Annotated in this window: 68 protein-coding genes and 2 pseudogenes; 35 read left to right on the top strand and 35 right to left on the bottom strand. The window is 68.7% G+C overall.

Going from position 1 to position 90,081, the window contains the following annotated elements; all coding sequences use genetic code 11:
• Position 1 precedes the first annotated feature (1 nt).
• From SPI01S_RS12550 to SPI01S_RS12560, 3 genes are all read right to left on the bottom strand, one after another.
• Positions 2–1,570: a peptide chain release factor 3 gene (locus SPI01S_RS12550; protein ID WP_066722766.1), complete on the bottom strand. Its 1,569-nt coding sequence runs from the start codon at positions 1,568–1,570 to the stop codon at positions 2–4.
• An 89-nt stretch (positions 1,571–1,659) separates the two neighbouring features.
• The gene (locus SPI01S_RS12555; RefSeq protein ID WP_066722769.1) at positions 1,660–2,523 is read right to left on the bottom strand and encodes an aldose 1-epimerase family protein; all 864 of its coding nucleotides are present in this window, start codon (positions 2,521–2,523) and stop codon (positions 1,660–1,662) included.
• 57 nt (positions 2,524–2,580) lie between these two features.
• Positions 2,581–4,992, bottom strand: a complete 2,412-nt coding sequence (locus SPI01S_RS12560; RefSeq protein WP_245653582.1) for a S8 family peptidase — start codon at positions 4,990–4,992, stop codon at positions 2,581–2,583.
• Positions 4,993–5,160: 168 nt separating this feature from the next.
• On the opposite strand from SPI01S_RS12560, the gene SPI01S_RS12565 reads away from it, so the two are divergent.
• The 4 genes from SPI01S_RS12565 to SPI01S_RS22685 all read left to right on the top strand — a co-directional run bounded on the left by SPI01S_RS12565 (position 5,161) and on the right by SPI01S_RS22685 (position 7,954).
• Entirely contained in the window at positions 5,161–5,823 is a 663-nt protein-coding gene (locus tag SPI01S_RS12565) for a pyrimidine 5'-nucleotidase (RefSeq protein ID WP_066722771.1), read from the top strand.
• A 1-nt stretch (position 5,824) separates the two neighbouring features.
• On the top strand, positions 5,825–6,643 hold the full coding sequence (dapD, locus tag SPI01S_RS12570; RefSeq protein ID WP_066722774.1) for a 2,3,4,5-tetrahydropyridine-2,6-dicarboxylate N-succinyltransferase: 819 nt from the start codon (positions 5,825–5,827) through the stop codon (positions 6,641–6,643).
• 149 nt (positions 6,644–6,792) lie between these two features.
• Positions 6,793–7,608: a hypothetical protein gene (locus SPI01S_RS12575; protein ID WP_066722777.1), complete on the top strand. Its 816-nt coding sequence runs from the start codon at positions 6,793–6,795 to the stop codon at positions 7,606–7,608.
• A 190-nt stretch (positions 7,609–7,798) separates the two neighbouring features.
• Complete coding sequence (locus SPI01S_RS22685) at positions 7,799–7,954, top strand: hypothetical protein (protein WP_169804510.1); 156 nt, start codon at positions 7,799–7,801, stop codon at positions 7,952–7,954.
• Between the two features lie 18 nt (positions 7,955–7,972).
• Here SPI01S_RS22685 and SPI01S_RS12580 read toward each other — a convergent pair whose 3' ends face one another.
• The 5 genes from SPI01S_RS12580 to SPI01S_RS12600 form a co-directional block, all read right to left on the bottom strand.
• Positions 7,973–8,326 carry a hypothetical protein gene (locus SPI01S_RS12580; protein ID WP_066722779.1) on the bottom strand — a complete coding sequence of 118 codons (354 nt, stop codon included), beginning with the start codon at positions 8,324–8,326 and terminating at the stop codon, positions 7,973–7,975.
• Between the two features lie 141 nt (positions 8,327–8,467).
• The gene (locus tag SPI01S_RS12585; RefSeq protein ID WP_066722782.1) at positions 8,468–9,505 is read right to left on the bottom strand and encodes an aldose epimerase family protein; all 1,038 of its coding nucleotides are present in this window, start codon (positions 9,503–9,505) and stop codon (positions 8,468–8,470) included.
• A complete protein-coding gene (locus SPI01S_RS12590; RefSeq protein WP_066722784.1) occupies positions 9,502–11,955 on the bottom strand; it encodes a glycoside hydrolase family 3 protein in 2,454 nt (817 codons plus the stop codon). The genes SPI01S_RS12585 and SPI01S_RS12590 overlap by 4 nt, the downstream gene beginning before the upstream one ends.
• 74 nt (positions 11,956–12,029) lie before the next feature.
• Positions 12,030–12,932, bottom strand: coding sequence for an ROK family protein (locus SPI01S_RS12595; protein WP_066722787.1), 903 nt, complete (start codon positions 12,930–12,932; stop codon positions 12,030–12,032).
• A gap of 184 nt (positions 12,933–13,116) precedes the next feature.
• Entirely contained in the window at positions 13,117–14,331 is a 1,215-nt protein-coding gene (locus tag SPI01S_RS12600; RefSeq protein ID WP_066722788.1) for an ROK family transcriptional regulator, read from the bottom strand.
• Between the two features lie 174 nt (positions 14,332–14,505).
• Between SPI01S_RS12600 and SPI01S_RS12605 the strand changes: the two genes are divergently transcribed.
• Positions 14,506–17,928 (top strand): glycoside hydrolase family 2, encoded by a 3,423-nt coding sequence (locus SPI01S_RS12605; RefSeq protein ID WP_066722790.1) that lies wholly within the window; start codon positions 14,506–14,508, stop codon positions 17,926–17,928.
• Between the two features lie 135 nt (positions 17,929–18,063).
• Here SPI01S_RS12605 and SPI01S_RS12610 read toward each other — a convergent pair whose 3' ends face one another.
• Genes SPI01S_RS12610 through SPI01S_RS12620 form a run of 3 tightly spaced genes read right to left on the bottom strand, consistent with a single transcriptional unit; the run spans position 18,064 to position 23,899 of the window.
• Positions 18,064–19,497: an efflux transporter outer membrane subunit gene (locus tag SPI01S_RS12610; RefSeq protein WP_066722963.1), complete on the bottom strand. Its 1,434-nt coding sequence runs from the start codon at positions 19,495–19,497 to the stop codon at positions 18,064–18,066.
• Positions 19,497–22,667 carry an efflux RND transporter permease subunit gene (locus tag SPI01S_RS12615; RefSeq protein ID WP_066722793.1) on the bottom strand — a complete coding sequence of 1,057 codons (3,171 nt, stop codon included), beginning with the start codon at positions 22,665–22,667 and terminating at the stop codon, positions 19,497–19,499. Before SPI01S_RS12615 ends, SPI01S_RS12610 begins: the two co-directional genes overlap by 1 nt.
• Complete coding sequence (locus SPI01S_RS12620) at positions 22,664–23,899, bottom strand: efflux RND transporter periplasmic adaptor subunit (protein ID WP_066722796.1); 1,236 nt, start codon at positions 23,897–23,899, stop codon at positions 22,664–22,666. The genes SPI01S_RS12615 and SPI01S_RS12620 overlap by 4 nt, the downstream gene beginning before the upstream one ends.
• Before the next feature lie 109 nt (positions 23,900–24,008).
• On the opposite strand from SPI01S_RS12620, the gene SPI01S_RS12625 reads away from it, so the two are divergent.
• Complete coding sequence (locus SPI01S_RS12625) at positions 24,009–24,686, top strand: response regulator transcription factor (RefSeq protein WP_066722798.1); 678 nt, start codon at positions 24,009–24,011, stop codon at positions 24,684–24,686.
• A 35-nt stretch (positions 24,687–24,721) separates the two neighbouring features.
• Positions 24,722–26,092: a sensor histidine kinase gene (locus SPI01S_RS12630; protein WP_066722801.1), complete on the top strand. Its 1,371-nt coding sequence runs from the start codon at positions 24,722–24,724 to the stop codon at positions 26,090–26,092.
• Here SPI01S_RS12630 and SPI01S_RS12635 read toward each other — a convergent pair.
• The 5 genes from SPI01S_RS12635 to SPI01S_RS12655 form a co-directional block, all read right to left on the bottom strand.
• Positions 26,076–28,466 carry a TonB-dependent receptor gene (locus tag SPI01S_RS12635; protein ID WP_245653583.1) on the bottom strand — a complete coding sequence of 797 codons (2,391 nt, stop codon included), beginning with the start codon at positions 28,464–28,466 and terminating at the stop codon, positions 26,076–26,078. The genes SPI01S_RS12630 and SPI01S_RS12635 overlap by 17 nt on opposite strands.
• The gene (locus tag SPI01S_RS12640) at positions 28,417–29,364 is read right to left on the bottom strand and encodes a FecR family protein (protein WP_066722804.1); all 948 of its coding nucleotides are present in this window, start codon (positions 29,362–29,364) and stop codon (positions 28,417–28,419) included. Before SPI01S_RS12640 ends, SPI01S_RS12635 begins: the two co-directional genes overlap by 50 nt.
• On the bottom strand, positions 29,354–29,866 hold the full coding sequence (locus SPI01S_RS12645; protein ID WP_066722969.1) for an RNA polymerase sigma factor: 513 nt from the start codon (positions 29,864–29,866) through the stop codon (positions 29,354–29,356). The genes SPI01S_RS12640 and SPI01S_RS12645 overlap by 11 nt, the downstream gene beginning before the upstream one ends.
• Positions 29,867–29,935: 69 nt before the next feature.
• A complete protein-coding gene (locus SPI01S_RS12650; protein ID WP_066722808.1) occupies positions 29,936–30,739 on the bottom strand; it encodes a ChbG/HpnK family deacetylase in 804 nt (267 codons plus the stop codon).
• Positions 30,714–31,577: a glycosyltransferase family 2 protein gene (locus SPI01S_RS12655; RefSeq protein WP_084253446.1), complete on the bottom strand. Its 864-nt coding sequence runs from the start codon at positions 31,575–31,577 to the stop codon at positions 30,714–30,716. Before SPI01S_RS12655 ends, SPI01S_RS12650 begins: the two co-directional genes overlap by 26 nt.
• 279 nt (positions 31,578–31,856) lie before the next feature.
• On the opposite strand from SPI01S_RS12655, the gene SPI01S_RS12660 reads away from it, so the two are divergent.
• The 6 genes from SPI01S_RS12660 to SPI01S_RS12685 all read left to right on the top strand — a co-directional run bounded on the left by SPI01S_RS12660 (position 31,857) and on the right by SPI01S_RS12685 (position 39,452).
• Positions 31,857–33,347, top strand: a complete 1,491-nt coding sequence (locus SPI01S_RS12660; RefSeq protein ID WP_245653584.1) for a glycosyltransferase family protein — start codon at positions 31,857–31,859, stop codon at positions 33,345–33,347.
• A 62-nt stretch (positions 33,348–33,409) separates the two neighbouring features.
• Positions 33,410–34,234: a glutaminyl-peptide cyclotransferase gene (locus SPI01S_RS12665; RefSeq protein WP_066722811.1), complete on the top strand. Its 825-nt coding sequence runs from the start codon at positions 33,410–33,412 to the stop codon at positions 34,232–34,234.
• A gap of 99 nt (positions 34,235–34,333) precedes the next feature.
• Positions 34,334–36,379 carry a glycoside hydrolase family 97 protein gene (locus SPI01S_RS12670; RefSeq protein ID WP_066722815.1) on the top strand — a complete coding sequence of 682 codons (2,046 nt, stop codon included), beginning with the start codon at positions 34,334–34,336 and terminating at the stop codon, positions 36,377–36,379.
• A 315-nt stretch (positions 36,380–36,694) separates the two neighbouring features.
• Positions 36,695–38,113, top strand: a complete 1,419-nt coding sequence (locus SPI01S_RS12675) for an amino acid permease (RefSeq protein ID WP_066722818.1) — start codon at positions 36,695–36,697, stop codon at positions 38,111–38,113.
• The gene (locus SPI01S_RS12680) at positions 38,110–38,976 is read left to right on the top strand and encodes an S-methyl-5'-thioadenosine phosphorylase (RefSeq protein WP_066722821.1); all 867 of its coding nucleotides are present in this window, start codon (positions 38,110–38,112) and stop codon (positions 38,974–38,976) included. The genes SPI01S_RS12675 and SPI01S_RS12680 overlap by 4 nt, the downstream gene beginning before the upstream one ends.
• On the top strand, positions 38,976–39,452 hold the full coding sequence (locus SPI01S_RS12685; RefSeq protein ID WP_066722824.1) for an FKBP-type peptidyl-prolyl cis-trans isomerase: 477 nt from the start codon (positions 38,976–38,978) through the stop codon (positions 39,450–39,452). Before SPI01S_RS12680 ends, SPI01S_RS12685 begins: the two co-directional genes overlap by 1 nt.
• A gap of 29 nt (positions 39,453–39,481) precedes the next feature.
• Here the strand turns inward: SPI01S_RS12685 and SPI01S_RS12690 are convergent, their stop codons facing one another.
• The 3 genes from SPI01S_RS12690 to acnA form a co-directional block, all read right to left on the bottom strand.
• Positions 39,482–40,672 carry an NF038122 family metalloprotease gene (locus SPI01S_RS12690; protein WP_066722827.1) on the bottom strand — a complete coding sequence of 397 codons (1,191 nt, stop codon included), beginning with the start codon at positions 40,670–40,672 and terminating at the stop codon, positions 39,482–39,484.
• Between the two features lie 191 nt (positions 40,673–40,863).
• Positions 40,864–42,048: an NF038122 family metalloprotease gene (locus SPI01S_RS12695; RefSeq protein WP_066722830.1), complete on the bottom strand. Its 1,185-nt coding sequence runs from the start codon at positions 42,046–42,048 to the stop codon at positions 40,864–40,866.
• A 235-nt stretch (positions 42,049–42,283) separates the two neighbouring features.
• Positions 42,284–44,956 (bottom strand): aconitate hydratase AcnA, encoded by a 2,673-nt coding sequence (acnA, locus tag SPI01S_RS12700; protein ID WP_066722833.1) that lies wholly within the window; start codon positions 44,954–44,956, stop codon positions 42,284–42,286.
• Positions 44,957–45,886: 930 nt separating this feature from the next.
• Here acnA and SPI01S_RS12705 point away from each other — a divergent pair.
• Both SPI01S_RS12705 and SPI01S_RS12710 read left to right on the top strand, forming a co-directional pair.
• Positions 45,887–46,651 (top strand): tryptophan 2,3-dioxygenase, encoded by a 765-nt coding sequence (locus SPI01S_RS12705; RefSeq protein ID WP_066722835.1) that lies wholly within the window; start codon positions 45,887–45,889, stop codon positions 46,649–46,651.
• Positions 46,648–47,772: an aminotransferase class V-fold PLP-dependent enzyme gene (locus SPI01S_RS12710; RefSeq protein WP_066722843.1), complete on the top strand. Its 1,125-nt coding sequence runs from the start codon at positions 46,648–46,650 to the stop codon at positions 47,770–47,772. The genes SPI01S_RS12705 and SPI01S_RS12710 overlap by 4 nt, the downstream gene beginning before the upstream one ends.
• Before the next feature lie 162 nt (positions 47,773–47,934).
• Here the strand turns inward: SPI01S_RS12710 and SPI01S_RS12715 are convergent, their stop codons facing one another.
• Together SPI01S_RS12715 and SPI01S_RS12720 are read right to left on the bottom strand one after the other, a co-directional pair.
• On the bottom strand, positions 47,935–48,369 hold the full coding sequence (locus tag SPI01S_RS12715; RefSeq protein ID WP_066722845.1) for a CoA-binding protein: 435 nt from the start codon (positions 48,367–48,369) through the stop codon (positions 47,935–47,937).
• Positions 48,370–48,372: 3 nt separating this feature from the next.
• On the bottom strand, positions 48,373–49,329 hold the full coding sequence (locus SPI01S_RS12720; protein ID WP_066722847.1) for a P-loop NTPase: 957 nt from the start codon (positions 49,327–49,329) through the stop codon (positions 48,373–48,375).
• 72 nt (positions 49,330–49,401) lie between these two features.
• Between SPI01S_RS12720 and hflK the strand changes: the two genes are divergently transcribed.
• From hflK to SPI01S_RS12745, 5 genes are all read left to right on the top strand, one after another.
• Positions 49,402–50,478: a protease modulator HflK gene (hflK, locus tag SPI01S_RS12725; protein WP_066722849.1), complete on the top strand. Its 1,077-nt coding sequence runs from the start codon at positions 49,402–49,404 to the stop codon at positions 50,476–50,478.
• Positions 50,475–51,326: a protease modulator HflC gene (gene hflC, locus SPI01S_RS12730; RefSeq protein WP_174539102.1), complete on the top strand. Its 852-nt coding sequence runs from the start codon at positions 50,475–50,477 to the stop codon at positions 51,324–51,326. Before hflK ends, hflC begins: the two co-directional genes overlap by 4 nt.
• Before the next feature lie 96 nt (positions 51,327–51,422).
• Positions 51,423–52,937: a Do family serine endopeptidase gene (locus tag SPI01S_RS12735; protein WP_066722852.1), complete on the top strand. Its 1,515-nt coding sequence runs from the start codon at positions 51,423–51,425 to the stop codon at positions 52,935–52,937.
• A gap of 69 nt (positions 52,938–53,006) precedes the next feature.
• Positions 53,007–54,605 (top strand): helicase HerA-like domain-containing protein, encoded by a 1,599-nt coding sequence (locus tag SPI01S_RS12740; protein WP_066722854.1) that lies wholly within the window; start codon positions 53,007–53,009, stop codon positions 54,603–54,605.
• A 156-nt stretch (positions 54,606–54,761) separates the two neighbouring features.
• Positions 54,762–56,708: an OPT family oligopeptide transporter gene (locus SPI01S_RS12745; RefSeq protein WP_066722857.1), complete on the top strand. Its 1,947-nt coding sequence runs from the start codon at positions 54,762–54,764 to the stop codon at positions 56,706–56,708.
• Positions 56,709–56,761: 53 nt separating this feature from the next.
• Here the strand turns inward: SPI01S_RS12745 and SPI01S_RS12750 are convergent, their stop codons facing one another.
• From SPI01S_RS12750 to SPI01S_RS12760, 3 genes are read right to left on the bottom strand one after another with little or no spacing between them, the layout of a single operon-like run.
• Positions 56,762–58,195 (bottom strand): mannitol dehydrogenase family protein, encoded by a 1,434-nt coding sequence (locus SPI01S_RS12750; protein WP_066722860.1) that lies wholly within the window; start codon positions 58,193–58,195, stop codon positions 56,762–56,764.
• 32 nt (positions 58,196–58,227) lie between these two features.
• On the bottom strand, positions 58,228–59,232 hold the full coding sequence (locus SPI01S_RS12755) for an aspartyl protease family protein (protein ID WP_066722863.1): 1,005 nt from the start codon (positions 59,230–59,232) through the stop codon (positions 58,228–58,230).
• A 53-nt stretch (positions 59,233–59,285) separates the two neighbouring features.
• Complete coding sequence (locus SPI01S_RS12760) at positions 59,286–61,697, bottom strand: ligase-associated DNA damage response DEXH box helicase (protein WP_066722866.1); 2,412 nt, start codon at positions 61,695–61,697, stop codon at positions 59,286–59,288.
• Positions 61,698–61,792: 95 nt separating this feature from the next.
• Here SPI01S_RS12760 and SPI01S_RS12765 point away from each other — a divergent pair.
• Positions 61,793–63,197 (top strand): annotated as a pseudogene (locus SPI01S_RS12765) (M20/M25/M40 family metallo-hydrolase).
• A gap of 3 nt (positions 63,198–63,200) precedes the next feature.
• Here SPI01S_RS12765 and recF read toward each other — a convergent pair.
• Positions 63,201–64,268: a DNA replication/repair protein RecF gene (recF, locus tag SPI01S_RS12770; protein ID WP_066722869.1), complete on the bottom strand. Its 1,068-nt coding sequence runs from the start codon at positions 64,266–64,268 to the stop codon at positions 63,201–63,203.
• Positions 64,269–64,343: 75 nt separating this feature from the next.
• On the opposite strand from recF, the gene SPI01S_RS12775 reads away from it, so the two are divergent.
• Together SPI01S_RS12775 and SPI01S_RS12780 are read left to right on the top strand one after the other, a co-directional pair.
• Positions 64,344–65,144, top strand: a complete 801-nt coding sequence (locus SPI01S_RS12775; protein WP_066722873.1) for a hypothetical protein — start codon at positions 64,344–64,346, stop codon at positions 65,142–65,144.
• Positions 65,141–65,866, top strand: a complete 726-nt coding sequence (locus tag SPI01S_RS12780) for a hypothetical protein (protein ID WP_066722876.1) — start codon at positions 65,141–65,143, stop codon at positions 65,864–65,866. The genes SPI01S_RS12775 and SPI01S_RS12780 overlap by 4 nt, the downstream gene beginning before the upstream one ends.
• Here the strand turns inward: SPI01S_RS12780 and SPI01S_RS12785 are convergent.
• The 3 genes from SPI01S_RS12785 to SPI01S_RS12795 all read right to left on the bottom strand — a co-directional run bounded on the left by SPI01S_RS12785 (position 65,863) and on the right by SPI01S_RS12795 (position 68,776).
• Positions 65,863–66,627: a Coq4 family protein gene (locus tag SPI01S_RS12785; protein ID WP_066722880.1), complete on the bottom strand. Its 765-nt coding sequence runs from the start codon at positions 66,625–66,627 to the stop codon at positions 65,863–65,865. The genes SPI01S_RS12780 and SPI01S_RS12785 overlap by 4 nt on opposite strands.
• A 267-nt stretch (positions 66,628–66,894) precedes the next feature.
• Positions 66,895–68,007, bottom strand: a complete 1,113-nt coding sequence (gene dnaN / locus SPI01S_RS12790; protein ID WP_066722883.1) for a DNA polymerase III subunit beta — start codon at positions 68,005–68,007, stop codon at positions 66,895–66,897.
• 148 nt (positions 68,008–68,155) lie between these two features.
• Positions 68,156–68,776, bottom strand: coding sequence for an outer membrane protein (locus SPI01S_RS12795; RefSeq protein WP_066722887.1), 621 nt, complete (start codon positions 68,774–68,776; stop codon positions 68,156–68,158).
• A 262-nt stretch (positions 68,777–69,038) separates the two neighbouring features.
• Between SPI01S_RS12795 and SPI01S_RS12800 the strand changes: the two genes are divergently transcribed.
• From SPI01S_RS12800 to SPI01S_RS12810, 3 genes are read left to right on the top strand one after another with little or no spacing between them, the layout of a single operon-like run.
• Entirely contained in the window at positions 69,039–69,686 is a 648-nt protein-coding gene (locus SPI01S_RS12800; protein WP_066722890.1) for a histidine phosphatase family protein, read from the top strand.
• Entirely contained in the window at positions 69,683–70,138 is a 456-nt protein-coding gene (locus SPI01S_RS12805) for a hypothetical protein (RefSeq protein WP_066722893.1), read from the top strand. The genes SPI01S_RS12800 and SPI01S_RS12805 overlap by 4 nt, the downstream gene beginning before the upstream one ends.
• Positions 70,139–70,167: 29 nt before the next feature.
• Complete coding sequence (locus SPI01S_RS12810; protein WP_174539103.1) at positions 70,168–71,325, top strand: GNAT family N-acetyltransferase; 1,158 nt, start codon at positions 70,168–70,170, stop codon at positions 71,323–71,325.
• Between the two features lie 272 nt (positions 71,326–71,597).
• On the opposite strand, the gene SPI01S_RS12815 is transcribed toward SPI01S_RS12810, so the two are convergent.
• From SPI01S_RS12815 to ppc, 4 genes are read right to left on the bottom strand one after another with little or no spacing between them, the layout of a single operon-like run.
• Positions 71,598–73,283, bottom strand: coding sequence for a hypothetical protein (locus tag SPI01S_RS12815; RefSeq protein WP_066722895.1), 1,686 nt, complete (start codon positions 73,281–73,283; stop codon positions 71,598–71,600).
• A gap of 9 nt (positions 73,284–73,292) precedes the next feature.
• Positions 73,293–74,810: a hypothetical protein gene (locus tag SPI01S_RS12820; protein WP_084253441.1), complete on the bottom strand. Its 1,518-nt coding sequence runs from the start codon at positions 74,808–74,810 to the stop codon at positions 73,293–73,295.
• Positions 74,807–76,537, bottom strand: a complete 1,731-nt coding sequence (locus tag SPI01S_RS12825; protein WP_066722898.1) for a hypothetical protein — start codon at positions 76,535–76,537, stop codon at positions 74,807–74,809. The genes SPI01S_RS12820 and SPI01S_RS12825 overlap by 4 nt, the downstream gene beginning before the upstream one ends.
• Positions 76,538–76,591: 54 nt before the next feature.
• Complete coding sequence (gene ppc, locus SPI01S_RS12830; RefSeq protein ID WP_066722900.1) at positions 76,592–79,258, bottom strand: phosphoenolpyruvate carboxylase; 2,667 nt, start codon at positions 79,256–79,258, stop codon at positions 76,592–76,594.
• A 114-nt stretch (positions 79,259–79,372) separates the two neighbouring features.
• Between ppc and SPI01S_RS12835 the strand changes: the two genes are divergently transcribed.
• The 3 genes from SPI01S_RS12835 to SPI01S_RS12845 all read left to right on the top strand — a co-directional run bounded on the left by SPI01S_RS12835 (position 79,373) and on the right by SPI01S_RS12845 (position 81,013).
• Positions 79,373–80,176 (top strand): oxygenase MpaB family protein, encoded by an 804-nt coding sequence (locus tag SPI01S_RS12835; RefSeq protein ID WP_245653585.1) that lies wholly within the window; start codon positions 79,373–79,375, stop codon positions 80,174–80,176.
• A gap of 79 nt (positions 80,177–80,255) precedes the next feature.
• Entirely contained in the window at positions 80,256–80,699 is a 444-nt protein-coding gene (locus SPI01S_RS12840; RefSeq protein WP_066722905.1) for a hypothetical protein, read from the top strand.
• Positions 80,696–81,013, top strand: a complete 318-nt coding sequence (locus SPI01S_RS12845; RefSeq protein WP_066722907.1) for a winged helix-turn-helix domain-containing protein — start codon at positions 80,696–80,698, stop codon at positions 81,011–81,013. The genes SPI01S_RS12840 and SPI01S_RS12845 overlap by 4 nt, the downstream gene beginning before the upstream one ends.
• Here SPI01S_RS12845 and SPI01S_RS12850 read toward each other — a convergent pair.
• Entirely contained in the window at positions 80,997–81,668 is a 672-nt protein-coding gene (locus tag SPI01S_RS12850; RefSeq protein WP_066722908.1) for a YoaK family protein, read from the bottom strand. The genes SPI01S_RS12845 and SPI01S_RS12850 overlap by 17 nt on opposite strands.
• Positions 81,669–81,750: 82 nt before the next feature.
• On the opposite strand from SPI01S_RS12850, the gene SPI01S_RS12855 reads away from it, so the two are divergent.
• Together SPI01S_RS12855 and SPI01S_RS21860 are read left to right on the top strand one after the other, a co-directional pair.
• A complete protein-coding gene (locus SPI01S_RS12855) occupies positions 81,751–82,383 on the top strand; it encodes a trimeric intracellular cation channel family protein (protein ID WP_066722911.1) in 633 nt (210 codons plus the stop codon).
• Between the two features lie 147 nt (positions 82,384–82,530).
• Positions 82,531–83,025 (top strand): PEPxxWA-CTERM sorting domain-containing protein, encoded by a 495-nt coding sequence (locus SPI01S_RS21860; protein WP_084253442.1) that lies wholly within the window; start codon positions 82,531–82,533, stop codon positions 83,023–83,025.
• Between the two features lie 54 nt (positions 83,026–83,079).
• On the opposite strand, the gene SPI01S_RS12865 is transcribed toward SPI01S_RS21860, so the two are convergent.
• Positions 83,080–84,138 (bottom strand): mannose-1-phosphate guanylyltransferase/mannose-6-phosphate isomerase, encoded by a 1,059-nt coding sequence (locus tag SPI01S_RS12865; RefSeq protein ID WP_174539105.1) that lies wholly within the window; start codon positions 84,136–84,138, stop codon positions 83,080–83,082.
• 167 nt (positions 84,139–84,305) lie between these two features.
• Between SPI01S_RS12865 and SPI01S_RS12870 the strand changes: the two genes are divergently transcribed.
• The 3 genes from SPI01S_RS12870 to prsR are packed head-to-tail and all read left to right on the top strand — an operon-like array spanning position 84,306 to position 89,085.
• A complete protein-coding gene (locus SPI01S_RS12870; RefSeq protein WP_066722917.1) occupies positions 84,306–85,694 on the top strand; it encodes a TIGR03013 family XrtA/PEP-CTERM system glycosyltransferase in 1,389 nt (462 codons plus the stop codon).
• Positions 85,694–87,736: an XrtA/PEP-CTERM system histidine kinase PrsK gene (gene prsK, locus SPI01S_RS12875; protein ID WP_066722920.1), complete on the top strand. Its 2,043-nt coding sequence runs from the start codon at positions 85,694–85,696 to the stop codon at positions 87,734–87,736. Before SPI01S_RS12870 ends, prsK begins: the two co-directional genes overlap by 1 nt.
• Positions 87,733–89,085: a PEP-CTERM-box response regulator transcription factor gene (gene prsR, locus SPI01S_RS12880; RefSeq protein ID WP_066722922.1), complete on the top strand. Its 1,353-nt coding sequence runs from the start codon at positions 87,733–87,735 to the stop codon at positions 89,083–89,085. The genes prsK and prsR overlap by 4 nt, the downstream gene beginning before the upstream one ends.
• Before the next feature lie 34 nt (positions 89,086–89,119).
• Here prsR and SPI01S_RS12885 read toward each other — a convergent pair whose 3' ends face one another.
• Positions 89,120–89,797, bottom strand: coding sequence for a c-type cytochrome (locus tag SPI01S_RS12885; RefSeq protein WP_066722925.1), 678 nt, complete (start codon positions 89,795–89,797; stop codon positions 89,120–89,122).
• 102 nt (positions 89,798–89,899) lie between these two features.
• Between SPI01S_RS12885 and SPI01S_RS12890 the strand changes: the two are divergent.
• Positions 89,900–90,081, top strand: a pseudogene (locus SPI01S_RS12890) (prephenate dehydratase); the annotation flags it as partial.

Genomic DNA, 90,081 nt, shown 5'->3' on the forward strand with positions numbered 1-90,081 from the left:
GTTACCGCTCGCGCGTCGCCGCGAAGCTGACCTTGTTGTAGCGCTCGGCGATATAGCCGACTTCCCAGGCCGATTTGGCCAGGAAGACCGGATTGCCGTCGCGATCCTTGGCGAGCGCGCCGCGGTTCAGGTCCAGAAACTCCTTCAGCGCGGCGGCATCGTCCGACGCGACCCAGCGCGCGGTGTCGTAGGGCGAAGGCTCGAGCACCGCGCCGACCTTGTATTCCGCATCCAGACGGCTGAGCAGCACGTCGAGCTGCAGCTGGCCGACCACGCCGATGATCCAGTTCGATCCGATTTCCGGATAGAAGACCTGGATCACGCCCTCTTCGGAGAGGTCGTCGAGCGCCTTGCGCAGCTGCTTGGTCTTGGTCGGGTCCTTGAGCGCCACGCGGCGCAGGATTTCCGGCGCGAAGTTGGGCAGCCCGGTGAAGCGGACGCCCGCGCGCTCGGACAGCGTGTCGCCCACCCGCAGCGTGCCGTGGTTGGGGATGCCGATGATGTCGCCCGGAAACGCCTCGTCGGCCAGTTCGCGCTCGCGGGCGAAGAACAGGATCGGCGAGTGGATCGCGATCGGCTTGCCATGCCCGGTCGGCGTCAGCTTCATGCCGCGCTTGAACGTGCCCGAGACCAGCCGCATGAACGCGATGCGGTCGCGGTGGTTGGGGTCCATATTGGCCTGGACCTTGAACACGAAGCCGGTCACCTCGTCGCGGGTCGGCTCGACCGGCGCGGGTTCGGCGGGCAGCGCGTGCGGCGGCGGCGCGAACTTGGCGATCGCGGCGATCAGCGAATCGACGCCGAACTCCTTCAGCGCGGAGCCGAAATAGACCGGCGTCATGTCGCCGTTGCGATAGGCCTCGCCGTCGAAGGTCTCGTAGCCGGCCTGCGCCAGCTCGACATCCTCGCGCAGCTTGGCGAGATTGGCTGGCGAGACGATCGCATCGAGCTGCGGATCGTTCACGCCGCTGGTCTGGATCACCTTGCCGTGGAACTCGCGGCTGTCGCCCTCGGGCAGCAGCAGGCGATTGTTGGCGAGATCGAAAATGCCCTCGAAGGTGCCGCCCATGCCCACCGGCCAGGTCATCGGCACCACGTCGAGCTGGAGCAGCTCGGCCACTTCGTCCAGCGTCGCGAACACCTCGCGGCCCTCGCGGTCGACCTTGTTGACGAAGGTGATGATCGGCACGTTCCGCAGGCGGCACACTTCGAACAGCTTGCGCGTCTGGCTTTCGATACCCTTGGCGACGTCGATCACCATCACCGCCGAGTCCACCGCGGTCAGCGTGCGGTAGGTGTCTTCCGAGAAGTCCTCGTGGCCCGGCGTGTCGAGCAGGTTGAAGGTGATGCCGTCGCGCTCGAAGGTCATCACCGAGCTGGTGACCGAGATGCCCCGCTGCTGCTCGATCTTCATCCAGTCCGATCGCGCGCGCCGCGCCTGGCCGCGCGCCTTCACTTCGCCGGCAAGGTGGATCGCACCGCCGAACAGCAGCAGCTTTTCGGTAAGCGTGGTCTTGCCCGCGTCCGGGTGCGAGATGATGGCGAACGTACGACGATCGGAGGGGGGCATGCGGGTGCTTCGAACGGGAGGGAGAATCGCGACGCCTTAGTCGGTGGCGGGGTTTTTAGCCAGCAGCGAGTGGCGCCCCCACCTGTCCCTCAGTCGACCAGCGTCACGTCCATGCCGAAGCGCCGCGTCTCGCCTGGCGCCAGCCGCTGGATCCCGGGCTTGTCCCAGATCTCGCCCGTGAAGCCCGCCGGATCGGCGATTCCCCACCAGGGCTCGACGCAGACGAAGCGCGCGCCGGGCTTGGTCCAGATGCCGAGCACGCCGGTGTCCGGGAAGCGGATTCGGAGCTGCGGGCCTTCTTCCGCACCGTACAGCAGGCCGCGGCTGGCGAGTTGATCCCAGATCAGCGCATCGGCGGTAAACAGGTCGTCGGACAGCGGCAGGGTCCGCCCCTCCACCGGACTCGCTCGGCGATCCGGGGCGATGCCGCCCTCGCCGATGTACCGCAGCGAAGAAAATTCTGGCTCGTCGAACAGGATGCGGTGCGCGGCGCGCGGGCGCCCATAGGGCAGCGGCCAGGCAAAGGCGGGGTGGAAGCCGAAGCTGGCGGGCATGTCGCGCGTGTCGCGGTTGGTCACCGCGATCTCGATCCACAGCGTCGCTTCTTCCAGCCGATAGGTTGCGTCGAGCGTGAAGGCGAAGGGGTACGCCGCGCGGGTTTCCGCATCGTCCGCCAGTCGGAAGGTCACGCGGTCCGCCGCCTGCTCGACCAGCGCGAAATCGCGCCGGCGCGCAAAGCCGTGCTGCGGCAGGCTGTAGTCGCGCCCGTCGAGCCGATAGCGATCGCCCGCGAGCCGCCCGACGATGGGGAACAAGAGCGGCGCCCGGCCGGACCAGAAGGCGGGATCGCCATCGGTCATCAACGCACGTCCCGCAGGATCGCGCAGCGACGCAAGCTCGGCTCCGTGCGGGTTGATCGCGGCGGTCAGCCGCGCGCTGGCGATCTCGATCATGGCGTCTCCCCTGGCAGGACGCCCGCGATACAGGCGCGCCGCCGCCAGGGGAAGCCGTCAGAAGCCCCAGCTCCACCGTACCGCGCCGCCGAGGTCGCTCGGCATCGCGGCGATGTTGCCGGGCTGGCGGCGCAGGAACAGGTTGCTGCTCACATCGCCGTCGGCGAAGCGCCAATGGTAGCGAAGCTCGTAATCGATCTCGCGGCCCACCGGCGCCAGGTTGATCCGCTCGCTGCTCCAGCTGGTCACGCTGAGCGTGTCGTAATCCCAGCCCTGCGGCAGGGTGAGCCCGATTCCGCCGCGCGCCACCCGCAGCGGCTGGGCGATCCGCAGGCCGATGGAATCGCTGCCGAACAGCCCGTCCTTGCCGATATCGGCCGCCCAGGCGTTGGTGCGGATCAGGCCCGCGCCGCGAATGCCCTCCCGCAGCCGAACATTGGTCCAGCCCTGGCGGAGCGACCCGCCCAGGCTCCAGCCGATGCCGAGATCCCAGCGCAGTCCGAGGTCGGCGAACAGGCTGGTTGCCCGCGCGGCGCCGAGGCCGGCGCTGAACCGGGCGCCGAGCACCGTGTTGTCCTCCGAAAGGCGGGTGATCCCGACGCTCGCATTGAGCCCGCCGAAGCGCCGATCGATCGCGACGGTGCTGCGGCCATAGCCAAAGCGCAGCCACCGCGCCTGCAGCACCGCCGCGTCGCCCGCGCCCTGGCTGAGCACGTCGCCGACTTCGCTCGCGATGGTCACGCCCCAGCGGCCGATCGCCTGGCGCACCGCCGCCGATCCGCCGACATCGGTATCGAAGCCGGCGTTGCTCAACGGATCGCGCGCGATCAGGAAGGCGGGGTCGTCGCGGCCCGCCAGCTGCGCGGTCAGCACATTGCCGCTCTGCGAGGCGCCGAACGCGAAATATGCGGTCGATCCAAGCCTGCCGCTCACCGTCGTCGCCAGCATGCGGGCGACGCCGGCATCGCGGCTGGTGATGCCCAGCGGCTCGATCCGCACCGAATCGACCGCGGGGACGAGCGACACCGCCACCCGCATCTGGTCGCCGCCCACCGAGAAACTGCGGTCGCGCGTCGCCATCAGCGCCGGCAGGTTGCGCGACAGGCCCTGGCGCTGGAAGCTGTTGGTGATCGTCGTCGCATAGGCACGGCCGAACGAGTCGAGCGCCGCCATGCCGAGCGCGCCCTGGCTGGCGTCGCCCATGGGCCCGCTCAGCGTGCCGTTGATCGTCGGCGAGATCACCGCATTGGTGCCGGCAACGGACATGGTGCCCACGGGCTGGAACGCGCGGGTGAGATCGAGCACGCCGCGGCCGTAGATCGGGTCGACGCCCGGATCGCCGACGTCCCGCGCGGTGGCATAGAGCAGGTCGACGATCTGCCTGCCGGTAAGGTTCGGAAAGGCCTGCGCCAGAAGCGCGATCGCGCCGGTGATCTGCGGCGCCGAGAAGGAAGTGCCGGACCAGATATAGGCCGTGTTGTTCGCATCCGGCGCGCGCACGCCCTCGCCGACCGCGGTCAGATAGACGGCGGCCGAGCTGCCGGCACGGTTGGAGAAGCTGGAAATCACATCGCTTGCATTCACCGATCCGGCGATGATCACCAACCCGCGGGCGATCGCGGCGTTGTTGGCGGCACTGGTAAAGGCGTCCGGATTGGCGGCCCCGTCATTGCCGGCGGAGATCACCACGATCACCCCCGCCGCCGTGGCACGATCGATCGCCGCGGCCAGGGTCGTGGAGGCAGAGTCGCCGCCGAGGGAGATGTTGACGACGCGTGCGCCGGCCTGCCGCGCCCGGTCCAGGCCCTGCGCGATGGCGCTGTCGGAAAATTTGCAGGTGCTGGTATCGGTGCCGTTGCAACTGCCCGGCTGGTCGGCGCGCTCGACGACGAGCTGCGCGTTGAAGGCCACGCCGTGCGTGCCCACGTCGTTGCGCCGGCCGGCAATGGTGAACGCCACCGCCGTGCCATGCCCGCCGACATCGTCCACCGTGCCGTTGCCGCCGGGATCGCTCGAGCTCGACAGGATCCGGCAGGTGCCGACCCCGAGCCCCCCCGAGCAGTCGCCGAACTCGGCGCTCTGCAGGTCGATGCCCGAATCGATCACGCCGACCCGGATGCCGCTGCCGGTGGCTCCGCTGTTGTAGGCGACCAGGGCCCGCATCGACACCGCGCCGGCCGTGCTGCGATACTCGGCGGTGTCGTAATTGACGGTCGACACCGGTGTGGGCGTCGGCGTCGGTGCGGGCACCGGCACCGGCACCGGCGCCGGGGTCGGTGTCGGGGTCGGTGTCGGGGTCGGGGTCGGTGTAGGAGTTGGCGTTGGTGTCGGAGTGGGGGTCGGGGTCGACGTCGGCGTGGGGACAGGCGCCGGCAGCGGGGCGGGCGCAGGCGGCGTCGCAACGCCACCGCCGCCACCGCCGCTGCAGGCGCCGAGCGCCACGAGGCCGCCCAGCGCAGCCGTGTGCATCCATCCTACGCGCAACGCCACTCGCATACCCACACCCTTGTCCCAGAAGTGTTTCACCTAAGCGGCAAGTGGTTTCCTTTGGGTTTACCAGCGGACGCGGGTGTCCGCAGGACAGCCGGTTCGCTCCGCGCTTGCGGCGACGGAGGGCACCCCCTACACGCCCCGGCGATGCTCGCCTCGCTCTCGCACGTCCGCAACTGGATCTTCGATCTGGACAATACGCTCTATCCGGCGAGCGCCAATCTGTTCGCGATGATCGATGCGCGAATCGGCGAATATGTCCAGCGCCTGCTGCATTGCTCGGCCGAAGAGGCGCACAAGGTGCAGAAGGCCTATTTCCACGCGCACGGCGCGACGCTGTACGGCCTGATCGAAGAGCATGGCACCGACCCGCATGACTATCTCGACTATGTGCACGACGTCGACATGAGCGTGCTGGAGGCGAACGAAGCGCTGGTCGAGGCGCTGGCCCGGCTTCCCGGCCGCAAGCTGATCTTCACCAACGGCGACGCGCCCTATGCGCAGAAGGTGCTCGACCGGCTCGGCCTGGGCGAGACGTTCGAGGCAATCCACGACATCCATGCGACCAGCTATCGCCCCAAGCCGGAGCCCTTGGCATATCAGGGCCTGTGCGACGCCTATGGCCTGGACCCGCGCGAATCGCTGTTCGTCGAGGACATGGCGCGCAACCTGGGGCCGGCCAAGGCGATCGGCATGACCACCGTCTGGATCGACAACGGCTCCGAACAGGCGCCCGACGCCGACCGCAGCTTCATCGACTATACCATCACCGATCTCGGAGCCTGGCTCCACAGCATCTTGGAGAGCTGACATGACCGATCTCGCCGCGACGATCGACGCCGCCTGGGAAGACCGCGCCAATCTGAGCTTCGCGACCGAAGGCGCGGTGCGCGAAGCCGTCGCCGAAGCGCTGAACCTGCTCGACCGCGGCGCAGCCCGCGTCGCCGAGCCGGTGGACGGCGGCTGGCAGGTCAACCAGTGGCTCAAGAAGGCGGTGCTGCTAAGCTTCCGCCTCAACGACAATGTCGTCGTTCCCGGCCCCGAAGGCACCGCCTGGTTCGACAAGGTGCCCTCGAAGTTCACCGGCTGGGGCGAGGCCGCGTTCCGCGACGCAGGCTTCCGCGCGGTGCCGGGCAGCATCGTTCGCCACGGCGCGCACATCGCCAAGGGCGCGGTGCTGATGCCGAGCTTCGTCAACATCGGCGCCTATGTCGGTGAGGGCACCATGGTCGATACCTGGACCACGGTCGGCAGCTGCGCGCAGATCGGCAAGAATGTTCACCTCTCGGGCGGCGTCGGCATCGGCGGCGTGCTGGAGCCGCTGCAGGCGGACCCGGTGATCATCGGCGACGGCGCGTTCATCGGCGCGCGGTCGGAAGTGGCCGAGGGCGTGCGCGTCGGCGAAGGCGCGGTGCTGTCGATGGGCGTCTATCTGGGCGCGTCGACCAAGATCGTCGATCGCGCCACCGGCCAGGTCTATCGCGGCGAAGTGCCGCCCTATGCGGTGGTGGTGCCCGGTACGCTGCCGGCGGAGAACGGCAAGCCCGGCCTCTACTGCGCGGTGATCGTGAAGACCGTCGACGCGCAGACCCGCAGCAAGACCGGCATCAACGAGTTGCTGCGCGACTGATTGTTGCAGAGGCCGTTACAAGCGCGGCGGGAAAGCGGAATGCCGTCATGGTTTCGCCCCACTCCCGCCGCGTCGGCCACGGCGTATAACGACCGCTGCGGCGGCGCTCGATTCCCCGGCGTCGCCTTGTCCTGAGTGTCCCGCGCGCCATGCTCTCCACCACCTCCGCTTCGCCCGTGCGCCGGCTGCGCGTCTCGCTGCGCGGGCGCGGCGTCGCCATTCTCCTGGCGCTGGCGATCGAGCTGCTGATCGCGCTGCTGCTCTTGTGGATGGCGCCGCATGTCGAGCCGAAGCAGAAGCCCAAGACGGTGGTGTTCGGCATCGAAGCGTCGGAGGGCGACAAGGCGCCGGCCGAGAAGGATGCCGCGAAGGCGCCCGAAAAGGCCCGCAAGCGCGCGGGCGAGAAGGCGGAGGCGGAGCAGCCGACGCCGCCCACCGCCGCGCTGCCCCCGCCGCCGGTCACCCCGCCGGTATCCAGCGGACCGCCCAGCTTCATCGTGATGAGCCGGCGGGACTATGCCGCCTCGGACATCGCCAAGGCGCCGGCATCGCAATCGGGCGACCAGGGCAACACCCAGACCGCCGAGGCCGGCGGCGGCAGCGGCGCGGATGACACACCGCGCGCCGGCACCGGCCCGCACGGCGAGACGCTCTACGCCGCCGACTGGTATCGCCGCCCGACCAATACCCAGCTCCAGCCCTATCTCCCCCAGCGCGCGCTGGGCCGCGAAGGCTGGGGCGAAGTCGCCTGCCGCACGATCGAACGCTACCAGGTGACCGACTGCCAGGAGCTGGGCGAGTTTCCGCGCGGTTCGGGCTATGCCGGTGCGGTGCGCCAGGCGGCGTTTCAGTTCCGGGTGAAGGCACCGCGGGTGAACAGCCGGTTGATGATCGGCAGCTGGGTGCGCATCCGCATCACCTATTCGCAACGCGACGGCGGCGGCGACGGCGGGGACGCCGACTAGCACGCCGCCACGGGCGCGGGGTGGCTGCAGTGCGACATTCCGCCCTATGGCTGCGGTGTCATCGCGCATGCTATCGGCCCGCGCATCCAGGGGCCGTCAGGACGATTGAAGCGTCCATGGCGGGCGGTTCAACCTGAAGGAGCGGTTTGAGGCCGGCGCCCTTCGCGACAGACGATGTCAGGCAATAGTGATGATTTGGGTTCCGATTCTACTGGGCACGTTCAAGATCGCCGTGTTCGGTACCGGCATGTTCTTCGCCATCAAGTGGCACTACGACCAGGGCAGGAAGAAGAAGGAGGAGGACGCGCGGATCCGCGCCGAGCGCACGCCGGAAAACGCCGAATAACCGGCCCTTCGCAACCGGTCAGGATGCGGTGGGATCTTCCGCGGCGAGACGCACCAGCCAGGCCTGGGCCTGCTTGGGCTCGCCAACGGCCGAGGGGCCTACCGGCCCGCGCGCGGCGAGAAATTCCTGCTGGAGCGCGAAGGGCGGCAGCCCCAGCCGATCGCGCGCATCGTCGATCTCCTCGCCCAGTTCGGTGAGATGGTCGAGCGTGGGGCGAACCGCCGCGCGGGCGTGGCGGTCCCGTTGGTGATCGAACAGACCCCATTTGCCGGCTGCCGTGCGCTCCAGCGCCGCGATGAGCACTGCACGATATTCCGCCTCGAGTTCGATGCGCCGGTTGTCGAGCCGTTCGAGGCGATCCGCTTTTGCCATCCGGGGCATGTATCGGGTGCGGCCCAAGGGAACAACCTCAAGCCCCGCCTCCTTGGAGGAGGAGTCGGGGTGGACGGATTCCACAACATACGTTGTCGGTGAGGCACTGCCCTCCCCCGTCCCTTCCCGGAGGGGAGGGGCTTAGAGCGAGAACGCCTCTTCCACGTCTCCGGCCAAGCGGAACCGGAACGCCATGCTGTGCCGATATGTCTCCCCGGCCTCGATCCGCGCGCTCGGAAACGCGGGCTGGTTGGGGCTGTCCGGAAACTTCTGCGGCTCCAGGCACAATCCGCCGCGCCTGGGATAGACCCCGCCGCCGGTACCCGGTGCGCCGTCCGAGAGGTAATTGCCCGAATAGAATTGCACGCCCGGCTCGGTCGAATGCACCTCCAGCACACGGCCCGAACCAGGATCGAACAGCGTCGCGATCCGGCGTTCGAACCCGGCGGGGCCGTCGAGCACGAAATTATGGTCGTAGCCCTGCCCCAGCGCGAGCTGCGCATCGGCCGCGTCGATGTCGCAGCCGATCGGCTTGGGTGCCCGGAAGTCGAACGGCCCGCCCTCCACCGGCGCCAGCGCGCCGGTCGGGATCAGTGCGTCGTCCACCGGCGTGATCGCGCTTGCCGGAATCTGCAGCACATGATCGAGCACCGTCGCGCCGCTGCCCTCGCCCGCAAGGTTAAAATAGGCGTGCTGCGTCAGGTTAACGATCGTCGCCCGGTCGGCGGCCGCGGTGAAGCGCACCGCCAGGCCGTCCTCCTCCAGCGCGTACTCCACCCGTGCGACCAGGTCGCCGGGGAAGCCGTTCCAGCCATGCGGCGTGTCCAGCCGGAAGGTGACGGCGCTGTCGCTCCGCGCCTCCACGGTCCAGACCTGCCGATCGAACCCGTCCGGCCCGGAATGCAGGCTGTTGCCGCCTTCGTTGGTGGTCAGCTGGAAGGTCTCGCCGTCCAGCGTGAAGCGGCCGCCGGCAATGCGGTTGGCATAGCGCCCCGCCACCGCGCCGTAATAGCGCGGCGGCTGGCGCCGATAGTCCTCGAGGTCGGCATAGCCGAGCACGACATTCTCCGACCATCCGTGCCGATCGGGCACTTCCAGCCGGTGCAGCGTCGCACCGAGCGTGAGGAACTGCGCGCGGTATGCCCCGCGCGCGATCTCGACGACCTCGATCCCGCTCATTGCCCCGGGCACACCGAGTTGTTCGGCTCGGACACGATCCGCGCCTCGGCAAGCGAGAGGACGAGCGGGCCGGTTGCCTGCAGCACCACCGGGGCGGTCACCTTGGTCACGTCGACACCGTTCTTCTGGTAGCATTTCAGCAGCACGTTCACCGTCTGCCAGCCGCTCTTGCCCGTAAACAGGCTGGTGGCGTCGATCGCGCCGGTGTTCTTGCCGCCGTCCATCAGCAGCTTGACCGGGCCGGTCGGCGCGGTGTCGACGCGGTAGACGAAGCGGATCGAAAGCTCGGCATTGGTCTCCCGGCTCAGGTCGAGCTCACGCCCGCCGATGCGCAACGTCGCCGGGCCGGCAGGCCAGCTGAGCTGCTGCGCGCCTTCCTGCGTCGCCGGGCCGTCGACGGTCTTGCGGGTGATGCCGCTGTCGGTGGCGAACGCGAACGGCGCCGGCGTCACGCCCTTGGCGAAGAAGGTGCTGACATTGGCCAGCGAGGCATCGACACCCGAGACTTCGCTGAGCGCGCCGACCTTGCCCGGCTTGGCATAGCTGAGGCCATAGCCGAAGGCGAACAGCGGGTCATAGCCCGGCTCGCCGCGGTTGAGCGTGAACTGGCCGGCGGTCTTGGGCCAGCTGAACGATAGCGTGCCGGTGAAGTCGCGGCGCGGCTTGCCGGCCTTGTCGCCGATCAGCACATCGGCCACGCCGGCGCCCTCGCTGCCCGGCAGCCAGGCGGCGACGAACGCGTCCGAGGCATTGAGTTCCGGGTTCACCCAGAGCGGGCGGCCGGAGAGGAACACCGAGACGACCGGCACGCCTGCCGCTTTCAGCTTCTTGAGCAGCGCCAGCGCCTGCTTGTCGCCCGGCTGGAATTCCAGCGTGCGCACGTCGCCGCGCATCTCGGCATAGGGCTCCTCGCCGAACACCACGATCGCCACGTCCGGCTTCGCGGTGAAGCTGCCGTCGGTGGAGAGCGTCGCGGTGCCGCCGCCTGCGCTTACCGCGGCCTTGATCCCGGCGAAGATCGTCTCCCCGTTCGGGAACATCTCGTTCGGGTTGCCGTCGCCCTGCCAGCTGAGCGTCCAGCCGCCCGACTGCTGCGCCATCGAATCGGCGCCGGGGCCCGCGACCAGCACATTGGCGCTCGCCTTCACCGGCAGCACGCCGCTGTTCTTGAGCAGCACCAGCGACTTGGCCACCGCCTCGCGGGCGATGGCGCGATGCGCCGGGGCGCCGATCAGCTCGGGCTTGGTTTCATAGGGTCGGGCGGCGTTGAACAGGCCCATCTGCACCTTCACGCGCAGGATGCGGCGCACGGCATCGTCGATCCGCGCCATCGGGATGGCACCCGCCTTGGCATGCGCCAGCGTCGATTCGTACAGCCCCTTCCAGCTGTCCGGCGCCATCGCCATGTCGAGTCCGGCGTTGAACGTCGCCGCACAATCGGTGGCGGTGCAGCCGGGGATCTGGGCGTGGCCGTTCCAGTCGCCGACGACGAAGCCGTCAAAGCCCATCCGGCCCTTCAGCACATCGGTGAGCAGCGACTTGTTGCCGTGCATCTTCACGCCGTTCCAGCTGCTGAACGACGCCATCACGGTCATCGTGCCGGCGTTGACCGCGCCGGGATAGCCGGCATTGTGAATGCGGATCAGTTCCTCTTCGGAAACGCGCGTGTCGCCCTGGTCCTGCCCGCCAAAGGTGCCGCCGTCGCCTAGGAAGTGCTTGGCCGAGGCCGCCACATAGCCCTTCTGGAAGCGGTCCTTGGTGCCGGGTGCACCCTGAAGCCCGCGGATCATCGCGCCGGCATAGCTGCGCACGACCTCCGGTTCCTCCGAATAGCCTTCATAGGCGCGGCCCCAGCGCTCGTCCTGCGGCACGGCGAGCGTCGGCCCGAACGCCCAGTCGATCCCGGCCGAGGCCGTTTCCTCGGCGGTAGCGCGGCCGATCTTCTCCATCAGCGCCGGATCGCGCATCGCGCCCAGGCCGACATTGTGCGGGAAGAGCGTCGCGCCGACGATGTTGTTGTTGCCGTGGACGGCATCGATGCCGAACATGATCGGGATCGGCAGATGCGCCACCTTGCCGGCGAGCGCCGCCTTCTGGAAGGCCTGCGCGGTTGCCAGCCACGGTCCGCGCGGCGAACGATCGGGGGCGCCGATCGGCGGCGAGCTGCCGCCTGCCAGGATCGAGCCGAGGGGATAGGTCGCCAGATCCTCGGGCTTGATGCTGCCGATATCGGCCTGGATCATCTGGCCGACCTTCTCCTCCAGCGTCATCTTCGCCATCAGTTCGGTGACGAACTTCTCCGTGGCGGGATCGATCAGGCCCTGGCTCTTGGCGGCCGGCCATTTCTCGGGATGCGCGGTGGAGGACAACGCTGTCGGCGCTTGCTGCGCGAGCGCCGGCGTCGCGGCGAGGATGGTGGTTGCCAGTAGCAGCTTCAGGCCTGCGGACATGGTTCTCTCTCCCTGATGATCTTGGCAGGGCGATACCGCAGGACCGGCGCACAAGTCCATGCGCCGGCCGAACTTTACGGCCGCGCGCTGGCCCTGGCCTGCAACGCCATCGCGATCGGGCCCAGCGGCCCCGCCTGGTCGCCGAGCGCCGGCGACACGATATAGGGCGCGGGCGGCACCGTCAGATAGCCGGCGATGCTGTCACGAAGCAGCGGATCGATGCGCGCCAGCAGGTGCGGCTGGCGCTGGATCACGCCGCCGCCAATGGCGATGCGCCGGGGGCCGGCGGTGGCGACCATGGCGTGACAGAGCAGCGCAATCGCGGAGGCGACGCGGTTCCAGACCGGGTGATCCTCGCCGACCTGCTCCACCGGCTGATCGCCGAGCGCCGCGCGAATGCCGGTGCCGGAGGCGAGCCCCTCGATGCAGTCGTCATGGAAGGGACAGCCGCTCGGTGCGCGGTCCTCTGCCAGGCGCGGCACGCGGATATGGCCCATCTCGCAGTGGCCGATGCCGCGCGTCGGCTGACCATTGATGATCAGCCCTACGCCGACGCCGGTGCCGACGGTGACATAGGCGAAATCGCTGAGCCCCTGTCCGGCGCCCCAGTGCATCTCGGCGAGTGCGGCACCGTTGACGTCGGTATCGAACGCCATCGGCACGCCGAACGGTGCGGCAAGGCGGCGGGCAACATCGGTGCCGCTCCAACCCGGCTTGGAGGTGGTGAGGATATAGCCGAAGCGATCATCGGCGGGATCGAGGCAGACCGGCCCGAAGCTGGCGATGCCGAGCGCTGCGAAGCCATGGTCGCGCCACCAGCCGGCCAGCACGGCTTCAAGCCCGGCGAGCGTGGTTTCCGGCGCCTGGGTCGGCACCGTTTCCTGCGCCACGATCCGATCCGGACCGTGCGCGAGGGTGAGGATGCATTTGGTGCCGCCGAGTTCGATGCCCGCGACGGGAAGCTGTGCGGTCGACATCAGCAGCCGAGGCCCTTGCCCGCCCGATTTGCCATGCGATCGATCGCCACCGCCTTCCCTCCCCTTCTAGCCGGCAGCACACCGGTCTGTTCGTGCCATGATGCGCGCCGCACGCGCGCCGTTTCTCTGCCCGGCGGACGCTTCGGGCACAAGAATAAACTTATTCGATTGATTTAATGTGCGGTCAAGCGTTGGCGGTGGCGCTATCGGCCGATGCCTTCCACAAAGCGCTGCTCTTGGGCAGCAGGAAATAGCTGAACGGCAGGATCGCCGCGCCCACGGCGGGCGCGTCGGCGGAAAGCTGCGCGCGGGCCAAGGGGGCGAGCGCGGGCGCGTCGCCACCCTGCTCCGCCAGCAGCGCATTGGCGCGTTCGGCGAGCCGGTCGACATGCCGGCGCGGCAGGCGCCCGCCGATCAGCACCGCTTCGGGATTGATCAGGCAGTTCACCGCGAGCAGCGGCTCGATCAGCAACCGCGCGGCCTTCTCGATCCAGGCATCGACGACTGCTTCCAGCGCCCGATCCTCGCCCTCGCACGACAGCATGTCCTGCACGCTGTAACCCGCAAGCTTCAGCGGGGCGGCGAGCCCCGAAAGCGAGACGTGCGCCTGGATCTGCCGCACCACCCCGTCCGGATCGCGATGGGTGAGGAAGCCTAGCTCGCCGCTGCGTCCGCTTGCCCCCCGGAAGTAATTGCTGTCGATCACCAGCCCGCCGCCGAGCGCCGACGAGATGAGGATGTAGAAGAAGCTCGAATGCTGGAGGCCCAGCCCCAGCTGCAGCTCGCCCATCGCGGCGGCGGCGGCGTCGTTCTCGACGAACACCGGCACGTCGAGCGGCCAGGCGAGCAGCTCGGCCAGGTCGGTCTGCTCCCAGCGGCGATAGGCATCGGGCTTGCCCGGCAGCTCGATCAGGCCGAGATCGTCCGGGCTGGCCACGCCCAGGCCGACGATCCGCCGCGGGTCGACACCGGCCGAGGCCAGCAGCATCTCCACCTCGGCATGGTAGAATTCCGCCACCTGCTCCGGCAGCGCGAAGTCGATCTCGCGCGATGCGCGCGCCACCGTCTCGCCGAGGAAATTGACCAGCACGAGCGTGACATGGTCGCGATCGATGTTGAGGCCCAGCGAATAACAGGCCTGGGGATTGATGATCAGGTTGGTCGGCGGCTGGCCGCGTCCGCCGAAGCGGCGTCCGGCCTCCTGGATCAGCCCGTCGGCGAGCAGCCGCTTGGTGATATTGGCGATCGCCGCCGCGGTGAGGCCGGTGATCCGGGCGAGATCGACGCGCGTGAGCGAGCCGTTGGCGCGAATGGCGTGCAGGGTCACGCGCTGGTTATGGTCAGCGGCGCGTTCGAGGTTGGTGCCCGAAAGGCGGATGGGAGGGCGGCCGCTCGTCATTGTGGTTGCGATAACAGTCGATTTGCGCTCGGTGCGCAAGCGTGGAACCGTTCTCGTCGGTTGAATTGTGAAATTTGGTGAATAAAAAGAGGCACAGGTGGCCATTCACGCCATCCATGCTCCCGCGCCCCGAGTCTTTTGGCGCGTCCGGCGCATTCTTGGGGAGGAATATCGATGGGCAAGTTCACGCGCGCGATGCTCGCGAGTGCCGCCGTGCTGGCATTCACCGCCGTCCAGGCCGCCGAGCCGGACAATGCCGGGCCGTATAACGCAAGCTTCCTCGCCGGCGGCATCGGCCTCGACCGGCCGCTGACCGGTGCCGATGCGCTGCTCCGCTCTGGCGCGCCGGTGACGCTCTCGGCCTGGGTGAAGCCGGATGTCGTGCCGCAGGGCGTGGTGACGCTGATCGCGTTCGGCGATCCCGCGGGCGACTGCCGCTGCCTCGGCCTGCGCGGCGGGGCGCTGCACTTCTTCGGCAGCGGAACGGCGGTGAACAGCACGCCCAAGCTCGCCGCCGGCCGCTGGAGCCACGTCGCCGCCGTGATCGAGGGCGGCCGGGTGCGGCTGTATCTCGACGGCAAGCAGGTGGGTGAAGGCGCGCTCAACGGCTCGGCCGTCGCCTCGCGGATCGCGCTGGCACCGGTGGTGCCGGGCCAGGCGCATTTCGGCGGCGCGCTGGTGCAGGCGCAGCTGCGCGGCGTCGCGCTCGGGGCGACCGAAGTGCAGGGCGAGGCCGCGGCGCCGCCCGCCTTCGAACTGGTCCAGATGTGGCAGGTCGGCGTCGGCTGGAACCTGCAGAAGACCGCCAATATCGGCATGACGCGCCAGCAGGATCCCTGGACCCTGCCGCAGAGCGACACCGCCTACACGCCGCCGGTCGCCAAGCCGGTGCCGGCACTGCCGCCGCTCGCGCCGATGGGGCCGCTGCGCTGGCAGATCAACGGCTGGCAACTCGCCGCCGCCCCCGGCGTGCCCGCCGACGGCGCGGCCCTCTCGAAGCCCGGCACGCCCGAAGGTACCTGGTATGCCGCCACCGTCCCCGGCACGGTGCTGACCACGCTGGTCGATCGCGGCGTCTATCCCGATCCCTATTACGGGCTGAACAACCTCAAGATTCCCGAGAGCCTCGCCCGGCAGGACTATTGGTACCGCACCAGCTTCACCGTGCCGGCCGAGGCCGCGGGCAAGCGGCTGACCCTGGTGTTCGGCGGCATCAACTATGCGTCCGAAGTGTGGGTCAACGGCCAGCGCCAGGGCGGCACGCGGGGTGCCTTCATCCGCGGCCAGTTCGAGATCACGCCTGCCGCCGGCGAGACTGTCGTCGCCGTCCGCGTCTCGCCGCCGCCGCATCCCGGCATCCCGCACGAACAGTCGATCAAAGCGGGCGTCGGCGAAAATGGCGGCCAGCTGGCGATCGACGGCCCCACCTTTGTCGCGACCGAGGGCTGGGACTGGATCCCCGGCATCCGCGATCGCAACACCGGCATCTGGCGCCCGGTCGAGCTGGTGGCGACCGGCGACGTCAAGATCGGCGACCCGCATGTGGTGACCGACCTGCCGCTGCCGCGCACCGACAGCGCCGATGTGTACATCACCGTGCCGTTCGAGAATCGCGGCAGCGCGGCGCAGCAGGTGACGATCCGCGCCACGTTTGACGACGTGTCAGTGGAGAAGACCGTCACCGCCCAGCCCGGCAAAAGCGAGCTCCGCTTCGCGCCGTCCGAGTTCCGCCAGCTCACCGTGCGCAATCCGAAGCTGTGGTGGCCGAACGGCTATGGCGAGCCGGCGCTGCACGACCTCAAGATCGATCTCGCGGCTGGCGGCCAGCCGAGCGATGCCAAGGCCCTGCGCTTCGGCATCCGCGAGGTGAGCTACGACCTGTCGCTGTTCGACCATCTCGGCCAGCTGCGCCGGGTGAACGTGCAGACCACCGATGGCGGCCTTGCCGGCCAGAAGCTGATCGACGTCCGCCACGATGCGCTGAAGCGCAGCCCCACCGGCTGGGCGGAATCGCTCACCCCCGCCGGCGAGACCTCCAAGGCGGTTACCGCCATTCCCGACGAGACGCTGCCCGAGCCGCATCTGGCGATCCGCATCAACGGCGTGAAGATCGCCGCGCGGGGCGGCAACTGGGGCATGGACGATGCGATGAAGCAGGTCAGCCGCGAGCGGCTTGCCCCCTATTTCCGCCTCCAGCGCGAAGCGCACATGAACATCATCCGCAACTGGATGGGCAATAACGACGAGGAGGAATTCTTCGAGCTTGCCGACGAGAACGGCATGATGGTGCTCAACGATTTCTGGCAGTCGACCCAGAATTTCCAGGTCGAGCCGGACGATGCCGCGCTGTTCCTGGAAAACGCCCGCGACGTGGTGGCGCGCTATCGCAACCATCCCTCGATCGTCGTCTGGTTCGGCCGCAACGAAGGCGTGCCCTATCCGACGCTGAACGAGGGGCTCGACAAGGTCGTCCACGAGCTGGACGGCACCCGCTGGTACACCGGCAGCTCGAACGAGGTGAACCTGCAGGGCTCGGGCCCGTACAATTACCGCAAGCCCGAGGGCTATTTCACCGATCTCGCCACCGGCTTCTCGGTCGAGACCGGCACGCCGTCGCTCTCGACACTGGAATCGGTTGCCGCCACCATGCCGGCCAAGGACCGCTGGCCGCTGTCCGATACGCTGGCCTATCACGACTGGCATTTCGGCGGGAACGGCGACACCAAGACGTTCATGGGCGCGCTGACGACGATGTTCGGCCAGCCGCTGAGCTTCGAGGATTTCGAGCGCAAGGCGCAGATGATGAACCTCGAGACGCACAAGGCGATGTTCGAGGGGTTCCTGGGCCATCTCTGGACCAAGAACAGCGGGCGGCTGTTGTGGATGACGCACCCGTCCTGGCCGTCCAACACTTGGCAGATCTACAGCTGGGATTACGACACCCAGGCCTCCTATTACGGTGCCAAGACCGCGGCCGAGCCGGTGCACATCCAGCTCAACCTGCCGGACAACCAGCTGGTGGTGCTCAACACCACCCGCGACGATCAGCGCGGGCTCACCGCCAAGACCCGCGTCGTCAGCCTCGACAACGTCCAGCTGTTCGCCCGTACCGACAAGGTGGATGCCAAGGCGAACCGCGTGACGACGCTCGACGCGGTGCCGCTCGACCGGCTCTATGCGGCAAGCCCGATGCTGCTCATCGAGCTGACGCTGAGCGACGCCAAGGGCGCGGTGGTCTCGCGCAACTTCTACTGGCGCGGCCGCGACGACACCGCCTATCGCGCGCTGGAAAGCCTCGCCTCGGTGCCGCTGGAAGTGCAGGCGAGCACACCCAAGATCGAGGGCGAGGACAAGGTGATCGCGGTCACCATGGCCAACAAGAGCACGGTGCCGGTGCTCAACGCCAAGCTCACCCTGGTCGATGCCGAGGGCAAGCGCATCCTGCCCGCCTTCTACAGCGACAACTACGTCTCGCTGCTGCCCGGCCAGCACCGGGTGGTGAGCGTCCGTTATCCGGCGAGCGTTGCCGCCCCTGCCCATCTCTCGGTGCGCGGCTGGAACGTCAACGCCGCGAACATCGCGGCGACGGGGAAGTAGCGCGGAGCCGCTTCCCAACCGCCGTCATCCCGGCGAAAGCCGGGATCCATTCGCCTGTCGCGTTCAGCAAGAGGCGCCAGGGTGACCCCGATGGATTCCGGCTTCCGCCGGAATGACGGCTGAGATCGACGAAGCTTAGCGTTCAGCCGCCTGCAAGCCCGCCGGGGTGCTGCCGGAGGCGAGGTACAGCGCGACGCTGTCCGCCAGCCGCGCGCCCTTGGCCTGGACCAGCTGCACCGACGCCTGCGACGCCGCCGAGGCCGCATTGAGCAGCTGGAGCGTGCCGAGCGCGCCCAGCTCCACCTGCCGCCGCGTCATCGCCAGCGTGCGGGCGGCTGCCGCATCGGCGCGCGATGCCGCATCCAGCGCCTCGGCATCGGTGCGCAGCCCGGCGATCGCGTCGTCGACGTCGAGGAACGCCTGGAGCGCCGTCGCGCGGTACTGCGCCTTGGCCTCGTCGAGCGCAGCCTCGGCGGCGCGCTGCTGGTGCTTGAGCTGGCCGGCGTGGAAGATCGGCTGGGTGATGCCGCCGAGGATCGAGAAGAACGGGTTGCCGTCCTGGAACATGTCGAGGAACCGGGTCGCCGATCCGCCGGCATTGCCGCTGAGCGTGATCGACGGCAGCCGCGCGGCGATCGCCGAGCCGACGTCCGCCGCGGCGCCGCGCACCTGCGCCTCGGCCGCGCGCACGTCCGGGCGGCTGGCGACGATGTCCGCCGGCAGCGCGACCGGCAGGCTGGACGGCAGCTGGAGTTCGGCCAGCGCGGGCAACTCGCCGGCGGTGCCCGGCGCCTGGCCGGTCAGCGTCGCGATCAGCCCCGCCTGGTGCTGCGCCTGGCGGAGCAGCGGCGGCAGCGTCGCCTCGATCGTGGCGAGCGCGGTCTGCTGGGCGCTCACGTCGGCCTCGCCGATGTCGCCGAGCGCGCGGCGCTTCTCGAGCAGGGTAACGAGATCGCGATTGTCGCGGATCGCTGCCTGCGTCGCCGCGATCTGCGCCTGCAGCGTCGCGTGCTGGATCACCGCCAGCACCAGATTGGCGACCGCCGTGGCCTGTGCCGCGTGCAGACGGTGCGCCGCCACTTCCGCTGCCGCCCGCGCCGACCGGACCCTGTTGCGGCCCGCGCCGAACAGGTCGAGCGGATAGGCGACGGTCAGCTGCGCGGTGTGCAGCGTGTAGAGATAGTCGTTCTGGTCGGCGAGCGGTCCGGACAGCGCCTTGGATATCCGGGTGCGCTGCGCCTGATAATTCGCGTCGACCTGCGGGCCCTGCCCGCCGCGCGCGGCGCTGGCCAGCGCCTGCGCCTGGCGCAGATTGGCCTCGGCGGCGGCAAGGTCGTTGTTGTGCGCCAGCGTCTGCGCGACCAGCGCGTCGAGCCTGGTGCTGCCGAAGCCGCGCCACCAGTTCGGCACCACGGCCGCGCCGGCGACGAGCTGCTGCGCCGCGCCGCTGCCAGGCGCGATCGGGCCGGGGGTCTGCGCCGGCGGGGCCGGCACCGGGTTGGTGAGGTCGTGCGGGCCCGCCGTGCAGCCGGCGAGCAGGACGAGCGGGATCAGCGAATGCCGGCGCATCATGCCTGCTCCATCGGGGTGCCGTCGGCATGGTGCCGGCGGACAGTGTGGCCATGCGCGCCGCGGTGGCGCGAGAAGGTGAGAATCAGCGGCGGCAGCACCAGCAGGATCAAGAGCGGTGCGAGCGTCATGCCCCCTACCACCACCAGCGCCAGCGGCTTCTGCACCTGGCTGCCGATGCCGTTGGACAGCGCCGCGGGCAGCAGGCCGATCGCGGCGGCGAGGCAGGTCATGATCACCGGGCGCAGCGAATGCTTTACCGTCGCCGCCATCGCGGTCCGGTGGTCCATGTCCTCGTTGACGTTCTGGTTGAACGTGCTGACCACCAGGATCCCGTCCATCACCGCGATGCCGAACAAGGCGACGAAGCCGATCGCGGCGGAGATGCTGAACGCCGTGCCCGTAAGCGCCAGCGCCAGCACGCCGCCCACCATCGCCATCGGGATGACGCTGAACGCGAGCAGCGTGTCCCGGATCGAGCCGAAGTTCGCGAACAGCAATACCAGGATCAGCACCAGGCTGATCGGCACCACCACCTCCAGCCGGTTGACGGCGCTGGTCAGGTTGCCGAGCTCGCCCGCCCATTCGAGGCTGTAGCCCGGCGGCAGATCGACGCTGCGGGCGATACGCGCCTTGGCCTCGTCGATCGCGCCGCCCAGATCGCGCCCGCGCACGCTGAACTTGATCGGCACATAGCGTTCCTGATGCTCGCGATAGATGAACGAGGCGCCCGAGGTCAGGTGCACCTGCGCGACTTCGGACAGCGGCACCTGGATCAGGCCGGTACCGTTCGGCGAGAGCGCGCCGATGGTGATGCGGCGGATCGTCTCGATGTCGCCACGCTGTGCGGCGTTCAGCCGCACCACGATCGGGAAGTGCCGGTCGGTCGATTTCTCGTACAGGTCGCCGCTCGACTGGCCGCCGATCGCCGACGCGACCGTGGCGTTGATGTCGTCCGGCGTCAGCCCGTAGCGCGCGGCGGCCAGACGATCGACGTCGATCCGCACCGTCGGCTGCCCCAGCGAGTCCGAGACGCCCAGATCGGTAATGCCCTTCACCTGCGCCATCTGCGCCTTGATCTGGTTGGCCAGCCGTTCGAGCGTCTCGAGATCGGGACCGTAGATCTTGAGCGAGTTCGCGCTCTTGACTCCCGACGAAGCCTCTTCGACGCCGTCTTCGATATATTGCGAGAATTCGAACTCGACGCCGGGGTAGCGCGCCTGCAGCTTCGCCTGCAGGTCGGCGGTCAACGATTCCTTGGTCACGCCCGCCGGCCATTGCTCGGCCGGCTTGAGCGGCGTGTAGAATTCGGCGTTGAAGACGCCGGTCGGGTCGGTGCCGTCGTCGGGCCGGCCATGGGTGGAGGTAACGCGATCGACCTCCGGATAGCCGGCGATGATCTTGCGGATTCCGTTGACCACCGGCTGCCCGGCCTCGAGCGAGATCGACGGCGGCAGGGTCGCGCGGATGTAGAGATTACCCTCTTCGAGATGCGGCAGGAACTCGACGCCCAGTACCCGCATGGTCGCGACCGCACCGATCACCAGCAGCGCCGCCAGCCCGAAGGTCAGCACCCGGTTGGTGATCGCGAAGGACATCGCCGGCTCCAGCACGCGGCGGATCTGGCGGACCACCCAGGTGTCCACTTCCTTCAGCTTGTCCGGCAGCAGCAGCGCCGAGAGCACCGGCGAGACGGTGAACGCCGCGAGCAGGCCCCCGGCGATGGCATAGGCATAGGTCTTCGCCATCGGGCCGAAGATGTGCCCTTCCACCCCGGTCAGCGTGAACAGCGGCAGGAAGCTGGCGATGATGATCGCGGCGGCGAAGAAGATGCCGCGGCTGACATCGCTGGACGCATGCAGGATCGCCGAGAAGCGGTTCGCCGGGGTGGCGTGGATCCGGCCTTCGGTAATCGCCTGCGATCGGTCCGCCAGCCTTCGGTAGATCGCCTCCACCATGATCACCGCCGCGTCGACGACGAGGCCGAAGTCGAGCGCGCCGAGCGACAGCAGGTTTGCCGATTCGCCCTGGATCACCAGGATCAGCACCGCCACTGACAGCGCGAACGGAATGGTGATCGCCACGATCAGCGCGCTGCGCAGATCGCCCAGGAACAGCCACTGCAGGATGAAGATCAGCAGCACGCCTTCGAGCAGGTTGTGCATCACCGTCTTGGTGGTGACGCCGATCAGGTCCGATCGGTCGTAGATGCGCTCGATCTTCACGCCCGGCGGCAGGATGCCGCTGGTGTTGATCGTCTCGATCTCGGCCTTGACGCGGTTGATCGTCGGCAGCGATTGCGCGCCGCGCTGCATCAGCACGATGCCCATGACGACGTCGTTGTCCTTGCCCTCGCCCGCGATGCCGAGCCGCGGCGGGTTGCCGATCTTCACCTCGCCGACGTCGCGCAGCAGCACCGGCGTGGTGCCGGCGGTGCCGACGAGCACGTTGTTGATCGCCTCGACCGACTGGATCAGCCCCACGCCGCGGACGATCGCCGCCTGCTCGCCGAAATTGACGGTCTGGCCGCCGACGTTCGAATCGCTCTTGCCGATCGCTGCCAGCACCTGCGGCACGGTGACGCCGTGCGCGGTCAGCTTGTCGCGGTCGAGCTGGACTTCGTAGGAGCGCAGCTTGCCGCCCCAGCCGGTCACGTCGATCACGCCGGGGATGCGCTTGAAGCGGCGCTGGAGCACCCAGTCCTGGATGGTCTTGAGGTCCATCACCGAATAGCCGCTGGGGCCGCTCAGCCGGTAGCGATAGATCTCGCCGATCGGGCTGGTCGGCGAGATCAGCGGCTGCGCGTTGTTGGGCAGGGTACCCAGCTGCGACAGGCGCCCGAGCACCATCTGCTGCGCCTGTTCGTGGGTGACGTCATAGCTGAACTGGATGCGCACGTCGGACAGGCCGAACAGCGAGATCGAGCGTACCGCGGTCAGGTGCGGCAGGCCGGCGATCGCCACTTCGATCGGCGTGGTGACGTTGCGCTCCATCTCCTCGGCGGAGACACCGTTGCTCTGCGTCACCAGTTCCACCATCGGCGGCACCGGATCGGGATAGGCCTCGATGTTGAGGTTGAGGAAGCCGAGCACGCCCGCCGCGATCATGCCGATCAGCAGGGTGAGCACCAGCATCCGCTGGCGCAGCGACAGTTCGACCAGGCGGTTCATTCGCCGAGCCCCGCCTCGTTGACGAACAGCGCGCCCTTGGCGACGATCCGGTCGCCGGGCGCGAGGCCGCTGAGCACGCGCGTCAGGCCGCCATCGGTATCGCCGATCTGCACCGGCCGGCCGTAGATCAGGCCGTCTTTCGCCTTCACCCATACGCGGGTGGTGTCGCCCTCATGGATCACCGCCACGGCGGGCACCAACACGCCCTTGCCGCTATCGACCGGGCGGCGGATCGTGAACGATGCGAACATCTGCGGCTTCAGCTCGCCGCCGGGATTGGCGATCGTCGCGCGCACCGGCAGGCGGTGCGTGGCGGGATCGAGGCCGGCGGCGACATTGTCGATCGTCGCGGTGAATTCGCGGCCGGGCAGCGCGGGCGTGGTGACGACCACCTGGTCGCCGACGCGGATGCTCGCCGCCTCGCTCTCGGCCAGCTGCGCGACCAGCCACACGCGGGCCGGGTCGGTAATCGTCATCACCGGCGTCGCGCCGCCGCTGCTCAGGAACTGGCCGGGCGCGACATTGCGATCGGCGATGATGCCGGAAACCGGCGCGCGGTAGATCGTGTAGGCCGAGGTACCGGCGCCTTCGGTCTTGCCGAACAGCGCCAGCCGGTCCTGCGCGGCGCGCTGGGCGGACTCGGCCTGGCGCGCGGCTGACTGGGCGGCGGCGAAATCGGCCTGGGCCTGGAGATACTCCTTCATCGCACCGCCGGCGGTTTCGGTGATCGCCTTCTGGCGGGCGAGGTTGCCCTGCGCGATGCGCAGCGCCTCGACGGCGCTGGCGCGCTGGGCGCCGGCGCTGCGCAAGGCGCCCCGCGCGTCGATCAGCTCGGGCGAGGCGATGCGGAGCAGCGGCTGCCCGCGCGTCACGCGCTGGCCGGGCTCGACCAGCACCTGCAGCACCTGACCGGAAAAGGGCAGCACGATCGGGGTGCTGTGGTCGCCATCGGCCTGAATCGAGCCGCTGGCGCGCACCAGCGCAACATTGGCCCCGCCCTGAACGGTGGCGAACTGGAGCTGCGCCAGCTGCTGCTGGGTGGGACGGAAGGCACCCGGCGGCAGCGGGGTATCGGGGACCGGTCTGGGGGCGAGCATCGCCTTGACGAGCATCACCAGCACCAGGATGGCCACTACCGCGACCACGATCCCGGCCACGAGCATGGCTTGCGAACGCGGTGTCATCCGGCGCGCTTCGGGCAGGCTGTTGCTTTCCACACTATGTCCAGTCACGTCGTACCCCTACCGGGTGAAATATAGCAGACACACATCCGTTGCGGTCGATGCTGCAGCGCGCCATTAGAGGCGTCGGCTGACGGCAAACTTACGGGAAGATGAAATCGTGCGCGTGCTGATGATCGAGGACGACCAGCCGCTCGCGACCGCGCTGACCGAGGCGCTGAAGCGGCGCGGGGTGCAGAGCGACGTCGCCGCCAATCTGGCGGATGGCCGGCAGATGCTGGCCGCAGCCCGCTATGCAGCGCTGTTGCTCGACCTCGGCCTGCCGGACGGGGACGGGCTGGCGCTGATCCGCAGCCTGCGCGCGCAGAGCGATCCGATCCCGGTCATCGCCGTGTCGGCCCGCAGCGCGCTCGACGCGCGGATCGCGGGGCTGAACGCCGGGGCTGACGATTATGTCGTCAAGCCGTTCGACGTCGACGAACTCACCGCCCGGCTGCACGCCGTGCTGCGCCGGCAGGGCGCGCTGGCCGGCGCCGAGCTGTGCTTCGGCAATGTCCGCTTCGATACCGTCTCGGGCGATCTGGTGGTCGGCGAGGCGCCGGTGCTCCTCACCGCCCGCGAGCGCCAGTTCGCCGCGCTGCTGCTCCGCCGCTTCGGCCAGGTGGTGAGCAAGCAGCTTGCCGAGGACCAGCTCTACGGCCTTACCGAGCCGGTCGGGTCGAACGCACTCGAGGTGCAGGCCTATCGCCTTCGCCGCAAGCTGGAGGCGGCGGGCGCGACGCTGCGGATCGAGACCATCCGCGGCGTGGGCTATATGATGCGCGACGCCGCCGCTTGATGGCGGGCCCGCGCGCGTTCGGCTAGACCGGCGGCATGAAGTTCTGGCCGCGCTCGCTGATCGCCCGCATCCTGTTGCTCGAACTGGGCGCGATCGCGATCGCCGCGGTGGCGCTGCCGATGCTGCTCACCTCGTTCCTCCGTACCGAGGCGAACCGGTACGAACGGCGGATCCTGGGCGAGCAGGCGCGCGCGATCGCGCACGGCATCAGCGGCGGCGCCAGCGGCCCCGCGGTTCGGCTCGACCCTACGCTCGCCCATCTCTATGCCTCGCCCTATGACGGGCGCGCCTTCGTCGTCGCGGATGCGGGCGGCCGGACGCTCGCCGCAAGTCCCTATGCCGATCTCGTGCCGTGGCGCGATGCCCCGCGCGCGGCGGCGCAGGCCGCGTTTCGTGCGGGCGCGTTCGTGGGGATCAGCCAGCCGGTGCGGGTCGGCACGCGCCGCGTCTGGGTGATCGTGACGCAGGATCGCACCGGCCCCGGCGCGATCCTCGACGACGTGGTCCACGGCTTCATCCGCCGCTATGATCCGGTGCTTGTCTCGATCCTGCTGTTGCTGCCGCTGATCAACAGCGCGTTGATCGCCCGGCTGTTCTTCGCGGTCCGCGACGCCTCGCGCCAGGCCCAGGCGATCGGCCCCCACAATCTGGACGTGCGGATCGAGGAAGCGGGGCTGCCGCTGGAGGTAGCACCGCTGGCGCATGCGACCAACGATCTGCTGGCGCGGCTGCAGGCAAGCTTCCGCAACCAGTCCGAATTCGTCGCCAATGTCGCGCACGAGCTGCGCACGCCGCTCACCGTGCACCGGGTGGAGCTCGAAGCAGTCGACGATCCCGCCCTCCGCGCGCGGCTGCGCCAGTCGGCTGAACGGCTGGGCCATGTTGTCGCGCAGCTGCAGGACCTCGCCACGCTGGAGGTGATGGCGGACGACCGGTTCGAGACCTTCGACGCCCGGCTGCTCGTGCAGGAGACCGTCGGCCTGCACGCACCGCAGATCCTGGCGGCCGGCGACACGATCGGGGTGGATGCCCCGGCTGCGCCGGTGCTGGTGCGGGGCAATCCGGTGCTCGCGGGCCTGGCCCTCGCCAACCTGGTGACCAATGCCAGCCGGCACACGCCCCCGGGCACCGCGATCGAAATACTGGTGGCGCCGGACGGCGTGATGCTCGTTCGCGACGACGGGCCCGGCATCGCCGCCTCCAATCCGCAGGACGCGACGGAACGCTATTGGCGCGCTGACCACCAGCGCTCGGACGGCGCCGGACTGGGCCTGTCGATCGTCCGCCGCATCATGGAGGTGCACAAGGGCCGGTTGACCGTGCAGAGCCGGCCCGGAGAAGGTACCTGCGTCTCGCTGCGCTTTCCGCTCGCGCCCGGCGCGGGCGGGATCACCAGCCCGTCGTGATGCCGATCCTCAGGTTGCGCGGGCGCAGCGGCGTCATCTGCTCGCGCAGGCTGAGGCTGAACGGGTTGCCGAACGCGAACTGGTTTGCGCGGCGATCGGTGAGATTGCCCAGGGTGACGCTCAGCTCCGCCTTGCCCAGCCGCACCGCCGCAAAGGCGTCGGCGGTCCAGTAGCGGCCCTGGCTCACGTCGAGAAAGTCGCCCGTGCCGAGCACCGAACGGCCGGTATAGTTTACCGAAAGGCCGATCCGCGGCTGCGCGGTCCGCGCCTCCCATGCATAGGATAGCCCCATATGCGCGGCGAAGGGCGGCGTTTCGGGCAATCGCCGGTTGTTGCGCTTGGACAGGTCCGCGATCGGGCCTTCGACGTGATTGTCGGTGAACAGGAACGAGGCCTGGGCGCGCAGGCCCCGCAGCGGCACCCAGTCGAGATTGCCCTCCACCGCCAGGATCTTCGCATCGCCGATATTGGCGGTGTAGGGCTGACCGTGCTGGGTGATCAGATCGGCCTGGACATTCTCCCACCAGGCGGTCGAGATGCTGCCCGATGCCGCCAGGCCGGTCGCCCCGCGCCGCAGCTTGCGCAGCCCCGCCTCCGCGACGGTGATCGCGTCCGACTTGTAATCGGCCACGCGGCCCACCCCCGGCGCGACCGCGATGCCGCCGGTGCGATAGCCGGTCTGGAACCGCGCGAAGAGCGCAAGGTCCGATGCGAGCTGCCAGGAGGCGGCCACCGTGGGGTCCAGGCGCCGCGTCAGCCGCCCCTTCACGAAGTTGGACGGTCGCGCCTGCGCCGAGGGATCGCCGTCGGTACGCGCCACCGAATAGCGGGCGCCCGCGGTAACCGAGAAGCGCCGGCTGAGCGCGAAGGTCGTCTCGCCAAAGGCGGATCCCGCGTTCGTCACGTTGGTGACGCCGACGATGCTCGCGTCGAAACCGGCCTGCGCGACGCTGCGGGTCAGCACGTCGCGGTCGCTTACCAGCGTGAAGCCCACCACCCAGCTGTTCCCGTTCGGCAGCGAGTGCGACAGCCGCGCCTCCTGGCTGAGCAGCAGCTTGTCGTGGTTGGCGCGGTAGATCGTGCGCGGGCTCAGCACGACCCCGCGCGCGCTGCGCAACGTCGCGTCGAACGTCTCGCGCGTTTCATAGCCGGCGACCCCGCTCGCCCAGAGGAAGCGGAGGCCGCTGTCCCAGTTCTTGCTGACGACCAGCCGCCCGAACAACAGCCGGTTGTCGAACGGCTGGGCCAGCAGCGTGCGGCGGACCAGCGCCCCTTCCCGCCGCTCGGCATATTGTCCGTCGGCGGCATCGATCCACTGCCCGGCACCGCTCGCTTCCACCTGCCAGCCCGGCCCCGGCACGACGCGCAGGGCGGCGCGCAGGCCTGCCGTGTTGCTGCGGTTCACGTCCCGGCCCTTGCGGTCCGCATCCTGCAGATAGCCGCCTTCGCGGATCCGGTAGCCCACCAGCCGCACGCCCGCCATGTCCGGCAGCAGCGGCAGGTTCAGCATGCCGGCCAGATCATAGCCGGGTTCCGCACCGCCGGTGGCGGTAATGCCGGCGGTGGCGGCGGTGGCGACATGCTGCAGGTCGACCGGGTTGGAGGTGAGCCGGATCACCCCGCCGATTGCGCCCGATCCGTAGAGCGTGCCCTGCGGCCCCTCCAGCACCTCGACGCTGGCCATGTCGTACAGCCGCAGGCCCGGCTCCGGCCCCGAATAGTTGAGCTGGACGTCGTCGAGATAGACGCTGGTCGGCGCCTGGGTACTGCCGTTGAAGCTGCTGTCGGCGATGCCGCGGATGAACACCTTGTTGCGCCCCGCGCCCAACTGCGTGCTCTGCAGGATCGGCACCTGGTGCGCGGCATCGCTCAGGGTGCCGGTCGCGGCGCCCGGCAGCGCGGTGGAGCCGGCGACCTGGTTGAGGCTGCCCGGATAGCGCAGCAACGTAATCCGCTGCTTGCTGGCGGTGACGACGATGTCCGGGTCCGGCACGGGCGGCGGGGGCGCCGGCCGCGAGGGGGCGGGCGCGGGCCTGCGCGCAGGGCGGACCGCGGCACGCTCGATCCGATAGCCGCCGCCGGCAAGATGGTGCGCGCGATAGCCCGTTCCCTTCAGCAGCTGCTGCAAGGCGGCATCGACGCTGCGCGCATTGCGAACGGCAGGGGTGCGGATCGATCGCAGCCCCGGATCCGTGCTGACGATGTCGGTGCCCGTCAGCCGCGCGAGCTGCCCGATGGCAACGTCCAGCGTGGCGGCGGGAAGGACAATGGCAGGTTGCTGGGCAAGCGCCGGCGTCGCCGGCAGCGCCAGGGCGAGCGCGAGACTAAGGCGCGTTCGGCCCCTGCTCCGCCAGAATCCACTGCCCCCCGTCACGTCGCCACGTTGCCCCGATCAGTTCCGCCAGGCGCGGCACGTCGCGATCGGCGACGCCGGAGAAGTGAACGACACCGGTGAACGGCCTTTCCGAGAGCATCCCGCGCAGGGCAATGTCGGTGCCGTAGAGCCGTTTCAGCGCCCCTGCAACCTCGCCCAGGGGTTGCCCCGCGAAGCTCAGGCGACCGCTGCGCCAGCCGCCTACCAGCGCCGGCGCGATGCGCGTCCGGGCAAGGTCCGCACCATCGTCGCGTGCCGAGAGGGCGTCGCCGGCGCGCAGCGTCACCGCCGAGGCGCCCGGCTGGAACGCCACCGCCCCTTCGGACACGGCGACCCGGACGCGACCGTCGAGATGCGCGACGTTGAACACCGTGCCCAGATCCTGCACCGCGACCCCGCCCACCTTCAGCGTGAAGGCCTTGGCGGCATCGTGGCGGACATGGAACAGCGCCTCGCCACGGTCGAGCGTCGCGACGCGCGGGTCACGGCGGTCCAGCGTCAGTTGCGTCCCGCCGCTCAGTTCGATCTTCGTGCCGTCGTCCAGTGCCACTGCCCGGCGCTCGCCATCGCGGGTGGCGACCTGATAGGTCTGCGCGGCAGGCCGCATCGCCGGCACCAGCGCGAGCGCGACGGCAGCGGCAGCGGCGGCCCCGCCCGTCCACCACAGCCAGCGCCGCGGCGCTGGCCGATTGTCGTTCCCGGCAATCGGCGCGGGTTCGGGGAAGCGGGTCTCGCCGAGGATCCGGTCGGTCGCCGCGACGCGATCATAGGCGTCGGCATGCGCCGGGCTCTCCTCCAGCCAGGCGATGAACGCCGCCCAGTCGGCCTCGTCCGCCTCCGCCAGCCGCAGCTGCCAGGCAATCGCCGTCTCGATCGCGTCTGCCGTCTCAACCTGCACGGTCGGAACCCCTTTCCCTATCGAGACGACGCGCTTCGGCCGAATCCACACCGCCGGAATCGAGCCGCTCCTGAATTTTCCTGTACGCCCGCTGCAACAGCTTCTCGACGCCGCTCACGCTGATGCCGAGCTGCTCGGCGATCGCGCGCTGCGGCTGCGCCTCCAGGCGAAACAGGCGTAGCGCCGTGGCCATGCGTTCGGGCATCTCGCCGATCGCCGCCTCCACCGCCTGCCATTCACGGCGGGCGACCAAAGCCCGTTCGGCATCGGGCACTTCGTCGGCGCCCGGCTGCGCTTCGACCCAGCCGGCGTCGCGACTGCCGCGACGGCCTGCGGCGATCCGCCGGTCGGTCGCGAGATTGGCGGCGATGCGGTAGAGGAAGGCCGCGGGCTGGGCGATCGGCTGCTCCGCCAGCTGGTCGATCCGCAGCCACATGTCCTGCAGCGCGTCCTCGGCGTCGTCGCGATTGCCGAGCCGCGCGACGAGCAGGCGCAGCAACATCGGTCGCTGTGCGAGGAACACCGCCTTCAACCCGTCAGCACCCACCCGAATCCGATCCCCCGACGAGCGTCAGGCCGGAAACGCCAGCCCCTCCGCCACAGCCATGTCGGCGATCGGCAATCGGTGCAAGGCCTTGGCTTCCACTATTCGAGCGGCCGCGATGCCGTCGCCGGCACGCTCGCCCGCGCCGGGATGGCACATCACGAGGTGCATCGGCCCTGGGCGACGCAGGAAGCGCGGGAACAGCGCGGCATAGTCGCCGCGGAAATCATAATGGCCGGCAAAGCCCTGGTTCGTCCGCAGCCCGAGCGCGGCCGCAGCGGCGCGCAGGCCGCGACTGTGCCACGCGCTGCCGATCGCCTTGCCGGTGAACGGGCGCGACAGCATCGCCGCCGTGCCGTCGGTGCAGTCGCGCACCCAGGCCCCCGGGGCACGCGCCGCCGTCTCGGCCAGCACGAGATCGCGGATGCCGGGCAGCACATGGACATGCTGGTGCCCGTCGACAAAGGCGGGCGGGCGCCGCAGCGCCGAGAAGAAGGCGTCGAACTGCGCCGAGATCTCGGTCGCCACTTCGTCGAGCGGCACGGTCCAGCGGGCCGCCGTCCGCGCCAGCGGATCGACCCTGGGCATGCGGCCGCCCGGTGCGAAGCGCGGCATGGCGGTGCGCGGTGCCTCCTCGGTCAGCGTCAGGTGCAGCCCGATTTCGACATGCGGCGGCAGATCCGCGAGCATTCGCGCGTCCTCCGCCCAGCCCGGCATCACCGCCATGCAGCTGATCGCGTTGATCTTGCCGGCCCGGGCCAGGGTGACGACGGCAGCGCTGATCGCCGGCGAATAGGCGAAATCGTCAGAGCAGAGAATGAGACGGGACAAGCACCGGTCCTTCGAGATGCTGATACTGGCGCTCGCGCATGCGATTGCTGAGCAGGCGGCGGCGCTGCAGGCGGCGCGCGAGGAAGGTGTAGAAGAACCAGTCCCCGGCGATCGGCGCCGCGGCCGAATAGAGCAAGCGTTCGAAGAGCGTCCAGCGGATCGAATCCCGGTCCCGCTCGCGCGGCGACGGCATGCACCACATCGCATCCGAATAGCCCATGCGGCCCTTGCGCATCACGCGGTGGATCACCTCGTGGTCCTCGAGCACGAAATTCCAGCGCGCCGCGTCGAAGCCGCCCGCCGCCCGCAGGCTGCGCGTGCAGAAGGCCATGCCGGCGCCGCCGGCATGGCATTGCCGGGGCAGCAGCCGCGCCGCCGCGAGGAAGCGCCGCGCCTCCAGCAGGCGGCCCGCCTCGCCGGTCTCGGGCGCGATGAAATAGGCCCCGGCGACGACATGGCCCGGCTGCGACAGGATCGCTTCGGCCGCTTCCAGATAATGGCTCGGGTACACCGTATCCGCATCGCAGGTCGCCACCCAGCGCGTCCGCACCCAGGCGAGCCCGGCCCGCAGCGCCGCGACCTTGCCCGGGGTGCGCTCGGTGATCAGCAGATAGTCGAGCCGGTGCTTCCGGCATGCCGCCTCGGCCACCGCCGCGCTGCCATCGGTCGAGCCATTGTCGACCAGCACCAGCGTGAAGCCGGTGGCCTGGCGGGCAAGGCTTTCGATCGTCGCGGGAAGATAGTCGCGCTCGTTGAAGAACGGGATCAGCACCGTCCAGGCAAGGCCGGAGCCCTGCGGCGCGCCGTCAAACGGGTCCTTCGAAAGATCCAGAAACATCGCTGCGATCACCCCATCGATTCGATCGGGCGCAGGAGACCGCTGCCAGAATCAGCACGCAGCCAACGAATTGGCGCCGGCTGATCCCTGGCTGACCAGTACTTCCCCACCCGATCGAAAGACGACGCCTTGGCGGCCGATCCACACCGCATCCGGATAAAAATTTCGAAATTCTTAATCGGGGGTCGCATGACGATATGGCGGCAACGATTCCGCACCGGCTTGCACAAAAATATCGCGCATGACTCAGCGGGTGGCCGCGACTAGTTGGTCCTCCCCGTGAAGCATTGGACCCCCGTTCTGCCCGCGCGCGATGCGCGATCGTGGCGGCAGCCAGTCTACGCGCTGCTGCTGTTCGCGGTCGTGGCGGTGGCCCTGCGCCTGCACGATTTCGGCAACCCGGTGATCCATGTCGACGAGCAATATTACCTGCTCGTCGGCGACCGGATGCTGCACGGCGCGGTACCTTATGTCGATTTCTGGGATCGCAAGCCGCCGGGGCTGTTCCTGCTGTTCGCAGCGATGCGCCTGCTGCCGGGCAACGGCATCCTCGCCTATCAGCTGGCCGCAACGCTGTTCGCGGCGCTCACCGCGGGCCTGATCGCGCTGTCTGCGCGTCGGGTGGGCGCGCGGACGATCGGGGCAGCGGCGGCGGGCTGCGCCTATCTGCTGTGGCTCGGCTATTTGAGCGGGCGCGGCGGGCAGTCGCCGGTCTTCTACAACCTGTTCATGGCGGGGGCCGGCTGGCTGACACTGCGGCTGCCGGCGCTGGCAGTCGTGCGGGACAGGCGCGCCATCGTGCTGCACGGCACCGCCGCCTGCCTGCTCGCGGGGCTCGCGATCCAGACCAAGTACACGCCGGTGGTGGAAGGCACGTTCTTCGGCCTCGCCCATTGCTGGTACCTGCACCGCGCCGGCGCCAGGCTGCCGCTGCTCGGCGCCGCGGCGGCGCTGTGGGCGCTGCTCGGCCTTGCGCCGACGCTGGCCGCCATCGCCTGGTACCATGCGCAGGGCCCGGCGGCGTTCGCCGGCTTCTGGTTCTCCAACTTCGCCTCGGTGGCGCTGCGGCGCGGCTATCCGACCGCGAAGATCGCCGGCCGGCTGGCGGGTACGGCCGCGCAGCTTTCCCCCTTTTTCGTCGCGGCGGCACGCAGCTGGCGCCGGCAGCCGACGGCGCGGCGGGCCGAGCTGCAGGTCGCGCTCGGCTGGCTTGCCGCCGCGCTGATCGGCTTCGCGATGATCGGCGCCTTTTTCGACCATTATGCGCTGCCGCTGCTGGTGCCGTTCGCCATCGTCGCCGCGCCCGCGCTGGGGCGCTCGCGCCGGCTGCTCGGGGCGAGCGCTGCAGCGGCGGCGATCCTGTTCGCCGTGCACTGGCAGACCGAACCCGACGATCGCGCCACCGCCAGCGCCGCCACCCGGATCCTCGCCGCCCATGCCGACAAGGGCTGCCCCTATGTCTTCGCCGGCGATGCGGTGCTGTACCTGCTCGCCCATGCCTGCGTGCCGACCGCCTATGCCTTCCCTTCCACTCTCGCCTATGAGGCCGAGCAGGGGGCCACCGGCATCGACGAAGCCGCCGAGGTCCGCCGCATCATGGCCCGTCGCCCGCCCGTGGTGGTGACCATGGACCCGCCGCTCGCCCCCTGGAACCCCCAGAGCCTGGCGGTGATGACGCCGCGGCTCGCCCGCGACTATCGCCTGGCACTCACCGCCCCGCGTGAGGAGAGCCATCTCCTCGTCTATGTCCGCCGCGAGCTGGCGCGCTAGGGGTTTACACGGAGCCCCGGCTTCGGCTTGGGTAGCCCGACGTAGAAGCGATGAGGGTTCCGATGAAGCGCATCCTGTTGGTGGTCTTGGCCGCGATCGTGCTGGTCGGAGGCGCCGCCTTCGCCTTCACCCGCATCAAGCCGAGCGGCATTCCCGTGGTCCGCGCGGTCGCCGTCGCCACGCTGCCGCACGATAGCGGCGCCTTCACCGAAGGCCTCTTCTTCGAGAAGGGGGCGATGTACGAAAGCACCGGCCAGATCGGCGAGTCGGTGATCCGCAAGCTCGATCCCGCCACCGGCAAGGTGCAGCAGGAAACCTCGCTCCCCGCCCCCTATTTCGGCGAGGGCATCGTCGCCTGGGGCGACAAGCTGTTCCAGCTGACCTGGCAGGACAAGACCGGCTTCATCTACGGCCTCGACAAGTTCGAACCGCGCGGCACCTTCTCCTATACCGGGGAGGGCTGGAGCCTGACGCGGAACGACAAGGGCATCATCATGAGCGACGGCACGCCGGTGCTGCGCTTCCTCGATCCGAACACGATGCAGGTCACCGCGACGCTGCGGGTGACGGCCAATGGCTGCCCGGTCGCCAATCTCAACGAGCTGGAATGGGTCGACGGGCAGATCTACGCGAACATCTGGCAGACCAACCTGATCGCCAAGATCGATCCCGCCACCGGCAAGGTCACCGGCTTTCTCGACGTGAGCGACCTGGGGCCGAAGGACCGCGGCACCGACAATGTCGCCAACGGCATCGCCTATGATGCGCCGAGCAAGCGGCTGTTCGTCACCGGCAAGCGCTGGCCGCAGCTCTACCAGGTCAAGGAAGGCGACGCCGTCGCCAAATCGGCCGAGGCGGCGAAGCTGACCAGCTGCAGCCAGAACTAAGAATACGAATGCAATGGCGGCGGGCGGATTGCACGCCCCGCCGCCCGCTCTACTCCCGGATGCCGGAAGCCCGATGGGCGACAACGATCCTGGGAGAGAATGATGTTGCGAACCCTGGCCGCGCTCGGCGCGCTCGCGCTGGCCGCCCCTGCCATCGCGCAGACCGCCCCCGCCCCGAAATCAGCTACCATCACGTCGCCTGACGGACACCTCCAGGTCACCGTCGCCACCGACAATGACGGCCGCCCCTTCTACACCGTCGCCCGCGACGGCAAGCCACTCGTCAACCCGTCGATGCTCGGCTTCCTGTTCACCGACGCCCCCAAGCTCCAGCGCAATTTCCGCATCGAGGGCAGCAGCACCTCGGCCAGCGACACCAGCTGGGAGCAGCCCTGGGGCGAGTGGAAGACGATCCGCGACAACCACAGGGAACTGCGCGTCCGCCTGAAGGAGACCACCGCGCTCGGCCGGGTGATGGAGCTGGTGTTCCGCGTCTTCGACGACGGCGTCGGCTTCCGCTACGAACTGCCCGGCCAGCCCAACCTCAAGACCGCGCACATCCTCGACGAGATGACCGAATTCTCGATCGCCGAGGATGGCGAGGCATGGTGGATCCCCGGCTCCGAATGGAATCGCGACGAGTATCTCTACAACCGCACGCCCCTCTCCAGCGTGCCGCTCGCCCACACCCCGCTGACGATGAAGCTGGCCGACGGCACCCATGTCGCCATCCATGAAGCGGCGCTGGTCGACTATGCGGGCACCTGGCTGCAGCGCGTCGAGGGCACCCGCTTCAAGACCGTGCTGATCCCCGGCGCCGGTGCCGCCAAGGTCACCCGCGACGCGCCGTTCGTCACCCCTTGGCGGACGATGATCATCGCGAAGGACGCCCCCGGGCTCTACATGTCGCACCTCGAGCTGAACCTGAACGAACCCAACAAGCTGGGCGACGTGAGCTACTTCAAGCCGAGCAAATATGTCGGCGTGTGGTGGGAGATGCACATCGACAAGTCGGGATGGGGCTCGAAGCCGGTGCACGGCGCCACCACCGCCAACGTCCAGCGTCATATCGATTTCGCAGCGAAATACGGATTCTCCGGCGTGCTGGTGGAAGGCTGGAACGTCGGCTGGGACACCGCCTGGTTCGGCGACGGCAAGGGCTTCGACTTCGACAGGCCGACGCCGGATTTCGACGCGAAGCTGCTGGCCGACTATGCCAAGAAAAAGGGCGTCGCGCTGATCGGCCATAACGAGACCGGCGGATCGATGAGCCATTACGAAAGCCAGCTCGAACGCGCGATGACGTTCGCGCACGATCACGGCGAGCATGTCGTGAAGACGGGCTATGTCGCCGATGCCGGCCAGATCGAGCGGGTAGGCCCCAATGGCGAACCGATGCGCGAATGGCATGACGGGCAGTTCTCGGCCAACCACCATCTCCGCGTGCTGGAGATGGCGCATCGCTACCAGGTCGCGATCGACGCGCACGAGCCGATCAAGGACACGGGTCTCCGCCGCACCTATCCCAACTGGGTGAGCCGCGAAGGCGCGCGCGGCATGGAATACAACGCCTGGGGCGAGCCGAAGAACCTGCCCAACCACGAATCCAACCTGTTCTTCACCCGCATGCTCGCCGGGCCGATGGACTTCACCCCGGGCGTGCTCAGCCTCACCGGCAAGGGCGGCACGCCGCTGCTGTCGACCGAGGCGAAGCAGCTGGCGCTGTACGTGGTGCTCTATTCGCCGGTGCAGATGGCGGCGGACCTGCCGGAGAATTACGAGAAGCACCTCGCCGCCTTCCAGTTCATCCACGACGTCGCGGTCGACTGGGACGAGACGCGGGTGCTGAACGGCGCGGTCGGGGAATATGTGACCGTCGCCCGCAAGGCGCGCGGCGGCAGCGACTGGTTCCTGGGCGCGGTCGGCGACGACGAGCCGCGGTCGCTGACGGTGCAGCTGTCGTTCCTCGATACGGGCAAGCGCTACGAGGCGCAGGTCTACCGCGACGGCGACGATGCGGACTATCGCACCGAGAAGCGCCATTCGATCGTGGTCGAGAAGCGCGCGGTGACCGCGGGCGACACGCTGACGGTAAAGCTCGCCCCCGGCGGCGGCCAGGCGATCCGGTTCAGGCTGGTGAAGTAGGGGCGCCCGCCTCTGACTCTTTGGCGGAACCGCCACAGTCGGGGTGGGCGGGAATACCATGATGCATGGATAGGAACGCATCGCTCCCCACCAGGGTCATCCCGGCGAAAGCCGGGATCCATTGGGGTCTATGGATCGGCTCTTGCTATACCAACTGGCGAATGGGTCCCGGCTTTCGCCGGGATGACGAGAGATACAGAAGCTACGTCCGTTTCCGCGAACTTTGGTACAAGATCAGGCGCAGCCCTTCCCCTGCCCTTGCCCCCTCCCCGCGCCGCGCTATCACCGGCGCGCCAAGAACATAGGGGAGGATCCATGGCCAGTCTGTTCCGTCTCAAACCCATCCATGCCGCGGCGGACCAGCCGCACGGGCACCAGCTCGCGCGCACACTCAGCTGGTATCACCTCGTAGCACTCGGGGTCGGCGCGATCGTCGGCACCGGCATCCTCACCCTGATCGGCGTCGGCGCGGATCGTGCGGGGCCGGCGGTGATCCTCTCCTTCGTCGTCGCGGGTGCGATCTGCGCCTGCGCCGCGCTCGCCTATGCCGAGCTGGCGACGAGCATCCCCGCCTCGGGCAGTGCCTATACCTACAGCTATGTGGCGCTGGGCGAGATCGTCGCCTGGGTCGTCGGCTGGAGCCTGCTCGCCGAATACACCCTGGTCGTCGCCACCGTTGCGGTCGGCTGGTCGGGCTATGCGACGCCCTTCCTGCTCGGCCTCGGCGTGCCGCCCGAACTCACCCATGGCCCGCAGATGGCCGCCGGCCACATCGCCGCCTGGGGCGTCAACGTCCCCGCGCTGTTCGTCGTCTGGCTGGTCGCCGGGCTTCTGATTGTCGGCACCCGCGAGAGCGCGACGCTCAACGCGATCCTCGTCGTCGTGAAGCTGATCGCGCTCGCCGTGTTCGTCGCGGTCGCCCTGCCCACTTTCGATGCCGCCAATTTCGATCCCTTCGCCCCGTTCGGCTATGCCAAGCATGCCAGCGGCGGGGTGGAGCGCGGGATGATGGCCGCCGCCGCGATCATCTTCTTCGCCTTTTACGGCTTCGACGCGATCTCCACCGCCGCCGAGGAAGCCAAGAACCCCGGCCGCGACCTCGCAATCGGCATCGTCGGGTCGATGGTCGCCTGTGTCGCCATCTACATGATCGTCGCGCTCACCGCGGTCGGCGCGCTCCATTACACCCGCTTTGCCGACAGCCCCGAGCCGCTGGCGCTGATCCTGCGCGAGATCGGCCAGCCCGGCGTCGCCAAGTTCCTGGCGCTCAGCGCGATCGTCGCGCTGCCCACGGTGATCCTCGGCTTCCTGTTCGGCCAGAGCCGTATCTTCTTCGTGATGGCGCGCGACGGCCTGCTGCCCAAGAGCCTCGCCAAGGTCTCGCGCCGCGGCTCGCCGGTGCGGATCACGCTGTTTACCGCGGGCATCGTCAGCTTCTTCGCGGCCTTCCTGCCGATCGACGAGATCGCAGCCCTCGCCAACGCCGGCACGCTTACCGCCTTTGCGGCCGTGGGCCTCTGCCTGCTGGTGCTGCGCCGCCGCGCCCCCGAGATGGTCCGCCCGTTCCGCACCCCGGCGGCGTGGGTGGTCGGCCTCGGCGCGATCTTCGGCTGCCTGTATCTGTTCCTCAGCCTGCCGACCAAGACGCAACTCTGGTTCGGCGGCTGGAACCTCTTGGGTCTCGTCGTCTATTTCGCCTATGCCCGCCGCAACGCAGCAAAGGGTGACGCATGAGCGGTTGGACGATCGGAATCATCGGCGGTTCGGGCCTCTACGATGTCGAGGGCATCGAGGGCGGCGAATGGGTGGAGGTGGCGAGCCCCTGGGGCCAGCCGTCGGACGCCTGCTTCGTCGGCCATGTCGGTCCTGTGAAGGTGGTGTTCCTGCCGCGCCACGGCCGCGGCCACCGCATCAGCCCCTCGGACCTCAACGTGCGCGCCAATATCGACGTGCTGAAGCGGCTGGGCGTCACCGACGTGCTCGCCGTCTCCTCGGTGGGCTCGTTGGCGGAGGAGCGTGCGCCCGGCACCTTCACCATCGCCGACCAGTTCATCGATCGCACCAAGGGCCGGCCCTCCAGCTTTTTTGGCACCGGCATGGTCGCGCATGTCTCGGTGGCCGATCCGGTCTGCCCGCGCCTTTCCGCGCTGGCGGCAGAGGCGGCACAGGCGGCGGGTGCCGTCACCCATGTCGGCGGCACCTATCTGGCGATGGAAGGCCCGCAATTCTCGACCCGCGCCGAGAGCAACCTCTATCGCAGCTGGGGCTGCGACATCATCGGCATGACCGCGATGCCCGAGGCCAAGCTCGCCCGCGAGGCCGAGCTTCCCTATGCGCTGGTCGGCATGGTGACGGACTATGACTGCTGGCGCGAAGACGAGGAGGCAGTCGACGTCGCGCAGGTGATCGCCCAGCTCTCCAGCAATGCCGAGAAGGCGCGAAAGATGGTGATGCACCTGCTGCGCGCCCTGCCGGCGGAGCGCGAGGCTTCGCCGATCGACACCTGCCTCGACACCGCGCTGATCACCGCGCCCTCGGCGCGCGATCCGGAGCTGCTGGCGAAGCTCGACGCCGTTGCCGGCCGGGTGCTCGGCTGATGGCGCGCATGCTTCTCGCAGCCGCCGCGCTGCTGCTCGCTGCTCCCGCCATGGCGCAGGAAGCCGCGGTCGATCGCTCGCAGGATCTCGCATGGCAGAGCGCGCAGTCGCTGGCCCTTGCCAGCCGCGGCTCGGCCCAGGGCTGGCGACAGCTCGACGGCGGCCTGCGCTGGCGCCGGGTAAAGGGGGATGGCTCGGGCGCGCACCCCGCTGTCACCGACATGGTCACGCTCCACTATGCCGGCAGCTTCGTCGACGGGACCGAGTTCGACAGTTCCTATGATGGCCCGCCCGCCCGGTTCCCGCTCGATCGGCTGATCCGCGCCTGGCAGGTCGCGGTGCCGCTGATGGGCGTGGGCGACACGATCGAGATCGCGGTGCCCGCCGAGCTCGGCTACGGCTTCCGCGGCAAGGGCCCGATCCCGGGCGGCGCGACGCTGCTCTTCAAGATCGAGCTGCTGGGCATCGGCGGCTAAAGGCGTGCGGGTCGCGCGCGGCCCGCCGCTCAGCGGAAGCGAACACGGCTCCGACGTCGCCGATAGCGAGTCGCGGCGCCCACCCAGCCGATCCCCGCGATCAGCATCGCCCAGGCCGCCGGTTCCGGTACCACCGCGGACAAGGCGGGCGGCCGGGATGCATGATAGGCCTGGTAAATCTGCGCGGTCGAGACCTGATACCCTGGGTTGGCCAGCACGTTGATGTTGAGGTTCCAGCCAATCGCGTCGAGCACCGCCAGATCAGCGGCGGTCACCACGTCGTTCACGCCGTCGCACGAATACGGGTTCATCGTGCCGATGAAACCGGTGCAGTTACCCACGACCTTCCAGTGTGAAGCCTCCCAGCCGTCGCCATAATATGCGCCTGTCGAGAAATACGCATTGCCGCCGAAGGGGGTCGCACCGCCGTTGATCGAGAAATAGGTAGGCGTGCCGAAGCGCCAGTCGAGCTGGCCCGGCGCCGAATAGCGGAACAAGTCGAGCCCATAGGCGACCGTCACATTGTCGATATGCTCGACCGGGCCCGTCGCGGTATCGAACGTATCCACGCCGCTGGTGAAGCCCAATGCATGGCCGATCTCGTGGATCGCGGTTCCGATGAAGTCATAGCTGCCGGCGCTGATCCCGTCGGACGGATTGAAGTCGAATGCATAGGCGCTGGAGAAGACGATCTCCGCATCGAGGCCGGTCACATTGTTCACCAGCGCCTTCAGGTTGGCACCGGTCAACGCGACGCTGCTGCCGATGATGCTGCCATTGGGTGCGATACGCGTGCCGGAGGTGGCGATTCCGTCCAGATGGGCCGGATCGTCATAGGCCGGGATCAGCACCGTCGGCGTACCCGCGCTGCTCAGCGGCTGAAAATGGCTCGTGGCCTGCGCATCGAGTGCGCTGTTTCCGGTGACCTTCAGCGCGTTCTGGTAGCTGGCGATGGTGATGCCGTCGAAATAGCGAAAACTGGTCGCTCCCAGATCGCCGGGATCCAGCGCATCGAACCCCACATTGATGTGGATCGTCGCATTGTTGGTGAGAACGGATTCCCAATAATGCGCTGCGATCCTGAAGGCGGCCTCCGCAGGTGTGCCGGTCACCCCGCCGATATCGTGCAGCACGATGTGCGTCTGCGCAGCGGCAGGCGTCGCAAACGTCAGCAGCGCCGCCGTGCAGAAAACGAAGTGCCGTGCGTGATGGGTGCCCATAGCCGTACTCCCCCTGGAGGCGAACGACCGGCGCGGACGCCGCTTCGCAGCACCCTGCTAGTCGGGCGGACCGCGGGCTGGAAAGCGAAGCTAGGTGCAAAACGGAGGCGATCGATCGGGGCGTGCCGCCGCAAGGCAAGACGGCCCCGCTTCCGAAGAAGCGAGGCCGTCCCGTTTTTCAGTGTCTGCGATCAGGCGAAACGAACCTGCCGCGAACGATTGCGATAGCGCATGGCGCCGCCGATCGCCCCGATACCGAGGATCAACATCGTCCAGCTTTCCGGCTCCGGCACCGCACCGCCGGCGGCGATCCAGGTCTTTGCCACATCGTTGGTGGAGAACTTGTAGCCGCCATTGGCCAGCACATCCACGTTCAGGTTCCAGCCGATCGCATCCATCAGCGCCAGATCGGCCGAGGTGATCTCGTCCATCTGCCCGCCGCAGGTGTAGGGGTTCATCACGCCCACATAGTTGCTGCAGGTGTTGTTCGCCTTCCAGTGCGAGGCCTGCCAGCCATCGCCATAATCCTCGCCGGTCGAGAAATAGTCCTTGCCCTGGAACACGGTCTTGCCGCCGTCGATGGAGAAGTAGGACGGCTGGTCGAACGCCCAGTTCAGCTTGCCGTCGCCGCTGTAGCGAAACAGATCAAGCGCATAGGCCCACCAGTAATTGTCGGTCTTGAAGCCCGAACCGACCGAATAGTTGAAATCATCCGCCGCGCTGAGGAAGCCCAGAGCGTGACCCATTTCATGGATGGCCACGCCGATGAAATCGGCAGTACCGGCCTTGATGCCGTTCGTCGGATCGAAGTCGAACGCGAAGTCGCTCGAGAACTGGATCGTCGCATCGACATCGGCCGCCGCCGCGCCCAGCGCCTGCGCGTTGGCGCTGCTCAGCGCCATGGTGTTGCTGATCGCCTTTCCGTCGGGAGTAAGGCGCGTGCCGGTGGCGGCGACGCCGTCGAGGGTGGCGGGCTTGGCGTAGTTCGGCACGATCGCGGACACGCTGCCGGTCGGGCTCAGCGGTGCCAGGTGCGAGAGCACCGTCCCGTCCAGCGCGCTGGTGCCCGTCGCGGCAAGGGCGCCATAGTAGCTGTCGATCCCGACATTGGTGAGCAGCGTGCTGCTGGTACCGCCCAGCACGTTGGGCCCGAGCTTCGCAAAGCCGACATCGAAGTGCAGCGTCACGTTGTTGGTGAGCACGCTTTCCCAATAGCTTGCGGCAATCTTGAAGCCCAGTTCTGCCTGCGAGCCCTTCACACCGCCGATGTCGTTGAGCACGATCTTGGTCTGTGCGGCCGCCGGGACGGCAGCTGCCGCCATCAGGCCGAACGCTGCGGCAGTCGCCAGCAGCGCCTTCATCTTCGTCGTCTTCATCCGAACCCCCATTTTGGTCGATGATACCGATCGAACCGAGTCACGGTAATCGATCGTTAACCAAGGTGATGGAGGCGACCGTGTCGGGTCAAGCAACAAATATTACATTTTTTCTATTTGTTGAAACCCTGTGCTATCAAGCCACAATATATCTTCAACTTCATGAATACTTCTGCAGGCACGAAAAAGCCGGCGCCCTCGGGGAGGACGCCGGCCATTTCATTGCGGCAATCGATCAGGCGGCGAGCTTGCGCAGCACATAGTGGAGGATGCCGCCGTTGAGGAAATATTCCAGCTCGTTGACGGTATCGATCCGGCAGCGGGTGAGGAAGGTTTCCGACGAGCCATCGGCGCGGGTGAGCTTCACTTCCACGTCCTGGCGCGGGCGGAGACCCGCGACGCCGGTGATGGTGAAGGTTTCCGAGCCGTCCAGCTTCAGCGTCTCGCGGCTCACGCCCTCGGCGAACTGCAGCGGCAGCACGCCCATGCCGACCAGGTTCGAGCGGTGGATACGCTCGAAGCTCTCGGTGATCACCGCGCGCACGCCGAGCAGGTTGGTGCCCTTCGCCGCCCAGTCGCGCGACGAGCCGGTGCCATATTCCTTGCCCGCGACGATGACGAGCGCGGTGCCGTCCGCCTTGTGGCGCATCGCGGCGTCGTAGATCGGCATCACTTCGCCGGCGTACTTGGTCATGCCGCCTTCGACGCCCGGTACCATCTCGTTCTTGATGCGGATGTTGGCGAAGGTGCCGCGGACCATGACTTCATCGTTGCCGCGGCGCGCGCCGTAGCTGTTGAAGTCCTTCTTCGACACCTGGTGCGACTGGAGGAACGCACCGGCGGGGCTGTCCGCCTTGATGCTGCCGGCGGGCGAGATGTGATCGGTGGTGATCGAATCGCCCAGGATCGCCAGCGGCTTGGCGTCGACGATGTCCTGCACCGGCGCCGGGGTCATCGACATGCCCTCGAAATAGGGCGGGTTGTGGATATAGGTCGAGCCGGTCGGCCAGGCATAGGTGTCCGACACGGTGACGCTGATGCCCTGCCAGTGGCTGTCGCCCAGATAGACGTTGCCGTAGCGCGAACGGAACATCTCGTCGTCGATGTTCGCCGCGATCAGGCCCTGGATTTCCTCGTTCGAGGGCCAGATGTCCTTGAGGAAGACCGGGCCGTCGGTGCCCTGGCCGATCGGCGTCTCGTACATGTCCTCGGTCACGGTGCCCTTCAGCGCATAGGCGACGACCAGCGGCGGCGAGGCGAGGAAGTTGGCGCGGACGTCCGGCGAGACGCGGCCCTCGAAGTTGCGGTTGCCCGACAGCACCGAGGCGGCGACGATGTCGTTGCCGTTGATCGCGGCCGAGATCGGCTCGGCGAGCGGACCCGAATTGCCGATGCAGGTGGTGCAGCCATAGCCGACCAGGTTGAAGCCGATCGCGTCGAGATCCTCGCTGAGGCCGGCCTTGTTCAGATAGTCGGTGACGACCTGCGAGCCCGGTGCCAGCGAGGTCTTCACCCACGGCTTGCGGGTGAGGCCCAGCGCACGCGCCTTGCGGGCGACGAGGCCGGCGGCGATCAGCACCGACGGGTTGGAAGTGTTGGTGCAGCTGGTGATCGCGGCGATCACGACGTCGCCGTCGCCGATGTCATGGTCGCGACCCTCGACGGCCACGCGCGCCGGCTGCTCCTTCTTGTACACCTTGGTCAGGTCGCCGTTGAACACTTCGTCGACGCTGTCGAGGCTGACGCGGTCCTGCGGGCGCTTCGGGCCGGCGAGCGACGGACGCACCGTCGACATGTCGAGCTCGAGCGTGTCGGTGAAGATCGGCTCGGGGCCGCTGACGTCGTGCCACATGCCCTGCGCCTTGGCATAGGCTTCGACCAGCGCGACGGTCTCGTCGGGGCGGCCGGTGAGGCGCATGTAATCGAGCGTCTTGTCGTCGATCGGGAAGAAGCCGCAGGTCGCGCCATATTCCGGCGCCATGTTGGCGATGGTCGCGCGATCGGCGAGCGTCATCGAATGCAGGCCGGGGCCATAGAACTCGACGAAGCGGCCGACGACGCCCTTGGCGCGCAGCATCTGGGTGACGGTGAGCACCAGATCGGTCGCGGTGATGCCTTCCGGCAGCGCGCCGGTGAGCTTGAAGCCGACGACTTCGGGGATCAGCATCGACACCGGCTGGCCGAGCATCGCGGCTTCCGCCTCGATGCCGCCCACGCCCCAGCCGAGCACGCCGAGGCCGTTGACCATCGTCGTGTGGCTGTCGGTGCCGACCAGCGTGTCCGGATAGGCGATCGTCTCGCCGTCCGGTGCCTGCGACGACCAGATCGACTGGGCGATATATTCCAGGTTCACCTGGTGGCAGATGCCGGTGCCCGGCGGGACCACCGAGAAGTTGTTGAGCGCCTTGGAGCCCCACTTGAGGAACTCATAACGCTCGGCATTGCGCTCGTACTCGAGCTTGACGTTGTCGTCGAACGCCTGCGGCGTGCCGAACTCGTCGACCATCACCGAGTGATCGATCACGAGGTGCACCGGCACCAGCGGATTGATCTTGGCCGCGTCACCGCCGAGCTTGGTGATCGCATCACGCATCGCGGCGAGATCGACCACGCAGGGCACGCCGGTGAAATCCTGCATCAGCACGCGCGCGGGGCGATACTGGATCTCGCGGCTCGGCGCCTTGGGGTTCTGCTGCCAGTCGACGATCGCCTGGGCATCTTCGGGCGTGACGGTCACGCCGTCGTCGAAGCGGAGCATGTTCTCCAGCAGCACCTTCATCGAGAAGGGCAGGCGGCTGATGTCGCCGAGCTTCGCCGCCGCCTTGGGAAGCGAGTAGAAGCTGTAGGTCTTGCCGGAGACGGTGAGCGAGTCACGCGTGCCGAGCGTATCGTTGCCGATGGCGGTCATGAGGCGCGGGGTCCTTTCCCTAAATCTGGTCCGCCGGGCGCTCGGTGGACGCAGCCCATTATAGGCCGCGCGGGCGCACCGTCGGGGGTGCTGCGAATGCGAAGATTCGCGAGGGGCCTTAGCGCGGTGCGGCGGGGAGGGAAAGGGGAGGTTGGTAGGGGGATGGGTGGTGGTAGCGGTAACGGTTCTGCGATACGTACCCAATGCCTACCTCGTCGCTGGCGAACCTTCACCTCCCATGCGTATGAAGGGTGATGATGCCGAAATATCGAACATCGTTCGACTTACTTACCCACCCCGAACGCATTCAACCTCCCTATGGGTTCTACTGCATCTTCTTCGCGGTCGGCGTGGGTTTGACGATCGCGGCAGTCGTGTCGACTCGACATCGCTGGCGAAACAGAAAGTATCTTTCGATCTTTGCGGTGATCTGGGTCGTATTTTGCAGCATCATGACGGTTGTAGATATCAGGGACGTCACATCCGTCCGAAGCGCTGTCAAAGATGGGCGAGTGTCAATCGTAGAAGGGTGCTTGGATTACTTCCGACCCGGCGAACCATGGGGCTCAAAAACAACAAGCGGCAATGAGGAATGGAGCGTCGGCGCAACAATCTTCAGCTACGGAGCAGGGGAAGCGCGCCCCGGCTACCATGTCGTCGAACCAAATGGTGGCGCTATACACCCCGACACGAGGGTGCGGGTCTTCTTCGTCACCAGTCCAGAGTACGGGCGAAAGGAAATTGTCCGGATTGACGCCGCCGATCATAGCTGCAGTCCCGCTCGAAGGGTAGAACCGTCAACGCAACCCTAAAATGGTAGCTTTGCCGGCCATCGCCTCCCGCGCCGAGAGCAACTGTGTGCGCAGTCGCGCTTTTCTGACGGTCCGCCACCCCATTGCCGTTTCCCGCCCCGGTGCTAGCGTCGCGGCCATGACCGAAGGCATGACCTATGGGCGCTATCTCGCCCTCGACCAGCTGCTCGCCGCCCAGAATCCGCTGTCGGACCGGCATGACGAACTGCTGTTCATCATCATCCACCAGACCCAGGAGCTGTGGCTCAAGCAGATCCTCGCCGAGCTGCACCTCGCCAAGGGGCTGGTCCGCGAGGGCAAGCTGATCGAGGCGTATAAGGGCCTGGCGCGGGTGAGCCGCATCCAGGCGGTGATGACGCTGAGCTGGGACGTGCTCGCGACGATGACGCCCAGCGACTATACCCGCTTCCGATCGGTGCTCGGCGGCAGCTCGGGCTTCCAGTCGGACCAGTTCCGCGCGGTCGAGACGATGCTCGGCCTGCGCGGCGGCGGAGTGCCGGGGCCGCTGACCGACGCGGCCGCCGCGCTGCCCAGCCTGTGGGACGACGCCAATGCCGCGCTCGCCGCCGCCGGGTTCGACCTGCCCGATGCCGTGCTGCACCGCGACTGGCCGACGCCCTATCAGCCGAACGACGCGGTCCGCGCCGCCTGGGGCCAGGTGTACCGCGACACCAATCGCTATTGGGACCTCTACCAGCTCGCCGAGAAGCTGGTCGACATCGACGATGCGATGGCGACGTGGCGGCACAAGCACGTCCTCACCGTCAGCCGGGTGATCGGCGGCAAGCCGGGGACCGGCGGCACGCCTGGGGTAAGCTATCTCGAATCGACGCTCGCCAAGCGCGCCTTCCCCGAACTCTGGTCGCTCCGGACCGATCTGTGAGCAGCTTCAAGCATTTGTTCCAGCGATCGCTCGCCGCCGCGCCGGACCGGCTGCACTTCGCGGCGCACAGCCATCATCTGTGGCCCGACGCGTCGTGGCTCGGCCAGCAGGCGGCGTGGGACGATGCCGCGCGGCTCGCCGACCGGAAGTGGGGCCGGGTGATGGATGACATCTGGCCCGCCGCCCAGGCGCATGTCGCCGCCGAGCTGCACCTGCCCGATCCGTCGACGGTGGTGTTCGCGTCCAATACCCACGAACTGCTGCTGCGGATCGTCTCGGCGATGGGCCCTCGCCGGCCGCTGCGCATCCTTGCCACCGACGGCGAGTTCCACAGCTTCCGCCGCCAGTCGCTGCGCTGGGAAGAAGCGGGCACGGCGGTCGTCACCCGCGTGCCGATGGCGGAGATCGTCGCGGCCGCGCAGGCCGGCGGCTTCGACCTGATCGTCGCCAGCCATGTCCAGTTCGGCACCGGCCATATCTTCGACGGCGTCGCCGACCTGGCGGCGCTCGCCCGGCCGGAGGGGCCGTGGGTGCTGATCGACGGCTATCACGGCTTCATGGCCGTAGAGACCGACCTGTCGGCGGTGGCCGACCGGGTGTTCTACGTCGCCGGCGGCTATAAATACGCGATGTCGGGCGAGGGCGTCGGCTTCCTCCACGCGCCGCCGGGCTTCGGCCCGCGGCCGGAGATCACCGGCTGGTATGCCGAGTTCGAGGACCTCGCCCTGCCGCCGGGGCAGATCGGCTATGCGCCCGACGCGCGGCGCTATCTGGGCGCGACCTTCGACCCCTCGGGGCTCTACCGCTTCGTCGCGGTGCGCGAGATGCTGGCGCGCGAGGGGCTGACCACCGCCGCGATCAACGCCCATGTCGCGCCGCTGCGGGGACAGCTGCTCGACGGCTTTCCCCTGGATGCCGAACGGATCAACCCCTCCGCGCCGGATGCGCCGCAAGCGCGGTTCTTGGCGCTACGCAGTCCGAACGCGGCGGCGTGGCAGGCGGCGCTGCTGGAAGACGAGATCGTCACCGACGTACGCGGCGACGTGCTGCGAATCGGGCTCGGCCTCTACCAGGACGGGCGCGACGTGGCACGGCTGCGCGAGGCGCTGGGTCGCCTTTAGGGCGCGGCTTGCGGAGGGGGCCCCCTCTCCCCGTCGTCATCCCGGCGAAAGCCGGGATCCATTGGGGTCTCCATCGTGGCGCTTGCTGCAACGAAGGGGCGACTGGATCCCGGCTTTCGCCGGGATGACGCAAGCCTGGAGTGCGGTCTTTTTACCCTGCTTTCAGGCGGCGGCGAGCGGCGCGAGGCCCAGGCGGCGAATCTCGATCGCCGGGCAGCGGTCCATCACCACCTTGAGCCCGGCCGCCTCGGCACGCGCTGCGGCTTCGTGGTCGATCACGTCGAGCTGCATCCACACCGACTTGGCACCGGCGGCGATCGCCGCATCGACGATCTCGCCGGCATGTTCGGACTTGCGGAAAATGTCGACCATGTCGATCGGCACGCCGATCTGGCCCAGTTCGCGAAAGACGAACTCGCCGTGGACATGCTCGCCGGTAATCTGCGGGTTGACCGGGATCACCCGATAGCCATGGCGCTGCAGCAGCAGCATCACACCGTTACTGGGACGATTCGGGCGATCGGACGCGCCGACCATCGCGATGGTGCGGGTTTCCTCGAGCAGGGTGCGGATGTCTTCGTCACGCGTAAGCGGCATGCATCACCTCTTTAGCCATTCATAGACCGAATCGGCCAATGCGCCAAATGGTCCGGTAGACTGCGTATTGTCCGCGGCCGGCGGCGTGCCGGCGTCCGAAGCGGCGCGGATTTCCATCGCCAGCGGGATGCGGCCGAGGAAGGGGATGCCCAGCGTCGCCGCCGCCGTCTCCGCCCCGCCGCTGCCGAACGGATCGGAGATGCCGCCACAAAGCGGGCAGCAATAGCCGGCCATGTTCTCGACCAGCCCGACGATCGGCACACCCGCCTTGTTGAACAGGTCGATCGCGCGGGTCGCGTCGATCAGCGCCAGGTCCTGCGGGGTGGAGACGATCACCGCGCCCGCCGGCTTGTGCTTCTGGATCATCGTCAGCTGGACGTCGCCCGTGCCCGGCGGCAGGTCGAGCACGAGCAGCTCGGTATCGCCCCAGTCGGCATCGACCATCTGGCCCAGCGCGCCGCCCGCCATCGGCCCGCGCCAGGCGATCGCCTGCCCTTCGGCGACGAGCCCGCCCATCGACAGCATCTTGAGCCCGAACGCCGTTTCGATCGGCAGCAATACTTTGTCACGCGCCTGCGGCTTCACGCCCTCGACCCCCAGCAACTTGGGCTGCGAGGGGCCGTAGATGTCGGCATCGACCAGCCCGACCTTGAGCCCACGCTTGGCCAGACCGATCGCGAGATTGGCGGCGACGGTCGATTTGCCGACCCCGCCCTTGCCGCTCGCCACCGCAAGAATCCGGCGGGTGCGGCGCTCGCTGGTGAGGAGAACGCGTACTTCCGCCACGCCGGGCAGCGCGGCGGCGGCGCTGCGCACTTCGGCTTCCAGCGCGTCGCGGGTTTCCGGCGCGAGGCCGGTCACATCGAGCACCACATTGGCGCGGCCGGCTTCGAGGCGAACGGTGGCACGCCCGGCGGAAACGGGGGCGAGGGCGGCGGAGAGGTCCTGCGGTTCAGTCATGCCGCAGCGACATAGGTACACAATCGTCCGACGCCACTGTAAATCCGCGTCGCCCTGCTTATAAAGGTTGGCATGGTGAATAGTTCTGGCCGTGACGCGCAGTCCGGCACCTTCCACAACGAGGCGCCGAAAAGCCCCTGGGGCGGCGGCTCGGATAAGGATGACGGCAATGGCGGGGGCCCGCGCAACCCGTGGTCCGTTCCGCCCGAGGGTCGTCGCGGCAAGCCCGGCTCGCCCAGCGCGCTCGACGAGCTTTGGCGCCGGGCACGGAGCGGCGGCGGCGGGCTGCCCGGCGTCCCCACCGGCGCGCGGCTGTGGCTGCTGATCCTTGCCGGCCTGCTGGCGGTGTGGGTGCTCTACACCTCGATCCACCCGATCGGCCCGCGCGAGAAGGGCGTCGTCACCTTCCTCGGGCGCTATTCGGGCACGCTCGATCCGGGCATCCAGTTCACCCTGCCCGCGCCGTTCCAGCTGGTCGACGTGGTCGATGTCGGCAATATCCGTACCGAGAATTTCCCGAACAGCGGCGAGAATCTGATGCTGACCGGCGGCCAGAACGTCGTCGACCTCGCCTATTCGGTGCGCTGGGACGTGCGCAGCGCTCCGCTCTACGTGTTCCAGATCGCCGATCCGCGCGAGACGGTGCGCGCCACCGCGGAAAGCGCGATGCGCGCGGTGATCGCCAACACCACGCTCAACGAGGCGATCGGCGAAGGCCGTTCGCAGATCGAGGCGCAGGCGCAGGTCATGATGCAGAAGATCCTCGACGAATATCAGTCGGGCATTCGCATCCAGGGCGTGGCGGTGCAGAAGGCGACCGCGCCGAGCCAGGTCGACGAGGCGTTCAAGGCGGTGACCGCGGCGACGCAGGAATCCGAATCGAACCGCAACAACGCCAATGCCTATGCGCAGAGCGTGATCGCCGCCGCACAGGGTGAGGCGGCCGAGTTCAACAAGATCTACGAACAGTACAAGCTCGCGCCCGACGTCACCAAGCGCCGGCTCTATTACGAGACCATGGAAGCGGTGCTGGCCAACAGCAACAAGACGATCATCGAGGCACCGGGCGTGAACAGCTATCTGCCGCTGCCCCAGCTTCGTGGTGGCGCCGCCCCGGCGGACGCCGACAGGAAGGAAGGCGCCAAGTGACGCAGTGGCTTCGCAATCCGATCGCGCTCGTCGTCGCGGTGATCGTCGTGCTCATCGTGCTGATGAGCACCGTGGCGATCGTGCCCGAGACCAAGCAGGTCGTCGTGCTGCGGCTGGAAAAGCCGTACCGCACCGTCAACGCCTTCCAGACCGGCGAGAATTTCGGCCGCACCGGCGCCGGCCCGGTCTTCCGCATTCCGTTCATGGATCGGCTGGTCTGGGTCGACAAGCGCGTGCTCGACGTCGATCTGCCCGACGAGCCCGTACTGTCGACCGACCAGCTGCGGCTCGAGATCGACGCCTATGCCCGCTATCGCATCACCGATCCGCTGCGGATGGTGGTGACCGTCGGCACCGAGGAGCGGCTGCGCGACCAGCTCCAGCCGCTGCTGCGTTCGTCGCTGCGCAACGAGCTGGGCCGCCGCCGCTCGGAAACGCTGCTCAGCCCGGAGCGCGGCCAGGTGATGGATAACATCCAGGCATCGCTGCAGAAGCTCGCCAGCCAATATGGCGTCGAGATCGTCGACGTGCGGATCAAGCAGACCGAGTTGCCCTCGGGTTCGCCGCTCAACAGCGCGCTGACCCGCATGGCCACCTCGCGGAGCCAGGAAGCCGAGACGATCAAGGCGCAGGGCCTGCGCGACGCGCAGATCATCCGCGCCAACGCCCAGGCGCAGGCGGCGCAGATCTATGCGGCGGCGTTCAACCAGGATCCGAAATTCTACGATTTCTGGCGCGCGATGCAGTCCTATCGCCGGACGTTCCTGGCGCCGGACCGCAAGGGCGATACCCAGATCATCCTGTCGCCGAACAACGCCTATTTGAAGGAGTTCACCGGGCAACGATGAGTCTGTCCGGCCGTTCATATTCAAATCAGGTTCAGCCGCGCTGGGTAGAAGCGCGGGTTGAGACGAATACCATTCCTTTCGAGAGGAAATGACCCCGTGCGTTACGCATACGCCTTGACTACCGCGATCCTGCTCGGCGGCGCCGCCACCGCGCTCTCGCTCAACCAGCCGGCCGGCGCGCAGACCGCGCAGAACGAGCCGGGCACCATCCAGGCGGTGGCCCCCAAGGCCGGCGCGCCGATGAGCTTCGCCGATCTGGTCGCCCGCCTTCAGCCGGCGGTCGTCAATATTTCGACGACGCAGCGCGTGAAGGTGAACGCCAATCCGTTCGCCGGCACGCCGCTCGAGATGTTCGGCCAGGGCCAGGGCCAGCCGGTGACGCGCGAGGCGCAGTCGCTGGGTTCGGGCTTCGTCATCTCGGCCGACGGCTATGTCGTCACCAACAACCATGTGATCTCGGCAGGGGCCCAGGGCGCGGTGGTCGAATCGATCACCGTCACGCTGTCCGACGGCCGCGACTTCAAGGCCAAGCTGATCGGCCATGACGCGCAGTCGGACCTGGCGGTGCTCAAGATCGACGGCGCCGCGCTGCCGTTCGTCAAGTTCGGCGATTCGGGCCGCGCCCGTGTCGGCGACTGGATCCTCGCGATCGGCAACCCGTTCGGCCTGGGCGGCACCGTCACCGCCGGCATCATCTCGGCGACGCACCGCGTCACCGGCACCGGCGCCTATGACCGCTTCATCCAGACCGATGCCTCGATCAATCGCGGCAATTCGGGCGGCCCGATGTTCGACCTGAACGGCAACGTGATCGGCATCAACTCGCAGATCCTGTCGCCCACCGGCGGCAATGTCGGCATCGGCTTCGCGATCCCGGCCGAGGAAGCCAAGCCGATCATCGACAAGCTGATGAAGGGCCAGTCGATCACGCGCGGCTATCTCGGCATCGCGATGCAGGACCTGACCAAGGACCTTGCGGCCGGCTTCGGCCTGCCCTCGGATCGCGGCACCCTCGTCGCGCGGGTCGAGCCCGGCCAGCCGGCCGAGAAGGCCGGGATCAAGCAGGGCGACGTCATCGTCAAGGTCAACGGCAAGGACGTGACGCCCGAACAGACGCTTTCCTATATCGTCGCCAACGTCACACCCGGTACCCGCATTCCGGTCGAGCTGATCCGCGACGGCAAGCGCCAGACGGTCAACGTCACGGTCGTCGCGCGTCCGCCGGAAGAGCAGCTCACCGGTTTCGACCCGAGCGACCAGGATGGCGGACCGGGCGACGATGGCGACGACGGCGCCGCCGCAACGGCGCCCACCGCGCTGCTCGGCGTCGGCGTCACCCCGCTGACCCCGCAGATCGCCCGCTCGATCGGCGTCGATCCGTCGATCGGCGGCCTGGTGATCACCGGCGTCAACCCGAGCAGCGACGCCGCCGGCAAGGGCCTGATGCGCGGCGACGTGATCGTCTCGGTGAACCAGCAGCCGGTGCGCACCGGCGCCGACCTGACCAAGGCCCTCGCCGCCGCCAAGGCAGCAGGCCGCAAGCAGGTGGTGCTCTTCATCCAGCGCAAGAACGCGGGCAATTACATTCCCGTCGGCATCGCCGGCAACTGATCGCCGCCAAAACCGGCTGACCAAGGCCCGTTTCTTCCCTATGCCTGCGCTTCCACAGAGGAGCAGGAAATGGCGGAAGAAGCGGGCCTTTTCGTTGGAGCAGCCGGCAGCGCGCGGATCGAATTGAACCTGCGGCGCGCCAATCGCCACGGTCTGATCGCCGGCGCGACCGGCACCGGCAAGACCGTCACGTTACAGGGCCTGGCCGAGGGATTCTCGGCCGCTGGCGTGCCGGTGTTCGTGGCCGACGTGAAGGGCGATCTCGGCGGGCTGGGCATGGCCGGATCGCCGCTCGCCAAGCCGCACGCGACGTTCGCGGCGCGCGCGCAGGCGATCGGCGCTGGCGACTGGAAGTACCAGGCAATGCCGGTGCAGCTCTGGGACCTGTTCGGCGAACAGGGCCATCCGATCCGCGCCACCGTCTCCGAAATGGGGCCGCTGCTCCTCGCCCGGCTGATGGACCTCAACGAGGTGCAGGAGGGCGTGCTGACCATCGCCTTCCACGTCGCCGATGCCGAGGGGCTGCTGTTGCTCGACCTCGACGACCTCCAGGCGATGCTGGCGCACTGCGCCGAGCGGGCCGAGGAGCTGTCGACGACCTACGGCAACGTCTCAAAGCAAAGCGTCGGCGCGATCCAGCGCCAGCTGCTCCAGCTGCGCACCCAGGGCGCCACGCATTTCTTCGGTGAGCCGGCGCTCAGCATCCAGGATTTTCTCGCGCACGACGACAGCGGCCGCGGCGTGATCAACATCCTCGCTGCCGACAAGCTGATGGCGAGCCCGCGCCTCTATGCCAGCTTCCTGCTGTGGCTGCTGTCCGAACTGTTCGAGACGCTTCCCGAAATCGGCGATCCCGACAAGCCAAGTCTCGTCTTCTTCTTCGACGAGGCACATCTGCTGTTCGACGACGCGCCCAAGGCGCTGCTGGAGAAGATCGAGCAGGTCGTGCGGCTGATCCGATCGAAGGGCGTCGGCGTCTATTTCGTCACGCAGAACCCGATCGACATTCCCGAGGATGTCGCCGCCCAGCTCGGCAACCGCATCCAGCACGCGCTGCGCGCCTTCACCCCGCGCGACCAGAAGGCGATCCGCGCCGCCGCCGAGGCGTTCCGGGCGAGCCCCGGCCTCGACGTCGCGACCGCGATCACCGAGCTGGCGGTGGGCGAGGCACTGGTGTCGCTGCTCCAGGCGGACGGTTCGCCGGCGCCGGTGTCGCGCACGCTGATCCGGCCACCCGCTTCGCGTGTCGGGCCCCTGGCGGCCGACGAGCGCAAGATACTGGTCGAAACCGACGCGGTAGGCGCCAGCTACGACACCGCGATCGACCGCGACTCCGCCGAGGAACTGCTCGCCGCCAAGCGCGCAGAGGCCAGCGCCGCCGCTGCCGAGGCGCAAGCCCGCGACGCCGCCGAAAAGGCCGCCGCCGCGCAGGCCAAGGAAGACGCCCGCCGCGCCAAGGAGGCAGAGCGCGCACGCATCGCCGCCGAGCGCGAGGCGGCGAACAACCCGCTCAACCGCGCGATCCGCTCCGCCACGCGCTCGGCATCGTCGGCCGCGGGCCGTGCGGTGGCAAACGAAGTCAGCAAGGCGGTGTTCGGCAGCAAGGGCGGCGGCGGCATGCTCGGCCAGGTGGTGCGCGGCGTGCTGGGCGGGCTGTTCCGCGGCTGATCGCCCGGAAAAGCCTGTCCTTTCACGCCCGCCGGTGCCACGGTGCCGGCCATGCGATGGCGAGGGCGCCCATGCTGATCCGACACGATCACCGCGCGCTGCGGTGGCGCGGTATCGCACGCCCCGTCCCCTTCCCAACTCCGGAGCTCCTAGCGCATGGCCACTGCCCCCGCCCGCGCGCCGCTTGAACTCACGCTGCGCGGCGTGCTGCTCGGCGGCGCGATCACGTTGCTGTTCACGGCCGCCAACGTCTATCTCGGCCTGAAGATCGGCCTTACCTTCGCCACCTCGATCCCGGCCGCGGTGATCTCGATGGCGATCCTGCGCTTCTTCCCCGGCTCGACCATCCTCGAGAACAATATCGTGCAGACCGTCGCCAGCGCGGCGGGGACGCTGGCGGCGATCATCTTCGTGCTGCCGGGCCTGGTGATGATCGGCTGGTGGAACGGCTTTCCCTATGTCGAAACCGCTGCGATCACGATGTTCGGCGGCATCCTCGGCGTGATGTTCTCGGTGCCGTTGCGGCGCGCGCTCGTCGTCGATTCGCCCGATCTGCCCTATCCCGAGGGCCGCGCCGCCGCCGAGGTGCTGCAGGTCGGCGCCGGCAGCCGTGAAGGCGCCGAGGAAAGCGCGCGCGGGCTGAAGGTGATCGTCGTCAACGCGCTCGCCTCGGCCGGCTTCGCGCTGGTCACAAGGATGAAGCTGGCGGCCGAGGAAGGCGCGGTGTTCTTCAAGGCGGGCGCAGGCTCCACCGGCATCATCGGCGGCTTGCAGTTCGCACTGATCGGCGCGGGCCACCTGATCGGCCTCACCGTCGGCATCGCCATCCTCGTCGGCGTGGCGATCGGCTGGTGGATCGCACTGCCGATCCTGAGCGCGGGGCTCCCCGGCGCGGCGGAGGCGGTGGCCAACACCGTGTTCCGCAGCGACGTGCGCTTCCTCGGCGCCGGCACGATCGGCATGGCGGCGATCTGGACGCTGCTCAAGATCATCGGGCCGGTGGTGGGCGGCATCCGCTCGTCGCTCGCCGCTTCCGCCGCCGCGCGCAGCGGCGCGGAGGTGCCAGTGGGCGAGCGCGACCTGCCGATCGGGATCGTCGCGGCGGTGACGCTGTTCATGCTGCTGCCGATCGGCTGGCTGCTGTGGGGCGTGCTCGCGGCCGGGCCGCTCTCCGCCTCGGCGGGGCTGCTGGTGGCGGGCTCGCTGGTGTTCGTGCTGGTCGTCGGCCTCGTGATCGCTTCGGTGTGCGGATACATGGCGGGCCTGATCGGCGCGTCGAACAGCCCGGTCTCCGGCATCGGCATTCTTTCGGTCGTCGCCGCGTCGCTGATGCTGGTCGGCATGTTCGGGCGCGACCTCGATCCCGGCACCACCCAGGCGCTGATCGCCTATGCGCTGATCGTCACCGGCATCGTGTTCGGCGTGGCGACCATCTCCAACGACAATCTCCAGGACCTCAAGACCGGCCAGCTGGTCGGCGCGACGCCGTGGAAGCAGCAGGTGGCGCTGATCTTCGGCGTGATCTTCGGCAGCCTCGTCATCCCGCCGGTGCTGAGCGTGCTCAACGCCTCGTTCGGCTTTGCCGGGGTGGCGGGGGCGAGCGCCGACGCGCTGCCCGCCCCGCAGGCGGCGCTGATCTCGTCGCTCGCCAAGGGCGTGCTGGGCGGCGATCTGCGCTGGGACCTGATCGGCATCGGCGCATTGATCGGCGCAGGCGTGATCCTCGTCGACGAGCTGCTCGCGCGCACCACCAGGCTGCGGCTGCCGCCGCTGGCGGTGGGCCTCGGCATCTATCTGCCGATGGGCGTGACGCTGACCGTGGTGGTCGGCGCGGTGATCGGCTGGTTCTACGACCGCGCCGCCGAGCGCGCCCGCGACCCCGAATTCGTCAAGCGGATGGGCGTGCTGATGGCCACCGGCATGATCGTCGGCGACAGCCTGTTCGGGGTGCTCTACGCGGGCATCGTCTATGAGACGGGAAGCGAATCCCCGCTCGCGCTGATGGGCGCGGGCTTTGCGCCGGTGGCACTGGCGGGCGGCACGCTGCTGTTCCTCGCGCTTACCGCCGGGCTGTATCTCTACACCCGGCGGCAGGCGCGGTAGCCCGACCTATTTCTCCCCTCCCGCCTGCGGGAGGGGGATTTAGAAGAAGCGGATCAGCCCGCCAGCAGATCGCCCAGCTTGCCGGCCTGGATCGCGGCGTACGCCGAGCCCACCGCCGCGCGATACCGCGCATCCTCAGCCACGCGGGCGGGGAACACCTGCCGCAGCGCCAGCACCGCCTCGACCGGCGCCGCATCGGTCGCGGCCGCCGCCAGCACGTCCGCCAGCGGATCGGTGATCGTCTCGCCCGCCTTCGCCTTGGCGCCAAGAAACGCGATCCACGCCGCTACCGGCACCGCCAGCCGCTCGACCGGGCGCCCGGCATCGAGCGCGGCCGCCGTGGTATCCAGCAGGCGGTAGGGCAGCTTCTGCGAGCCGTCCCAGGCGATCTGCGACAGCAAATGCCGGATCGCCGGATTGCGGAACCGGTCGAGCACCGCATCGACATAGCCGGGCACGTCCAGCCCATCGACCGGTCCCAGCGACGCCGCGATGTCCTGATGCGCCAGCCGCGTCACGAAACCGCCGAGCGCGGCATCGGACATCGCCTCGAACACGGTCTCGTGCCCCAGCACCAGCCCGATATAGGCGAGGCTGGAATGGCTGCCGTTGAGGATGCGCAGCTTGGCCTGCTCATAGCCGCGTACGTCATTGGTCAGCGTCACGCCCGCCGCAGCGAGATCGGGGCCGTCGGCCATGTCGAAGCGCTGCAGCACCCACTGCGTGAACGATTCGCGCTGCACCGCGCCCTTGTCCTCGACGCCGAGCTCGCCTGCCACCTTGGCGAGGAACGCCGCGTCGCTCGCCGGCGTGATCGAATCGACCATCGAGTCGGGGAAGGCGACTTCGGTCGCGATCCAGTCGGCCAGGCCAGCATCCCATGCGCGCGCCAGCGCGACGCAGGCGGCGCGGAGCTTGCCGCCATTGCCGGTCATGTTGTCGCAGCAGAGCATCGCGAAAGGCGGCACGCCCGCCGCGCGGCGATCGGCGAGGCCGGCGACGATCCAGCCGATCACGCTCGCCGGCTCGGCCGGGCGGGCAAGGTCGTGGACGATGTCCGGATGGGCCATGTCGAGCGTGCCGTCGCCGCCCAGGCAATAGCCCTTCTCGGTCACCGTGCTGGTGGCGATCCGCACCTCGGGGCTGGCGAGCAGCGCGCGCAGGCGTGCGCCCTCGCCGGGGCCGATCGCGTCGGAATGCGCGGCGATGATCCGGGTGGAAGGCGCGCGATCGATCACCGCCAGCGTATACAGTCCGTCCTGCGCCTTCAGCGCATCGGTGGTGGTGCCGCTGCGCAGCGATACCGCGGCGATGCCCCAGCGCGGATCGCCGTCGAGCACCCTGTCGATGAACGCCGCCTGGTGGGCGCGGTGGAACGCGCCGGGGCCGAAATGGACGATGCCGGTGCGGATCGCGGCCGGGTCATGGCCGGGGCGGAGGATGCCGGCAGGAAGGCCGGCGAGCGTCGCGCGCGAAAGCGTGGTCATATGGTCAGGCCAATCAGACCCGGCCGGTAAAGTCAATCGCGCGCGGGGTTGCGCATGCCGGGCGGGAGCAACGGCGACGCGAAATCGGGCCGCTTCTCCCGTGTGCCGCGGGGAAGGAAGAACCGCACCTGCCGGTTGGGGAAATCGATCTCCACCCGCCGGAAGCTCCGCATCGCGTCCATGCCCAGCATGATCGCGGGCCGCTTGGTGAGGCCGAAACGCTTGAACGGCTCGGCTTCGGCGAAGGCGACCGGCAGCGTATCGAACGCGACATTGCTCACGCGCATCGAAGGGACATGGCCATATTGCGCCTGGGTCTTGCCGCCGTCGACGCTGGTCAGCTCGATCGTCTGCAGCACGCCGACATTGCGGCCCACCTTCCGGCGCAGCGCCTCGTTGCCCATCGTCACCTGCGAACCGGTGTCGAGCACCACCTGCACGCGGGTGTTGGCGTAATAGGCGTCGGTCACGATCAGCTGGCCGAACTGGTCCTTGGCGGAAACGATGATCTCGTCGGGGTCGTGCTTCTCGCTCCGCTTGCGCTTCACGCTGGGCCGCACCGCCATCGTGCCGGTGTCGAAGTCGATGGTCACCTGGTGATCGCGCAGCGTATCGATGCCGAGCAGCCCGGCGGCACCGATATTCGCCGCCTCGAAGGCAGGCGCGACGATCACGTGCGGCGTACCGATCGATTCGATCCGGAGATCGGGAACGATCACGGTCGCGACCAGGCTACGGCCGGTCATCGAGGTGACGTGCACCGCACCGCCTGCGGCCAGCCCCAGCCTTCCGGCAAGCTCCCGCGAAACCACGGTCCGCTCGGCGCCGGTATCGATGATGAAGTTGTAGGGGCCTTGCTGGGTGATCGCGACGGGCACCGTGAGCCGCGCATTTGTCTCGCCCAGCGCGAGCTGGATCGCATCGGGCTGCGCTGCCGCAGGCGCCGTTTCGGGATCGGTCCGCACGCCGAGGGGGCTGCTCGCCACCAGGCCGAGCGGTACGCCCCAGAAGAGCAAAGAGGACGAGACTCCGAACATCGCCGGAAGCTACGCCTTCCCATGTTGCGCAGCAATCCCGCAAAAGAACGGGGTCAGTCGAGTCGCATCGCCTCGGCAGCAATCGCCTCCGCCTCTTCGAGCAGTGCATCTTCGGTGGTGCCCTGCGCCACCGATTCGCGACCGATCATGATCAGTACCGGAACTGCCAGGGGGCTTACCCGCTCCAGGTCGATGTGCAGCATCCGCGCGCCCGCTTCGTCGAGCAGCCGGGCGAGTCGGCCCACATCGGTCATCTTGGCGCGCGCGTCTTCCCAGGCGGCGCGGAGCAGCAGGTGGTCGGGCTCGTACTTGCGCAGCACGTCGTAGATCAGGTCGGTCGAGAAGGTCACCTGCCGCCCGGTTTTCCGCTTTCCGGGGTGCTGGCGCTCGACCAGCCCGCCGATGATCGCGACTTCGCGGAAGGCGCGCTTGAGCAGCGCCGAGCTCTGCACCCAGTCGACGAACTCGTTCTCGAGGATGTCCGGCGAGAAGAGCGGGCGCGGATCGGTGATCTTCTCCAGCCCGTAGACGGCGAGCGCATAGTCGTTGGCGACAAAGCCCAGCGGCTTCAGCCCCAGCGCCTCCATCCGCCTTGTGACCAGCATGCCGAGCGACTGGTGCGCGTTCCAGCCTTCGAAGCTGTAGATGACGAGGTGGTGCCGGCCCTCATGCGGGAAGGTCTCGACCAGCAGCTGCCCCGGCGCCGGCAGCGTCGAGCGGCGGTCCTGCGTCTCGAGCCATTCGCGCACGTCCGCCGGGAAGCGCGCCCACTGGCTGCGATCGAACAGGAAGGTGCGCACCCGATCCGCGAGGTTGGCGGTGATCGCGAGGCGCGCACCCATATAGCTCGGCACCCGCGCCTGCTTGGCGGTGGCGCGGACGATCAGGTCGGTCGCCTCGACGCGCTCCACCTCCAGCGCGAGCCCGCCGAAGAAGAAGGTGTCGCCCGGCGAGAGCGAGGCGGCGAACCCCTCCTCCACCTTGCCCAGCCGCCGGCCGTTCTTGAAGCGCACCTCGAGCATCGGCGATTCGACGATGATGCCGGCATTCAGCCGATGCTGCGCAATGAAACTGGGCTGGGTGATCCGCCAGACGCCGTCCTTGCCCTGGGTCAGCCGCTTGAACTTGTCATAGGCGCGCAGCGAATAGCCGCCATCGGCGATGAAGTTCAGGACGCGATCGAACACCTCCGCGGTCAACGCCGAATAGGGCAATGCTGCGCGCACTTCCTGCAGCATGTCCTCCGCCTGGAAGGGGGCGGCGCAGGCGCAGCCCATCACATGCTGGGCCAGCACGTCGAGCGCGCCGGGGCGGAACACGTCGGGATCGAGCTCGCCCGCCTCGACGGCATCGAGCGCCGCGCGCGCCTCGAGATATTCGAAGCGGTTGCCGGGGATCAGCACCGCCTCGCTCGCCTCGTCGAGCCGGTGGTTGGCACGGCCGATCCGCTGGAGCAGGCGGGAGGAGCCCTTGGGCGCACCCATCTGGATCACGCAATCGACATCGCCCCAGTCGACGCCGAGATCGAGGCTGGCGGTGGCGACCAGCGCGCGCAGCCGCCCGTCGGCCATCGCCTGCTCGGCCTTTTGCCGCGCCTCCAGGCTGAGGCTGCCATGATGGACGCCGATCGGCAGCTTGAGGTCGTTGACCTTCCACAGCTGCTGGAAGACGAGTTCGGCGAGCCCGCGCGTGTTGCAGAAGACGATCGTCGTCCGGTGCGTCTCGATCTCCGCCATCACCTGCGGGATGGCATAGATGCCCGAATGCCCGGCCCAGGGCACGCGCCCCTCGGGCAACAGGATGGCGATATTCGGCTCCGCGCCCTTTTCGCCCTGCACCAGCGTCACCGAATCGATGTCCCCATAGGGCGCGAGCCAGGCGCGATAGCCGTCGGGATCGGCGACGGTGGCGGAGAGCCCCACCCGGCGGAACTCCGGCGCCAGCCGCTCCAGCCGGGCGAGCGCCAGCGCCAGCAGGTCGCCGCGCTTGCCGGTGGCGAAGGCGTGGATCTCGTCGATCACCACGGTCTTCAGCCCGGCGAACATCGTCAGGCTGTCCTCATAGGAGAGCAGCAGGCTGAGCGATTCGGGCGTGGTCATCAGCACCTGCGGCGGGCGGGCGCGCTGGCGAACCTTCTTCTCGTGCGGCGTGTCGCCGGTGCGCGTCTCGACGCGGATCGGCAGCCCCATCTCCTCGATCGGCGTCAGCAGGTTGCGCTGCACGTCGACCGCCAGCGCCTTCAAGGGCGAGATGTAAAGCGTGTGCAACCCCTCGGCCGGCGCCTCGATCAGCTCGGCCAGCGTCGGCAGGAAGCCCGACAGCGTCTTGCCCGCCCCCGTGGGCGCGACGAGCAGCGCATGCCGCCCCGCCCGCGCCGCCGCGAGCATGTCCCACTGGTGCCGTCGCGGCGCCCAGCCGCGCGCGGTGAACCAGTCGGCCAGGGGAGCGGGAAGATCGGCAGGCACGATCCCTATGTAGGGAGCGATTCGACCGCTGGGGAGGCGCTTCCCTTCCGCACCGTCTCATGCTCCATTGCAGACGGGGAAAAGGGGAAAACCAGATGAAGACGCTTCTCGCCTCCGTCGCGCTCGCGACCGCGATCGCCGCACCCGCCGCCGCGCAGACGCGGCCCGATCAGGCAAAGTTCTTCGAACTCTACAAGGGAGCTGGTCGAGACCAACACGGTGGTGAATGTCGGCAGCTGCACCCAGGCCGCCGAGCAGATCGCCGCGCGGATGAAGGCCGCGGGGTTCAAGGACGAGCAGCTCACGCTGTTCTCGACGCCGGACCACCCCAAGGACGGCGGGCTGGTCGCGGTCTATCCGGGCACGTCGAAGAAAGCCAAGCCGATCCTGCTGCTCGCCCATATCGACGTGGTCGCCGCCAAGCGCGAGGACTGGACCCGCGATCCGTTCAAGCTGATCGAGGAGAACGGCTATTACTACGCCCGCGGCACCGTCGACGACAAGGCGATGGCGGCGACCTGGGCGGACACGCTGATCCGCTTCCAGCAGGCCGGGTACAAGCCCAAGCGCACCGTGAAGCTGGCGCTGACCTGCGGCGAGGAGACGACCTGGGCGTTCAACGGCGCCGAATGGCTCGCCAAGAACAAGCGCGACCTGATCGAAGCCGAATTCGCGCTCAACGAAGGCGGCGGCGGCAAGTCGGACGGGCATGGCAAGGTGCTCGTCCAGAGCATGCAGGTCGGCGAGAAGGCGGTGCAGAATTTCCGGCTGGAGACGACCAACCCCGGCGGCCACAGCTCGATCCCGGTGCCGGAGAACGCGATCTACCAGCTGGCCGATGCGCTGGTGAAGATCCGCGCCTATGACTTCCCGCTGGAGCTGTCCGACACCACCCGTGCCTATTTCGCCAAGGCCGGTGCCGCGCGCAGCGACGCGCTGGGCAAGGCGATGGTGGCGATCGCCGCCAATCCCGCCGACAAGGGCGCCGAGACGCTGCTCAACACCGACCGCGTCTACCATTCGATGCTGCGCACCACCTGCGTCGCGACGCTCTTGGAAGGCGGCCACGCCAACAATGCGCTGCCCCAGCGTGCCGCGGCGAACATCAACTGCCGCATCTTCCCCGGCCACAGCGCCGAAGAGACGCAGAAGGCGCTGGCCGCGGCGATCGGCGACGCCAAGGTGTCGATCACCATGGTGCCGCCGGTGCGCCCGATCGCCAGGCCGCCGGCGCTCGATCCCAAGGTGATGGGGCCGGCGGAAAAGCTGGTCGCGAAATATTTCCCCGGCGTGCCGCTGGTGCCCACCATGTCGACCGGGGCGACGGATGCCATCTTCCTCGCCGCCGTCGGTATCCCGACCTATGGCGTGCCCGGCCCCTGGGGCGATCCGGACGGCAACGGCGTGCACGGCCTCAACGAGCGGATCGAGATCCGTTCGCTGTACGCCGGCCGCGACTATCTGTTCGATCTGGTGAAGGCGTACACCGAACAGGAGTGAGGGTCAGCCCGGCTCGATCCGTCCATCCGCTACCCGGTACCGGGTGGCGGTGGCGGGCACCGCGTCGAACAGCGCGGGTTCGGTGCCGGTCATCCAGACCTGCCCCCGCCCGGCCAGCCGATCGAACAGCGCGGCGCGCCGGCCGGGATCGAGATGCGCGGCGACCTCGTCGAGCAGCAGGATCGGCGGGGTGCCCACGCGGTCCGCCACAAGCTCGGCATGGGCGAGGACGATGCCGAGCAGCAGCGCCTTCTGCTCGCCGGTGGAGCAGAGATGCGCGGGCTGGGCCTTGTCGAGATGCAGGACCTGCAGATCGGCGCGGTGCGGGCCGGTGAGCGTGCGCCCGGCGGCGGCATCGCGGCGGCGACCGTCCCGGAGCGCGGCGGCGAGCGCCGATGCGGCCCCCTGCCACCCCTCCAGCACCAGCCCCGCACGCGCGAACGGCCCCGCGGGCTGGTCGGCAAGCCGCGCGCCCAGCGCCGCCACGGCATCGCGCCGCGCCGCGTCGATCGCCGCGCCGTGCTCGGCCATCCGCGCCTCCAGCGCGTCGAGCCAGGCCGGATCGGGCGGCATCTCGTCGGCCAGCAGCCGGTTGCGTTCGCGCATCGCCGCTTCGTAGCGCGTCGATTCGTGCGCGTGGCGCGGATTGAGCGCCAGCGTCAGCCGGTCGAGGAAGCGACGTCGGTCGCCCGGCGCCTCGAGGAACAGCCGGTCCATGGCAGGGGTGAGCCACAGCACCACCAGCCACTGCGCCAGGCTGGTGGCCGCCGCCGTCGCGCCGTTGACGCGCACGATCCGCCGCTCGGGCGCATCGGCGCGGGTGCCGGTGCCGATCTCGGCCGCGTCGAGCGTCGCGGCGATGCCGAAGCCGCCAGGCCCGCTTTGCCGCGCCATCTCGCTCAGCGGCGCGCCGCGCAGCCCGCGGCCGGGCGCCAGCAGCGACACCGCCTCCAGGATGTTGGTCTTGCCCGCGCCATTCTCGCCGCTCAGCACGACGAAGTCCGCGCCCGGCGTCAGCAGGGCATCCTCATGGTTGCGGAAGTCGGTGAGCAGGAGACGCTTGACGGCCATGCCAGCGGCTGTAGCGCAGCACCTTGCCCACGAACACCGCTTGGCCGATAGATCAGGCTGAAGGGATAGAAACACATGATCCGCAAGACTGTTACGATTGCCGCGCTCGCGCTGGTGGCGGCCTGCTCCAAGGCGCCCGAGGACGTGACCGCGACCTACGCCGCCGCCGGCGGCCGCGGCACCATCACCGTCAAGGCCGCCGCCAATGGCGACGCCAAGGTGGAAGCCGGCCCGCAGACGCTGATCCACAAGGGCGGCACCGATTACGTCGTGATCACCGACGGCAACGACAAGTTCGCCGCCAGCTTCGCCGATTTCGTCGGCGCGACGCAGGACATCGCCAAGGCCAAGGGCATGAAGCCCCAGGCGCTGCCGCAGGACCCGGACTATGAAGCGGTCCAGGTCGGCGAGGAGAAGGTCGGCGACCAGAAGGGCACGATCTGGAGCGTCCAGCCCAAGGGCAACCCGCAGGGTGATTCGATCCGCATCGTCGTCAGCGACGACAGCCGCCTGAAGAACATCGCAGCCGCCATCAGCATGCAGACCAAGCTGACCGGCGCGCGCATGGCGACCGTGTTCACCAGCGTCCCCAAGGCCGAGAAGGTGCTGGAAGACGTGATCGCCAAGGGCGCGGTGCTCCGCCTCGGCGAAGCGCTGACGCTGCAGAACCTCAAGCCGGGCGCGATCCCGGCAAGCGAGTTCGCGCTGCCGACCGTGCTCGACCGCGCCGCACTGCGCAAGCGGATCGAGGACCAGGCCAACAAGGCGCTCGAAGCCGCCAAGGCCGCCGGCGACAAGGCCGGTGAAGCGCCCGCCCCGGGTGCGCCCGCGGCACCCGCCCCCGCCGCTCCGGCAGCGACGCCGGCCGCGAAGTGACGTTCCGCCGCCTCGCGCGCGTGCTGCCGATCCTGCTGGCGCTGGCCCCCTGGCCGGCGCTGGCGGACGTCACCGCTTCCTACCAGGCCGGCAAGGACCGGCTGACCGTGGAAGTGGCCGATAACGGCGATGCGCGTGTCGAGGTTGGCGAGTTCATCTATATCCGTCACGGCGGCGAGGTATATCTGACGCTCGGCAAGCTTGCCGGCGATCAGGTCTCCGGCCGCCGCGACGACATGCTGAAATTGTTCGGCGTGCTGTTCCGCGCCGATCCCGAGACCGCCAGCCTCGCGGCCCCCGCCCCGCTGACGCCGATCGTCGAACCGCTGCGCGAGACCGAGGTCCTGGGGATCAAGGGGCAGGTCTGGCGGATCTGGCCCAAGGGCAAGAGCGATCCCGCCGGCAGCATCGACGCCGCCTTCACCGCCTCGCCCAGGCTGGCGCCGGTGCAGCAGGTCCTTCAATCGGCGGTCACCGGCTTCCTCGACGTGTTCGGTCCGCTGGACAAGCACGGCCGTTTCCGCGCCATCCTCGCCGCGATGAACGACAAGGGCGCCCCGCTGATGGTGCGCGACGCGAACACCGTCCAGCTGCTGGCGCTGGAGGAGGCCCGGATCGCTCCCGCGCGTCTCGCCATACCCGAGGACCTGATCAGCGGCGACGCGCTGGAATTGCTCGCCCGGCAGATGCAGGCGAAGACGAAGGCCGAAAAGAACCCCTAGAGCGCGCCGATGCCCGCCGCGGCCAGCCTCGCCTGGGCGCGCCGATACTGTACCGGCGCGCCGATCCCCAGCCGCGCGCGCGCCGCATCCAGCGGCTCTTCCAGAAGCTTCTCGTAGTCCTCGCCGTGCAGCCAGCCGGCGCGTTTGCCGTGGCGATAGCCTTCCCAGATCGCCCGCACGCAATCGAACCGCCCCGTGGTGCGGATACTCTTGAGCGCGCCGCCCAGGGCGATGAAGCCCCAGCCCAGCCCGCCGGTCTGCGCATAGGAAAAGGCGACGAGGCACAGCTCGCCGAGATGCTCGTCGGCCTGGTAGCCGGTCAGCACGTGCCAGAGGTCGTGGATGTCGCGCTCGCGCCGGCCCATCCAGGCATAGGGATGCTCCACCTCAATGCCCTGGAAGCCGCCCTCGACCATGCTGACCTGCACCAAGCCGTCGGCCGAATAGCCGGTGGAATCGAGGAAGTCGCGATAGGCGGCGCCCAGCGTGCCGGGCGCGAAGCCGTCGATCCAGTCGCGGTCGGTCAGGCGCTGCGACAGCTCCAGCCTGCGATAGGCGAGCTTGCCGCCGCCGGGGACGGTCAGCAATTTGCGGTAGTTGCGCTGGCTGACATCGCCGTTCAGCGCGCGCATGATCTTGAAGACCTGTTCGGTATCGTCGCCGTTCGCGAGCAGCCGGCGCAGCGCCGACAGCGCAGTGCCCCATTCGCGCTTGAGCGGGACGCCAGGGTTGAGCAGCGGTTGCGGTGCCTTGGTCGCCATCCAGTCCGATCCGTGTAACTGACAGGCATGTAAATAGCAGGGCCGCGGCATGGATTCAACGCGGCCGTGTATTTTGATTGAGGCGGACGACGGATCCAGGGAGACCCGCCGCCCGACCCAAGTCCCGTAAGTGCGACCCTCGGGGCTTGGCCCCGCTTATGATCGCACGCATGGATCCGACAAAGCCGGGGAAAGCGCGGGGGCCGCCGGCAATCGGCCGTCAACCATGGACAAGCCGCTGTTCTACCACGGAAAAACGATGCGGGATCAGACCCGCATCGGCATCAATACGTAGAGCGCGGGCGAGCTGTCATTCTCGCGGATCAGCGTCGGTGCAGCCGCATCGGCGAGATGCACTTCCACCAGATCGCCTTCGATCTGGCCGAGAATGTCCATCAGATAGCGGCTGTTGAAGCCGATCTCGAAGCCCTGCGCGGCATATTCGCCGGGGACTTCTTCGGCCGCGACGCCGTTCTCGGGGCTGGTGACCGAGAGCACGACCTTGTCGCGCTCCAGCGCCATCTTAACCGCGCGGGTCTTCTCGGTCGCGATGGTCGAGACGCGGTCGACACCCTGCATCAGGCTCTTCGGATCGAGCTTGAGCAGCTTGTCGTTCGCCGTCGGGATCACGCGGCTGTAATCGGGGAAGGTACCGTCGATCAGCTTCGAGGTGAGGATCGCCTGGCCCAGGTCGAAGCGGATCTTCGACGGCGAGAGCGACACGCCCACCGAACCGTCGACCTCGTCGAGCAGCTTGCGCAGCTCGGCGACGCACTTGCGCGGCACGATCACGCCCGGCATCGCATCGGCGCCGTCCGGGCACGGCACGGTGACGCGCGCCAGCCGGTGGCCGTCGGTCGCCGCGGCGCGCAGCATGCGGGTGGCATCGTCCGTCACGTGGAAGAAGATGCCGTTCAGATAATAGCGCGTCTCCTCGGTGGAGATCGCGAAGCGGGTCTTGTCGATGATCTGCTTCAGCGTCTCGGCCGGCAGCTCGAACGTCGTCGGCAGCTCGCCCTCGGCGATCATCGGGAAATCGTCGCGCGGCAGCGTGCCGAGCTGGAAGCGGGCGCGGCCGGCGACCACCGTCAGCTTGCCCTCGGCCGCGGTGAGCACCACCTGCGAACCCTCGGGCAGCTTGCGGACGATGTCGAACAGCGTGTGCGCCGACACCGTCGTCGCGCCGACCTGGTCGACCGCGGCGGGGATCGTCTCGTCGATCTGGAGATCGAGATCGGTCGCCATCAGCCGGATCGTGCCGCCGAGCTGCGCATCGATCAGCACGTTGGACAGGATCGGAATCGTGTTGCGCCGCTCGACCACCGACTGGACGTGGCTCAAGCCCCTCAACAGAGTTGCGCGTTCGATCGTCGCCTTCATGTACCTCAAACCCCCGGGCCGTCGCCCAACATCCTACCCGGCGCGACCCGGCCGGTGGCAATGCGCCATGACGTACCCTTAACGCGAAAAAGGGCCGGAGCAAGCCGCTCCGACCCCCTTTTCCACAGTCGGACCGCCTTTTCGGCGATCAGAAGCGGACGCCGATGCCGGTGACGATCTGGTGACGCTCCGGATCGACGCCATTGGTCTGCGAGCCATAGTTGGAATAGCGATATTCCGCCTTGGCGAAGACCTTGTCGGTCACCTTGAACTCGGCGCCGGCGCCCAGGCGCCAGCCGTCATAATTGTCGCGCTGGCGGAAGGAGAGCGCCGGCGCGGTGGCAGTAGCCGGCGAATCATAGTCGGTGATGAACTGCGCATTGGTGTAGCCAGCCTTGGCGTAGATCAGCGTGCGCGGGTTCGCGACGAAGCCGAGGCGGCCGCCGACATAGAGGTCGCGGCCCGCCTTCACGCGCAGTCGGTCGCCGGCAGTCAGCACGTCGCCGCTGCGATCGCTGATGCTCGATCCCGTCACTTCGCCCTCGACGCCGAACACGGTGCCGCCACGCTGGATGTCATAGCCGATGTTGCCGCCAAAGGTGACGCCGTCGCGCGACGCGTCAAAGGACGACTTGTCGTTCACGCGGTCCCAGCCGACGATTGCCTCGGCATGCGATCCGGCGAAGCTCTGGTCCTGCGACTGGGCGAAGGCCGGCGCGGCGAAGGCAGTGGAGACAATCAGGGCGGCGATGGAAAGCTTGGTACGCATAACGAATACTCCTCACTGAAGCCGCACCGACAGGGTGCGGCCTGACTGCAACCGAAGGCCCGGAGGCTTCGGCTGGACGCTCGGTTCCGAGGGGAAGGGGCGGCCCACGCGGGCGCCGCGAACCATTCTTCCTCCCGTTTGCTCCCGGCGTGCCCCGCGAGCTGGGGGACGGATGCACCCGCAGCCCTGTCGCCGGGATGAACGAATCAGGGCCAAAACGGGGCATTGCGTTTCCGGGGGTTTCGCCCGAGAGACATGGGCCATGGCCAGCACCCGGAAAGGCCGCGACTTCATCGCGCGGCATGGCGAGACCGTCTTCAACATCGCCCGGCGGATGCAGGGCGACCATCCCCACACCCCGCTGACCCGCGCCGGCTTCGCCCAGGCCGATGCGATGGGCGCCGCACTGCGCGAACTGCTCGGCCCGAAGCCGAAGCTGACGCTATGGGCCTCCAGCGCCGGCCGCGCGCTGCAGACGCTGGCGATCATCGCCGAGCATCTCGAGCTCGACTGGCACCAGGCGCGCACCGACGATCGACTGGTCGAGATCGGCATGGGCGCGTGGAGCGGGCGCTATTATGCCGAGCTGGAGCGCGAGGTCGGCAGCTTCCTCGATTCCGAGCACGGCCTCTACACCCGCCCCCCGGAGGGCGGCGAATGGTATGACGGCATCGCCGCGCGCGTCTCGTCCTGGCTGGCCGATACCGACGAGGATCCCGGCGACCGGCTGGTGATCATGCACGGCATGTCGAGCCGCATCCTGCGCGGGGTGATGACCGGCCGCGACGTGCTGCCGCAGTTCGACGCGCCCGTCGCGCGGGACCTGCCGCAGGGTTCGATCGTGCGGATCGAAGGCGGTGTGGAGACGGTGGTGCATCTCGGCACCGGGCGCGGCGCCGCGCCGGCATGATCGCCCTTCTGGCGCTGCTCGCGCTTGCCGGGCCGCGCGAGACGATCGGGATTTTCGAGCGCTGGGGCGCCTTCCGGGATGCCGCGCCGACGCGTTGCTTCGCGGTGGCGCGGCCGGTCGACAAGGCGCGGCGCGGCGAAGCCTATCTCAGCATCGCGAGCTGGCCCGGTCGCGGGGTGCGGCACCAGCTCTATATCCGCCTCAGCCGTGCGCGGGCGGACCATGCCCGGGTGATGCTGGTGGCGGGCGAACGGCGCTTCGAACTCACCGCCAGCCGCCACGATGCCTGGGCCCCCGATGCGCGCACCGACTCGGCGATCGTCGCGGCGATGCGCGACGGCCGGGCGCTGAGCGTGGAAAGCGTCGACACCGGCGGGGTGCCGTTCGTCGACGGCTATGCGCTGCAGGGTGCAGCCAGCGCGATCGATGCGGCGACGCTGGCCTGCCTCTAGCGGACGAAACCACTGGCGCCGCGCGACCCATGCACTATCTTGTCCCCGTGCGATCCCCATCCGTCACCGCCCGCCTCGCCGACGGCGTCGCTTCGATCCCAGCGGCCGAGTGGGATTCCTGTGTGGGCGCCGACAACCCGTTTCTCAGCCACGCCTTCCTGTCGATCCTCGAAGCTTCCGGATCGGCGACGGCACAGACCGGGTGGCAGCCGCTGCCGATCGTCGTCGACGATGCGAACGGCGTCCCCGTCGCGATCGCCCCCGCCTATGCCAAAAGCCACAGCCAGGGCGAATATGTGTTCGACCATAGCTGGGCCGATGCCTGGGAGCGCGCCGGCGGCCGCTATTACCCCAAGCTGCAGATCGCGGTGCCGTTCACGCCCGTGCCCGGCGCCCGGCTGCTGCTGCGCGATGCCGACCAGGCGTCCGCGCTGATCGCCGCGGTCGAGGCAGTGGTGAACCAGCACGGCCTCTCCTCCGCCCATGCCACCTTCGTCGACGAAGCGCAGGTGCCGCTGTTCGAGGCGGCCGGATGGCTGATCCGCACCGGCACCCAGTTCCACTGGCAGAATGACGGCTATGCCGGGTTCGACGATTTCCTCGGCGCGCTCGCCAGCCGCAAGCGCAAGGCGATCCGCAAGGAACGCGCCGCCGCCGTGGAAGGGCTGACGATCCGCCACCTTACCGGGGCCGAGATCACCGAGGCGCATTGGGATGCGTTCTGGGCCTTCTACCAGGATACCGGCAACCGGAAATGGGGCCGCCCCTATCTCACGCGGCCCTTCTTCTCGATGCTCAGCGCGGCGCTGGGGGACCGCGTGCTGCTGATCTTCGCCGAGCGCGACGGCCGGCCGATTGCCGGGGCGCTCAACCTGATCGGCGGCGATGCGCTGTACGGCCGCTACTGGGGCTGCGTGGAGGACGTGCCGTTCCTCCATTTCGAGCTCTGCTATTACCAGGCGATCGACGCCGCGATTGCGCGCGGCCTGCCCCGTGTCGAGGCGGGCGCGCAGGGCGAACACAAGCTGGCCCGCGGCTATGTGCCGGTGACGACCTGGTCGGCCCACTACCTCCCCGACCCCGGCTTCCGCCGCGCCGTCGCCGACTTCCTGGTGCGCGAGCAGCAGGCGGTGGAGCGCGAGCAGGAATATCTGGAAGAGCTGACGCCGTTCAGGAAAGCGGAGTAGGGTCTGGTCTTTGTCCGCCCCCCGGCGAGGTGAGGTCAGTCTCGCCGCTCGAGCGCGGCCTCAAGCCAGAAAATTCGCTTTCCCAATGCCTTAGCTGTTTTAGCGGAAGGGGAGATGCTGAGCCTAATACGGGCGCGGTGAAGCTCGGCCCGAATTGCCTCCTCGGTCATTGCCGCCAATTCATCGTTCCGATGCGGAACGCCTGATCGCTTACCCATCGGTGCAATCTGCTCTGCAAGACCGATGTGCGCAACCGCGCGAGCAGAAATCCCTTAAGAAGGCGGCGCGGTCCCGTTGCCCGGCAGTTCCCCCGCCGCCTCGGCCTCACGGATCAGCACGGCTTCGGGGCGCGGGATCGGCAGGTCGCCGGGGTTGAGGCCCGGCCCGGGCACATTGTGGTCGACCCGGTACAGCACGCTCGGCCCATCGCGCCACACCGGGATCAGCCCCTGTTCGTAGCGCTTGTCGTACGCCGGCGGCCGGATCAGCCAGACATAGTCGAAGGCGTCGCGCGGGAAGAGCGACAGGCTGCGCGCGATCGGGCGCCACCATTCGCGCGGGCACTGGACGTTGGTCACCAGCTCCGACGGATCGTGCGCGAAGCGCTTCGCCGCGCGGTACCGCACCGTCATCAACTGGCCGCCGGCCATCGACCATTGGTCGTTGGTATAGGCCAGCCGCCGCTCGAGCGCGAGGCCGGGGACGTGCTGCAGCCGGGTCATCGCCCATTCGTTGTAGCACGTCTCCCCGACGAAGCTCACCAGCCGCGCGCCGACCGGCACATGCTCCAGCGCCTTGAGCTCGCGGTCATAGGCCCTGTCGTACAGGGCGAAGCTCGCGGTCGTCGCGCCGATGCGGGCGAGGAAGAAGGCGAGGCCGAGCACCGCCACCAGCGTCGCGCCGCGCATCGACAGGCCGGGCTTGGGCCGGATCGCGAGGATCGCGACGGCGATCAGGAACGGCACCATCCGCATGTCGGCATAGGCCGATCCGAACACCACCCGCGGCAGGAAGATATAGACCAGCAGCAGGAACAGCGCGGAAAGGCCGAGGTTGCGCGAATACTGGATATTGGGGTCCCGCACCGCCTTCAGCATCAGCAGGAAGATCACGCCGACGCTGGCGAGATCGAACAGCTGCCAGCGATCGCGGAACACCTGCGTCACCCACAAGGTCTTGGCGCGCCAGTTGAACCAGTCGAAGGTCTGGCCCGAGACATGCTCGCCGCCGCGCCAGATCACCATCAGCACCGCCGGCAGTGCCATCACCGCGCACTGCAGCCCGGCGAAGAAGATCGGCGCGAGCCAGCCGCCCACCAGATCCTGGTACCAGGGCAGTGCGCGGTTGCGGCGCAGGTCGTGCTGGCGGATCAGCTCGGCCGAGAAGGCGAGCACGCCCAGCACGCCCCAGCCGAAGGTGTGGGTGATCCAGATGATCACCGAGAGCGGCACGAACACCAGCGAGCGGAACTGGAACTTGCCCAGTCGGGCCAGCCGCAGCCACCAGCCGAACGCCAGCATCGCCATGCCCATCGACAGCGCGAAATTGACGAAGCCGAAATGGAACGGGAAGGCATAGGCGAGCGGCAGCGCGAACAGCGCCGTCGCCGGGATGCGGCCGTGCACCTCGCGCGCGATCATCAGGAAGCCCGCGACGGTCATCACCGGAATCGCGAGGACGATCAGCTTCACGCCCAGTTCCAGCCCGAAGATCTTGGCCATGGGGAAGACCAGCAGGTCCACCCCCAGATTGCCCATCAGCTGCCAGCGAAAATCATACCATTCGCGCAGCCACGGCACCTGGTCATAGACCAGCTGGACCCGGTAGCGGCCCATATGGCCGGGCAAGTCGACGAGCGGCGGGATATCCGGCCACAAGAGCGGCACGGCCGCCATCAGCGTGGCGAACAGTACGAACCAGCGTGTCTGCCACCAGCGCAGCGGAACCCCTTTATCCATCGCGCCGCTTTAGTGCGGCGATGCCCCGGGCGACAAGCGCTTATGGTCGATCCTGTAGAGCGCATCCTCGCCGTTGCTCCAGATCCGGGTCATGCCGGCGGTGCCGCGCGGGGCGATGGCGGGAGGGTGGATCAGCCACACATAGTCGAACGCATCGCGCGGCAGTGCCGCCAGCGACTCCTCCAGCGTGCGGAATCCGGGCTCGACCGGACAGGGGCGGGCAAGCACCATCTGCGCGGGATCGCTGTCGAACCCGGCCATCGCGGCCGGGGCGTGGATGGTGAGCGGGGAGCCGCCCGCCAGCGGCCACTGATCGTTGGAAAAGGCCCGCCGCTCGGCCAGGGCGAGCCCGGGCAGATGGTTGAGGCGCCGGTGCCTCCAGGGCTGGCCGCAGGTCTCGCCGACGAAGCTCACCAGCCGGGCGCCCTGGGGGAGATGGTCGAGCGCGGCGAGACGCTGGCGCCAGTCGTGATCATAAAGTGCCAGGCTCGCCGTGGTGGCGCCGGTGCGAACCAGGAGGAAGGCGAGCGCGATGCCGGCGATGACGGCCTTCCGACGGGCGCCGAGGCTCGGCTTCGCCTCCAGCGCGAGCAGCGCCAGGAGCAGGAGGAACGGCACCAGCCGCATGTCGGCATAGGCCGAGTGGAACAGCATGAACGGCAGCAACAGGAAGGCGGCGAGCACCAGCAGGAAGGCACGCTGCAGCCGCGGCTCGACCCGCGTCGCCGGATCGCGCCAGCCCTGGTAGAGCAGGCCGAAAAGCAGCGCGACCGAGAGGAGGTCCAGCGGCTGCCAACGATCGCGCAGCACCGAGAGCAGCCAGGCGAGCTTGATGTTCCACACGAAGAACGGGCCGGACAGGCCGGCGCTCGATCCGCTGCGCCACAGCAGCAGCAGCGCCGCCGGCGGCGCCAGCGGCAGCAGGCGGATGGGCAGCTTCCGCCAGTCGCGCAGCTCGGCGGCGAAGACGAACAAGCCCAGCATTGCCCAGCCAACGACATGCGCCAGCCAGATCGCCAGCGACAGCGGCACGAACACCGCCGCCCGCAGGCGGAACCGGCGTTGCCGCCCCAGGCGCAGCCACAGCGCGAAGGCGTTGAGCGCCAGGGCCATGGCCAGCAGATAGTTCACGAAGCCGAAGTGGAAGGCATAGCTGTGGACGAGCGGCAGCGCGGCGATCGTCCAGGGCTGGATGCGCCCGTGCACCTCCTGCGCGATCCACAGGATTCCCGCGGTCATCAGCATCACGGTGGCGATCACCGCCAGCTTCACCGCCGGCAGCAGCCCCACCCAGGGCGCCAGCGCCCGCACCGCCAGGTCGACGCCGAGATTGCCGACCAGCATCCAGCGGAAGCGATACCAGGCAGCCAGCGGACCAGCATTCCCGTCCAGCATCACCCGGAAGCGGCCGATATGGCCCGGCAGGTCGGTCAGCGGCGGGATCGCCGGCCAGAGCAGCGGCACGGCGCTGAGCAGCACCGCCGCCAGCGCGAACCAGCGGCGTTCCCACCAGCGCGGATCGCTCACTGGGCGGTTCGCCGCTCGGGCTGGGTGAGGGTGAAGACGCGTGCGCCGACGCCCGCGGGCGACACCGGCCGCAGCCAGGCCGGCACCTCGCCTGCCCGCAGGCTGCCGACCAGCCGGTTCCGGTCGACGGCAAGGTCGCCCAGCTCGGCGAAACTGTCCGGGCATAGCGCGACATAGTCGACGCCCCAGCGCCGTGCGAGGGCTTCCGCATGGATCGGCGGGCTGAGGAACAGGTCGTACATGGCACGGTTTCCTTGCGTGTTGCGGTGATAGGGGCCGGCGAGAACGCGGTGCCGGGTGGTGGTGAGCAGCGTGGGCCCGAAATCCGCAGGCGCGGCGACGAGGCCGGGCGGCAGGGCCACGAGACGTCGGGCGGCGGCCGCGCCCGAACAGCCGGACCCCGCCTGTACCGGCATGGCGGGGAGCAGTGCGGCGCCGAGGCCCGCGTGCACGATGCCGGCCGAAGCGATCCAGGCGGCCAGCAGCGGCAGCGGCCCCCGCGTGCGCGCCGCGCGAATCATCGCCGCCAGCATCGGCACGCCGAGCAGCGCGGCGAGCGGTGCGGCGCGTACCTGTACCAGGCAGACCGCCATCGCCGTCGCCTGGAAGCCGAGCACGGTCCACGCCGCCGCCGTGCGTCTCCGCCAGGCGAACCCGATGCCGGCGGCCAGGCCGGCAAGCGCCACGCCCGCCGCGGCCATCGCCTTGCCGATCGGCAGCGCGACCAGCGACTGCGCCTCGTTGACATGCGCCAGCCACAGCCGTGCCAGCACCGGGTCGACCTGCCCATAGGGATGGAGACACGCGGGGGAGAGCGCCGCGGCACCGCCCAGCGCAAGGCTGCCGGAAACCAGCAGCACCGCCGTCCGCAGACGTACCGATCGCGTGGCGAACCCCGCAACGGCCATCGCGGCAGGCGCGAGCGCCGCCAGCATCGCACCACGCCAGAGGATCGCGGTGAACCCGTCGCAGGCGGCGACGCTCCAGCCGCTGGATCGAAACAGACATGCGGACGCGCTCAGCGCCAGCAGCAGCACCGTCGCATAGCCCGCCATCCGCGCCTGCGCGCCGGGCGCATCGCGCCGCCACGCGAGCGCGAGGGCGCCTCCGCCTGCCGCCAGCAGCGGCGCCGTCTCCATGCCGACGACGAGCGAGAGCGTGGTCGCCAGCCCCGCCACCGCGCCTCGCCGCAGCGTGCCGTCGCCCAAGCTGGCGTGGAGGAGCGCCAGCACCAGCACGATCTGCAACGCGTGATGATCGATGCGGCCGGGCACGAACAGGGTGATCGCGGGAAACGCCAGCGCCGCGAGGATGGCGGCGACCGCGCCCGATTCGCCCAGCTGCCGGGCGATGGCCGCGACCAGCAACAGCATCGCCGCGAACAGCAGCAGCGGCGACACCACCACCGCGACGAGCGTCGCCGCCGGCGCACCGAACGGCGGCGTCAGCAGCAGGATCAACCCGGCGGGGACGAGATCGGCGAGACGCGACCAGTGCATCTCCAGCCCCGGCGCCGGCCCCAGCCGATGCTGGGCGAGATCGGCGAAGGGCTGGCCCGCCAGCCAGTCGCGGATCTGCTGGAGCCGCATCAGGTCGTCGGTATCGGGCAGGCGCAGCGCGGCGAGCGCCGTGCGGTCCCGCACGGTCCAGGCAACCCCCAGCAGCAATGCCAACCCGATCGCGACAATCGAATCGCGTGCGGCATGGCGAGGATGGCCCGGTCCCATGCCCCAGCGCTAGGGCCACATGGTTAACCCCGGGTTAGACCGGGGCTCCGGGCCCTACCCGCTGTTGCGCAGCGCCGTGGCGATCGCGTTGATCGACAGCAGGATGCCCTCGCCGATCCGCGGATCGTCCTCGCCGGCGCGGTGCCGCTTCATCAGCTCGATCTGGAGCAGGTTGAGCGGCTCGATATAGGGCAGGCGCAGCCGGATCGAGGTTTCCAGCGGCGGGTGCTTCTCCAGCAACCGGGTCTGGCGGGTGACCTGCAGCAACCCGTCATGGGTCTGCTGCCAGCCGTCCCGGATCCGGCCGAATATGCCCTGTCGCAGCTCGGCGTCCTCGACCAGCGCCGCATAATGTTCGGCGATGCCCATGTCGGACTTGGCGAGCACCTGCTCCATATTGTCGAGCGTCGCGCGGAACAGCGGCCAGGCGCTGGCCATCTCGCGCAGCAGGCCCTTGTCCTCGAACGCCTCCAGCGCCGCGCCGACGCCGTACCAGCCCGGCAGCATCACGCGCGCCTGCGCCCAGCTGAACACCCAGGGAATCGCGCGCAGATCCTCGATCGCGTCGCTCTTCTTGCGGCTGGCCGGGCGCGAGCCGATCTTGAGGCCGGCGATCTCGGCGATCGGCGTCATCTGGCGGAAGAAGGTGGTGAAGCCCGGCGTCTCGTAGACCAGCCCGCGATAGGCGCGGAAGGCGCTGTCCGAGAGCTGGTCCATCGCGGCGGCGAAGCGATCGGCATCGGCGGGCGCGAGCTGTTCGGGCTCCAGGCTGGCGAGCAGCGTGGCCGAGGCCATCGCCTCCAGATTGGTCATCGCGCTTTCGAGGCTGCCATATTTGGCGGCGATCACCTCGCCCTGTTCGGTGATGCGGATGCGGCCCTGCACCGTGCCCGGCGGCTGGGCGAGAATCGCCGAGAAGCTGGAACCGCCGCCGCGCCCGACCGCCCCGCCGCGGCCGTGGAACAGCTGCATCGCCACGCCCGCCTGCTCGAACACCGGCTTGAGCGCGGTCGAGCCCCGGCTGAGCTGCCAGGTCGAGGTGAGATAGCCGCCGTCCTTGTTCGAATCGGAATAGCCGATCATCACTTCCTGGTGCCCGCGCGCCGCGGCGATCGCCGCGACTTCGGGCAGGCCCAGCCAGGCTTCCATGATCGGCGGCGCGGCTTCGAGGTCGGCGATCGTTTCGAACAGCGGGATCGCCATGATGTGCGCCTGCGGCGTGTCGCCCGGCACGTAGAGCCCGGCTTCCTTGAGGAGGATGTGGACCTCGAGCAGGTCGGAGACCGACTGCGCCATCGAGACGATGTAATGGCGGATGCAGTCGCGGCCGTAGCGCGCATGCGCCGCCGCCGCCTCGCGGACGATGGCGAGCTCGGACGCGGTCTCCTCCGAATACACCGCATAGGGGCTGGTCAACGGCCGGACATTGGCGAGCTCGCGGCGCAGCAGCGCAATGCGCGCATTCTCGTCCAGCGCGGCATAGTCGTCACACACACCGGCCGACTTGAGCAGTTCCGCCACCACGCGCGCGTGGATCGCGCTGTTCTGGCGCATGTCGAGCGTGGCGAGATGGAAGCCGAAGGTTTCCACCGCGCGAATCAGCCGGCCGAGCGCGCCGCCGGTGGCGAGCGGTCCGCCATCGGCCAGGCCATGGGCGATCGCGACCAGATCCTCGCGGAACTCGGCGGGGTGGCCGTACGGCGCCGCCGGAATCGGCGAGGGGCGGCCCGGACGCTTGCCGATCAGCTTCTCATGCGTCGCCGAAAGCCGCGCATAGATGCCGGTCAGCGCGCGCCGATAGGGTTCGTCGCTGCGGCTGGTGCCGGTGTCGCCGCTCGCTTCGGCAAGCTTGAGCACCGCCTCGGGTACGTCCGTATGCTCGGTCGAGATCGACAGTTCGGCGCCGAGCGCGTGGACTGATTCCAGATAGTGGTCGAGCACCGTCTCCGCCGCGCGGGCAAGCGCGAAGCGCATCGAATCGGCGGTGACGAAGGGATTGCCGTCGCGATCGCCGCCGATCCAGCTGCCGGGCCGCAGGAAGCTCGGCGCGCGGTCGCCCAGCGCGCGATCCCAGCGGGCGTAGAGCGCGGGCAGCACCGGCAGGAACACGTCGCGGAAATAGGAAAGCGCGGTCTCGACCTCGTCCGGCACGCCCAGCTTCTCGCGGCGCAGGACACGTGTCTGCCAGAGCAGCGCGATCTGGCGGAGGATCGCCTCTTCCACCTGGTCGCCGTCCGGCGTCTCGGTCACGCCCTGGTCGCGCAGCCGCATCAGTTCGGCGATGCGGTTCTTGTGGTCGATCATCGACTTGCGCCGCACCTCGGTGGGGTGCGCGGTGAGCACCGGGCTGACCAGCGCATGTTCGAGCAGCGCCATTACCGGTTCGCGGCCGATGCCCGCCTGGGCGAGGCGCTTCAGCGCGGCGGCGACATCGGCGTCCTTCTCGGTCGCCACGCCCTGGCGATCCTCGGCAAGATTGGCGAGCATCGAGAACTGCATGAAGCCGCGGACGAAATCGAGCGTCTCGTCGAGGCTCAGCCGGTCCAGCCCCGAATCGATCGCGCCGGCCCCCGCCACGCCGCGATGCCGGTCGACCGAGGTGGCGCGGATATACTCGATCCGCTTGAACAATTCCTCGCCGCCATAGGCACGAATGACGTCGCCCAGCAGCCGCCCAAGAAAGCGGATATCGGGGTTGTTGGTGATTGCGATGCTGGCCATGGCGGCATTTGCTGCACTGCAAAGCGAACGCGGTCAACTTGTTCGCGCTACCAGACTCCCTAGCTTAAGGGCATGGATTTAGTTGCATTTGCAACCCACAGCGTACGACGCGCAATGATCGGCCAGGTACGTGCGGTTTTCAACGATGCCGCGCGCGGCGAGAAGCCGGTCGAACGCAGCGCGGATGGCCTGTTCGCGCCCGATTCGGTGATCTGGCGGGTCCACGGCGACGTCACCACCATGATGGTCGGGGGCGTCGCTGCGCTGTTGCTGCAGATGCTCCATCCGGCGGTGCTGGCCGGCGTGTGGGACCATTCGAAGTTCCGCCACGACATGCTCGGCCGCCTCCGCCGCACCGCGCGCTTCATCGCGCTGACCAGCTATGCGTCGCGCGACGAGGCCGAGGCGGCGATCGCGCGGGTGCGCGGCATCCACCACCATGTCCGCGGCACCCTGCCCGACGGCACGCCGTACGCCGCGGACGATCCCCGGCTGCTCGCCTGGGTACATGTCACGGAAGCGGTGAGCTTTCTGGACGGATGGATCCGCTATGCCGAGCCCGGCATGTCGCAGGCCGATCAGGACCGCTATTTCGCCGAGTTCGCGCAGGTGGCGGAGGCGCTGGGCGCCGATCCGGTGCCGCACAGTCGCGCCGAGGCGCAGGCGCTGATCGCCACGATGCGCGGCGAACTTCGCTTCGACGCGCGGACCCGCGAGGTCGCCCGGCTGCTGCTCGAACAACCCGCGCCAAACCTGGCGACCAGGCCCTTCCAGGCGATGACCTTCGCCGCCGCGATCGACCTGCTGCCCGGCTGGGCCCGCCAGATGCACCGGCTTTCCACCCCGCCGCTGGCCGCCCCGGCGGTGCGCCTGGGCACCCGCGGCGTGGCGGAGACGTTGCGCTGGGCGTTTCGCTGATTTTCCAATCCGGAAAGTTTTCACTTTCCGAACCGGAAAAACATGCTATCTCTTTCCACATCGGAAAGGGAGAATTACCATGTCCACCGTCGCCGAAGCCCAGGAAGCCCTGGCACAGATCCACGCCAGCCGCGCGCAGCTCGCCCGGATTGCGCATTGCCCGCCCGCACGGCACTTCGCCTTCGCCGCACTGGAGGCGGGGTTCGTCGCCTCACCGGCTGCCGCGCCCTACCAACTGCTCGCCATGGCGCCGCTCGTCATCGGGCTGGTGCTGGTCCTCCGCTGGGACCGTCGCCGGCTCGGCATGTTCATCAACGGCTATCGCCGCGGCCGCACCCGTCGCGTGATCGCCGCCTTCCTGCCGATGATCCTCGCGCTCTACGGCGCCAGCGTCTATTTCGTCTTCGCCAGGCAGGAAATCTGGCCGTCGCTGCTGCTCGGCGCGGCGACCTTCGGCCTCGCCACCTATATGAGCCATGTCTGGCAGCGCGTGTTCGTCCGCGAGCTCGAGGCGAGCCTGTGAGTGCGCCCGAATTCGATGCAGTGATCCACCCGCCCACCCGGCTGCAGATCATGGCGGTGCTGACCAATGTGCAGGAAGCCGAGTTCGCCACGCTGCGTGACCTCACCAAGGTGAGCGACTCGGTGCTGTCGAAGCATCTCTCGGCGCTGGCCGATCCCGGCTACGTCAAGCTGCGCAAGGCGGCGGCGAACGGCCGGCAGCGAACCTGGGCCTCGGCCACCCGCGCCGGCCGGGCGGCGTTCGAGCGCCATGTCGCGGCGCTGCAGGCACTGGCCGGCCTGGTGCCCGGCGAAGCCGTCAGCGCACCAGCGTAAGGTCGGGCCGCCCGCGCGGCCGGGTCATGCTGGCGAGCAGCAAGGTCAGCACGGCCGCGAAGAGCGGCGCCAGCCACAGCGCGCTCCAGCCCCAGCGGAACTGGCTTTCGGCACCGATCACCACCCCGCTGACGAAGCCGAGCCACAGCGCCAGATAGCGCAGCCAGCCGAACCGATCGGCATCGCCCATCAGCGCCCCGGCCAGCTTCTGCCCCATCTTGACCAGCGACCCGGTCATGTAGGTCAGCCCGATCGTGACTTCGCCGTCCCGCTGGAACACGCCGTTCTCGGTCCCCATCGCGGCGGCAAGCAGCAGCAGCACGACGGGCCCGGGCATCAGCATCGCGACGATGGCGGCGAGGGCCAGCAGCAGCGTTACCGCCGCCATCACCACCGGCTGGTGCCGATGCGGCCGCGCGCGCCCGATCACGCTGGACAGGATCACGCCGGCGACGAAGCTCATCACCAGCGACGCCGCGATCGCCGCATCGTGCAGGGAGCCGCTGCCCAGGCCGACGCCCAGCCGCGTCGAATTGCCGCTCATGAACGAGGCGAAGAAGCCCCCCAGGCTGGTGAAGGCGAGCGCATCGACGAAGCCGGCGAGCGCCGCCAGAAGGATCGCAAGGGCGATCAGCGGAGACTCGGTACGTTGCATGTGCCCTCTCTGCCCCAAGCAGGCGCGACTCGCCAAGGGTCTGCGTTTGACTTGGAGCTCCGCCGCGCGGCAAAGCGAGGCGATGAACAGTTCGGTCGCCGCCCAGATCGGTCCCATCCTGCCGTGGCTCGACCTGTTCGGCATCGCGGTGTTCGCGGCGACCGGTGCGCTCGCCGCCACCCGCCACCAGCAGACCATCGTCACCGCCACCTTCTTCGCGCTGATCACCGGGGTGGGCGGCGGCACCGTGCGCGATCTGCTGATCGGCGCGCCGGTCTTCTGGGTGCATGATGCCTCGGTGGCGTCGCTGTGCCTGGGCATGTCGGCGATCGTGTGGATCACGCCGCAGCATTGGTGGAGCGACCGCACCTTCGCCTGGCTCGATGCACTGGGGCTGGCCGCCTATGCCGCATTCGGCGCGGCCAAGTCGCTCGGCTACGGCATCCCGCCGGTGCCGGCGGCGGTGATGGGCGTGGTGACGGCGTGCGTCGGCGGCATTATCCGCGACGTGCTGGCGGGCGAGCCGTCGATCCTGATGCGGCCCGAACTCTATGTGACTGCGGCGGCGCTCACCGCGTCGCTCTATGTGCTGCTCAGCCTGCTGGGCCTGCCGCCCTATGTCGCGGGCCTCGCATCGGCTGCGGCGGGCTTCGCGCTGCGCGCCGCGGCGATGGTGTGGAAATGGGGCCTGCCCGCCTATCGCACCGGGCGCTAGGGCCCGGCGACGGCGAAAACCGCCAATTCGGCGCAACCTTCCCATATGCGTATTCTTGCATGTATCGCGGATGCGCTGGTACGATCCCTCCGCAACACGCTCGTACCGCGTCTGACTTCTGGCAAAACAGAAACCAGTGGAGGATCCATGAAAGGAAAGACCTACTTCGCCGCCTGCTGCATAGCCGCACTTGTCGCGGCCGGATCGGCGTGCGCTACGCCGTATCAGTTCGTCGTCACGGGGAGTGAGACGATCCGCTTTGTCCTCGACTCTTCGCCAACGCCTGACATTTCCATTCCGGGTAGCTTTTTCGTTTTCAACAGCGTGAGCGGTACCGTCGACAACCAGGCCGCTACTTTCGATCTCGGCTTTGGCAGCGCGAGTTATCTTAACAACTTCGGGCTGTTCAACAACAGCGTCGGACCGAGCGTGTTTGGCACCGGTTTGCCGCTCTACACCGGCACCGAGGCAGCGCCGACCTTCAAGCTGGGCACGTTCGCTCTCGACGCCGGTTACAGCCTCACCATCTCGGGCGTTCCCGAACCGACGAGTTGGGCGATGCTGCTGATCGGCTTCGGCGCGCTCGGCACCGTCGTGCGCCGGCGGCGGAACATCACCGTGCGCGTGCGTTTCAGCGGCTGATTCTGTCGCAGCGCCGCCGGTCCGGTGGACCGGCGGCAGCCTTCATGAGCAGCTTCAGTCCTTCATCGCATCGATCAGCTTCTTCACTTCCTGGCTGCGGCCGCGCGGCAGCACCAGCACGTCGGCGCCCGAGACGACGACGATCAGGTCCTGCACGCCAACCAGCGCCACGCGCTTGCCGGGCTCGCTCTGCACCAGGCAGTTGGTTGCCTCGATCGCCACCACGTCACCGCGCACCACGTTGCCACCCGCATCGGGATTGCTGATCGCGTGCAGCGCATCCCAGCTGCCGACATCGCTCCAGCCCATCGCCACGGGCACGACTGCGACGCGCGGCGCCTTTTCCATCACCGCATAGTCGATCGAATCGGACGGGCAGGCGGCGAAGCTCTCCGCATCGGGAAAGATCCGCGAGCCCTCGCGGCGGGCCTTGTCCATCGCCTGCTGCGCAGCGACCAGCATTTCGGGCGCGAACACACTGAGCGTGCCGAGATACATGTCGGCACGGAACAGGAAGATGCCGCCGTTCCAAGCGTGGTCGCCGGAAGCGAGCATCGCCTCGGCCCGGTCGCGCGGCGGCTTCTCGACGAATCGGTCGACGCGGTGGACGCCGGGCGCGAGTTCCTCCTCGCCGATCTTGATCCAGCCATAACCGGTCTCGGGCGTGTCGGGGGTGATGCCGAAGGTAACCAGCCAGCCTTCGTTGACCAGCGGCAGCGCCAGGTCGATCGCCGCATGGAAGGCGGCCACGTCGGAAATCACATGGTCGGACGGCATCACCAGAATGGGCTCGCTGCCACCCCCGGCCGCCATCGCCGCCAGCGCGATCGCGGGCGCGGTGTTGCGGCCGATAGGCTCGAGGATCAGCGCCTTCAGCCCGATGCCGACACCGCCAAGCTGCTCCTCGACCAGTTCGGCGTGGAAGGCGTTGGCGACGATGATCGGATCGGTGAATCGTTCTCCCGACGCGCGGCGCACGGTCAACTGGAGCATGGTCTCTTCGGCAGTAAGCGACAGCAGCTGCTTCGGCCGTTCGGGCCGTGACATGGGCCAAAGGCGCGTTCCCGACCCACCCGATAGGATGACGGGCGTGATCGGCTTCGAGTCCGACATTCGATGAAGCTCCTTCGTTTGTACCTGCAAGCAATTGCTAGAAAAGCCCGTCTGAAACAAGCAGCCGGCAATTTTGTTACGGCCAGGAGAAATTTGCTGGCGGCGAAACGGCTCGCACGCCGTCGCAATCGGTTTCGTTTACCCTTCTGCGGTATCTAGGTCGCGCCATGATCCGCCTGTTCAAGCATTATGTTCCGAACACCGTGCTGCTGCTCGGTCTGCTGGACGTAATCCTGCTCGTCACCGCGGGCGAGCTGGGCTGGCAGCTGCGGGCGCACCAGGCAGGACTCGACGTGGGCCCCATTCATGAACGGGTACCGCAGCTGGCCAGCTTCACGCTGGTCCTCGAAACGGCACTGGTCGCGCTGGGCATCTATGGTGCCGAGGCGCTCCAGTCGCTCCGCCAGGCCCTGGTGCGGCTGCTCGTCTCCATCGGGATGGGCGTGCTGGGCCTCAGCGTCCTCTATTTCCTGCTGCCGCCGATCGGCTTCTGGCGCTCCAACCTGCTCTATGCCGCGATCACCGCCTTCGTGCTGCTGCTGATGATGCGCGTGCTGCTGGGCAAGACGCTGGGCAGCCAGGCGTTCAAGCGCCGCATCGTCGTGCTCGGCGCAGGGCCCCGCGCGGCGCGGCTGAAGCAGCTCTCCCGCGCGCCCGGCGCCAGCTTCGCGGTGGTCGGCTATGTCGCGATGAGCGAGGCCAACCGCGTGATCCCGGAGGCGATCGCCCGCGACGCGATCTACAATCTCGCCGACCATGTCGTGCTGCTCAACGCCAGCGAAGTGGTGCTGGCATTGGAGGAGCGCCGCAACGCGCTGCCGCTGAAGGACCTGCTGCGGATCAAGACCACCGGCGTCCATGTCAACGAGTTCTCGACCTTCCTGGAACGCGTTACGGGGCGCGTCGACCTCGACAGCGTCAACCCCAGCTGGCTGATCTTCTCCGACGGCTTTTCCTCCGGGCGGCGGATGTCGGGCCTGTTCAAGCGCCTGTTCGACATTCTCGCCAGCCTGGCCCTGCTGGTGCTCGCCTTCCCGCTGGTACTCGTGACCGCGGTGCTGATCAGGCTGGAGAGCCGCGGCCCCGCCCTGTACCGCCAGCAGCGCGTCGGCCTGTACGGCCAGGCGTTCGATGTGCTCAAGCTCCGCTCGATGCGCCAGGATGCCGAGGCTCCCGGCGAAGCGGTGTGGGCAGAGAAGGACGATCCGCGCATCACCCGCGTCGGCCGCATCATCCGCAAGATCCGCGTCGACGAGCTACCGCAATGCTGGAGCGTGCTGAAAGGGGAGATGAGCTTTGTCGGCCCCCGCCCTGAACGCCCCAGCTTCGTCGAGGATCTCGAACAGGTCCTGCCCTATTATGCCGAGCGGCACATGGTGAAGCCCGGCATCACCGGCTGGGCGCAGATCAACTACCCCTATGGCGCCTCGATCGACGATGCACGCCAGAAGCTCGAATACGACCTGTTCTACGCCAAGAACTATTCGCCGTTCCTCGACCTGCTGATCCTGCTGCAGACCGCGCGCGTCATCCTGTTCCCCAGCGGGGCGCGCTGATGCTCACCGCGGCGCTGAGCCTGTGGCTGCATGCCCTGGCGGCATTGCTCTTCGCGCTCCTGCCCTTCGCGGCGCTGCGCACCGGCGGCACCACGTTGCCCCGCCGGGCGCTGGCCGCGGCACTGGCGCTGACGGCGCTGGCGGCGCTCGCCACCGCCGGGATCGGCGCGGAGGATGTCGTCACCCGGCTTGCCGAAGCCTTGCGGACGTTCGCCTGGCTGGCCTTCCTGCTGCTGCTCCACCGCCGCGCCGGCGAGCCGCGCCCGCCGCTCGCCCTGGGCACGGTCTATGGCGTCGTAGCCCTGGTCACCGTCGCGGCGACCCTGCTGGACATGATCGCGGCGCAGCCGTCCGCGGTCGCCGCCGACGCCGGATCGGTGGCGTTGCTGCTGCACCTGCTGGTCGCGGTGGGGGTGCTGGTGATGGTGCAGGCGCTCCATGCCGCGCTCGCCCACACTGCCGGCGGCGGGCTGCGCTGGACAGTGGCCGCGCTCGGCGGGTTCTGGCTGACCGAGTTCGCCATCCTCACCCTCGCCTATCTGGGGGTGCCGCTCACCGGCCTGCTGCTCGTCGCACGTGGGGCCGCGCTGGTCTGTGCGGCAGCGGCGATGGGGCTGGGGCTGCAGCGGCGCGGGGATTGGCGGGTGCGCATGTCTCGCACCGTCGCCTACCAGTCGCTGACACTGGTCGCGGTGGGCGCCTATTTCGTGCTGCTCGCCCTCGCCACCAGCGCGCTTGCGACGCTGGGCGGCAGCCAGGCCCGGCTGCTCCAGACCGCCTTCGTCTTCGGCGCGACCGCCGCGATCCTGACCCTGGTGTCGAACAGCGCCTTGCGCGGCTGGGTGAAGGTGAAGCTGGCCAAGCACCTGTTCCGGCACCGCTATGACTATCGCGCCGAATGGCTGCGCTTCACCGAGACGCTGGGCGCGCCGGGTGCCGCGCCGCTCGACCAGCGGATCGTCCGCGCACTGGCCGATCTCACCGACTCGCCCTCGGGACTGCTGCTGGTGGCGGAGGACGGCGCCCTCGTGGCCGGGGCGGGCTGGCATTGGGACCGTGCCGTGCTGCCGCTGGCCGGCGATACCGCGCTGGCGACGCATCTGGAGACCACCGGGCGGATCATCGAAGTGGATGCCGTGCGGCAGGACCAGGCCGATGCCGCCGATGCCGGGGCCACGCCGGCCTGGATGCGCGACACGCCCGCCGCCTGGGTGGTGGTGCCGCTGCTCCACCGCGGCACCCTGGTCGGCGCCATCCTGCTGGGCCGCCCGATCCTGGCGCGGCGACTGGACTGGGAGGATTTCGACCTGCTCAAGGCCGCCGGCCGGCAGGTGGCAAGCTATCTTGCCGAGGCACGTGCCCAGGAAGCGCTGGCCGAGGCGCAGCGCTTCGACGAGTTCAACCGCCGATTCGCCTTCCTGCTCCACGACATCAAGAACCTGGTCAGCCAGCTCGCGCTGACTGCGCGCAACGCCGAGCGCCACGCCGACAACCCGGCATTCCGCGCCGACATGATCGCGACGCTGCGCGACTCGTCGGACCGGCTGAACGCGCTGCTCGCCCGGCTGGGCCAGCATCATCGCAGTCGCAGCGAGCCGCCACGGCCCACGCCGCTGTTGCCGCTGGTCGAGCGTCTCGCAGCCCGCCAGCCGGCGCAGGTAAAGCTGGTGTCCGGTGCCGAGCCGATGGTGGCGCTTGCCGAGCCGGGTGCGCTCGAGCAGCTGCTCGTCCACCTGATCCAGAACGCCATCGAAGCGAGCCCGGCGGAAGCGCCGGTGACGCTCGCGCTCGCCACCGACAAGGAATCCGCCATCATCGACGTGATCGATCGCGGCTGCGGCATGTCGCCCGGCTTCGTCCGCAACCGCCTGTTCAAGCCGTTCACCTCTTCCAAGCCGGGCGGCTTCGGTCTCGGCACCTTCGAGGCGCAGCAGCTGGCCCAGGGCATGGACGGGCGCATCGAGGTGAATTCGCGCGAGGGCCAGGGCACGCGTTTCCGGGTGGTGCTGCGCGCCGTTCCCCCGGTGGAGCAGGCGGCATGAGCGAGGCGTTGCCCAAGCTCTTGATCGTCGAGGACGATGCCGGCCTCCAGCGCCAGCTGCGCTGGGCCTATGAGGGCTATACGATCCTTGCCGCGACGACGCGCGAGGAAGCGATCACGATGCTGCGCGCCGAGGAGCCGCCGGTGGTCACGCTCGACCTGGGCCTGCCGCCCGATCCGGACGGTACCAGCGAAGGCTTTGCAACGCTCGAGGCGATCCTCAAGCTCGCGCCCGCGACCAAGGTGATCGTCGCCTCCGGCCATTTCGCACGCGAGTCGATGCGCCGCGCGATCGAGCTGGGCGCCTGGGACTTCTACCAGAAGCCGATCGACATCGATGCGCTGGGGCTGATCGTCGCCCGTGCCTTCCACGTTCATGCGCTGGAGGCGGAGAATCGCCGGCTCGCCGAGCGCGCCGAGGCCAAGGCCGTGCTGGGGGGCATGATCACCGCCGCGCCCGAGATGCTGAAGGTCACCCGCACGATCGAGCGGGTGGCGGGCGCCGACGTCTCGGTGATGCTGCTCGGCGCCAGCGGCACCGGCAAGGAGCTGCTCGCCCGCGGCCTGCACGAATCGAGCCCGCGCAGCAGAGGCAGCTTCGTCGCGATCAACTGCGCGGCGATTCCCGAGACCTTGCTTGAATCCGAGCTGTTCGGCCATGAGAAGGGCGCGTTCACCGGCGCGGTGAAGACCACGGAAGGCAAGATCGAGCTGGCGCAAAGCGGCACGCTGTTCCTCGACGAAGTCGGCGACATCCCGCTGCCGCTGCAGGTCAAGCTGCTGCGCTTCCTGCAGGAGCGGGTGATCGAACGGATCGGCGGGCGGAAAGCCATCCCGGTCGATACGCGGATCGTCTGCGCCACCCACCGCGACCTCGACGCGATGGTCTCGGAAGGGCGGTTCCGCGAGGATCTCTACTACCGCCTCGCCGAAATCGTGGTGCGCATCCCCTCGCTCGCCGAACGACCGGGCGATGCCGGGCTGCTCGCGCGGCACTTCCTCGCTTTATATGCCGAGCAGATGCGCACAGGCGCCAAGAGCTTCGCCCCCGATGCGCTGGCGGCGATCGACGGCTGGGGCTGGCCGGGCAACGTCCGCGAGCTGGAGAACCGCATCAAGCGCGCGGTGATCATGGCCGAGGGCAAGATGGTGCATGCCGAGGATCTCGACCTCGCGCCCGGCGACGCGGCGGCGATCAACCTGCGCGCGGTGCGCGAGGCGGCCGACCGCCAGGCGATCCGGCACGCGCTGGCGCGGAGCGACGGCAACGTCTCCGCCGCGGCACGGCTGCTGGGAATCAGCCGTCCGACACTGTACGACCTGCTGAAGGCGTATGATCTGCAGGCCTGATCCCCCTGCCGCGGGCGGGAGGGGAATTGCGCCTCTACTTCTTCTTCTCGGCCTGCACCGCCGCCTGCGGGTCCTTGGCGGGGGTGCCTTCGCCCGGCGTCGCCTGCTGGACGTTCACCGACACGTCGGCGCCTTCGGCCGCGCTGTTGCTCTGCACGCCGGCATTGTCCGGCTCGGAGCCCGCGGCGGGGGCCGCCGGCAGCGGCAGGTTCGAGCCCTGCTTGTTGAGGTAGAGGATCACGTCGGCACGGAGCTGCGGGTCCGAGATGCCGGCGAAGGTCATCTTGGTGCCCGGTGCGAACTTGCGCGGGTTGCTGAGCCAGGCATCCATCTTGTCCAGGTCCCAGCTGCCGCCCACGCCCTTCAGCGCGTCGGAGAAGGCATAGCCGCCCTTGCCCTGCGCGATGCCCTCGCCCAGCGTGGCGTACAGGTTCGGGCCGATGCCGTTGGCGCCGCCCTGCGCGATGGTGTGGCACGAAGCGCACTGCTTGAAGCCGCTCTCACCCTTGGCGAGGTCGCCCTTGGCGAGGCGCACCGGCAGCGGCTCGGCCGCCGCGGCGCCGCCGGCGGCATCTTCTACCGCCTCGACGACATAGCCGGGGCGTTCAGGCTTTTCGGAATGGAAATACTTCGCGCTCGCGATCGAAAGTCCCAGGGCGGCGATACCACCCGCCAGCGCCCAACCCGCGATCGTATTGAAGCGATCCTGCATTCATCCGCTCCCACCTGTGCTTTGGTTCATCTTTAGAGCGCGCCCGCGCCCGAAGGCAAGCGGACTTGCGGCGGAGTTCTACGGAGGCTAGCCCCGCCGCCCATGGAGAATTTCGCCGCCCCCGCCCGCCCGATCGTCGCCCGCATGCTTGCCGAGGCCGAGGCTGCGCCGGCGCGCGCGGTCGCGTATCAGGGCGCGCCGGGCGCCAATTCGCACGTCGCGGTGCGCGAAGCCTTTCCCGATGCGCTGCCGCTGCCCTGCTTCTCGTTCGACGACGCGATCGA

Source organism: Sphingomonas pituitosa NBRC 102491 (assembly GCF_001598435.1).
GTDB classification, from domain to species: domain Bacteria; phylum Pseudomonadota; class Alphaproteobacteria; order Sphingomonadales; family Sphingomonadaceae; genus Sphingomonas; species Sphingomonas pituitosa.

Bases quoted from the DNA above. Each gene is read 5' to 3' on its own strand.
- SPI01S_RS12550 (WP_066722766.1), bottom strand. From the start codon at position 1,570: ATGCCCCCCTCCGATCGTCGTACGTTCGCCATCATCTCGCACCCGGAC.
- SPI01S_RS12555 (WP_066722769.1), bottom strand. From the start codon at position 2,523: ATGATCGAGATCGCCAGCGCGCGGCTGACCGCCGCGATCAACCCGCAC.
- SPI01S_RS12560 (WP_245653582.1), bottom strand. From the start codon at position 4,992: ATGCACACGGCTGCGCTGGGCGGCCTCGTGGCGCTCGGCGCCTGCAGC.
- SPI01S_RS12565 (WP_066722771.1), top strand. From the start codon at position 5,161: ATGCTCGCCTCGCTCTCGCACGTCCGCAACTGGATCTTCGATCTGGAC.
- dapD (WP_066722774.1), top strand. From the start codon at position 5,825: ATGACCGATCTCGCCGCGACGATCGACGCCGCCTGGGAAGACCGCGCC.
- SPI01S_RS12575 (WP_066722777.1), top strand. From the start codon at position 6,793: ATGCTCTCCACCACCTCCGCTTCGCCCGTGCGCCGGCTGCGCGTCTCG.
- SPI01S_RS22685 (WP_169804510.1), top strand. From the start codon at position 7,799: ATGATTTGGGTTCCGATTCTACTGGGCACGTTCAAGATCGCCGTGTTC.
- SPI01S_RS12580 (WP_066722779.1), bottom strand. From the start codon at position 8,326: ATGGCAAAAGCGGATCGCCTCGAACGGCTCGACAACCGGCGCATCGAA.
- SPI01S_RS12585 (WP_066722782.1), bottom strand. From the start codon at position 9,505: ATGAGCGGGATCGAGGTCGTCGAGATCGCGCGCGGGGCATACCGCGCG.
- SPI01S_RS12590 (WP_066722784.1), bottom strand. From the start codon at position 11,955: ATGTCCGCAGGCCTGAAGCTGCTACTGGCAACCACCATCCTCGCCGCG.
- SPI01S_RS12595 (WP_066722787.1), bottom strand. From the start codon at position 12,932: ATGTCGACCGCACAGCTTCCCGTCGCGGGCATCGAACTCGGCGGCACC.
- SPI01S_RS12600 (WP_066722788.1), bottom strand. From the start codon at position 14,331: ATGACGAGCGGCCGCCCTCCCATCCGCCTTTCGGGCACCAACCTCGAA.
- SPI01S_RS12605 (WP_066722790.1), top strand. From the start codon at position 14,506: ATGGGCAAGTTCACGCGCGCGATGCTCGCGAGTGCCGCCGTGCTGGCA.
- SPI01S_RS12610 (WP_066722963.1), bottom strand. From the start codon at position 19,497: ATGCGCCGGCATTCGCTGATCCCGCTCGTCCTGCTCGCCGGCTGCACG.
- SPI01S_RS12615 (WP_066722793.1), bottom strand. From the start codon at position 22,667: ATGAACCGCCTGGTCGAACTGTCGCTGCGCCAGCGGATGCTGGTGCTC.
- SPI01S_RS12630 (WP_066722801.1), top strand. From the start codon at position 24,722: ATGAAGTTCTGGCCGCGCTCGCTGATCGCCCGCATCCTGTTGCTCGAA.
- SPI01S_RS12645 (WP_066722969.1), bottom strand. From the start codon at position 29,866: ATGTTGCTGCGCCTGCTCGTCGCGCGGCTCGGCAATCGCGACGACGCC.
- SPI01S_RS12655 (WP_084253446.1), bottom strand. From the start codon at position 31,577: ATGTTTCTGGATCTTTCGAAGGACCCGTTTGACGGCGCGCCGCAGGGC.
- SPI01S_RS12665 (WP_066722811.1), top strand. From the start codon at position 33,410: ATGAAGCGCATCCTGTTGGTGGTCTTGGCCGCGATCGTGCTGGTCGGA.
- SPI01S_RS12670 (WP_066722815.1), top strand. From the start codon at position 34,334: ATGATGTTGCGAACCCTGGCCGCGCTCGGCGCGCTCGCGCTGGCCGCC.
- SPI01S_RS12675 (WP_066722818.1), top strand. From the start codon at position 36,695: ATGGCCAGTCTGTTCCGTCTCAAACCCATCCATGCCGCGGCGGACCAG.
- SPI01S_RS12680 (WP_066722821.1), top strand. From the start codon at position 38,110: ATGAGCGGTTGGACGATCGGAATCATCGGCGGTTCGGGCCTCTACGAT.
- SPI01S_RS12685 (WP_066722824.1), top strand. From the start codon at position 38,976: ATGGCGCGCATGCTTCTCGCAGCCGCCGCGCTGCTGCTCGCTGCTCCC.
- SPI01S_RS12690 (WP_066722827.1), bottom strand. From the start codon at position 40,672: ATGGGCACCCATCACGCACGGCACTTCGTTTTCTGCACGGCGGCGCTG.
- SPI01S_RS12695 (WP_066722830.1), bottom strand. From the start codon at position 42,048: ATGAAGACGACGAAGATGAAGGCGCTGCTGGCGACTGCCGCAGCGTTC.
- acnA (WP_066722833.1), bottom strand. From the start codon at position 44,956: ATGACCGCCATCGGCAACGATACGCTCGGCACGCGTGACTCGCTCACC.
- SPI01S_RS12705 (WP_066722835.1), top strand. From the start codon at position 45,887: ATGACCGAAGGCATGACCTATGGGCGCTATCTCGCCCTCGACCAGCTG.
- SPI01S_RS12715 (WP_066722845.1), bottom strand. From the start codon at position 48,369: ATGCCGCTTACGCGTGACGAAGACATCCGCACCCTGCTCGAGGAAACC.
- SPI01S_RS12720 (WP_066722847.1), bottom strand. From the start codon at position 49,329: ATGACTGAACCGCAGGACCTCTCCGCCGCCCTCGCCCCCGTTTCCGCC.
- hflK (WP_066722849.1), top strand. From the start codon at position 49,402: ATGGTGAATAGTTCTGGCCGTGACGCGCAGTCCGGCACCTTCCACAAC.
- SPI01S_RS12740 (WP_066722854.1), top strand. From the start codon at position 53,007: ATGGCGGAAGAAGCGGGCCTTTTCGTTGGAGCAGCCGGCAGCGCGCGG.
- SPI01S_RS12745 (WP_066722857.1), top strand. From the start codon at position 54,762: ATGGCCACTGCCCCCGCCCGCGCGCCGCTTGAACTCACGCTGCGCGGC.
- SPI01S_RS12750 (WP_066722860.1), bottom strand. From the start codon at position 58,195: ATGACCACGCTTTCGCGCGCGACGCTCGCCGGCCTTCCTGCCGGCATC.
- SPI01S_RS12755 (WP_066722863.1), bottom strand. From the start codon at position 59,232: ATGTTCGGAGTCTCGTCCTCTTTGCTCTTCTGGGGCGTACCGCTCGGC.
- recF (WP_066722869.1), bottom strand. From the start codon at position 64,268: ATGGCCGTCAAGCGTCTCCTGCTCACCGACTTCCGCAACCATGAGGAT.
- SPI01S_RS12775 (WP_066722873.1), top strand. From the start codon at position 64,344: ATGATCCGCAAGACTGTTACGATTGCCGCGCTCGCGCTGGTGGCGGCC.
- SPI01S_RS12785 (WP_066722880.1), bottom strand. From the start codon at position 66,627: ATGGCGACCAAGGCACCGCAACCGCTGCTCAACCCTGGCGTCCCGCTC.
- dnaN (WP_066722883.1), bottom strand. From the start codon at position 68,007: ATGAAGGCGACGATCGAACGCGCAACTCTGTTGAGGGGCTTGAGCCAC.
- SPI01S_RS12795 (WP_066722887.1), bottom strand. From the start codon at position 68,776: ATGCGTACCAAGCTTTCCATCGCCGCCCTGATTGTCTCCACTGCCTTC.
- SPI01S_RS12800 (WP_066722890.1), top strand. From the start codon at position 69,039: ATGGCCAGCACCCGGAAAGGCCGCGACTTCATCGCGCGGCATGGCGAG.
- SPI01S_RS12805 (WP_066722893.1), top strand. From the start codon at position 69,683: ATGATCGCCCTTCTGGCGCTGCTCGCGCTTGCCGGGCCGCGCGAGACG.
- SPI01S_RS12810 (WP_174539103.1), top strand. From the start codon at position 70,168: ATGCACTATCTTGTCCCCGTGCGATCCCCATCCGTCACCGCCCGCCTC.
- SPI01S_RS12815 (WP_066722895.1), bottom strand. From the start codon at position 73,283: ATGGATAAAGGGGTTCCGCTGCGCTGGTGGCAGACACGCTGGTTCGTA.
- SPI01S_RS12825 (WP_066722898.1), bottom strand. From the start codon at position 76,537: ATGGGACCGGGCCATCCTCGCCATGCCGCACGCGATTCGATTGTCGCG.
- ppc (WP_066722900.1), bottom strand. From the start codon at position 79,258: ATGGCCAGCATCGCAATCACCAACAACCCCGATATCCGCTTTCTTGGG.
- SPI01S_RS12835 (WP_245653585.1), top strand. From the start codon at position 79,373: ATGATCGGCCAGGTACGTGCGGTTTTCAACGATGCCGCGCGCGGCGAG.
- SPI01S_RS12840 (WP_066722905.1), top strand. From the start codon at position 80,256: ATGTCCACCGTCGCCGAAGCCCAGGAAGCCCTGGCACAGATCCACGCC.
- SPI01S_RS12850 (WP_066722908.1), bottom strand. From the start codon at position 81,668: ATGCAACGTACCGAGTCTCCGCTGATCGCCCTTGCGATCCTTCTGGCG.
- SPI01S_RS12855 (WP_066722911.1), top strand. From the start codon at position 81,751: ATGAACAGTTCGGTCGCCGCCCAGATCGGTCCCATCCTGCCGTGGCTC.
- SPI01S_RS21860 (WP_084253442.1), top strand. From the start codon at position 82,531: ATGAAAGGAAAGACCTACTTCGCCGCCTGCTGCATAGCCGCACTTGTC.
- SPI01S_RS12865 (WP_174539105.1), bottom strand. From the start codon at position 84,138: ATGTCGGACTCGAAGCCGATCACGCCCGTCATCCTATCGGGTGGGTCG.
- SPI01S_RS12870 (WP_066722917.1), top strand. From the start codon at position 84,306: ATGATCCGCCTGTTCAAGCATTATGTTCCGAACACCGTGCTGCTGCTC.
- prsK (WP_066722920.1), top strand. From the start codon at position 85,694: ATGCTCACCGCGGCGCTGAGCCTGTGGCTGCATGCCCTGGCGGCATTG.
- prsR (WP_066722922.1), top strand. From the start codon at position 87,733: ATGAGCGAGGCGTTGCCCAAGCTCTTGATCGTCGAGGACGATGCCGGC.
- SPI01S_RS12885 (WP_066722925.1), bottom strand. From the start codon at position 89,797: ATGCAGGATCGCTTCAATACGATCGCGGGTTGGGCGCTGGCGGGTGGT.